The 110,582-nt window shown below is 66.5% G+C and carries 111 protein-coding genes and 1 riboswitch (2 of these 112 running past the window's edge); of the genes, 46 read left to right on the forward strand and 65 right to left on the reverse strand.

The genetic code is table 11. The features are described from left to right. On the forward strand, window positions 1-211 hold the final stretch of the coding sequence (locus N0B28_RS11745) for a metalloregulator ArsR/SmtB family transcription factor (protein ID WP_043860058.1). 443 nt of this gene lie to the left of the window's left edge; the window shows 211 of its 654 coding nt (coding positions 444-654); its start codon lies off the left edge, out of view; the stop codon is at window positions 209-211. A 91-nt stretch (window positions 212-302) separates the two neighbouring features. Beyond that, window positions 303-800, forward strand: coding sequence for a PaaI family thioesterase (locus N0B28_RS11750; RefSeq protein ID WP_058540264.1), 498 nt, complete (start codon window positions 303-305; stop codon window positions 798-800). Window positions 801-850: 50 nt separating this feature from the next. Here N0B28_RS11750 and N0B28_RS11755 read toward each other — a convergent pair whose 3' ends face one another. Further along, window positions 851-2,164, reverse strand: a complete 1,314-nt coding sequence (locus N0B28_RS11755; RefSeq protein ID WP_275731890.1) for a hypothetical protein — start codon at window positions 2,162-2,164, stop codon at window positions 851-853. A gap of 1,013 nt (window positions 2,165-3,177) precedes the next feature. Between N0B28_RS11755 and N0B28_RS11760 the strand changes: the two genes are divergently transcribed. The 5 genes from N0B28_RS11760 (at window position 3,178) to N0B28_RS11780 (ending at window position 8,235) form a co-directional block, all read left to right on the forward strand. Then, entirely contained in the window at window positions 3,178-4,680 is a 1,503-nt protein-coding gene (locus N0B28_RS11760; protein WP_043860061.1) for an APC family permease, read from the forward strand. Beyond that, window positions 4,640-5,230: a DUF3156 family protein gene (locus N0B28_RS11765; RefSeq protein WP_275731891.1), complete on the forward strand. Its 591-nt coding sequence runs from the start codon at window positions 4,640-4,642 to the stop codon at window positions 5,228-5,230. The genes N0B28_RS11760 and N0B28_RS11765 overlap by 41 nt, the downstream gene beginning before the upstream one ends. Window positions 5,231-5,347: 117 nt before the next feature. Beyond that, window positions 5,348-6,301: a transcriptional regulator FeaR gene (feaR, locus tag N0B28_RS11770; protein ID WP_275731892.1), complete on the forward strand. Its 954-nt coding sequence runs from the start codon at window positions 5,348-5,350 to the stop codon at window positions 6,299-6,301. A gap of 118 nt (window positions 6,302-6,419) precedes the next feature. After that, on the forward strand, window positions 6,420-7,634 hold the full coding sequence (locus N0B28_RS11775; protein WP_088515092.1) for a multidrug effflux MFS transporter: 1,215 nt from the start codon (window positions 6,420-6,422) through the stop codon (window positions 7,632-7,634). Between the two features lie 16 nt (window positions 7,635-7,650). Continuing rightward, a complete protein-coding gene (locus N0B28_RS11780; RefSeq protein ID WP_078481241.1) occupies window positions 7,651-8,235 on the forward strand; it encodes a TetR/AcrR family transcriptional regulator in 585 nt (194 codons plus the stop codon). Between the two features lie 77 nt (window positions 8,236-8,312). Here the strand turns inward: N0B28_RS11780 and N0B28_RS11785 are convergent, their stop codons facing one another. Then, window positions 8,313-8,678, reverse strand: coding sequence for a cupin domain-containing protein (locus N0B28_RS11785; protein WP_054914427.1), 366 nt, complete (start codon window positions 8,676-8,678; stop codon window positions 8,313-8,315). A 34-nt stretch (window positions 8,679-8,712) separates the two neighbouring features. Beyond that, a complete protein-coding gene (locus N0B28_RS11790) occupies window positions 8,713-10,011 on the reverse strand; it encodes an FAD-binding oxidoreductase (protein WP_043860067.1) in 1,299 nt (432 codons plus the stop codon). A gap of 179 nt (window positions 10,012-10,190) precedes the next feature. Between N0B28_RS11790 and hpaR the strand changes: the two genes are divergently transcribed. Further along, window positions 10,191-10,613 (forward strand): homoprotocatechuate degradation operon regulator HpaR, encoded by a 423-nt coding sequence (gene hpaR, locus N0B28_RS11795; protein ID WP_043860068.1) that lies wholly within the window; start codon window positions 10,191-10,193, stop codon window positions 10,611-10,613. 81 nt (window positions 10,614-10,694) lie between these two features. Here the strand turns inward: hpaR and hpaI are convergent, their stop codons facing one another. From hpaI to N0B28_RS11835, 8 genes are all read right to left on the reverse strand, one after another. Beyond that, a complete protein-coding gene (hpaI, locus tag N0B28_RS11800; protein ID WP_058540257.1) occupies window positions 10,695-11,498 on the reverse strand; it encodes a 4-hydroxy-2-oxoheptanedioate aldolase in 804 nt (267 codons plus the stop codon). Window positions 11,499-11,513: 15 nt separating this feature from the next. Continuing rightward, window positions 11,514-12,317, reverse strand: coding sequence for a 2-oxo-hept-4-ene-1,7-dioate hydratase (hpaH, locus tag N0B28_RS11805; RefSeq protein WP_104572504.1), 804 nt, complete (start codon window positions 12,315-12,317; stop codon window positions 11,514-11,516). A 12-nt stretch (window positions 12,318-12,329) separates the two neighbouring features. After that, window positions 12,330-13,634, reverse strand: coding sequence for an MFS transporter (locus tag N0B28_RS11810; protein ID WP_043860071.1), 1,305 nt, complete (start codon window positions 13,632-13,634; stop codon window positions 12,330-12,332). A 50-nt stretch (window positions 13,635-13,684) separates the two neighbouring features. Beyond that, entirely contained in the window at window positions 13,685-14,080 is a 396-nt protein-coding gene (locus tag N0B28_RS11815) for a 5-carboxymethyl-2-hydroxymuconate Delta-isomerase (RefSeq protein WP_043860072.1), read from the reverse strand. A 19-nt stretch (window positions 14,081-14,099) separates the two neighbouring features. Next, window positions 14,100-14,957 (reverse strand): 3,4-dihydroxyphenylacetate 2,3-dioxygenase, encoded by an 858-nt coding sequence (hpaD, locus tag N0B28_RS11820; RefSeq protein ID WP_043860073.1) that lies wholly within the window; start codon window positions 14,955-14,957, stop codon window positions 14,100-14,102. Between the two features lie 119 nt (window positions 14,958-15,076). Then, window positions 15,077-16,537, reverse strand: coding sequence for a 5-carboxymethyl-2-hydroxymuconate semialdehyde dehydrogenase (hpaE, locus tag N0B28_RS11825; protein ID WP_213607521.1), 1,461 nt, complete (start codon window positions 16,535-16,537; stop codon window positions 15,077-15,079). Between the two features lie 5 nt (window positions 16,538-16,542). Further along, window positions 16,543-17,316 carry a fumarylacetoacetate hydrolase family protein gene (locus N0B28_RS11830; protein WP_054914429.1) on the reverse strand — a complete coding sequence of 258 codons (774 nt, stop codon included), beginning with the start codon at window positions 17,314-17,316 and terminating at the stop codon, window positions 16,543-16,545. After that, window positions 17,316-17,987, reverse strand: a complete 672-nt coding sequence (locus N0B28_RS11835) for a fumarylacetoacetate hydrolase family protein (RefSeq protein WP_043860075.1) — start codon at window positions 17,985-17,987, stop codon at window positions 17,316-17,318. Before N0B28_RS11835 ends, N0B28_RS11830 begins: the two co-directional genes overlap by 1 nt. Window positions 17,988-18,139: 152 nt before the next feature. Here N0B28_RS11835 and hpaA point away from each other — a divergent pair, with 152 nt between their 5' ends. Next, window positions 18,140-19,042, forward strand: coding sequence for a 4-hydroxyphenylacetate catabolism regulatory protein HpaA (hpaA, locus tag N0B28_RS11840; protein ID WP_043860076.1), 903 nt, complete (start codon window positions 18,140-18,142; stop codon window positions 19,040-19,042). Between the two features lie 118 nt (window positions 19,043-19,160). Here the strand turns inward: hpaA and N0B28_RS11845 are convergent, their stop codons facing one another. Genes N0B28_RS11845 through N0B28_RS11855 form a run of 3 tightly spaced genes read right to left on the reverse strand, consistent with a single transcriptional unit; the run spans window position 19,161 to window position 23,174 of the window. After that, window positions 19,161-20,735, reverse strand: coding sequence for an ABC transporter substrate-binding protein (locus N0B28_RS11845; protein ID WP_275731893.1), 1,575 nt, complete (start codon window positions 20,733-20,735; stop codon window positions 19,161-19,163). A gap of 3 nt (window positions 20,736-20,738) precedes the next feature. Then, window positions 20,739-21,935, reverse strand: coding sequence for an LLM class flavin-dependent oxidoreductase (locus tag N0B28_RS11850; RefSeq protein ID WP_054914431.1), 1,197 nt, complete (start codon window positions 21,933-21,935; stop codon window positions 20,739-20,741). Window positions 21,936-21,950: 15 nt separating this feature from the next. Beyond that, window positions 21,951-23,174: a lipase family protein gene (locus tag N0B28_RS11855; RefSeq protein ID WP_236176215.1), complete on the reverse strand. Its 1,224-nt coding sequence runs from the start codon at window positions 23,172-23,174 to the stop codon at window positions 21,951-21,953. Between the two features lie 300 nt (window positions 23,175-23,474). Here N0B28_RS11855 and N0B28_RS11860 point away from each other — a divergent pair, with 300 nt between their 5' ends. From N0B28_RS11860 to N0B28_RS11880, 5 genes are all read left to right on the forward strand, one after another. Then, window positions 23,475-24,551, forward strand: a complete 1,077-nt coding sequence (locus tag N0B28_RS11860; RefSeq protein ID WP_043860049.1) for a sigma-54 dependent transcriptional regulator — start codon at window positions 23,475-23,477, stop codon at window positions 24,549-24,551. A 195-nt stretch (window positions 24,552-24,746) separates the two neighbouring features. Further along, window positions 24,747-26,429, forward strand: coding sequence for a nitrite/sulfite reductase (locus N0B28_RS11865; protein WP_100632707.1), 1,683 nt, complete (start codon window positions 24,747-24,749; stop codon window positions 26,427-26,429). After that, window positions 26,417-26,899 carry a DUF934 domain-containing protein gene (locus N0B28_RS11870; RefSeq protein ID WP_275731894.1) on the forward strand — a complete coding sequence of 161 codons (483 nt, stop codon included), beginning with the start codon at window positions 26,417-26,419 and terminating at the stop codon, window positions 26,897-26,899. The genes N0B28_RS11865 and N0B28_RS11870 overlap by 13 nt, the downstream gene beginning before the upstream one ends. 75 nt (window positions 26,900-26,974) lie before the next feature. Beyond that, window positions 26,975-27,511, forward strand: a complete 537-nt coding sequence (locus N0B28_RS11875; RefSeq protein ID WP_043860046.1) for an N-acetyltransferase — start codon at window positions 26,975-26,977, stop codon at window positions 27,509-27,511. Further along, window positions 27,504-28,199 carry a glutathione S-transferase N-terminal domain-containing protein gene (locus N0B28_RS11880; protein ID WP_275731895.1) on the forward strand — a complete coding sequence of 232 codons (696 nt, stop codon included), beginning with the start codon at window positions 27,504-27,506 and terminating at the stop codon, window positions 28,197-28,199. The genes N0B28_RS11875 and N0B28_RS11880 overlap by 8 nt, the downstream gene beginning before the upstream one ends. A 54-nt stretch (window positions 28,200-28,253) precedes the next feature. Here N0B28_RS11880 and N0B28_RS11885 read toward each other — a convergent pair whose 3' ends face one another. The 3 genes from N0B28_RS11885 to N0B28_RS11895 all read right to left on the reverse strand — a co-directional run bounded on the left by N0B28_RS11885 (window position 28,254) and on the right by N0B28_RS11895 (window position 29,366). Then, on the reverse strand, window positions 28,254-28,481 hold the full coding sequence (locus N0B28_RS11885; protein ID WP_043860044.1) for a DUF6555 family protein: 228 nt from the start codon (window positions 28,479-28,481) through the stop codon (window positions 28,254-28,256). A gap of 104 nt (window positions 28,482-28,585) precedes the next feature. Next, the gene (locus N0B28_RS11890) at window positions 28,586-29,146 is read right to left on the reverse strand and encodes an ATP-dependent Clp protease proteolytic subunit (protein WP_043860043.1); all 561 of its coding nucleotides are present in this window, start codon (window positions 29,144-29,146) and stop codon (window positions 28,586-28,588) included. Between the two features lie 49 nt (window positions 29,147-29,195). Next, a complete protein-coding gene (locus tag N0B28_RS11895) occupies window positions 29,196-29,366 on the reverse strand; it encodes a KGG domain-containing protein (protein ID WP_078481227.1) in 171 nt (56 codons plus the stop codon). 217 nt (window positions 29,367-29,583) lie between these two features. On the opposite strand from N0B28_RS11895, the gene N0B28_RS11900 reads away from it, so the two are divergent. The 3 genes from N0B28_RS11900 (at window position 29,584) to N0B28_RS11910 (ending at window position 32,280) form a co-directional block, all read left to right on the forward strand. Continuing rightward, window positions 29,584-30,924 carry an iron-containing redox enzyme family protein gene (locus N0B28_RS11900; RefSeq protein WP_100632708.1) on the forward strand — a complete coding sequence of 447 codons (1,341 nt, stop codon included), beginning with the start codon at window positions 29,584-29,586 and terminating at the stop codon, window positions 30,922-30,924. Between the two features lie 11 nt (window positions 30,925-30,935). Next, complete coding sequence (locus tag N0B28_RS11905; RefSeq protein WP_043860041.1) at window positions 30,936-31,889, forward strand: class I SAM-dependent methyltransferase; 954 nt, start codon at window positions 30,936-30,938, stop codon at window positions 31,887-31,889. A gap of 127 nt (window positions 31,890-32,016) precedes the next feature. Beyond that, on the forward strand, window positions 32,017-32,280 hold the full coding sequence (locus tag N0B28_RS11910) for a DUF1652 domain-containing protein (protein ID WP_043860040.1): 264 nt from the start codon (window positions 32,017-32,019) through the stop codon (window positions 32,278-32,280). 15 nt (window positions 32,281-32,295) lie between these two features. On the opposite strand, the gene N0B28_RS11915 is transcribed toward N0B28_RS11910, so the two are convergent. Beyond that, window positions 32,296-32,910, reverse strand: a complete 615-nt coding sequence (locus N0B28_RS11915) for a Yip1 family protein (RefSeq protein WP_043860039.1) — start codon at window positions 32,908-32,910, stop codon at window positions 32,296-32,298. A gap of 189 nt (window positions 32,911-33,099) precedes the next feature. Here N0B28_RS11915 and N0B28_RS11920 point away from each other — a divergent pair, with 189 nt between their 5' ends. Genes N0B28_RS11920 through N0B28_RS11930 form a run of 3 tightly spaced genes read left to right on the forward strand, consistent with a single transcriptional unit; the run spans window position 33,100 to window position 35,066 of the window. After that, window positions 33,100-33,270, forward strand: a complete 171-nt coding sequence (locus N0B28_RS11920) for a metallothionein (RefSeq protein WP_043860038.1) — start codon at window positions 33,100-33,102, stop codon at window positions 33,268-33,270. Between the two features lie 27 nt (window positions 33,271-33,297). Further along, the gene (locus tag N0B28_RS11925) at window positions 33,298-34,206 is read left to right on the forward strand and encodes an SDR family oxidoreductase (protein WP_043860037.1); all 909 of its coding nucleotides are present in this window, start codon (window positions 33,298-33,300) and stop codon (window positions 34,204-34,206) included. A 14-nt stretch (window positions 34,207-34,220) separates the two neighbouring features. Further along, window positions 34,221-35,066 (forward strand): Ku protein, encoded by an 846-nt coding sequence (locus N0B28_RS11930; RefSeq protein WP_275731897.1) that lies wholly within the window; start codon window positions 34,221-34,223, stop codon window positions 35,064-35,066. A 78-nt stretch (window positions 35,067-35,144) separates the two neighbouring features. Here N0B28_RS11930 and N0B28_RS11935 read toward each other — a convergent pair whose 3' ends face one another. Genes N0B28_RS11935 through N0B28_RS26280 form a run of 3 tightly spaced genes read right to left on the reverse strand, consistent with a single transcriptional unit; the run spans window position 35,145 to window position 36,750 of the window. Further along, on the reverse strand, window positions 35,145-35,516 hold the full coding sequence (locus tag N0B28_RS11935; protein ID WP_123753074.1) for a DUF4440 domain-containing protein: 372 nt from the start codon (window positions 35,514-35,516) through the stop codon (window positions 35,145-35,147). Window positions 35,517-35,521: 5 nt separating this feature from the next. Further along, window positions 35,522-36,259, reverse strand: a complete 738-nt coding sequence (locus N0B28_RS26275; RefSeq protein WP_345799355.1) for an MFS transporter — start codon at window positions 36,257-36,259, stop codon at window positions 35,522-35,524. Then, entirely contained in the window at window positions 36,259-36,750 is a 492-nt protein-coding gene (locus N0B28_RS26280; protein ID WP_345799356.1) for an MFS transporter, read from the reverse strand. The genes N0B28_RS26275 and N0B28_RS26280 overlap by 1 nt, the downstream gene beginning before the upstream one ends. Before the next feature lie 114 nt (window positions 36,751-36,864). Between N0B28_RS26280 and N0B28_RS11945 the strand changes: the two genes are divergently transcribed. Beyond that, the gene (locus N0B28_RS11945) at window positions 36,865-37,752 is read left to right on the forward strand and encodes a LysR family transcriptional regulator (protein ID WP_088515079.1); all 888 of its coding nucleotides are present in this window, start codon (window positions 36,865-36,867) and stop codon (window positions 37,750-37,752) included. Window positions 37,753-37,829: 77 nt separating this feature from the next. On the opposite strand, the gene N0B28_RS11950 is transcribed toward N0B28_RS11945, so the two are convergent. From N0B28_RS11950 to alkB, 8 genes are all read right to left on the reverse strand, one after another. Further along, window positions 37,830-38,750 (reverse strand): DUF72 domain-containing protein, encoded by a 921-nt coding sequence (locus N0B28_RS11950; protein ID WP_275731898.1) that lies wholly within the window; start codon window positions 38,748-38,750, stop codon window positions 37,830-37,832. Next, window positions 38,747-39,406, reverse strand: coding sequence for a glycosyltransferase (locus tag N0B28_RS11955; protein ID WP_043860031.1), 660 nt, complete (start codon window positions 39,404-39,406; stop codon window positions 38,747-38,749). Before N0B28_RS11955 ends, N0B28_RS11950 begins: the two co-directional genes overlap by 4 nt. Next, a complete protein-coding gene (locus N0B28_RS11960; protein WP_054914437.1) occupies window positions 39,403-40,002 on the reverse strand; it encodes a class I SAM-dependent methyltransferase in 600 nt (199 codons plus the stop codon). Before N0B28_RS11960 ends, N0B28_RS11955 begins: the two co-directional genes overlap by 4 nt. An 11-nt stretch (window positions 40,003-40,013) precedes the next feature. Then, window positions 40,014-40,775, reverse strand: coding sequence for a PIG-L family deacetylase (locus tag N0B28_RS11965; RefSeq protein WP_275731900.1), 762 nt, complete (start codon window positions 40,773-40,775; stop codon window positions 40,014-40,016). Then, entirely contained in the window at window positions 40,772-41,815 is a 1,044-nt protein-coding gene (locus N0B28_RS11970) for an acyl-CoA dehydrogenase (RefSeq protein ID WP_275731901.1), read from the reverse strand. The genes N0B28_RS11965 and N0B28_RS11970 overlap by 4 nt, the downstream gene beginning before the upstream one ends. Further along, window positions 41,812-42,084, reverse strand: a complete 273-nt coding sequence (locus N0B28_RS11975) for a hypothetical protein (protein WP_043860027.1) — start codon at window positions 42,082-42,084, stop codon at window positions 41,812-41,814. Before N0B28_RS11975 ends, N0B28_RS11970 begins: the two co-directional genes overlap by 4 nt. Further along, a complete protein-coding gene (ligD, locus tag N0B28_RS11980; protein ID WP_275731902.1) occupies window positions 42,081-44,582 on the reverse strand; it encodes a DNA ligase D in 2,502 nt (833 codons plus the stop codon). The genes N0B28_RS11975 and ligD overlap by 4 nt, the downstream gene beginning before the upstream one ends. 61 nt (window positions 44,583-44,643) lie before the next feature. After that, a complete protein-coding gene (gene alkB, locus N0B28_RS11985; protein WP_054914441.1) occupies window positions 44,644-45,309 on the reverse strand; it encodes a DNA oxidative demethylase AlkB in 666 nt (221 codons plus the stop codon). 111 nt (window positions 45,310-45,420) lie between these two features. On the opposite strand from alkB, the gene N0B28_RS11990 reads away from it, so the two are divergent. The 12 genes from N0B28_RS11990 to N0B28_RS12045 all read left to right on the forward strand — a co-directional run bounded on the left by N0B28_RS11990 (window position 45,421) and on the right by N0B28_RS12045 (window position 55,146). After that, window positions 45,421-45,822, forward strand: a complete 402-nt coding sequence (locus N0B28_RS11990; protein WP_054914649.1) for a hypothetical protein — start codon at window positions 45,421-45,423, stop codon at window positions 45,820-45,822. Between the two features lie 145 nt (window positions 45,823-45,967). Beyond that, window positions 45,968-46,804 carry an urease accessory protein UreD gene (locus tag N0B28_RS11995; protein ID WP_275731903.1) on the forward strand — a complete coding sequence of 279 codons (837 nt, stop codon included), beginning with the start codon at window positions 45,968-45,970 and terminating at the stop codon, window positions 46,802-46,804. 11 nt (window positions 46,805-46,815) lie between these two features. Next, window positions 46,816-47,118: an urease subunit gamma gene (locus tag N0B28_RS12000; RefSeq protein WP_043859641.1), complete on the forward strand. Its 303-nt coding sequence runs from the start codon at window positions 46,816-46,818 to the stop codon at window positions 47,116-47,118. 18 nt (window positions 47,119-47,136) lie between these two features. Beyond that, entirely contained in the window at window positions 47,137-47,454 is a 318-nt protein-coding gene (locus tag N0B28_RS12005) for an urease subunit beta (RefSeq protein ID WP_043859640.1), read from the forward strand. Next, window positions 47,451-49,154, forward strand: a complete 1,704-nt coding sequence (gene ureC / locus N0B28_RS12010; protein WP_043859639.1) for an urease subunit alpha — start codon at window positions 47,451-47,453, stop codon at window positions 49,152-49,154. Before N0B28_RS12005 ends, ureC begins: the two co-directional genes overlap by 4 nt. A gap of 9 nt (window positions 49,155-49,163) precedes the next feature. After that, on the forward strand, window positions 49,164-49,649 hold the full coding sequence (gene ureE / locus N0B28_RS12015) for an urease accessory protein UreE (protein ID WP_123753068.1): 486 nt from the start codon (window positions 49,164-49,166) through the stop codon (window positions 49,647-49,649). A 20-nt stretch (window positions 49,650-49,669) separates the two neighbouring features. Beyond that, a complete protein-coding gene (locus N0B28_RS12020) occupies window positions 49,670-50,215 on the forward strand; it encodes a HupE/UreJ family protein (RefSeq protein ID WP_275731906.1) in 546 nt (181 codons plus the stop codon). Continuing rightward, window positions 50,215-50,889, forward strand: a complete 675-nt coding sequence (locus N0B28_RS12025) for an urease accessory protein UreF (protein WP_054914445.1) — start codon at window positions 50,215-50,217, stop codon at window positions 50,887-50,889. The genes N0B28_RS12020 and N0B28_RS12025 overlap by 1 nt, the downstream gene beginning before the upstream one ends. Window positions 50,890-50,899: 10 nt before the next feature. Further along, window positions 50,900-51,526, forward strand: coding sequence for an urease accessory protein UreG (gene ureG / locus N0B28_RS12030; RefSeq protein ID WP_043860582.1), 627 nt, complete (start codon window positions 50,900-50,902; stop codon window positions 51,524-51,526). A gap of 126 nt (window positions 51,527-51,652) precedes the next feature. Then, a riboswitch (TPP riboswitch) is annotated at window positions 51,653-51,768 on the forward strand. Between the two features lie 32 nt (window positions 51,769-51,800). Next, on the forward strand, window positions 51,801-52,451 hold the full coding sequence (locus N0B28_RS12035; protein ID WP_058540235.1) for a TenA family protein: 651 nt from the start codon (window positions 51,801-51,803) through the stop codon (window positions 52,449-52,451). 3 nt (window positions 52,452-52,454) lie between these two features. Then, window positions 52,455-53,114: a TenA family protein gene (locus N0B28_RS12040; RefSeq protein WP_043860584.1), complete on the forward strand. Its 660-nt coding sequence runs from the start codon at window positions 52,455-52,457 to the stop codon at window positions 53,112-53,114. Between the two features lie 127 nt (window positions 53,115-53,241). After that, window positions 53,242-55,146, forward strand: a complete 1,905-nt coding sequence (locus N0B28_RS12045; RefSeq protein ID WP_275731907.1) for a M14 family metallopeptidase — start codon at window positions 53,242-53,244, stop codon at window positions 55,144-55,146. 96 nt (window positions 55,147-55,242) lie between these two features. Here N0B28_RS12045 and N0B28_RS12050 read toward each other — a convergent pair whose 3' ends face one another. Together N0B28_RS12050 and N0B28_RS12055 are read right to left on the reverse strand one after the other, a co-directional pair. Beyond that, window positions 55,243-55,671, reverse strand: coding sequence for a RidA family protein (locus N0B28_RS12050; RefSeq protein WP_100632723.1), 429 nt, complete (start codon window positions 55,669-55,671; stop codon window positions 55,243-55,245). An 88-nt stretch (window positions 55,672-55,759) separates the two neighbouring features. Then, window positions 55,760-56,305, reverse strand: a complete 546-nt coding sequence (locus N0B28_RS12055) for a hypothetical protein (protein WP_275731908.1) — start codon at window positions 56,303-56,305, stop codon at window positions 55,760-55,762. Between the two features lie 154 nt (window positions 56,306-56,459). On the opposite strand from N0B28_RS12055, the gene N0B28_RS12060 reads away from it, so the two are divergent. After that, window positions 56,460-57,266 (forward strand): hypothetical protein, encoded by an 807-nt coding sequence (locus N0B28_RS12060; protein ID WP_275731909.1) that lies wholly within the window; start codon window positions 56,460-56,462, stop codon window positions 57,264-57,266. Between the two features lie 133 nt (window positions 57,267-57,399). Beyond that, a complete protein-coding gene (locus tag N0B28_RS12065) occupies window positions 57,400-58,245 on the forward strand; it encodes a tyrosine-type recombinase/integrase (RefSeq protein ID WP_229590266.1) in 846 nt (281 codons plus the stop codon). Here N0B28_RS12065 and N0B28_RS12070 read toward each other — a convergent pair. The 22 genes from N0B28_RS12070 to N0B28_RS12175 all read right to left on the reverse strand — a co-directional run bounded on the left by N0B28_RS12070 (window position 58,242) and on the right by N0B28_RS12175 (window position 85,386). Continuing rightward, complete coding sequence (locus N0B28_RS12070; protein ID WP_275731910.1) at window positions 58,242-58,754, reverse strand: FecR domain-containing protein; 513 nt, start codon at window positions 58,752-58,754, stop codon at window positions 58,242-58,244. The two genes, N0B28_RS12065 and N0B28_RS12070, sit on opposite strands and share 4 nt — an antisense overlap. 144 nt (window positions 58,755-58,898) lie before the next feature. Continuing rightward, entirely contained in the window at window positions 58,899-59,246 is a 348-nt protein-coding gene (locus tag N0B28_RS12075) for a hypothetical protein (protein ID WP_043860591.1), read from the reverse strand. Window positions 59,247-59,325: 79 nt separating this feature from the next. Further along, window positions 59,326-60,519, reverse strand: a complete 1,194-nt coding sequence (locus N0B28_RS12080; RefSeq protein ID WP_100632725.1) for a hypothetical protein — start codon at window positions 60,517-60,519, stop codon at window positions 59,326-59,328. 81 nt (window positions 60,520-60,600) lie between these two features. Next, window positions 60,601-61,068, reverse strand: coding sequence for a VOC family protein (locus N0B28_RS12085; RefSeq protein WP_058540228.1), 468 nt, complete (start codon window positions 61,066-61,068; stop codon window positions 60,601-60,603). Window positions 61,069-61,232: 164 nt separating this feature from the next. After that, window positions 61,233-62,849 carry an NADP-dependent glyceraldehyde-3-phosphate dehydrogenase gene (locus tag N0B28_RS12090; protein WP_058540227.1) on the reverse strand — a complete coding sequence of 539 codons (1,617 nt, stop codon included), beginning with the start codon at window positions 62,847-62,849 and terminating at the stop codon, window positions 61,233-61,235. Window positions 62,850-62,959: 110 nt separating this feature from the next. Continuing rightward, window positions 62,960-67,360, reverse strand: coding sequence for a leucine-rich repeat domain-containing protein (locus tag N0B28_RS12095; RefSeq protein ID WP_275731914.1), 4,401 nt, complete (start codon window positions 67,358-67,360; stop codon window positions 62,960-62,962). Window positions 67,361-67,420: 60 nt separating this feature from the next. Continuing rightward, window positions 67,421-68,221 carry a ChbG/HpnK family deacetylase gene (locus N0B28_RS12100; RefSeq protein ID WP_043860596.1) on the reverse strand — a complete coding sequence of 267 codons (801 nt, stop codon included), beginning with the start codon at window positions 68,219-68,221 and terminating at the stop codon, window positions 67,421-67,423. Further along, entirely contained in the window at window positions 68,193-69,368 is a 1,176-nt protein-coding gene (locus tag N0B28_RS12105; protein WP_275731917.1) for a GNAT family N-acetyltransferase, read from the reverse strand. Before N0B28_RS12105 ends, N0B28_RS12100 begins: the two co-directional genes overlap by 29 nt. Window positions 69,369-69,372: 4 nt before the next feature. Further along, a complete protein-coding gene (locus tag N0B28_RS12110; RefSeq protein ID WP_043860598.1) occupies window positions 69,373-70,062 on the reverse strand; it encodes a GNAT family protein in 690 nt (229 codons plus the stop codon). Window positions 70,063-70,107: 45 nt separating this feature from the next. Then, window positions 70,108-72,036, reverse strand: a complete 1,929-nt coding sequence (locus N0B28_RS12115) for a hypothetical protein (protein ID WP_104572485.1) — start codon at window positions 72,034-72,036, stop codon at window positions 70,108-70,110. Beyond that, the gene (locus N0B28_RS12120; RefSeq protein WP_054914457.1) at window positions 72,033-73,337 is read right to left on the reverse strand and encodes an oligosaccharide flippase family protein; all 1,305 of its coding nucleotides are present in this window, start codon (window positions 73,335-73,337) and stop codon (window positions 72,033-72,035) included. Before N0B28_RS12120 ends, N0B28_RS12115 begins: the two co-directional genes overlap by 4 nt. Then, window positions 73,334-74,344: a polysaccharide deacetylase family protein gene (locus N0B28_RS12125; RefSeq protein ID WP_100632867.1), complete on the reverse strand. Its 1,011-nt coding sequence runs from the start codon at window positions 74,342-74,344 to the stop codon at window positions 73,334-73,336. Before N0B28_RS12125 ends, N0B28_RS12120 begins: the two co-directional genes overlap by 4 nt. Window positions 74,345-74,352: 8 nt before the next feature. Continuing rightward, window positions 74,353-75,489 carry a glycosyltransferase gene (locus N0B28_RS12130; protein ID WP_275731920.1) on the reverse strand — a complete coding sequence of 379 codons (1,137 nt, stop codon included), beginning with the start codon at window positions 75,487-75,489 and terminating at the stop codon, window positions 74,353-74,355. Further along, a complete protein-coding gene (locus tag N0B28_RS12135) occupies window positions 75,482-76,447 on the reverse strand; it encodes a glycosyltransferase (protein ID WP_078481199.1) in 966 nt (321 codons plus the stop codon). Before N0B28_RS12135 ends, N0B28_RS12130 begins: the two co-directional genes overlap by 8 nt. Further along, window positions 76,444-77,814, reverse strand: coding sequence for an O-antigen ligase family protein (locus tag N0B28_RS12140; protein WP_054914458.1), 1,371 nt, complete (start codon window positions 77,812-77,814; stop codon window positions 76,444-76,446). Before N0B28_RS12140 ends, N0B28_RS12135 begins: the two co-directional genes overlap by 4 nt. After that, a complete protein-coding gene (locus tag N0B28_RS12145; protein WP_078481197.1) occupies window positions 77,811-78,896 on the reverse strand; it encodes a glycosyltransferase family 4 protein in 1,086 nt (361 codons plus the stop codon). Before N0B28_RS12145 ends, N0B28_RS12140 begins: the two co-directional genes overlap by 4 nt. A gap of 8 nt (window positions 78,897-78,904) precedes the next feature. Continuing rightward, a complete protein-coding gene (locus tag N0B28_RS12150) occupies window positions 78,905-80,497 on the reverse strand; it encodes a GNVR domain-containing protein (protein ID WP_043860605.1) in 1,593 nt (530 codons plus the stop codon). A 20-nt stretch (window positions 80,498-80,517) separates the two neighbouring features. After that, the gene (locus N0B28_RS12155) at window positions 80,518-81,540 is read right to left on the reverse strand and encodes a polysaccharide biosynthesis/export family protein (RefSeq protein WP_043860606.1); all 1,023 of its coding nucleotides are present in this window, start codon (window positions 81,538-81,540) and stop codon (window positions 80,518-80,520) included. Window positions 81,541-81,563: 23 nt separating this feature from the next. Then, entirely contained in the window at window positions 81,564-82,211 is a 648-nt protein-coding gene (locus tag N0B28_RS12160; RefSeq protein WP_043860607.1) for a CpsD/CapB family tyrosine-protein kinase, read from the reverse strand. After that, complete coding sequence (locus tag N0B28_RS12165; protein WP_043860608.1) at window positions 82,212-82,958, reverse strand: sugar transferase; 747 nt, start codon at window positions 82,956-82,958, stop codon at window positions 82,212-82,214. Then, complete coding sequence (locus N0B28_RS12170) at window positions 82,955-84,037, reverse strand: NAD-dependent epimerase (protein ID WP_043860609.1); 1,083 nt, start codon at window positions 84,035-84,037, stop codon at window positions 82,955-82,957. The genes N0B28_RS12165 and N0B28_RS12170 overlap by 4 nt, the downstream gene beginning before the upstream one ends. Continuing rightward, window positions 84,034-85,386: a UDP-glucose/GDP-mannose dehydrogenase family protein gene (locus N0B28_RS12175; RefSeq protein ID WP_078481194.1), complete on the reverse strand. Its 1,353-nt coding sequence runs from the start codon at window positions 85,384-85,386 to the stop codon at window positions 84,034-84,036. Before N0B28_RS12175 ends, N0B28_RS12170 begins: the two co-directional genes overlap by 4 nt. Window positions 85,387-85,794: 408 nt before the next feature. Here N0B28_RS12175 and N0B28_RS12180 point away from each other — a divergent pair, with 408 nt between their 5' ends. Further along, window positions 85,795-87,492 (forward strand): sulfatase-like hydrolase/transferase, encoded by a 1,698-nt coding sequence (locus N0B28_RS12180; protein ID WP_058540222.1) that lies wholly within the window; start codon window positions 85,795-85,797, stop codon window positions 87,490-87,492. Between the two features lie 18 nt (window positions 87,493-87,510). Here the strand turns inward: N0B28_RS12180 and N0B28_RS12185 are convergent, their stop codons facing one another. From N0B28_RS12185 to N0B28_RS12200, 4 genes are read right to left on the reverse strand one after another with little or no spacing between them, the layout of a single operon-like run. Then, window positions 87,511-88,071 carry a PqiC family protein gene (locus N0B28_RS12185; protein ID WP_043860612.1) on the reverse strand — a complete coding sequence of 187 codons (561 nt, stop codon included), beginning with the start codon at window positions 88,069-88,071 and terminating at the stop codon, window positions 87,511-87,513. 17 nt (window positions 88,072-88,088) lie between these two features. After that, on the reverse strand, window positions 88,089-89,744 hold the full coding sequence (locus N0B28_RS12190) for an MlaD family protein (protein ID WP_078481192.1): 1,656 nt from the start codon (window positions 89,742-89,744) through the stop codon (window positions 88,089-88,091). Continuing rightward, complete coding sequence (locus N0B28_RS12195) at window positions 89,737-90,369, reverse strand: paraquat-inducible protein A (RefSeq protein ID WP_043860614.1); 633 nt, start codon at window positions 90,367-90,369, stop codon at window positions 89,737-89,739. Before N0B28_RS12195 ends, N0B28_RS12190 begins: the two co-directional genes overlap by 8 nt. Continuing rightward, on the reverse strand, window positions 90,366-90,965 hold the full coding sequence (locus N0B28_RS12200; protein WP_043860615.1) for a paraquat-inducible protein A: 600 nt from the start codon (window positions 90,963-90,965) through the stop codon (window positions 90,366-90,368). The genes N0B28_RS12195 and N0B28_RS12200 overlap by 4 nt, the downstream gene beginning before the upstream one ends. A 130-nt stretch (window positions 90,966-91,095) precedes the next feature. Between N0B28_RS12200 and N0B28_RS12205 the strand changes: the two genes are divergently transcribed. Both N0B28_RS12205 and N0B28_RS12210 read left to right on the forward strand, forming a co-directional pair. Beyond that, entirely contained in the window at window positions 91,096-92,016 is a 921-nt protein-coding gene (locus N0B28_RS12205) for an aldo/keto reductase (RefSeq protein WP_043860616.1), read from the forward strand. Beyond that, entirely contained in the window at window positions 92,016-93,281 is a 1,266-nt protein-coding gene (locus N0B28_RS12210) for an MFS transporter (protein WP_054914466.1), read from the forward strand. Before N0B28_RS12205 ends, N0B28_RS12210 begins: the two co-directional genes overlap by 1 nt. 90 nt (window positions 93,282-93,371) lie before the next feature. Here the strand turns inward: N0B28_RS12210 and N0B28_RS12215 are convergent, their stop codons facing one another. Beyond that, window positions 93,372-94,253: a bile acid:sodium symporter family protein gene (locus tag N0B28_RS12215; protein WP_054914467.1), complete on the reverse strand. Its 882-nt coding sequence runs from the start codon at window positions 94,251-94,253 to the stop codon at window positions 93,372-93,374. Window positions 94,254-94,555: 302 nt separating this feature from the next. On the opposite strand from N0B28_RS12215, the gene N0B28_RS12220 reads away from it, so the two are divergent. The 3 genes from N0B28_RS12220 to N0B28_RS12230 are packed head-to-tail and all read left to right on the forward strand — an operon-like array spanning window position 94,556 to window position 97,707. Further along, window positions 94,556-95,965, forward strand: a complete 1,410-nt coding sequence (locus N0B28_RS12220; RefSeq protein ID WP_275731928.1) for a circularly permuted type 2 ATP-grasp protein — start codon at window positions 94,556-94,558, stop codon at window positions 95,963-95,965. Between the two features lie 3 nt (window positions 95,966-95,968). Then, a complete protein-coding gene (locus tag N0B28_RS12225; RefSeq protein ID WP_043861214.1) occupies window positions 95,969-96,919 on the forward strand; it encodes an alpha-E domain-containing protein in 951 nt (316 codons plus the stop codon). Further along, on the forward strand, window positions 96,916-97,707 hold the full coding sequence (locus N0B28_RS12230) for a transglutaminase family protein (protein ID WP_078480915.1): 792 nt from the start codon (window positions 96,916-96,918) through the stop codon (window positions 97,705-97,707). The genes N0B28_RS12225 and N0B28_RS12230 overlap by 4 nt, the downstream gene beginning before the upstream one ends. A 111-nt stretch (window positions 97,708-97,818) precedes the next feature. Here the strand turns inward: N0B28_RS12230 and N0B28_RS12235 are convergent, their stop codons facing one another. Beyond that, a complete protein-coding gene (locus N0B28_RS12235) occupies window positions 97,819-99,000 on the reverse strand; it encodes an acetyl-CoA C-acetyltransferase (protein WP_043861216.1) in 1,182 nt (393 codons plus the stop codon). 125 nt (window positions 99,001-99,125) lie between these two features. Between N0B28_RS12235 and N0B28_RS12240 the strand changes: the two genes are divergently transcribed. Further along, a complete protein-coding gene (locus N0B28_RS12240; RefSeq protein WP_043861217.1) occupies window positions 99,126-100,016 on the forward strand; it encodes a LysR family transcriptional regulator in 891 nt (296 codons plus the stop codon). Here N0B28_RS12240 and N0B28_RS12245 read toward each other — a convergent pair. The 6 genes from N0B28_RS12245 to N0B28_RS12270 all read right to left on the reverse strand — a co-directional run bounded on the left by N0B28_RS12245 (window position 100,013) and on the right by N0B28_RS12270 (window position 108,012). Further along, a complete protein-coding gene (locus N0B28_RS12245) occupies window positions 100,013-100,504 on the reverse strand; it encodes a winged helix-turn-helix transcriptional regulator (RefSeq protein WP_043861218.1) in 492 nt (163 codons plus the stop codon). The genes N0B28_RS12240 and N0B28_RS12245 overlap by 4 nt on opposite strands. 123 nt (window positions 100,505-100,627) lie before the next feature. Beyond that, window positions 100,628-101,920, reverse strand: coding sequence for a 4-aminobutyrate--2-oxoglutarate transaminase (gene gabT / locus N0B28_RS12250; protein ID WP_043861219.1), 1,293 nt, complete (start codon window positions 101,918-101,920; stop codon window positions 100,628-100,630). A 52-nt stretch (window positions 101,921-101,972) separates the two neighbouring features. Continuing rightward, complete coding sequence (locus tag N0B28_RS12255) at window positions 101,973-103,433, reverse strand: NAD-dependent succinate-semialdehyde dehydrogenase (protein WP_054914469.1); 1,461 nt, start codon at window positions 103,431-103,433, stop codon at window positions 101,973-101,975. Window positions 103,434-103,678: 245 nt separating this feature from the next. Then, on the reverse strand, window positions 103,679-105,232 hold the full coding sequence (locus N0B28_RS12260) for a PucR family transcriptional regulator (RefSeq protein ID WP_058540217.1): 1,554 nt from the start codon (window positions 105,230-105,232) through the stop codon (window positions 103,679-103,681). Between the two features lie 129 nt (window positions 105,233-105,361). Then, entirely contained in the window at window positions 105,362-106,363 is a 1,002-nt protein-coding gene (locus N0B28_RS12265; protein WP_229590265.1) for a polyamine ABC transporter substrate-binding protein, read from the reverse strand. Window positions 106,364-106,620: 257 nt separating this feature from the next. Beyond that, a complete protein-coding gene (locus tag N0B28_RS12270; protein WP_054914471.1) occupies window positions 106,621-108,012 on the reverse strand; it encodes an aldehyde dehydrogenase family protein in 1,392 nt (463 codons plus the stop codon). A 106-nt stretch (window positions 108,013-108,118) separates the two neighbouring features. Between N0B28_RS12270 and N0B28_RS12275 the strand changes: the two genes are divergently transcribed. The 4 genes from N0B28_RS12275 to N0B28_RS12290 form a co-directional block, all read left to right on the forward strand. After that, window positions 108,119-108,991, forward strand: a complete 873-nt coding sequence (locus tag N0B28_RS12275; protein WP_088515131.1) for a LysR family transcriptional regulator — start codon at window positions 108,119-108,121, stop codon at window positions 108,989-108,991. Window positions 108,992-109,109: 118 nt separating this feature from the next. After that, window positions 109,110-109,856, forward strand: coding sequence for a hypothetical protein (locus N0B28_RS12280; RefSeq protein WP_275731931.1), 747 nt, complete (start codon window positions 109,110-109,112; stop codon window positions 109,854-109,856). A gap of 87 nt (window positions 109,857-109,943) precedes the next feature. Next, window positions 109,944-110,159: a PLD nuclease N-terminal domain-containing protein gene (locus tag N0B28_RS12285; protein ID WP_043861225.1), complete on the forward strand. Its 216-nt coding sequence runs from the start codon at window positions 109,944-109,946 to the stop codon at window positions 110,157-110,159. 130 nt (window positions 110,160-110,289) lie between these two features. Continuing rightward, window positions 110,290-110,582, forward strand: the start of a protein-coding gene (locus N0B28_RS12290; protein ID WP_275731933.1) for a LodA/GoxA family CTQ-dependent oxidase. Its footprint extends 1,651 nt past the window's final position; 293 of the gene's 1,944 nt are visible here — the first part of the coding sequence; the start codon lies at window positions 110,290-110,292; its stop codon lies off the right edge, out of view.

Genomic DNA, 110,582 nt, shown 5'->3' on the forward strand with positions numbered 1-110,582 from the left:
GCCGGGGGCGATCAGCATGCCACTGGACGAGCTGCAGCAGCGCCTGGCCGAACTGCCGCAGGACCAGGAGATCGTTGCCTACTGCCGTGGCCCCTGGTGCGTGCTGTCGAGTACCGCCACCGCGGCCTTGCGCGAGCACGGCTTCAAGGTGCGCCGGCTCGACAGCGGCCTGCCGGACTGGCAGGCGGCAGGGCTGCCGGTGGAGGCCTGAGCCTCTGCGGCGGCCCCTGGCGCTTTCGCGCGCGGGCCTGGCAGCGTTACCATCGACGGTCTGACTTTCCATAAAAACAATCAGGAAGCCTATGAACGCCCAAGCCTTACCCCTGCAAGACCTCGCCGCGCCAGAGGGCGTGTGCTACGGCTGCGGTACCTCGCACCCCAGCGGCCTGCACCTGAAAAGCCACTGGGCCGAGGACGGCAGCCACGTGCTGTGCCGGCACGAACCCGATGCCACCTTCACCGGCTGGCCGGGGCTGGTGTACGGCGGGTTGCTGGCGATGCTGGTGGACTGCCATTCGAACTGGACCGCCATGGCCTGGCACTACCGCGCCGAAGACCGCGAGCCGGGCAGCCTGCCGCGCATCGACTGCGTCACCGGCAAGCTTTCGCTGACCTACCTCAAGCCCACCCCGATGGGCGTGGAGCTGGTGCTCAAGGCGTGGGTCGAGGGTGAGGTGGGGCGCAAGAGCCGGGTCATCTGCGAAGTCTGGGCCGGCGACGTGCTCACCGTGACGGCCGACTCGGTGTTCGTGCGCGTCGACACCGAACGCCTCAAGCAACAGGCCCACGCGACCGTGTAACCCCGGGGGCGATGGCCTTGGACATGTCCCTGGCCGTCGCCCCAGCCAACTCAGAACGGCATCGCCAGCGTCACCTGGCTGTACAGGTTGGTGCCATTGCCGCCCACCTGATTGCCCCCCGTGTTCTCGTCCTTTTTCGGCTGGTACAGCCCCACCAGCGGGCTGACGATCAGGTGCGGGCTGACTGCCCATTCCACGTACAGGTCCAGCTCGCGGGCACCGAGGTTCAGCGCGTTGCGTGTGTGCAGGGTATCGAAGTCGAAATACAGCGCGCCCAGGGTCAGGTTCTCCAGTGGCTTGGCCACCAGGCCCAGGTGATGCACCCCGGTATTGCTGTTGAACGGCCCCGCGTAGTTGGCCGCCACCTCTCCCTGGAACCAGGTGCCGTAGCCGGTGCTCAGCCCGGTGAACAAGGCATCCCAGCCTTCGGAATAGCGGGTGTAGCGGTAGGTCAGGCTGGGTGCCCAGGGCAGCTCGGCGAAGGTGTAGCCGGCCTCGGCGTACCAGGCCTTTTCCGGGCCGGCCTGCTTGTCCTGCCAGGCGTATTCGAAGGCGAAGCTGGCGTTGTCGATACCGGCGTTGCCTTCGCCGCGCAGGCTGTAGGTGTCCATGCCGTCGCGTTGGCGCTGGAATTCGCTGGCCCATTGCTCGGTGACGCCCAGGCCGTGAATCCAGGTCAGCCCCAGGGTGCCGGCCGCGGTGGTGTAGTCCAGGGAGCCGGCGGCCAGTTCGGTCTCGGCCTGGGCGCGGTTGTCGGACTTGAGCCACAGCACGCTGGCGTGCACGCCACGCTCGCCGCCCAGGCGCAGCACGGCGGTGCGGTCGAAGGCGTGGCGCGCCGCCAGGTAATAGGCGCCGCCACGGTTCAGCGCGCCGTCGGCGGGGCCCTTGCCGAGGTTGGGGCCGTCGTCGTTGATCAGAAAGCCGCGGCCCAGCTTGACCACCTGACGGCCGAACGAGGCATCCACGCCATCCTTGCCCAGCAACGGGAACAGTTCGCCGGAGCGCCAGCCGAGGTAGGCGTCCTCCAGCTTGGTGGTGCGCTCGGTGCCGTCGGTGTTGCCGGCTGCGTCGCCATCGCCCCAGGTGGCGGAACTGACCCAGCTGAGTGCGCCGTAGGCACTGCCGTTGCCGGCCAGGCGCTGGTCGCCGCTGATTCCATACTTGATGAAGCCCTCGCGCCAGGTCGAGCCGCCGGGCGTGGCGTCGTAGTTCTTGCGGCTGTTGAACAGGCCGTACACCGCCAGGATGTCGGCATTCAGGTGGGACTCGTCATCGGCGTGGAGCTCGATGGCCTGGGCTGATGGCTGGGCCAGCAGCGCAGCCAGGCTGAGGGCGGCAAGCAGGTGAGGGTGCAGGTTCATGGTGGTGGGGTCCCCGGGTTGGCGTGAGTGGTGGCCATTTAGGGCGGGGACGGTGGGGGCTGTCTTTGATCTGGCTGCCACATGGATTGATTGTGTGCGCCAGGCGGGTAGGTGCCGGGGTGCTTGCCAGAAGCAGGTTGCTTGGGGCTGTGAGGTCGGCTTCTGCCCGCAGGGTGTGTCAGGCAAACCGGGTGCGCAGGTTTTGCTGCCGCTACGCGCCAGATCGCGGGGCAAGCCCGCTCCCACGGCCTTGCGGCCAGAAGCAGGTTGTTTGGGGCTGTGAGGTCGGCTTCTGCCCGCAGGGCGTGGGAGTTGGCTTGGCCGACGATCGAGCGCGAAGCGGTCGTAAAACCTGAGTGCAGGGTGTGTCAGGCAAACCGGGTGCGCTGGTTTTGCTGCCGCTATGCGCCAGATCGCGGGGCAAGCCCGCTCCCACGGCCTTGCGGCCAGAAGCAGATTGTTTGGGGCTGTGAGGTCGGCTTCTGCCCGCAGGGTGTGTCAGGCAAACCGTGCGCGCTGGTTTTGCTGCCGCTTTGCGCCAGATCGCGGGGCAAGCCCGCTCCCACGGCCTTGCGGCCAGAAGCAGGTTGTTAGGGGCTGTGAGGTCGGCTTCTGCCCGCAGGGCATGGGAGTTGGCTTGGCCGACGATCGAGCGCGAAGCGGTCGTAAAACCTGAGTGCAGGGTGTGTCAGGCAAATCGGGTGCGCTGGTTTTGCTGCCGCTTTGCGCCAGATCGCGGGGCAAGCCCGCTCCCACGGCCTTGCGGCCAGAAGCAGGTTGTTTGGGGCTGTGAGGTTGGCTTCTGCCCGCAGGGCGTGGGAGTTGGCTTGGCCGACGATCGAGCGCGAAGCGGTCGTAAAACCTGAGTGCAGGGTGTGTCAGGCAAACCGGCTACGGCCAGAAGTGCGCTGGCAGCCTGCAACAAAACCCCAGGCAGCCACGGGCAAGACGCCAGTCAACCGCCAGCGCACAGTGGCGCATAACCACAACAACGGCATTCGAGGTCGCTCATCATGTCGCTCAACCACACCCTCAGCGTGCACCTGAACCGTGGCACGGTCGGGTTCCCCACCGCGCTGGCCAGCACCATCGGCCTGATCATGGCCAGCCCGGTGATCCTCACCGCCACCACCGGTTTCGGCATCGGCGGCGGTGCGTTCGCCGTGGCCATGCTGATCGCCATGCTGATGATGCTCGCCCAGTCGACCACCTTCGCCGAAGCCGCCGCCATCCTGCCCACCACCGGCTCGGTGTACGACTACATCAACTGCGGCATGGGGCGCTTCTTCGCCATCACCGGCACGCTGTCGGCCTACCTGATCGTGCACGTGTTCGCCGGCACCGCCGAAACCATCCTGGCCGGGGTGATGGCGCTGGTGAACTTCGAACACCTCAACACCCTGGCCGAATCCGCCGGTGGCTCGTGGCTGCTGGGGGTGGGCTTCGTGGTGGTGTTCGGCATCCTCAATGCGTTCGGCATCAGTGTGTTCAGCAAGGCCGAGATCATCCTCACCTTCGGCATGTGGACCACGCTGATGGTGTTCGGCGTGCTCGGCCTGATCGCCGCCCCGGCGGTGCAACTGGACGGCTGGTTCGGCGCGTCGCTGGTAGGCACCGACCTGATCACCGTGCTGTCGCTGGTGGGCATGGCGATGTTCATGTTCGTCGGCTGCGAGTTCGTCACCCCGCTGGCACCCGACCTGCGCCAGTCGGCGCGCACCCTGCCCAGGGCCATGGCGCTGGGGCTGTTCGGCGTGGCCTCGTGCATGTTCATCTATGGCGCGGCGATGAAGCGCCAGGTCGACAACGTGCTGCTCGACGCCGCCAGCGGCACGCACCTGCTGGACACGCCCATGGCCATTCCGCATTTTGCCCAACAGGTGATGGGCGATATCGGCCCGTTGTGGCTGGGCATCGGCTTTCTGTTCGCCGGCGCCGCCACCATCAACACCCTGATGGCCGGGGTGCCGCGCATCCTCTATGGCATGGCGGTGGATGGCGCATTGCCCCGGGTGTTCACCTACCTGCACCCACGCTTCAAGACCCCCATCGTGTGCATTCTGGTGGCGATGCTGATCCCGTGCCTGCACGCCTGGTGGCTGGGCGGCAACACCGACACCATCCTGCACCTGGTACTGGCGGCGGTGTGTGCCTGGAGCACCGCCTACCTGCTGGTGACGCTGTCGGTGGTGATCCTGCGCATTCGCCGGCCCGACCTGCCACGGGCCTACCGCTCGCCGCTGTTCCCGCTGCCGCAATTGCTGTCGAGCGTCGGCATCGGCCTGGGCATGTGGTTCATCACCCCGCCGGGCATGAACCCGGCCCAGGTGTACGTGCCATTCGCCTGGATGCTCGGCGCCACGGCGGTGTACGCGCTGTTCTGGACCCTGGTGGTGCAGAAGGTCAACCCGTTCAAGCCGGCCTCGGTCGAAGAGGTGCTGGCGCGCGAATTTGCCCACCAACCGGGAGTCGAGCATGGCGCATACCCTGCCCACACTGTGGCAAAGGCTGTTTGACCGCGCGCCCTCTGGCTACCGCCCCGGGGTGACGCTGGCGCACCTGCAGCGCAACCTCGGCCTGGCCGGTTGCGAGGTGCTGGGGCCGGGCAGTGCACGCTACGCCCTGGCCGATGGCAGCCTGGCGTTCGAGGTGCGCGAGCGCACCGAGTCGCAGTTGCTGATGCACCTGGTGCTGTGCGAGTTCCGCCTGCAGGTGCCCGGCCCGCAACAGGGCACGGCGCGGCTGGCGTTGCAGCATACCGGTGCACTGCGGCGCAGCGGCCTGCGCTGGCGCCGGCTGCGTGGCGAGCGGTCCTGGCAGGCGCGGCTGGAGCAGGCCCTGGCCCACGAGCCGGCCCTGCAACAGGCGCTGATGCCGCTGGATTTCAAGCGCCTGCACCTGGACCTGGCAGGCGGCTGCTGGACCCTGACCCTGGAGCACATGGGCGGCAGCGAGGTGGTCAACCGCATGCCGGCGTTTCGTCGCTACATCAGCCTGAACCCCGCACAGCGTGACCTGCTGCTGGCCGCATTGAAAGGTCTGGCGCGGCTTGTCGAAGGCCTCTGAACCCGCAGACTGGCACCAAAACTGCTTCCACCCTGGCGACGACGAACGTGTTGCGTGCATATAGCTAACATGTTAACTATTGCCCAACAAAAACAAGATGCCATCGTGGAGGTACCCATGAGTACTCATCAGCTCGCCGGCACTGCGCTGGACCGCTGGAATGCCGACATGCAGCACATTTGCGGGCACTTCGAGACCGAACTTGCGTTCAATCGCTCGCTGTTCATCGGCGAGATTTCCACCTGGTCACGCGGCGGCCTGGCCCTGGCCAACCTGCGCACCAACGCCGGGCTGATCCGCCGCGACGGCATCAAGCCCGACCGCGACAACGACCAGCACTGCTTTCTGGTCAGCCAGCGCACCGGTTTCTCCCAGGTCACCCAGAACGGCGTCAGCGTGCAGCTGGCACCGGGCGAGATGCTGCTGATGGACGCGGTCGGGGCCTGTGAAATCATGCCGTTCGGCCTGATCGAACACGCCTCGCTGTCGCTCTCGCGCGAGGCGGTGTGCCGGCAGCTGGGGGGCGATGCGCGTACCTTCGGCAAGATCTCCCAGACCAAGGCCTGCGGGCGCATGCTGCATGTGCTGATGGATCAGCTGTGCAAGGAAAGCGCTCCGGGGGAGGGCGAGCTGGCCGAGGGCCAGGCCCTGCACAGTGCATTTCTGTCGCTGCTGGGGTCGGCCCTGGAGGGCGGCGATGACCAGGTGCAGCCGGGCGCGGCGCTGCACGGCGCCAACCTGCGCAGCTATGTGCAGAAGGTGATCGACGAGTCCCTGGGCCAGCCTGGCCTGTCGCCGGTGAACCTGGCCAACCGCCTGAACATTTCGGTGCGCCACCTCTACCGCCTGTTCGAAGAGCAGGGCGACAGCGTGTGTCGCTACATCCAGCGCACGCGCCTGCAACGCAGCGCCGACGACCTGGCCAACCCGATCCTCAAGACCGAGTCGATCACCACCATCGCCTACAAATGGGGCTTCACCGATTCGGCGCACTTCAGCCGCTCGTTCAAGAAACAGTTCGAACGCTCGCCCAAGGACTACCGCTCCCATAGCCTGGCCGGCCCGGTCTGATAAACCACTGGCTTGACCCTGCGGGGCACAGTGTATAGGCTCGCACGCTCTGGCTACCTACCGGTCGGTAGGTTAACATTCGGCAGCCAGACCTGTGACCTTTTTGTGGATTCGAGCTATGCACACCCCGCAGTCCCCCCATGTGAAATTTGCCGTGTCCCTGGCGCTGATCGGCGCCCTGGGGCCGTCGGCCATCGACATGTACCTGGCCAGCATGCCGAGCATCGCCGCCGAGTACGGCGCGACCTATGCCGGGGTGCAACTGACGCTGACGGTGTTTCTACTGGCCATGGGCGCCGGTCAATTGCTGTTCGGCCCGCTGGTCGACACCCTGGGCCGGCGCCGGCCGCTGCTGGCCGGGCTGCTGGTGTTCGTGCTCAGTTCGCTGGCCGCGGCCCAGGCGCCCAGCCTCGAAACCCTGCTGGCGGCGCGCTTTGTCCAGGGCCTGGGCAGTGCGCTGACCCTGGTGGTGATCATGAGCATGGTCCGCGATGTGGCCGAAGGGGCGCGCGCCGCGCAGATCTTCGCCCTGCTGATGACCGTCGAGGGCCTGGCGCCGGTGCTCGCACCGGCGGTGGGCGGTTTTGTGGGGGCGCACCTTGGCTGGCGCGCGATCATGCTCACCCTGGCCGGGCTCGGCGTGCTGGTGCTGTTGAACTCGGCCTGGGTGCTCAAGGAAACCCTGGCCGCCGACAAGCGCCAGCCCTGGCAGCCGCGGGACATCCTGCGCACCTACCTGCGCATCGGAAGCGATGGCCAGTTCCTGCGCCCGGCGCTGGCGCTGGCGGCGGTGTTCTTCTTTCTGTTTGCCTACATCGGCGGTGCGGCGTTCGTCTACCAGACCCACTTCGGCCTGTCGGTGCAAGCCTTCGGCACGCTGTTCGGCGCCACCGGGGTGGCAATTCTGCTCGGCGCCATCGCTGCGGGTCGGCTGGTGGCGCGCAAGGGCCTGCTGCGCCTGGCCAAGGCCGGTGCGGGGTGCCTGCTGATCGGTTCCCTGGTGGTACTGGCAGGGGCCCTGAGCGCGGCGGGGCTGGCCGGCATCGTTGCCGGCATGGCGCTGGCGATGTTCGGCCTGGGCATTCTCGAGGCCACGCTGATGTCGCTGGTGATGTCTTCGCAAAGCCGCGCGCTGGGCTCCACGGCGGCGTTGCTGGGCGCCTTCCAGTTGATCATTTCGTCGTTCGCCACGCCGTTGTCGGGCATCATGGCGCCTTTGGGCGCGGCGCACTGGGCGTCGCTGCTGGTGATTTCGGGTGTTGTCGTGGCGCTGCTGGTGCGCGCCTGCACCCGGCACGCGCCGGTCGAGGCGAGCAGCCTGGCCGGGCATTGATACGGGAGAACCCTGCATGAGAACCCTCACGCCTTCGGCGCAGAAGGTCTGCGCGATCGCGGTCGAGCAGTTTGCCGAGCATGGCTACGATGCCGCCTCGCTCAACGATATCGCGGCGGCGGCCGGCATGCGCAAGCCGTCGCTGTATGCGCACTTCAGCAGCAAGGACGACCTGTTCGAGGCGGTGTTCGAGCGTGCGGTGGAGGCCGAGCGGCTGTATGTGGAGCAGTGCTTTGCGCAGTGCGATGACGCGTTGCCGGGGGCCGGCTATGCCCACTGCCTGGGTGAGCGCTATCAGCAGTCGGCGCACCTGCGGTTTCTGCTGCGTACCGCGTTCTTTCCGCCGGCGGCGCTGCGGCCGATCATCTCGGCAGGCTTCGAGGGGTACCTGGCGCGGCTGGGCGAGGTGTTCGAGCAGGCGCTGGGCACGTGCCTGCCGCAGGTGCCGGTGGCGCGGCGGGGGGTGTATGTGGACGCGTACCTGGGGGTGGTGGACAGCCTGAATGTAGAGCTGATCTATGCCGGGCCGCAGGCGTACGCGCGGCGGTTGCGGGCGATGTGGGTGGTGTTCGGGGATGCGCTGGGCGCGGCACCGAGGTGATGCCTTCGCCGGCAAGGCCGGCTCCTACAGGCACCGCGTCATCCCGTAGGAGCCGGCCTTGCCGGCGAAGAGGCCCGTCAGGCCACCGCCAGGTAATGCTTCACGAAGCTCTCGCTCAGCACCTCCCACAGCACCGGCGTGCCCTTGGTCACGAACCAGCTGTCGCCCACCTTGTACAGCGTGCTCTGCCCGGTGCTTTCATCGGTCAGGCGCACTTGGCCGGTCATCACCGTGGCCTGCTCGTTGAACGGGTAGACCATGCGGAACCTGCCCCGGGTGGTACCGAAGTAGGCGCTGCTGAGCGCGTCGGTCGGCGCGCCGAAGGTCATCTTGCCGAAGGCACGCACCTCGCCTTCGAGAATCTCCGAGCCCAGGTCGGCAACGGTGCCCCAGGCGTCGAGTTCGCCGAGCTGGATGTTGTGCTTGAGTGCAGTCAGGGTCATGGCAGTGTTCCTTGAACAGTGGAAAAAAAGGGGGTCAGCGCCGGCCATTCCAGTACCCCGACAGCTGGTGCCAGGATTTGCCGGCCGTGAGCAGCAGCGGGCGGATATGGTCCTTGCCGACAATCGTCGGGCGCGGGATCGAACTGACCAGGTCATAGCGGGCCGAGCCTTCGCTCATGCCTTCGGCCAGCACCTTGCAGATGATGTGGCTGGGCGTCACGCCGAACCCGGAGTAGCCCTGCACGTAGAACGCATTGCTGCGCCCGGGCAGGGTGCCGACCTGCGGGAACAGGTTGGGGCTGCAGGCCATCGGGCCACCCCAGGCCAGGTCGATCTTCACGTCCTTCAGGTACGGGAAGATCTTCAGCATCAAAGCCCGGTTCCAGGCCTTGAGGTCGCGGGGGATATGCTCCACCAGCGGCGTCGCGGCGCCGAACAGCAGACGGTTCTCGTTGGTCACGCGGTAGTAGTCGATCACCGGGCGAATGTCGCTGTAGGCGCCGCGAATCGGGCTGATGCGCCGGATCAGCTCCTCTGGCAGCGGCTCGGTCATCATCTGGAAGGCGTAGGTGTTGATGGTGGAGCGGTGCAGTTCGGGTTCAAGCCTGTTCAGAAAGCTGTCGCAGGCCCACAGCAGCTTGCTGGCGCGTACCGAGCCGCGGCCGGTGCGCACGGTGATGCGCTCGCCGTACTGCACCTGCAGCGCCGGGCTGTTCTCGAAGATGCGCACACCATGCCCGGCCACGGCCTTGGCCTCGCCCAGCAGCAGGTTGAGCGAGTGCACATGCCCGCCGCCCATGTGCAGCAGGGCGCTGCCGTAGGCGTTGGAGCCTATGATCTGGCTGACCTCGCTGCCGCCCAGAAAGCGGATCTCGTGCTGGGAATTCACCGACTTGAAGTCTTTCTCCCAGGCGCGCAGGGTTTTCTCCTGGCGGGCATTGAAGCCCATGTAGCCATAGCCGTGGCAGAAGTCGGCATCGATGGCGTACCGGGCGATGCGCTGCTTGATGATGTCGGCGCCCAGGTCGCTGATCTCGAAGATCTGGCGCAGGCCATCTTCGCCCACGGCTGATTTGATCTTTTCAAGGTCGTGGCCGATGCCGGCCATGATCTGCCCGCCGTTGCGCCCGGTGCCGCCAAAGCCCAGGTAGCGGGCCTCGAGCACGACGATGTTGGTGATGCCCTTTTCGGCCAGCTCCAGCGCCGTGTTGATGCCGGAAAACCCGCCGCCGATGATGACCACGTCCGCGTCTTCATCGTGTTCCAGGGTCGGGAAGCTCAGGTTGTATTTCTTGGTTGCCGTGTAGTAGGTCGGCGTTTCGATCGTGATCATGGCGCAGCCTGAAAAGTGGAGGAGCTTTCGAGGCCTATTAGGGGGCTTGGCGGGGTGGCGTGTCTTGATCCTGCGTGCCGCGTGCCTTGACCGCGGGTGCCAGCGCTGCGCAGGCGGGTAGGTGGCCGCCGGCTTCTTTGTTAAAGTGTTAACAAATAACCTGATGACCGTAGCCTTCCATGTCCAAACCTCGTGTTTCGCTGACTCTTACCTTGTTGCAAGCCCGCGAGGCGGCAATGAGCTTCTTCCGCCCCTCGCTCAACCAGCATGGCCTGACCGAGCAGCAGTGGCGGGTCATTCGTATTCTCAGCCAGCAGGGCGAGCTGGAGATCTACCGGCTGGCCGAACAGGCGTGCATCCTCAAGCCGAGCATGACCGGCGTGCTGGTGCGCATGGAGGCGGCGGGGCTGGTGTGCCGGCGCAAGGCCGAGCAGGACCAGCGGCGGGTGCTGGTCAAGCTGGCGGACAAGGGCGTGGCGTGTTTCGACTCCATGAGCCAGAGCATGGAGGCCAACTACCAGCAGCTGCAGGACCAGTTCGGTGAACAGAAGCTGCAGCAGTTGCTGGGGTTGCTGGAAGAACTGAAGCAAGTACGGCGCTAACTCATTCGCCGGCAAGGCCGGCTCCTGCAGACACCGCAGCCTGTGTAGGAGCCGGCCTTGCAGGCGAAGCGGCCCGTCAGATCAATACACCCCGCCAGCCTTGTCGACAGGTGCCGCCTCACCCTTGAACTTGCCCACCAACCCCTGCAACCCGCGCATCAGCACCGTGGTATCCACCCCCACCGCCACGAACGCCGCGCCCAGTTCGATGTAGCGGCGCGCCAGCGCTTCATCGGCGCTGAGAATCCCGGCCGCCTTGCCCGCACGCTGAATCCGCACGATCGCGTCTTCGATTGCCGCCTGCACGTCAGGGTGCCCCGGATTGCCCCGGTGCCCCATCGACGCACTCAGGTCGGCCGGGCCGATGAACACCCCGTCCACCCCCTCCACGGCCGCAATCCGGTCCAGCTGCGCCAGCCCCTCGGCGCTCTCGATCTGCACCAGCAGGCACATCTGCGCATCGGCCTGGTCCAGGTAGCCGGGGATGCTGTTCCAGCGCGACGCCCGCGCCAGTGCACTGCCCACCCCGCGCACGCCCAGGGGCGGGTAGCGCATGGCGCGCACCAGCTCGCCGGCCTGGGCCGCGCTTTCCACCATCGGCACCAGCAGCGTCTGCACACCGATGTCCAGCACCTGCTTGATCAGCGCGGTGTCGCCGATCACCGGGCGGATGATCGCCTCGCCAGGGTAGGGCGCCACCGCCTGCAGCTGCGCGAGCATGCCGCGCAGGTCGTTGGGCGCATGCTCGCCATCGATCAGCAGCCAGTCGAAGCCGGCATTGGCCGCCAGCTCCGCGCAATATGCGCTGGCCAGCCCCAGCCACAGGCCGATCTGCGGCTCGCCACTGGCCAGGCGTTGTTTGAAACGGTTCACAGGCAGGTGCATGGCAGTCTCCGAAGGTCAGACAAAACGGCAGGCGATGGAACCGAGCATGTCGTAGTCGACATGGAAGGTGTCGCCGGGGTTGGCGGCCACCGGCCGGGTGAACGAACCGCCCAGGATCACCTGGCCGGCCTCCAGCGCCACGTCATACGGCGCCAGCTTGTTGGCCAGCCACGCCACGCCCTTGGCCGGGTGGTTGAGCACCGCCGCCGACACCCCGGATTCCTCGATCACGCCGTTGCGGTACAGCACCGCCGGCACCTTGCGCAGGTCGATGTCGCCCGGGCGCACCGCGCGCCCACCCATCACCACCCCGGCATTGGCGGCGTTGTCGGAGATGGTGTCGAACACCTTGCGCGTGGCGCCACTGTGCGGGTCCACCTGCTGGATGCGCGCATCGATGATCTCCAGCGCCGGGATCACCCATTCGGTGGCATCCAGTACATCGAACAGGGTCACATTGGGCCCCTTGAGGGGTTTGCCGAGGATGAACGCCAGCTCCACCTCCACCCGCGGCACGATGAAGCGTTCGAAGGGGATGTCGCTGCCTTCGTCGAAAAACATGTCGTCGAGCAGCGCGCCGAAGTCCGGCTCGGTGATGTTGGACGACACCTGCATGGCGCGCGAGGTCAGGCCGATCTTGTGCCCGACCAGCTTGCGCCCGTCCTTGATCTTCTGCGCCACCCAGGCGCGCTGGATGGCGTAGGCGTCCTCGATGCCGATGGCCGGGTGGTCGAGGGAAAACTGGCGCACCTGCTCGCGGTTGCGCTCGGCGCGGTCGAGCTGGGCGGCGGCTTGAAGGATCTGGCTAGGGTCGAGCATGTTCGGCATCTCTTACTGGGGGTTGACGATGGCAGCCCGGGTGCGCAGCACCAGCAGGCCACCCAGGGCGATGAACAGGGCCAGCACGTACAGCGCAAGGCTGGCGCTGTGGGTGGTGTCGCGCATCCAGCCGATCAGGTAGGGCGCAAGGAACGAGGCGATGCTGCCGAACGAGCTGATCAGCGCGATACCGGCCGCCTGCGTGGTGTTGGACAGAAACGCCGGCGGCAGCTGCCAGAACATCGGCAGGGCGGCGCTGGCGCCCATGCCGGCGACGATCAGGCCGCCCAGCACCATCAGCGGGTTGCCCGGGGCCAGCCCGGCCACGGCGATGCCGAGTGCCGACATCAGCAGCGGCACGCACAGGTGCCAGCGCCGCTCGCGCTGGCGGTCGGACGAGCGCCCGCAGGCGATCATGAACAGGCAGCCGGCCAGGTAGGGGATGGCGCTGAGCAGGCCCACGCGGCCGTCGCTGCCGATACCGGCGCCGTGGATCAGGGTCGGCATCCAGAAGGCCAGGGTGTTGACCGCCAGCATCACCGCGAAGTACACCGCCACCAGCAGCCATACCTGACGGTTGCGCAGGATGCCGCCGAACGAGGTGATCGACTTGCGTTGCTCTTCGCTGGCCAACTGCTCGCGCAGGTGCTGCTTCTGGCCGGCATCCAGCCAGCTGACGTGCTCGAAGCTGTCGGGCAGGCGCTTGAGCACCACCAGGCCCAGCAGCATCACCGGGGCCCCTTCGATCAGGAACATCCACTGCCAGCCGCGCAGGCCGGCGGCGTCGTGAAACAGTTCCAGGATGCCGCCCGACAGCGGCCCGCCGATCACCCCGGCCATCGGCACGGCAATCGCGAACAGCGCGGTGATCTGGCCACGGCGCCGGGCCGGGTACCAGCGGTTGAGGTACACCAGGATGCCGGGGAAGAACCCGGCCTCGGCCACGCCCAGCAGAAAGCGCAGCACGTAGAAGCCCGAGGCCGACTCGACCCACAGCATGCCGGTGGACAGCGCGCCCCACACGATCATCAGGGTGGCGATCCAGCGCCGCGGGCCGACCCGGTCCAGGGCCATGTTGCTGGGTACGCCGAACAGCGCGTAGGCGATGAAGAACAGGCCGGCACCGAAGCCGTACACCGTGTCGCTGAAGTGCAGGTCGCTGCTCATCTGCATCTTGGCGAAGCCGATGTTGATGCGGTCCAGGTGGGCAAACAGGTAGCAGACCAGCAGCAGCGGCATCAGCCGCCAGGTGACGGTGCCGTGGGTGGAGTCGTGCTGGGCAAGGCTGGCCGATGCGGCGGTATTGGCTGTGCTCATGATCTTGTTCTTTTTGGTCAGAGAGCCGATGGGGGAGCGCAGGGCCGGGTTCAGCCCGGCTGCTGCTGGTTCAGAAACGCGTGCACGTTGTTCTGCTTGAAGTTCAGTTGCGGGTGCAGCTCGATCATTTCGAACGACAGGGCCAGCAGGCGCTGGCTCTGCAGGTCGGCAAAGTGCTCGGTGATCACCGCGAACAGGGCCTTGGCCACCTGTTCGCGGGTGGCCAGGTCGCGCCCGTGGCCGACCTTGAGGGTCATGTGCACGAAGGCGTAGTCGTGCTGCCCGTCGGCCATGCGCCAGGTGTCCAGGCGCACCGCACGGCTGCGGATGCCGCCCAGCGGGAACACGCCCGTGGCGCCCAGGCAGTGGTGGACCTTTTCGAACAGGCCGGGCAGGTCGGCCTGGGCTTGGAGGTTGTCGGTGTACTCGGCGATGAAGTGGGGCATCCTGGGCTCCTTGGCGGGGTCAGACGGGGAAGATGGCGTTGATCTGGCCGGTGCCGGAGCTGCCGAACGGCTCGGTCAGCACCTCCACCGGCCTGTCGTAGTCGGCGCCGCCAAGCAGGCCCAGCAGCATCGCGGTGTCGTGCATGCCACCTTCGCCGTAGCAGTGGCTGGCGTAGTCGGGCAGCATCGCGCAGAACTCCCTGAAGCGGCCCTGCTTCCACAGTTCCACCACACGCAGGTCCATCTGCTTGTCGAATTCGCGGGTCCAGTTGTGGATGTTGGCCTCGGCGTTGCGGTCGTCCGAGAAGCGGTGCGAGAGCGAGCCGGAGGCCAGCACCAGCACCTTGCGGTCGCTCTTCTCGATGGCCCGGCGCACGGCGGCGCCGAACGTGAAGCTGTCTTCCAGGCGGTGCCAGGCGCACCAGGCGGCGATGGACACCACCTTGAGTCTGTCGGCGGCGGGCACGTCCATGTGCATGTAGCGCATCGGTACCAGGGTGCCGTATTCCAGCTCCAGGCTCGGGATGTTGTGGGCCAGGGTGCGCACGTCGGCGGCATTGGCCTCCTGTGCGATCAACTCGCCCAGTGCCGGCAGGCCGGGGTACTCGAAGTCCATGTTCTTGATGAAGTGCGGCAGTTCGTTGCTGGTGTAGGTGCCCTTGAAGTGCTCGCCGCAGTTGATGTGGTAGCCGCTGTTGACCAGCCAGTGCACATCGAACACCACGGCGGTATCGGCGCCCAGTTCGCGGGCGCGGCGGCCGATCTCCTTGTGGCCGGCGATGGCGGCCTCGCGGCAACCGTGGTGCTTGCCGGGCAGTTCGGACAGGTACATCGAGGGGACGTGGCAGACTTTGGCTGCGAGGACGACTTCGCCCATGGTGGGGTACTCCTGGATCTGTTGTTCTTGTGGTGGGTCAGGGCGGGTGCTTTCGCCGGCAAGGCCGGCTCCTACAGGGGTTGTGCCGTCTGTAGGAGCCGGCCTTGCCGGCGAAGCCCTCAGAGGCCCCAGCGCGGAATGGCGTGGCTGCCCATCGACACGCACACGTTCTTGATCTCGGCAAACACCTCGAAGCTGTACTGGCCACCTTCGCGGCCGGTACCGGAACCCTTCACCCCGCCGAACGGCTGGCGCAGGTCACGCACGTTCTGGCTGTTGATGAACACCATGCCGGCCTCGATGCCATGGGCCAGGCGATGCGCCTTGCCGATGTCCTGGGTCCAGATGTACGAGGCCAGCCCGTACTCGGTGTCGTTGGCCAGCTTCAGTGCCTCGGCCTCGTCCTTGAACGGGATCAGGCACACCACCGGGCCGAAGATCTCCTCCTGGGCGATGCGCATGCTGTTGCTCACGTCGGCAAACACCGTGGGCTGGATGAACTGCCCGCGCGCCAGGTGCGCCGGCAGGTTGGCCGGGCGCTCCAGGCCACCGGCCAGCAGGGTGGCGCCTTCCTCGATGCCGATGCGGATGTAGCCGGTCACCTTGTCGTAGTGGGCCTGGGTGATCATCGAGCCGACCTGGGTCTTGGGGTCTTGCGGGTCGCCCACGATCAGGCGCCTGGCCCGCGCCGCGAACTCGGCCACGAACTGCGGGTACACGCTCTCTTGAATGAAGATGCGGCTGCCGGCGGTGCAGCGCTCGCCGTTGAGGGAGAAGATGGTGAACAGCGCCGCGTCCAGCGCGCGCTCGAGGTCGGCGTCCTCGAAGATCAGCACCGGCGACTTGCCGCCCAGCTCCATCGAGTACTTCTTCAGGCCCGCGGTCTGCATGATCTTCTTGCCGGTGGCGGTGCCGCCGGTGAACGAGATGGCGCGTACGTCCGGGTGACGCACCAGGGCATCGCCTGCGGTGGCGCCGTAGCCCTGGATCACGTTGAGCACGCCGTTGGGGATGCCGGCCTCGACCGCCAGGCGGCCCAGTTCGTTGGCGGTCAGCGGCGACAGTTCGCTCATCTTCAGCACCGCCGTGTTGCCCAGGGCCAGGCAGGGCGCGGTCTTCCAGGTGGCGGTCATGAACGGCACGTTCCACGGCGACACCAGCGCACACACGCCGACCGGCTGGTACAGGGTGTAGTTGAGCATCTGGTCGTCGACCGGGTAGGTGTGGCCGTCCATGCGCGTGCACACTTCGGCGAAGAAGTCGAAGTTGTGCGAGGCCCGCGGGATCAGCACGTTCTTGGTCTGGTGAATCGGCAGGCCGGTATCCAGGGTTTCCAGCTCGGCCAGCCGGGGCACGTTCTGCTCGATCAGCTCGCCCAGCCTGCGCATCAGCCGCGCACGCTCCCTGGCCGGGGTGCCGGCCCATTTGGGGAACGCCTCCCGGGCCGCTGCAACTGCCTGGGCGACTTCTTCGGCGCCGCCGCTGGCGACTTCGCCGATGGCCTCGCCGGTGGCCGGGTTGTAGTTGACGAAGACGTCCTTGCTTTCGACCTCACGGCCATTGATCCAGTGCTTGATCATCGGGTTCATGCCTCTTGCGGGTTCAGCGCGAAGAACTCGGCTTCGCTGACAATGCGGTTGACCAGGCGGCCGACACCTTCCACTTCCACCACCACTTCATCACCCGGCACCACGTCGGCCAGGCCTTCGGGGGTGCCGGTGGCGATCATGTCGCCCGGTTGCAGGGTCATGAAGCTGGACAGGTATTCGATCAGGTAGGGGATGTCGAAGATCATGTCGCGGGTGCTGCCCTGCTGCTTGAGCTCACCGTTGATCCAGGTGCGCAGGGTGAGGTTGGACGCATCCGGCACATCGGCCACATCGACCATCCACGGGCCCACCGGGGTGGTGGCGTCGCGGTTCTTCACCCGCAGGTTGGGGCGGTAGTAGTTCTCCAGGTAGTCGCGGATCGCGTAGTCGTTGCACACCGTGTAGCCGGCCAGGTACTGCAGCGCGTCCTCGCGCCTGACGTTGCGCGCCGGCTTGCCGATCACCGCCACCAGCTCGCACTCGTAGTGCATGTACTTGACGTTGTCCGGGCGCCAGGTGACCTGGTTGTGGCCGGTGTAGGTACCGGGCGACTTGACGAAGGCCAGCGGCTCGGTGGGTGCGGCAAAGGCCAGTTCGGCGGCGTGGTCGGCGTAGTTCAGGCCCAGCGCGAACATGCTGCCGGTGGCCGGCGGCAACCACTGCACCTCGTGCTCGGCGAGCAGGCGGCCATCGGCCAGGCGCACGTTGTTGCCATCTTCCACGGTCACGGCGTGGTCCTGGCCCTGGTAACGGATACGGGCGTGTTTCATCAGCGTTGCTCCTGTTCGGCCACGATCGGGTTGGCCAGGCGGCCCAGGCCGCTGATCCGGACCTCGACCTGATCGCCTGGCAGCACGTCCACGCGGCCTTCGGGGGTGCCGGTAATCAGCACGTCGCCTGCGTGCAGGGTCATGAACTCGCTGATCTCGGCGATCAGCTGCGGGATGTTGCGCACCAGGTTGGCGGTGCTGTTGTGCTGGCGCAGTTCGCCATTGACGAACAGCTCGATGGCCAGCTGATGCGGGTCGGCCACCTGCGCGGTCGGCACCAGCTCAGGGCCGAGTACGCAGAAACCATCGCGGCACTTGGCCTTGACCGCCGGGCGGTAGTAGCTGTCTTCGGGCAGGCTGAACTCGTTGACGATGGTGTAGCCGGCCACGTGCTCCAGGGCCTGTTCGACGCTCACGCGGCTGGCGCGCTTGCCGATCACCACGCCCAGCGCCGGGCCCGGCTGCAGGCGTTCGACACCTTGCGGGTACACCACTGGGGCGCCATGGCGGTTGCGCGTGTTGGGGGTCTTGATGAACAGCACCGGCTTGACCGGGGGCTTCTGGTACGGCGCCTGTTCGAATTCGGCGAGACGCTGGTTCAGCAACCCCTGGTAGTTCAGCGCAACGCCGAACAGGGTGCCGGTGGCAACGTCGTGCAGGGCACGGCTCATGCTCTTCTCCTGGCAAGGGCAGGGCGGCAAGCACCCTGCGGGACAAATCGTTAATGTGTTAACGTTATAATTAAGATGTTAACGAAAGGCAAGCGGCGCGTGTCAGGCGTTAAGCTGCCGGCAGAACAGGAACACAGCAGGAAACCCCCGTCATGAACGAACGCACGCCGATTCCCAACATCAACATCGGGCAGGTCTACGACCAGCGGTACAGCGATGCCGAGGTGCATTACGACAAGCTCGGCAACCTGGCCGGTTTTTTCGGCCGCAACATGCCGGTGCACCGCCACGACCGCTACTTTCAGGTGCATTACGTCAAGAGCGGCACGGTGCGGGTGTACCTGGACGACCAGCAGTACGTGGAGTCGGGGCCGATGTTCTTCCTTACCCCGCCGACCATCCCGCACTCGTTCGTCACTGAGCCCGATGCCGATGGCCACGTGCTGACCGTGCGCCAGCAACTGGTATGGCAACTGCTCGAAGCCGACCCTGCGCTGGCGCCTGGGCCGCAGGTGGCGCCGGCGTGCGTGGCGCTGAGCGGGCTGGAGGGAAGGTTTGCCGACGAGGCGCGACGCCTGGTGCTGCTGTTCGACGAGCTGCACCGCGAGATCAATGCCGCGCAGGTGGGCCGTGGCCCGGCGCTGGACAGCCTGACCCGGCTGATCATGCTCAGCCTGCTGCGCCTGTGCGCGCGCTCGCTGCCGGCGCGCCAGACCCGGCATGAGGACCTGCAGGTGTTCCACCGCTTCAACGAGCTGATCGAGGCGCATTACCTGGAGCACTGGCCGCTGTCGCGCTATGCGCTGGGGGTGGGGGTGACCGAGGCGCGGCTCAATGACGTGTGCCGGCGTATCGCCGACCTGCCGTCCAAGCGCCTGATCCTGGAGCGCCTGATGCAGGAAGCCAAGCGCCTGCTGCTGTTCACCGGCAGTTCGGCCAACGAGATCTGTTACAGCCTGGGCTTCAAGGACCCGGCGTACTTCAGCCGGTTTTTCCTGCGCTATGCGCAGGTGACGCCGGGCGAGTACCGCCAACGGCAGGCGGGCGTGCGCTGACATGGCATTTTTCCGTTTTTGTTGTTAGGCGCGGCAAGCGCCGCTGCCGCCATGATGGCGGTAGCGGTGTAACGGAAAAATGCCTTTTACAGGGGTGCGCTTGTACTTTTCAGAGCGCTCAGGCGGCGTTGTTCAACCACAGGTTTTCAAAACGCCAGGTGCTGAACAACGTCTGCTCCGGCGCCGCGCCGCCGACCTTGCGTGAAAACGCATCGAGCAGGTTGGCATAGCCCCAGATCAGCAGGCCGCCCTTGTCGTACTGGATCTGCTGCGCCTGGTGGACCAGTTCGGTGCGCCTGGCCAGGTCCGGTTGGGCCATGGCCTGCAGAAACAGTTGGGTGAACTGCGGGTCGTCGAAGTGGGTCTTGTTGGCCACCGCGAACGGCGCGTCGGTGTGCATGGCGCTGGCCAGGAACGGCGCGCCGATGGTGCCGCCGGTGCTCAGCAGCCACTGGTCCTGCTGCGGGCCGTTGAAGGTGGCGCTGTCGACCTGGCGCACATCGAGGGTCACGCCGATGCGCCTGGCCTGCTCGGCCAGCACCAGCGCCGAGGCCAGCGCCGGCCCGGCGGTGGTCACCAGTTCCACCCGCAGGTGTTCCTGGCCAGCCTCGCGCAGCAGTTGCGCGGCGCGCTGCGGGTCATGGGCACGCGGGGGCAGGGCGTGGTTGAAGGTGGGGTCGAACGGGGCGTACAGGTCGTTGGCCACGCGGCCCTGGCCGTTGAGGGCGCGGCGCACCAGCTCGTCGCGGTCGGCCAGCAGGCGCAGTGCCTCGCGCACCCGCGGGTCGTTGAATGGCGGCTTGCTGGTGTTCATTTCGAACGACAGCCAGTTGCCGCTGATCGACGTCACCAGGTTCAGCCGCGGGTCGCGCTCGAGCACCTGCAACTGCTCGCTGGGCATGCCGTTGGCCATGTCGATCTGCCCGGCACGCAGCGCGGCCAGGCGCGAGACCTGGTCCTTGAAGTCGATGATCTCCAGTTCATCGGCATACGGCCTGCCGGCCTTGTAGTAGTTCTCGAAGCGGCTGAACACCGAGCGCTGGCCGGGGGTGAAACTCTTGAACCGGTAGGGCCCTGCGCCGACCGGGTTGGTGACCGGGTGATAGTCCACCGGCACGATGCCACCGAAATTCACCCAGGTTTCCGGCAGTGGCAGGAAGCTGCGGCCGTCCTTGAAACTCAGGCGCACCGTGCGGTTGTCGAGCTTGACCAGGTTGTCGCGGTCCACCCAGTGCAGCAAGGCGGCGTAGGGCGAAGCCAGCTGCGGGTCGGTGAGGCGGCGGATCGAGAAGATCAGGTCGTCGGCATCGATGGTCTTGGCGTTGTGGAATTCCAGGCCCTGGCGCAGGCGCAGGGTCCAGCTGCGCGCGTCGCTGCTGGCCTCGGCGAACTCGGCCAGGGCCAGGCGCGGCTGCATCTGCTCGTCCCATTCCCACATTTTGCTGTACAGCGCAAAGCCGCGCACGATGCCGCTGCCGATGGGCTTGTGGGCGTCGAGGTTGCCGGTCTGGCCGCCGTCCAGGATACCCAGGCGCAGGCGCCCGCCGTGCCGCGGCTGGGCAACCCCGGCGGCGGGGGCGGGGGCCTCATCCGGGCCGCAGCCGCTGAGCAGGCTGGTGCCCAGCAGCAGGCCGCCGCCCATGGCCAGGCCCTGGCCGATGAACTGGCGCCGGCTGTAGTGGTTGGGGTTCATGGCTCAGGCTCCTGCCGCGCGCAACTGCGCGGTGGCCTGCACGGGCCGGCTCAGCGCCTGCCGTTCACCGCGAAAGTGCGGCAGGACGTGCTCGCCCAGGCGGTAGGCTTCTTCCAGGTGCGGGTAGCCGGCCAGGAAGAACAGGTCGATGCCCAGCGCGTTGTACTCGCGAATGCGCGCCACCACGTTGGCGTAGCTGCCCACCAGCGCCAGGCCCGGCGGGATGCCGATGTGGCTGAAGCCCGACCACACGTTGGGGTAGATGAAGAAATCGTCGAAGCCACGCTCGTCGTGCTCGGGCCGGTAGTCCTCCTCGTAGCTGAGCTTGCGCGCGGTACGCAGCCCTTCGTGGGCCGCCTTGGCCTTGGCGGCCCCCCTGGCCACGCCCTCGTCGAAAAAGCGCTTGGCTTCGGCCAGCGCCAGTGCCTCGGTCTCGCGGGCGATCACGTCGATCGACAGGCCGAAGCGGATGTCGCTGCGGCCGAACGTGAGCGCACGCTGGCGGATGTCGGCGATCAGCGCGGCGATCTCGTCGGGGTGCTCGGCGCGCATCAGGTAGAAGTCGGCATGCTTTGCAGCGAACTCGCGGGCGGCAATCGACGAGCCGGCCGTGCAGATCAGCGGCAGCTCGGCCTTTTTCTGCGGCCCGCGCAGGCCGCCGCCTTCGGCCTTGTAGAAGCGCCCGTCGTAGTGGAAGTGCTCCGAGTGCCAGTAGCCCTTGACCACATCCATGAACTCGGTGGCGCGGGCGTAGCGCTCGTCGTGCTCGGCCAGGTCGCCGACCTGGCGCTGGAGGGCGTCCGAGCCGCCGTTGATGATGTTCCACACCAGCCGGTTGCCGCTGGCGCGCTGGTAGGTGGCGGCCTGCTGCACCGCCACCCACGGGGTGTAATGGTAGGGCTGGAACGCGGTGACGAACTTCAGCGTGCGGGTTTCGCGGGCCAGCAGCGAGCACACCGTCCAGGGCTCTTCGCCGGACGGCGCATTGACCATCAGCGCACCGCCGAAGCCGTTGATTTCGGCGGCCCGGGCAATCTGCCCCAGGTAGTCGATGTAGGTGAAGTGGTCACCGACCGCAAACCCCGACACCGCGCCGGTGCTGGCGCCGTCGGCATGCCAGTCGCCGCGGTTGCGCGGGTCGCCGGGCAGGAACTGGGTTTCACCGTGCAGCGGCAGGCGGGTAAAGAATTCGATGCTCATGGGCAGGCTCCTGGCTTATTGCACGCTGGGGTTGCAGATAGGGGTGACGGGCTGATCGCTGAACACCTTGCGCGCGAAGGGCAGCGAGTCCTTGAGCGAGGCATTGACCGTCTCGCTGTGGCCCAGGCCCTTGTACAGGTGGCCCTCGACCACCGAGCCGGCAGCGCACGCGTCCTTCATCAGGCTGACCTGGGTGACGGCAGCGGGGGTCTTGTCCTCGGCGCCGGTGCCGATGAAGATCGGCTGCGCAAGCTTGAGCGTCGGGTAGGAGACCTGCGCCAGCCACGGCTTGAGTTGTGCGCCGTCGTTGGCCTTGCGCGTGTTGGCCGGGGTCAGCCCGGTGCCGATCACATCGGCGGTGAGCGACGCCAGGCAGGTGGTGCGAGCCTGTTCGAACAGTGGCAGGGCCTTGTCGGTGTAGAAGTCGCGCGGGTCGATGCTCGGGTCGTATTGCTGCGCGGCCAGCAGGGTGTAGAAACCGTAGGCCAGTGACGCGTCGACCTTGTTCGGGTCCTGCTCACCCACGTTGCTGGCGCCCACGGTGTAGATCACCCCGGTGCCGACGCTGCCCTTCAGGCCCAGGTCCGGGGCGTAGGTGGGGGCATAGGCGGCAGAGGCGAAGGCCCCGGCGCCGCCCTGGGACTGGCCGACCACCAGCACCTTGTTGGCCAGGCCCGGCACCCCGCTGACCACGGCGCGGGCCGCATCGAGGATGCCGTAGGCGGCCATGCGGTTGTTCAGCAGCGGGTGGCCGCCGGGCACGCCCAGGCCCTGGTAGTCGGTGGCGACGATGGCATAGCCCTCGTTCAGCCAGCGCGCCAGGTACTGCACGTCGCGGTACGAGCGGCCCGACCAGGACGGCGCGCAGATGTCGGCCACGCCGACGGTGCCATGCCCCCAGGTGACCACCGGCCAGCCGCCGGCCGGGGCCTTGCCCTGGGGAATGAACAGCGCGCCGGAGACCGCGATCGGGGTCTTGCCGTCGATGCCGTCGGTGGAGCTGTAGAGAATGCGCAACTGGCTGGCCGCGCCGGGCAGGCTGAGGGTCTGCTCCAGCGGCTCGCTGCGCAGCAACGTGCCGGGGGTGGCCGGGATCGCCTGTTCCCAGTGGTAGAACGCCGAAACGCGCCCGTCGCCCTGCAGCGGGTCGGGCGTGGGGGCGTAGGTGTCGGCGGCCATGGCGGCGCAGGAGAGGGCGAGCAGGCTCAGGCCGAAGGCAACGGAGTGCGGGAATTTCATCAGGGGCTTCCTTGGGCAAAACAACGATGCCGGGTGCAGAGCGAAAGCCGTGCCAGATGCTGAAATGTTCACACAACTTGCTGAATAAAAAGGGTTTTCCTGGTTTTATCCAGTCGCTGCACAGCACCGCGCTGCTGATTCGCAAGCAACCGCCGGGGCCGGATTGCTGCTGTGGCAGCAGTGCCTCAGCAGGTGGTTTCTGATAGGTGAAATTGGAATATACAAAGATGAATTAATAATTATTTGTTCTAATTTGTTTCGTGCACTATGGGCCGGCGCTATCAATGCCAGGAATGCACCATGTCGCTGATTACCCATCCCCATGCCCGGGAACTGACCAAATCCGTTCGTGCCACCGTGCTGGTGTTCAAGGACCCTCGCTCCCAGGAACTGCTGGCCCGTATCGAGCGCCTGGCGCCGAGCGAGGCCAACACCCTGATCATCGGCGAGACCGGCACCGGCAAGGAACTGGTGGCGCGGCATATCCACCAGTTGAGCCGGCGCGGTCGCGAACCGTTCGTGGCGGTCAACTGCGGCGCCTTTGCCGAAACCCTGGTGGAGAGCGAGTTGTTCGGCCATGAAAAGGGCGCATTCACCGGGGCCACCAACAGCAAGGCGGGCTGGTTCGAGGCGGCCAATGGCGGCACGCTGTTTCTCGACGAGATCGGCGACCTGCCGTTGAACATGCAGGTCAAGCTGCTGCGCGTGCTGCAGGAGCGCGAAGTGGTGCGGCTGGGGTCGCGCACGCCGATCCCGATCAACGTGCGCCTGGTGGCGGCCACCAACGTCAACCTGGCCGATGCGGTGGTGGCGGGGCACTTTCGCGAAGACCTGTTCTACCGCCTGCACGTGGCGACCATCCGCCTGCCGCCGCTGCGCGAGCGCCCCGGCGACATCCTGCCGCTGGCCGAGTTCTTTCTCGAGGAGCATTGCCAGCGCCTGGGCTACAGCCGCGCCAGCCTGAGCCTGGAGAGCGAGCGCAAGCTGCTGGGGCACAGCTGGCCAGGCAACATCCGCGAGCTGGAGAATGCCATTCACCATGCCTTGCTGGTGTGCCGCCAGCAGGTGGTGCAGCCGGCCGACCTGCACCTGGTGGACATGCGTTCGGTGGGTATCCGCCAGGAGGAGAGCGCCCAGCCGCTGCGCCTGCAGACGCCCGAGGCGCCGAGCCTGGAGGCGGCGCTGACGGCGCTGTTCGAGCAGAACGTCGAGGATTTGTACGAGCATATCGAAGAGACGGTGTTTCGCACCGCGTACCGCTATTGCCACGGCAACCAGCTGCAGACCGGGCGCCTGCTCAACATCAGCCGCAACATCGTGCGGGCGCGGCTGGAGAAGATCGGCGAGCTCAAGCGTAGCGATACTGTCGGCCTGTAAGGGCCCTTCGCGGGTCAAGCCCGCTCCCACAGGTTGTGCACCGACTTGAGGGGCTGTGAACGTTCTGTGGGAGCGGGCTTGACCCGCGATACAGGCGCCACCGGGTCAACTGATCCGCATTAATCCCCCCAACCTGAATCTGTAACCCAGTACACCTCGAAGCCATAGTAGCGGCCTCCCTGATGAGGTCCGACCATGTATCACTACGACGAATACGATCGTGCACTGGTGTTCGAGCGCGTAGCCCAGTTCCGCGACCAGGTGCAGCGCTTCACTGCCGGTGAACTGAGCGAAGAAGAATTCCTGCCACTGCGCCTGCAAAATGGCCTGTACCTGCAAAAGCATGCCTACATGCTGCGCGTGGCCATCCCCTACGGCACCCTCGGCGCCCGCCAGATGCGCACCCTGGCCAGCATCGCGCGCGACTACGACCGCGGCTACGGCCACTTCACCACGCGCCAGAACATCCAGTTCAACTGGGTCGAACTGGCCCAGGTGCCGGATATCCTGCAGCGCCTGGCCGAGGTCGACATGCATGCGATCCAGACCTCCGGCAACTGCGTGCGCAACATCACCACCGAGGCCTTCGCCGGCGTCGCCGCCGACGAGATCATCGACCCGCGCCCGCTGGCCGAGATCCTGCGCCAGTGGTCGACCATCAACCCCGAGTTCCTGTTCCTGCCGCGCAAGTTCAAGATCGCCATCTGCTCGGCCCGCCAGGACCGCGCAGCGATCATGATGCACGACATCGGCCTGTACCTTTACCGCGACGGGCGCCAGCAGATGCGCCTGCGGGTGATGGTCGGCGGCGGCCTGGGGCGCACGCCGATCCTGGGCCTGCAGATCCGCGAGGGCCTGCCGTGGGAGCACCTGCTGTCGTACGTCGAGGCCATCCTGCGGGTGTACAACCGCCATGGCCGGCGCGACAACAAGTACAAGGCGCGCATCAAGATCCTGGTCAAGGCACTGGGCATCGAGGCCTTTGCCCGTGAAGTCGAACAGGAATGGCAACACATCAAGGACGGCCCGGCGCAGCTTACCGAAGCCGAGTTCCAGCGGGTGGCCGAAGGCTTCGCGCCGCCACGCTACGCCGCGCAGCCCGACGGCGACCTGGACTACGGCACCCACCTGGCCATGGACCGCTCCTTCGCCCGCTGGGTCTCGCGCAACGTGCAGCCGCACAAGGTGGCCGGCTATGCCAGCGTGGTGCTGTCGACCAAGCCCGGCCCGGCGGCGCCCCCCGGCGACCTCACCGCCGAGCAGATGGACAACGTGGCCGACTGGTCGGAGCACTTCGGTTTCGGTGAAATCCGCATCGCCCACGAGCAGAACCTGATCCTGCCCGATGTCCGCAAGGCCGACCTGTACCCGCTGTGGCGTCTGGCCTGCGAGCAGGGCCTGGGCACCGCCAACATCGGCCTGCTGACCGATATCATCGCCTGCCCGGGCGGCGACTTCTGCGCGCTGGCCAACGCCAAGTCGATCCCCATCGCCCAGGCCATCCAGAGCCGCTTCGACGACCTCGACTACCTGCACGACCTGGGCGAGCTGAGCCTGAACATCTCGGGCTGCATCAACGCCTGTGGCCACCACCACATCGGCAACATCGGCATCCTGGGCGTGGACAAGAACGGCAGCGAGTGGTACCAGGTGACCCTGGGCGGGGCGCAGGGCAAGGCCAGCGCACTGGGCAAGGTGATCGGCCCGTCGTTCAGCGCCGCCGAGATCCCCCGCGTGATCGAGCAGATCGTGGCCACCTACTGCGCCTACCGCGAACTCGACGAGCCCTTCGTCGACACCGTGGCGCGGGTGGGGCTGGAGCCGTTCAAGGAGCGCGTCTATGCCAGGCAGCCGGAGGTGTCCACATGCGCAATGTGATCGCGATACGCCAAGGGCAGGCGCAGCTTGTGGAGGGCGACAGCTGGCAGTTGCTGCGCGAGCAGGAGGCGCCGCTGCCGACGGGCGCGCTGATTTTGCCGCTGCACCGCTGGCTGGCGCAGCCCAGTGGTTATCACGGGCTGTGGCTGGGGCCGGATGACGATGTCGAGTCGCTGCAGCTGTGGCTGGGCGTGCTGCCGCTGATCGCCATCGACTTCCCCTCGTTTCGCGATGGCCGTGGCTACAGCCAGGCCTACCTGCTGCGCACGCGGCTGGGCTGGCAGGGCGAATTGCGTGCCGTCGGCGATGTGCTGCGCGACCAGCTGAGCCACATGCGCCAGTGCGGTTTCGACAGTTTTGCCGTGCGCGAGAACAAGTCGGCAGCCGACGCGCTCAAGGGCCTGCAGGGCATGAGCGTGCTCTACGGGCGTTCGGTGATCGAGCCCAGGCCGCTGTTTCGGCGACGTTGAGTGCGTAGGGTGCTGTCGCGTCGGTGATGGAACGGGCTACCATGCAGGTTCGCCCGTTGGACAGGATGTTGCAGCATGCTTTTCAGTACCCGTACTGCCCGGCCGGCCGATGCTGAAGCCCTCAGCGACATCGCCAGCCAGACCTTCGCCCTGGCAAGCCCCGCCGATTCGTCGGCCAAGGCGCTTGCCGCCTATATCCGAGGCCATCTTCAGCCCGAACACTTCTGCCTGCACCTGATCAGCCGCGCCAAGCAATTGCGCGTGCTGGAGCATGACGGCGTGGTGGTGGGCTACACCCTGATCGACAAGGCGGCGCAGGCGCTGGGTATCGAGGCGGCAGACGGCCTGCCGGAACTGAGCCGCTGCTACGTGCTGCCCGAGCACCATGGCCAGGGCGCGGCCCAGCGCCTGCTCGAGGACACCCTGGCCCAGGTGGGCGGGGCGATCCGCCTGACGGTAAACGAACACAACAGCCGGGCGATCCGCTTTTACCAACGCAATGGCTTCCGCCAGGTGGGCGAGGCCATTTTTGTCTGCGGGCCGGAACGTCACCGTGACTGGGTGATGGTGCGCGCCTGCGCCACTGCCGAACCAGAGGCTGCCGATGACTGATCTTTGTGCCTACCCCATCACCCGCAAATGGCCTGCCCGCCACCCCGAGCGCCTGCAACTGTATTCGCTGCCCACGCCTAACGGGGTGAAGGTGTCGATCATGCTCGAAGAGACGGGCCTGGCCTACGAGGCGCACAAGGTGGACTTTGCCACCGAGGATCAACTGAGCGCCGAGTTCATCTCGCTCAGTGCCAACAACAAGATCCCCGCGATCCTCGACCCGCACGGGCCGGGGGGCAAGCCGCTGGGGCTGTTCGAGTCGGGGGCGATCCTGCTGTACCTGGCCGAGAAGACCGGCCAGCTGCTGCCTGAAGACCCGGCTGCGCGCTACGAGACGATCCAGTGGCTGATGTTCCAGATGGGCGGCATCGGCCCGATGTTCGGCCAGGTGGGCTTCTTCAACAAGTTCGCCGGCAAGGCCTATGAAGACAAGCGCCCGCTGCAGCGCTACGTGGACGAGGCGCGGCGCCTGCTGGGCGTGCTGGACCGGCGCCTGCACGGGCGCGACTGGATCATGGGCGAGTACGGCATCGCGGACATCGCCACGCTGCCGTGGGTGCGCAACCTGATCGGTTTCTACGAAGCGGGGGATCTGGTGCGGATCGAAGAGTTCGTCGAGGTTCGACGCGTGCTGGAGGCGTTTCTGGCGCGGCCGGCGGTGCAGCGCGGCTTGCTGATTCCGGGTTGACCGGGTTGTGCTGCGGTCAGCGCGGGCCTGGCCCGCGCTGACCGCAGCGCCGTCTCAGTGGCTCTGGCGCCACGTCACCTCGGTGATTCCGTACCGCTCGGCCAGTGGCTTGCTGACCTTCTTTACCTTCTCGCGCCCATAGCGCGGAATATGCCCCACCCCGGCGTCACAGCTGGCCCAGTGCCAGGCTTCGGCGTTGTCCATCGCCTCGGCACGAATCACGAAGGACTTCTGTTTGCCGTGCAATTGATAGTCGATGACGAAGAGTTTTGCGTTGTTCATGGTTCCCTGAAAATCCTTTCAACGTGGTGACCGATGCGTGTTCACTCATACCGCCTAACTAAGTACCTTCCAGCCACCAAATAATTCAGTCTGATTGTTCGACATCAGTGTTCGGCGCTGACGGTGAGGTGGCGGGCATCGGTGTCGAACACTACCTGTTCCAGCCGGTGGGCCATGCCGCAGGCCAGCGAATCGTAGGCAGGGATCACCCGTTCCTCGGCCGACAGGCAGTGGATGATGTCCAGTTTGCGCTCGGCATGGGCGGTCTCCAGTTCGAAGATCCGCGCATAGCGCTCCAGGTCGTTGTTCAGGCTCGACAGGTATTCACGCAGACGCGAGTGGTCCACCGCGCTCTGGCTGAAGTGCCAGGTCATGGGGTGGATCAGAAACCGCGAGTGGGGCACGGCCAGGCGTTCGCTGGCGGCCAGGTACATCACGATGCCCATGGATTCGATGTTGCCCGCATTCACCGCGCTGACCGGCACCGGCAGCGACTTGAGAAAGCTGTAGATCGAGAACCCCAGGTGGGTGCTGCCGCCGATGGTCGACAGGTTGAGCAGCAGGGCGCTGGCCCCCTCGTCGATCGCCTGCAGGCAACGGTCGCGAAAGCGCTCGGTGGTGCCCTGATCGATCGGGCAATGAAAGTGGATGACGTACTGCTTCATCAAGAGTCCTCAAGACCGACGCACCCTCGGTGCGCCGGTCGCTCGAGCGTCAGCTACGACCACCACCACTTGGTTTGCGGGTGTCAGACTTGGTGGCGTCAGGCTTCTTGTTGCCCTGGCTGCCAGCGCCGCCTCCGGAGGCCTGCCCACCTTTTTTGCCGGCTTCCGACGCCTTGTTCTTGTCGTTGGCAAAGTTTCCCGAGTTTTCTTTCTTGTCCATGATGCTGATCCTCATGTCATTGGGATGCGAAGCCTTGTGGACCTCACATAGGTGTGGAGATAGGCCACGGGGCAAAGTTTTAAAATCTTTGCGTGCATGAGACGAACGGTAAGCCCGCACGACTTTTTCATCCGCTTGGCGGGGCTGTGGAACTTTGCAGCGCAGCGCCCATTCCCTTGCATATCGACTGCAAGGGGCAGCCAAGAGGACAACGGCCATGACCGTGATGAACGCAACCCGCCCGACTGCCGACCTGGCGCAGGTTCAGGCCGGCGACCTGCTCAACCGCTACCAGGCGCTGCTGCGCGGTGACCTGGTGGGCAGTGCCGCCTGGCTGGCCGAGCAACTGCTGCGCACCCAGGGTCTGCAGGACGACCTGCCGGCAACCCCGGGCGAACTGGACGCGTGGACCGACCGGCGCACCGCCGCAGTTGCCGGCGAGTACGCCGAATACCTGGCCGGGCGCAAGGCCGGCGCGCCCCGGCGCTATTTCAGCACTCGCGCCCACGCGCTGTACTTTCTGCACCATGTGGCCCCCACCAAGGCGGTGGACGGCGCCTGGCTGCACGGTCTGCTGCGACACTGGGCCGACCCGCGCTATCACGGGCTGATCCGTATCTACCTCGAAGAGCTGGGCGATGGCGACCCGGCCTGCAACCATGTACTGATCTATCGCCGCCTGCTGGCCGAGGCCGGTTGCCACGAGCCGGTGCCGCTGCCCGACGAGCGTTACCTGCAAGGCTGCCTGCAGCTGGCGCTGGGGGCCAACAGCGACATGTTCCTGCCCGAGGTGATCGGCTACAACCTGGGCTATGAGCAGCTGCCGTTGCACCTGCTGATCAGCGCCTACGAGCTCGACGAACTGGGCCTGGATGCCCAGTACTTTCGCCTGCACGTCACCATCGACAACGCCAGCAGCGGCCATGCACGCAAGGCCGTGCAGGCCCTGCAGCAGTTGCGCCCGGAGCAGGACGACGGGCGTTTCTACCAGCGCGTGGCCGCCGGCTACCGGCTCAACGATCTGGGCCAGGGCTCGGCGGCGATCATCGCAGGCTTTGACCTGGAGGCCGAGGTGGTGGCGCTGCTCGAACGCAAGCGCGCCTTCGGCCAGCACATGCATTCAGACTACTGCCGCTTCCAGGGGCGCACCGTCAATCAATGGCTGGCCGAGCCGGGCAGCATGCCGGGCTTTCTTGGCGTGCTGGAACAGAAGGGCTGGATCAAGCGCGGGCAGGACCCACAGCTCAGCCGCTTCTGGCAGGTGATCGAGGGGCCGGGCGCGGCGATGTTCGGGGTGTTCAGCGTGTATGAAAAGCAGCTGCTGCATGACTGGATTGCCGGCGACTGGCAGCCGGCCGGCAACCCCGAGCGTACCCAGGGCAGCGCCCTGCAACCCTCGATGCCTTCGGACGACACCGCGCTCGACATCGAGCTGCAGGCGCTGCCCGCACAGTGCCGTATCGAACGCCTGATCGACGCCATGGCCGGCAACCGCCATGCACTGCCGCGCGGCCTGCAGGCCACGCGGATGTACCGCCAGCTCACCGGCCTAAACTGAAGGAGTGCACCATGCTGCTGAACACCTGCCAGCCTGAAGCGGACAAGGCCCTGCTGCAACTGGGCCGGCGCCTGCAGGCCGACGGCTACCGCTTCACCTGCGTCACCCCGCTGACCCAGCAGCGCAACAACGAGCGCCAGAGCGCGGCGCGGGCGCGCACCCTGCGCGACATTTTCGGCTGGAACCGTCCGTTCACCGCTTCGCTGCTGTCGGCCGACGAACTGGCGCAGATGCGCGTGGCACAGATTCTCGACGAAGACGGCGACTGCTGGCGCAGCCGGGTGCGCTGGTCGAGCCTGGAGGACCTGCTGTTCGTGCATTCGGGCTTTCCCACCACGCAGGCCGATGCGGTGTTCTTCGGGCCCGACAGCTATCGCTTCGCACACTTCATCGCCAGCCACCTGCAGGGCCGCTTCAGCGAAATCAACCACGCGGTGGATATCGGCTGCGGGGCCGGGGTAGGGGCGATACTGATCGGCCGTGCACGCCGGCACGCCCAGGTCACCGCGCTGGACATCAACCCCGACGCCCTGCGCCTGAGCGCGATCAACGTGGCCCTGGCCGGGCTGGCCAATGTGTCGGTGGCGCACAGCGATGTACTGCAGGGCATTACCGGCAACTTCGACCTGATCGTCGCCAACCCGCCGTACATGCTCGATGCCGGCCGCCGCGCCTATCGGCACGGTGGCGGCAGCCTGGGCGCCGACCTGTCGCTGCGCATCGTCAACGAGGCAATCGGGCGCCTGAGCCAGGGCGGCACGCTGCTGCTGTACACCGGGGTGGCGATGGTCGACGGGCACGACCCGTTCCTTGCCGCCATCCGTGCCCAGCTCACCGCCCCGCAATGGTCGTGGCACTACCAGGAGCTGGACCCTGACGTGTTTGGCGAGCAACTGCTCGAACCTGGCTACGAGCAGGTCGAGCGCATTGCAGCGGTGGGGCTGACGGTGACGCGCAACGGCTGAACATGCCGGTGCGGTTTCATTGCCCCGGTCAATCAGATGCCGGGGGCTGTATTGGAGTTTTCGATTTGAATGTCGGGCCCGGGGGGCCCTTACTAGTGGTTACACCTGAGACATCGAGGGTTGCATCATGCCAATGAACGGAGTGTGTGATCTGGAACTGCGTCGCCTGATAGAAGGCGCCTTTCTGCCATGGCGCTGTGAAGTGGCGTGCAGCGACGGATTGGCGCTGACCATCCACCTGCCGGCCGATGCCGAGTATGCCGAGCTTACGGTCACGGGTATCCAGCTGAGCGCCTTGCCCGACGTGCGGGCCATCGCGGACCTGGTGGGTCAGATCCGCGAAGAGCGCCGCACCATGGGCCTGCAGCCGCGCAGGCTTTACCGCGCCTGACCCCCATGCGCCCGGCTAGCCCAGGCCGGCCGGGCGCAGGTATTCCGGTTGCAGGGTGTTGAACCAGAACAGGATCATCGACACCAGGATGGTCACCTGCACCAGCAACCCCACCCCCCACACGCTGGCCGAGTACAGCAGGCCGTCTTCCTTGCGGATGCGCATGAAGGTCGGCAGACCGGTGAACAGCAGAAAGGTCGCGTACACCGTGGCCGCGCCCAGTATCGTGACCGCCAGCCAACGGCTCGGGTACAGCCCGGCCAGCCCGGCTATGAAATACGGTGTGGCGGTGTAGGCAGCAAAGCCGATGCACTGGTTGAGGGTGGGGCGTGCATCGAAGGTACGCGACATCCAGCGGATGAATGCCCCCATCAGCACCGTGCCCGCCATGATCGCCAGAAACAGCAGGATGCACAGCTGCAACGCGCTGCTGGCACTCAGGCGCACGTTCTCGTTTTCGGCCAGGCTCCAGCCCACCGAGGTGATCCCGATGAACAGGCATACGGTGGGGATTAGTGCCAGCAACAGCAGGTGTGACAGGTAGTGACGCGGGTGGGCTTCCTCGTCGTGGCGAATATCGGCCCACGCCGAGTTGGGTTGGGTGAACAGCTTGACCAGGTGGCTTGTCATGGCGGTCTCCGGTACCGGGGCGAAAGGGCCCCTCGTGTTCTGTGGAGGTCACAAAGCGGCCAGGGTTTCATCGGCTTTGCCGCAAGCGGACCAACTGCCTTGAACCATTGCGCGCGCGGGCCGGTCACTTCTTGCAGGGGCGCCAAACGGCGCCACCGATGACGACCATCACCTTCAGGAGTCAAGACCATGGACCAACAGACCTGTGCCTGCCCGGACTGCAACTGCAAGGTCGGCGACAACCCCGTGCAACGCGAAGGCAAGTCTTATTGCTGTCAGGCCTGCGCCGATCATCACCCGGCCGGCAAACCCTGTTCTGCCAGTGGCTGCGGCTGCGCCAGGCAGGCCCCCACGCACTGAGGCACTGAACCGTACCGGAGGATCCCGATGTCGACGCCAAAACCCAGCAACCAGTACAGCATGCGCAACCCGCTGACCCAGTACCCGCAACCGCCGTTTCCGGCCCAGGGCCAATCGGCGCCTGGGCTGGACAGCGGCATGCAACCCAAGCCGGACCACGGTGAGCACAGCTACCAGGGCTTTGGCCGGCTCCAGGGGCGCAAGGCGCTGATCACGGGCGCCGACTCCGGGATCGGCCGTGCGGTGGCCATCGCCTTTGCCCGCGAGGGTGCGGACATCGTGCTCAACTACCTGCCCATCGAGCACAGCGATGCCAAGGAAGTCATCCAGTTGATCGAGGCCGAGGGCCGGCGTGCCATCGCCTTGCCGGGCGACCTCAAGGACGAGGCCTTTTGCCGCGAACTGGTCAGCCAGGCCCACGACCAGTTGGGCGGGCTGGACATCCTGGTCAACGTGGCAGGCAAGCAGGTGGCGCGCAAGCAGGTGGGCCAGGTCAGCAGCGAACAGTTCGACGCCACCATGAAGACCAACGTGTATGCGCTGTTCTGGCTGTGCCAGGCGGCCGTGCCGCTGATGCCGGCCGGGGCCACCATCATCAACACCGCATCGATCCAGTCGTACCAGCCGTCGGCGACCCTGCTCGACTACGCCACCACCAAGGCGGCGATCGTGGCCTTTACCAAGGCCCTGGCCAAGCAGGTGATCGAGCGCGGCATCCGTGTCAACGCGGTGGCACCGGGGCCGATCTGGACGGTGCTGCAGCCCAGCGGCGGGCAGCCGCCGGAGAAGATCCCCGACTTCGGCGGGCACACGCCGATGAAGCGCCCCGGCCAGCCGGCCGAGTGTGCGCCGTTGTACGTGCTGCTGGCGTCGCAGGAATCCAGTTACATCACCGGTGAAGTGTTTGGCGTGACCGGTGGCAACCCATTGCCTTAGGCGAGGAGACGAGCATGGCCAGCAGGGCGATCTGGAAGGGCGCGATCAGTTTCGGGCTGGTGCATATCCCGGTGTCGCTGACCACGGCGGTCAGCAGCGACCGGGTCGATTTCGACTGGCTCGACAAGCGCAGCATGGACCCGGTGGGCTACAAGCGGGTGAACAAGGTCACCGGCAAGGAGATCGACAAGGAGCATATCGTCAAGGGCGTGGCGTTCGAGAAGGGCCGCTATGTGGTGATCAGCGAGGACGAGATCCGCAAGGCGCGGCCCGAGGCCACCCAGACCATCGATATCTTCTCGTTCGTGGGCAGTGACGAGATCCCGCTGCAGCACTTCGACACGCCGTACTACCTGGCGCCGGACAAGCGCGGTGGCAAGGTCTATGCGCTGCTGCGCCAGACCCTGGAGAGCACCGGCAAGGTGGCGCTGGCCAAGGTGGTGCTGCATACCCAGCAGCACCTGGCGCTGCTGCGCCCGCTGGAGGACGCCCTGGTGATGATCACCCTGCGCTGGCCCGATGAGGTCCGCGGGCTCGAAGGGCTGGAGCTGGACAAGAGCGTGAGCGCGGCCACGGTGGACAAGAAGGAGCTGCAGATGGCCAAGCGTCTGGTGGAGGACATGGCCGGGCACTGGACGCCGCAGGAGTACCACAACGACTTCAAGGACACCATCATGGCGCTGGTGGAAGAGAAGGCCAGCCAGGGCAAGATCGCCACCGTGGAGGCACCCGAAGACCAGGCAGCGGGCAAGGGTGCGGACATCATCGACCTCACCGAGCTGCTCAAGCGCAGCCTGGGTGGGGGCAAGAAGGCGCCGGCCAGGAAGGCACCGGCCAAGAAGGCCGCACCTTCGCGGTAGGAGCCGGCGTTGCCGGCGAAGGTCACACTGCGGGCTGTCGGGCTTTTGCGGTGTTGGCTTCGCCAGCAAGGCTGGCTCCTACACAGGCTGCGGCGTTACCGCGGTCTCCTGCAAATGCAGCCACTTGCCCTGCCCATCGAACACCACCGTCGACCAGCGCAGCGTGGTCTGGCCGCTGTCATCCTGCTGATGCTCGCGATAGGTCACCACCCCCGGCGCCACGTCGTGCATCTCATCGATCTCGATGCGCAGGCCAGGCCGCGAGCCATAGGCCTGGGCAAAAAAAACCTCCAGCTGCGCCTTGTCGAGCACCGTGCCCTTGAGCGTGAACATCGAGAACCCCTCGGCAAAGCGCTCCAGCAACGGCGGCCGTGCCTCGCCGGCCAGCCACTGGCGGATCTGCACATGCGCCTCCAGCACCTCTTCAAACCCCGCATTACGCTCTGGCATTGCACTCACTCCACAGGTTGAACAAACAGGGCCCGGGCGCCCGGCAGGCGCAGCACCCAGGGCAAGGGCAGCAAGGTCAGCGCGGCGCCCAGCGCCAGCGCTTGCGCGTAGGCTGTAGGCTCCGGCAATCGCCAGTCGAGCACTGCGCCGAGCAACGCCACCCCGAAAAAGAAACTCAACTGCCGGTTCAGGCTCCACAGCGCACTGGCCGCGCCCATGGCCGCCTCGGGGATCGCCACGAACGCCGCCGTCTGCGCGGTGCTGCTGCACAGGCTGCTGCCCAGGCCCAGCAGCGCATACAGCAGCACCAGCCAACCGGGGTGGGCGACCAGCCAGGGGCTGGCCAACGCCAGCACCGCCAGGCTTTGAATGCCCATGCCGGCCAGCAGCAGCGGGCGTGGGCCCAGTGCGTTGAAGCGCCACCGGCTCAGGGCGATCGCCGCCAGCGCACCGGCGGCCCACGGCAGCATCAGCCCGCCGGTGGCAGTGGCGCTCAGGCCCAGCGTGCCTTGCAGGTACAGCGCCGCCACCAGGTTGATCCCCATGAACACGCCCGGTACGCACAGGTAGATGAGCATGGCGGTGTGCAGCAGTGGCTGGCGCAACAGGCGCAGGTCCAGGGCCGGCCGTGCGCTGGGCTGGGGCCGACCGCCGGGCAGCCAGGCCAGCACCAGCGCGGCGCACGCCAGGGTGGGCGCAAGCAGGGCGAAGAACACCCAGCGCCAGTCGCCCTGGTCGGCCATCAGCCCGCCCAGCGCCAGTCGCCCTGGTCGGCCATCAGCCCGCCCAGTGCCGGCGACAGCGCCGGCACCAGCAGGGCCACCATCATCACCCGCGAGGTGAGGCCGGCGCGCTCGCTGGCGGGGCAGGCGCGGTAGGCCAGCGCCTGGCCCACCGGGATCAGCAGGCCGCCACCCAGGCCCTGCAGCAGGCGCCAGCCGATCAGTGCCTCGATGCTCCGGGCCGAGCCTGCCAGGGCGCAGCCCAGGCCGAACAGGGCCAGCGACAGCAGCAGGGTGGCGCGCTCGCCGATGCGCTGCGCCAGCCCGTTACCCAGCGGGATGATCAGGGTCAGGCCGAGCATGTAGGCGTTGCCGACCCAGCCCAGCTGCGTGACCGAGGCGCCGAGCTGGCGCTGCAGGGCGGGGTAGGCGCTGTTGAGCACGAACAGGTTGAGCAGGTCGAGGGCAAAACCCATCAGGAAGATCAGGCTGACTTTGCTGCGAAAAGGCATGACGGGGCGCCGCTGGAGAACGATGGGCGCAGTGTAGGGCGGTGCTTATGATTGAATAAGCCCCGCAATACTGCCAGATTGGTCGAATTATTTTGACAATAAAGGGGCCTTTGCATGGTCAGCCTGGACCGTTTCGAGCTGTTTTGCGCCGTGGTGGAGGCGGGGTCGTTCACGGCGGCGGCCACACGCCTGTGCCAGACCCGCGCCGCGGTCAGCTTCGGTATCAAGCAGCTGGAGGCGCAGCTGGGCGTGACCCTGCTGATCCGCACCACGCGCCGGGTGGCGTTGACCGATGCCGGCGAGGGCTTCTACCGTCAGTGCCTGCTGGTGCTGGAGCAGGCGCGGTTGGCCATCGAGCAGGCGCGTGCCGAGCATGGCGGGTTGCAGGGCAGCCTGCGGGTCACCTCCACGGTGGAGTACGGTTTGCGCGTGGTGGCGCCGGCCTTGCAGCTGTTCATGCGCGAGCACCCGTTGCTCAACGTGCGGCTGGAAACCCACACCAGCCATGCGGACCTGGTTCAGGAGCGCTTCGACGTGGCCATCCGGTTGGGTCAGGCGCAGGATTCAGGCTACCGCGGGGTGTGCCTGGAGACCTATGCAGTGCACCTGGTGATGGCGCCGGGCGTGGGCGTGCCAGGGGCGACGCTTGCCCAGGTGAACGCCTTGCCCAGGCTGGTGCATGGGCGTTTCGAGCGCCAGGCCGGTTGGGCGTTGCTCGATCAGAGGGGGGAGGCGGCGGTGTACGAGCCATCGGGCCGGGCGGTGATGGTGGCGGACAATGCCTCGATCCTGCGTTCGTTCGCCTTGCAGGGGCTGGGCGTGGCGCTGCTGCCGGCCTGGTTGATCGAGGACGACCTGCGTACCGGGCGTCTGCTGGATGCATTGCCGGGGTATCGCTTTGCCGAGCAGAGCGTGTACGCGCTGTACCCGGCCAGCAACCACGTGCCGCGCAAGGTGCGGGCCTGGATCGACTTTCTCAAGGGGTATGTGAACGGCATGTAGGCGCCGGCGTTGCCGGCGAAGGGCGCGCTGCGTTGGCCGGTGTTTCGCGGTGTCCGGTTCGCCAGCCTGGCTGGCTCCTACAGCGCAGCACCCGGTGTCGCTTCCAGGCCCTTGTCCAGCTTCAGCAGCTCCAGCAACCGTCTGGCGTCATAGGGCGCGCGCACCTTGATGTCGTTGTCGAAGTAGCAGTACACATCGCGATGCGCCGCCTTCGGCGCCGCACTCGCCGCATCGATCAACCGCGCATCCCCAGGCTGCGCCCCGCGTTTCCACGCCTGGATACGCTTTTGCCAGCCGCGCAAGGCCGCCTCTGAATAACCGCTGCTGTACAGCGCCACATCCCCATGCAGGCGCATGTACACGAAGTCGCTGGTCAAGTCCTCCACATGCGGCCACTTCTTCGCCGTGTCGGCCACCACCAGCGCTACCCGGTACGTGCGCAGCAACGCCACGAACGCCGGGTCCAGAAAGCTCTCGTGACGCACCTCCACTGCATGGCGCACCACCTGCCGGTCGGCGCCCTCCAGGTAACCCGCACGCTGCATCCGCTCGGCACACTGCGCGGCCAGGGCCTTGGCCTGCTTGCCGGTGTGCGGCAGGCGCGCCAGAAACGCATCGAACAACCCCTCGTCAAAACGCATGTTCGGCGGGAACTGCCACAAGGTCGGCCCCAGCTTGCTGCCCAGCGACAGGGGGCCGGAAGCATAGAAGTTGGCCAGCGGTTCGTCGATCTCGCGCAGGCGCTTCACGTGGGTGATGAAGCGCGGCGCCTTGACGCTGAACACGAAGCCTGGCGGCGTTTCGGCCGCCCAGCCGGCGAAACGCTCGGGACGTTGCAGCGCATAGAAGGTGCCGTTGATCTCGATGCTGTTGACCGCCCGCGAGGCGAAGTGCAGCTCGTCCTTCTGGCGCAGGCCCTCGGGGTAGAAGTCGCCCCGCCACGGCACATAGCGCCAGCCCGAGATGCCGATATGCACCTGCGCCGCGCCACGGCTCACGGGGTAGCCGCCAGGGTGGTGAGGAAGTCGCCGAAGCCGCCCCGCGCCCGGCAGTCGCCACGGCTGCTGGTGGACACGCTGTTGCGTGCCGTCCACACGATGCGCGCGCCGCTCAGCTCAAGGTCGCTGATCAGTTGCACGTCTTCGTCCAGCGGCACGGGCCGGAACCCGCCGACCCGCTGGTAGGCCCTGGCGCAGATGCCCAGGTTGGCGCCATGGATGTGCCGGTGGTCCTCGCGGGCCTGGTAGTGGGCCAGGTAACGCGCCTGCAACGCCGCATCCTGGTGCGCCTGCCATTGCTCCACGTGCACCGTGCCGCACACGGCGTCGGCGGCGCAGTCCAGCTGGCACACCAGCCAGTCGGCCGGCACGCAGCTGTCGGCGTCGGTGCAGGCCAGCCAGCGCGCGCCGCGCTCGAGCATCCAGCTGGCGCCGGCACGCCGGGCGTAGCCCACGTTGCGCGCAGTGACCTGCAGGGTGTGCACGCCGTGCGCCAGGGCAATGGCTTGGCTGGCATCGCTGCACTGGTCGAGCACCACCACGATCTCTACGCGCTCGCCAAGGGCCTCGGCCTGCGCCGCCGCCTGCCCGAGGGCGCGCAGGCAGGCCGGCAGGTACTGTTCTTCGTTATGCGCGGGGACGATCACGCCGATCATAGGCAAGGCTCCTGCAGGTCAATGGCACACGGCTGGCAACACCAGTATTCGAGCAGGAAGTCGGCTTCTTCGTGGCGCACGGCGCGGTACAGCGGCAGGCGCTGATCGAGCAGGGCGTGTACCTGGCGGCCATCCTGCGGGCAGCCGTCGATGGGGTGCAGCCAGTGGCAGGCCAGCAGCGCACCGCCAGGGCTCAGGCTGGCCACGGCCTGTTCGATCACCTGCAGCCACTGCGCGGGGTCGAGGTAGTAGCCGATCTCGCTGAGCACGATCAGGTCGAACTCGCCCCCCGGCCAGTCGCCGGGCAGGTGGCCCTGGCTCACACTGGCCTGGGGGCAGGCTGCCAGGCGCCGGCGCGCAAGCTCCACGGCAGTGGCATTGAGGTCCTGGCACAGCAGGGCCTCGGTGCGCTCGGCCAGCGCTGCACTGAGCTCGCCGTTGGCGCAGGCGGGCTCGAAGATGCGCGTGTAGTACTGGCGCGGCAGGCAGGCCAGGGTCAGGTCGCGCTTGCGCTTCTCGTACCAGCGGGTCCGAAAGGCCCAGGGGTCTTCATCGTGCTCGAACAGCTGTTCGAAATACTGCGGCGATACGCTCATGGAAACACCCGTCATAGAAACAGCAGTTCGAAAGGTTGCAGAAGGCGTTGCAGGGTGGTCTGGCTCAACACCGGTGGCTGCTCGCCATCGGCATGGAGCTGGCTGGCATGCGCGGCGATGGCGGCGCGCTTGCGCGCAAGTTGCTGCGGGCTGAGCGCCAGCTTGCGCGCACGGCGCCACGGCAGGCGCGGGTCGTCCGGCCGGGCCCAGTGCCAGGCCCAGACCGGCACCTCGATCAGTTGCGCGCCCACGGTCTGCGCCGCCTGTGCGCTGGCACGGCCCACGGCCTCGTGGTCGCAGTGGCCGTCCAGGCGCCAGGTGCTCAGCACCCGGTCGTCGGGGCGCAGGCAACGCACCAGCGCATGGGCCAGCTGCGCTTCGTGCGCGGCCACGCCACTGTCGGCCAGGTGCAGGCGCTGCCAGGCCACCCGGTCGACGTCCAGCCCCAGCGCGGCCAGGGCTGCGCGGCTTTCCAGGGGGCGCTGCACGCGCAGGCGCTCGCCTGGCCAGGCGAGCGAGCCGGGGTGGCTGCCTTCGCCATCGGTCACCGACACCAGCAGCAGCGCCTGCTCACGGCCGCAGAAGGTCGACAGCAGGCCACCGCAACCAAGCACCTCGTCATCCGGGTGGGGCGCCACCACCACCAGGCGCGCACCGGGGGGCAGCAGCTCATCGGCCTGCACCGTGGCGACCTGGGCCAGGGCGCTGGACGCCTGCCACAGCGACAATGGCGTGCCGCTGCCGGCTGCCTTGATCGGGTTGTCGACGCTCATAGCTGCCACCCGCCGGCTTCACGCCCGGCCAGTTGCCGGCCCAGTTCGGCCAGGTCGCGCTCGGCGTGGCTCTGGCGCAGGAACACCGGCAGGTCGGCGCTGAGCCGGGCGAAGTGGCTGTTGCGGCAGAACGGGGTGGCACCCAGGGCGCGGCCCACGTGCGTCAGCACCAGGGTGGCGGCGTATTCGACCTGGGCGCGCACACGGCGTACGGCGAACTGGGCATCGGCCTGGGGCTGTGCGTCGATCTGTGCGGCGCACTCGCGCAGGGCTGCAGCGGCGCCGCACAGGGCAGCGTCCACCGCGCCCAGGTGGGCGTCGGCGTGGGGGTCGGGGCGTGGCTGGCGACAGTGTTCGCGCAGGTAGTCGGCCAGGGCCTCGGCGGCGCCGTACCAGCAGGCGGCGATGCCGGCGCCGCCGTGCCAGAAGCCGGGGCGACTGAGGTACTGGCCAGGGCCACCCACCAGGTGCGCCGGGGTGTGTTCCAGTTCCAGCTCGACGCTGGCGGTAATGCCCATGCCCACCGCCTGCCAGCCGTCTGCCACCCGGTGCAGACCCGTCTCGGCAAGGTCCAGCGCCACCAGTTGCGGCTGTTCGTCTTCGTCCCAGGCGGTGAGCAGGCCGTGGTCGATCTGCAGCGCGCCGGAGCACCAGGCCTTGCGCCCCTGTAGGTACACCCGCTGGTTGTCGCGAGCCACGATGCGCACCCGTGCGCTGGGCGGCTCGGCCGCCCATACGCCCCAGATCCCGTTGCCGGCCAGGTGCGCCCCGGCGCATTCGGCGAGTATCGCCAGGGCATCGGTATGCCCTTCATACAGCTTGGCCAGGGCCAGGTCGGCGCCGGCCACCCGCGCCAGGGTCTGCCAGCGATGCAGCGTCTGGCCCTGGCCGGGCAACGGCAGGCGTTCCAGGCCGGCTGCCTGCAGGGCCTGCATCAGTTCGAGCAGCTGGCTGTCCAGGTTCAGCGGTTGCGGGCGCTCGGCGAACTGGCGCAGCAGGGTGTCCAGGCGGCCCAGGTCGAAGGTTTGAACAATGCTCATGAGGCGGACTCCTTGGGGCACGCAGCGTGGGTCGAGGTATTCTTTTTCAGGCCGCGCAGGTTCATGGCGCACAGGCAGAACTGCAGCACGATCAATGCCCAGGCCTCGGTATGCCAGCCCCACACCACCCACAGCAGGTTGCTGGCCATGAAGCAGCAGAAGCCGATGCGCCGCCGACGCGGCTGACGCGAGCCGATCCACCAGGCTGCCACCAGGGTGAGCAGCATGGCCGGCCACTGCAGCAGGTCGATCCAGTCCAGGCCCTTCATGCCACGCCCATGCGCTTGCGCAGCGCCACGGTGAGCGACTGGCGGGTCTTGTCGTAGTCGGCCCAGGGGTCGTCGCCATTGGCCAGGCGCTCGCCCAGGTTGTGCAGGTTCCACTGGTTGGCGCCCTTGAGTTCGGTGAGCTCTTCGCGGCGGATCGGTACCGACACCGGCAGCCCTTCGCGGGCGCGCAGCGAATAGGCGCACACGGTAGTGGCGCCACGGGCGTTGCGCAGGTAGTCGATGAAGATGCGCCCCACGCGGTTCTTAGGCCCCGAAACGGCGGACAGCCGGTCGGGGAACAACCCGGCCATGTGGGTGACGATGGCATGGCTGAACGCCTTGACTTCGTCCCAGCCGGCACGCCGGGTCAGCGGCACCACCACGTGCATGCCCTTGCCGCCACTGGTTTTCAGAAACGCCTGCAGGCCCAGTTCGTCGAGCAGTGCCAGGGTCAGCTGGGTCGCTTCGACCATGGCCTTCCAGGGCAATGCCGGGTCGGGGTCGAGGTCGAGCACGAAACGGTCGGGTTTGTCGAAGTCCCTGGCGGTGGCGTTCCAGGTGTGCAGTTCCAGGGTGTTCATCTGTACCGCGCCCAGCAGGGTGTCGGCGCGGTCGATGATCATCACTGCCTGGCCGGCCTCGGCCTTGTCGTGACTCTCCAGGCCCGGGATGTTCAGCTGGGCGGCGTTCTTCTGGAAGAACAGCTCGCCGCTCAGGCCCTCCGGTGCGCGCACCAGCGCCACGGGGCGACGCTTGAGGTGCGGCAGGATCCATTCGGCGACCTGGGCGTAGTACTCGGCCACCTGGCGTTTGTCGGTGCCGCTGCTGGCATCGATCACCCGGTCGGGGTGGGTGATGCGCAGGGTGTTGTCGGAGGCTTTGCGGGTAGGCGCTTTCACGGGTTTCTCCAGGCCGATGGCGCGGGCCGGCTTGTCTTCGCGCAGGCCATGGAACACCGAATGGCGTACCACCCCTTCGCGGGTCATCTGGGCGTAGGCCACCTCGGCCAGCAGCTGTGGCCTGAGCCAGTGCACGCCGCGGGCTTCGGCGCCGGTGGGTGGGTTGGCGACCGCGGGCTTTTTCACCTCGAGCGGGGTGAGGCGCTGGAGCAGGCTCTGCAGGGTGGCGGTATTGAAGCCGGTGCCGACCTTGCCGGCGTAGCGCAGCTGGCCGTTGTCGGCGTCGTGCACCCCCAGCAGCAGGGCGCCGAACGCGGCGCGGCTGCCCTTGGGTTCGGTGAAGCCGACGATCACGAATTCCTGGCGCTGCTTGCACTTGAGCTTGATCCAGTCGTGACTGCGCCGCGATACATAGAGGCTGTCGGCACGTTTGCCGATCAGGCCCTCCATCTGCATCTGGCAGGCGCTGGCCAGCAGGGACTCGGGGGCTTCGTCGAAATCGGCACTCAAACGCAGGCGTTGTTCGTCGGCCGGTTCAAGCACGGCCGCCAGGGCGGCGCGCCGCTCCTGCAACGGGCATTGGCGCAGGTCCATGCCATTGAGGTAGGGCAGGTCGAACAGGTAGTAGACGATGTTGGCATCGGTGTCGCTGTCGAAGGCGTTCTGCAGGGCCTGGAAGTCGGCGATACCCTCGGCGTTGGCCACCACCACTTCGCCATCCAGCCAGGCCGAGCTCAGCCCCAGGCTGGCCAGGGCCTTGGCCTGCAGCGGCATGCGCGCGGTCCAGTCGTGGCCGTTGCGGGTGAACAGGCGCACGTCGTCGCCGTCGATGCGCGCCAGGATGCGGTAGCCGTCGAACTTGACCTCGTAGCGCCAGTCGCCTTGTGGCGGGGTTTCCACCAGGGTGGCCAGTTGCGGCGTGAGGGCGGCGGGCAGGGTGGCCTTCCTGGCCGCACTCAGTGTGCCGGCCCTGGCTGGGCGGCGAGGCGGGGGTGCGGCCTTGGGCTTGTCCTTGTCTTTGCCCTTGCCCTTGGTGCGCGGGATCAGGCTGCGCTCGCTGAGCACGCTGTCGGGCTGGGCCTGCAGCACGTCGTAGTCGGCCTCGGCGCGGGCAGCCTCGTCGTCGGACTTGACCAGCATCCACTGTTCCTTCTTGCCGCCAAGGCGGGTGCGAAACAGATGCCAGGTGCCGTTCAGCTTTTCGCCCTGCAGGCGAAAGCGCAGCTTGCCGCTGGCATAGCCCTGGGCCGGGTCGCCCTCGGGCAGCCACACGCCGCGGTCCCACACGATCACTTCGCCCGCACCGTAATGGCCTGCGGGGATGCTGCCCTCGAAGCTGGCGTAGTCCAGCGGGTGGTCTTCGACGTGGACGGCCAGGCGCTTGACCTTCGGGTCCAGTGACGGGCCCTTGGGGATGGCCCAGCTCTTGAGGGTGCCGTTCAGCTCCAGGCGAAAGTCGTAATGCAGGTGGCTGGCGTCGTGCTTCTGGATGCAGAACTGCAATGCCTGCGCGCGCGCACCGCGGCGGGCCTTGCCGGCCGGCTCCGGGGTGGCGTCGAAGTTGCGCTTGCGCTGGTATTCCTGCAGTGGCTTGGCCATTGCCGTGCTCCATCGTTCATACAAACCCTATGAAGTGGGAGGGGCGCAGACCGGCGGGAGTTCAATCGGGTTGACCGGCCTTGCGCAGGGTCAGGTTGATGCGGCGGGCGCCCAGCAGGGGGTGCTCGCCGTCCTTGAGCGGGTTGACCCCGTGAAAGCGCAGGCGATCCTCGCCGCCCCAGACCATCACATCGCCGTGCTGCAGGCCGACCTTGCGGGTGGGCTCGCTGCGGGTGTGCCCGCCGAACAGGAACACCGCCGGCAGGCCCAGCGAGATCGACACGATGGGCTGGCTGAAGTCGCGTTCGTTGCGGTCCTGGTGCAGGGTCAGGCGGTTGCCGGGCTGGTAGTGGTTGATCAGGCAGGCGTCGGGCCTGAAATGGGCGAAGCCGGCGGCCTCTGCGGCGGCAGCGGCCAGCTCGGCGAGCAGCGTGGGCAGGGCAGGCCAGGGCTTGCCGGTGAGCGGGTCGAAGGGGCTGTAGCGGTAGCCCAGGCGGTCGCTGACCCAGCCCAGTGGCCCGCAATTGGTGACCGCCACCTCGATGGTGCGCCCGCCGGGGGTGAGCTGGTTGCGAAACGGTGCGGCGCGCAGCACCGTGCGCAGGGCCGGCAGCAGGGGCTCGACGAGGTCCAGGGCAAAGCCTGGCAGCAGCAGCGTCTGCTTGCCGATCCATTCGGGGGCGCCGAGGGCGGGTGGGCCGAACAGGTCGAGTTCGGGTTGTTTCATGCAAGGATCTCCAGTGACGCCTTCGCCGGCAACGCCGGCGCCTGCAGGCGACGCAAACCGGGCAGGAGCCGGCGTTGCCGGCGCAGGGGCCGGTGACTATGCTTGGGCCTCATGGAGCCCATCATACCGCTGCGCCAACCCTGCCCACCCGGTGCCTGCATCTGCGAGCGCGAACGCCTGCTCGAAACGCCGGGCGCCGACCTGCGCATTCTGCGCCTGACCCGCCAGGAAGAAAACCGCCTGCTCCAACGCCTGGAAAACCTGCAGAGCCTGCCCGACCTCGAACACCTGCAGCGCCGCCTGTTCGATCAGCTCGGCATCCAGGTGCACATCGCCCCCGGCCCCAATGAAGTGCGCACCATGCGCGGTATCCGTATCGAGGTCGAGGGCCCGCCAGGGTTGTGCCGCAAGACCCGCCAGAGCATACCGGCGGCCATCCGCCGCGCCCTCGAAAAACGTCCCGAGATCGCCTACCGGCTGCTCGACGCCCATGACCTGTTTGGCCAGCAGTAACCATCGCAGGGCGTTTCCTACGCCGTGACCACGCCAATGCACAACATTGGCTCGCAACCTGCATTGCCCCAGGCATCGATAGCTGATCGATTGGTCAGACACCGGCCTTGCCGTGTCGCCACTCCATTGCCCAGGGCCGCCGTGCATGACGCTAGCTCAACGATTTATCCCCGCGCCGGTTGATCCGGCCGGCTGGAACGCCGAACTGAACCTGCGCTTCGTCGCAGGTCAGGGGCGGACCCGAATTGGTGCACGCCAGCATTTCGGCCCACTTCTGGTGCAGCGCCCGTTCTACCCCGAAGGCGACCCCTGCCATGTGTATGTGCTGCACCCCCCGGGCGGGGTGGTGGGGGGTGATCGCCTGGCCCTGAACCTGCACCTGGAGCCGGGCAGCCATGCGCTGCTGACCATGCCCGGCGCCACCAAGTTCTACCGCAGCGCCGGGCCCACCTCGGTGCTGCGCCAGCGCTTTCACCTGGCCGAGGGCAGCGCCCTGGAGTGGCTGCCCCAGGACAGCATCTGCTTCCCCGGCGCGCGGGTATCGCTGCACAGCCATTTCAGCCTGGCCCCCGGCGCGCGCCTGCTGGCCTGGGAAACCCTGTGCCTGGGCCGCCCGGTAATGGGCGAGGCCTTCAGCCATGGCGCCGTGGACAGCCGGCTGCAGGTGGACATGCCCGACGACCCCGGCCTGCACGAGCGCCTGCGCCTGCAGGGTGGGCACCTGCACAAGCTGGGCGGCCACCCGCTGCTGGCCACCTTCTGCGCCGCCCCGGCCAACGAGCAACTGCTTGAACAGGTGCGCGAACTGATCCACCCGCTGCCGGTGCCCGCCGGCGCCACGCTGCTTGGCCAGCTGCTGGTGGTACGCCTGCTCGACCACGACAACCAACGCCTGCAATCCACCCTGCAGCGGCTGTGGCGCGCCCTGCGACCGACCGTCGTCGGCTTGCCGCCATGCCCGCCGCGCATCTGGGCCACTTGAGAGACCGCACCATGGAGCTGACCCCGAGAGAGAAAGACAAACTGCTGCTGTTCACCGCCGCGTTGCTCGCCGAGCGCCGCCTGGCCCGTGGGCTGAAGCTCAACTACCCCGAGGCGGTGGCGCTGATCAGTGCCAGCGTGATGGAAGGTGCCCGCGACGGGCGCACGGTGGCCGAGCTGATGAGCCTGGGCCGCGAAGTGCTCGGGCGTGACCAGGTGATGGAAGGCGTCAGCGAGATGATCCACGACGTGCAGGTGGAAGCGACCTTTCCCGACGGGACCAAGCTGGTCACCGTCCACGACCCTATCGTCTGACCTGCCCAGGAGCAGCCCATGATTCCCGGAGAAATCCAGGTCGCCGACGGCGACATCGAACTCAACGCCGGTCGCGCCACGATCAGCGTCAGCGTGGCCAACCATGGCGACCGGCCGATCCAGGTCGGCTCGCACTATCACTTCTACGAGGTCAACGCCTTTCTGGTGTTCGAGCGCGAGGCCACCCGCGGCTTTCGCCTGGACATCGCCGCCGGCACTGCCGTGCGCTTCGAACCGGGCCAGGCGCGCACCGTCAACCTGGTGGCCTATGCCGGCAAGCGCGAGGTGTATGGCTTCCAGGGCCGGGTGATGGGCAAGCTGGGGGCCGTGGCATGAGCCGTATTTCCCGGCGTGCCTATGCCGACATGTTCGGCCCCACCGTGGGCGACCGCGTGCGCCTGGCCGACACCGAGCTGTGGGTGGAGGTCGAGCAGGACTTCACGGTCTACGGTGAAGAGGTCAAGTTCGGCGGCGGCAAGGTGATCCGCGACGGCATGGGCCAGGGCCAGATGCTGGCCGCCGAGGCCATGGACCTGGTGCTGACCAACGCCCTGATCATCGACCACTGGGGCATCGTCAAGGCCGATATCGGCGTGAAGAACGGGCGCATCTTCGGCATCGGCAAGGCCGGCAACCCCGACGTGCAGCCCGGCGTGACCCTGGCGGTGGGGCCGGGCACCGAGGTGATCGCCGCCGAGGGCAAGATCGTCACCGCCGGCGGCATCGACTCGCACATTCATTTCATCTGCCCGCAGCAGGTCGACGAGGCGCTGGTGTCGGGCATCACCACCTTCATCGGCGGCGGCACCGGGCCGGCCACCGGCACCAACGCCACCACCTGTACTTCGGGCACCTGGTACCTGGCGCGCATGCTCCAGGCCGCCGACGAACTGCCGATCAACATCGGCCTGCTGGGCAAGGGCAATGCCTCGCAGCCCCAGGCCCTGCGCGAGCAGATCGAGGCCGGGGCGGTGGGGCTCAAGCTGCACGAAGACTGGGGCTCGACCCCGGCGGCCATCGACTGTTGCCTGGGCGTGGCCGAGGCGATGGACGTGCAGGTGGCGCTGCACAGCGACACCCTCAACGAGAGCGGCTGCATTGAAGACACCCTGGCCGCCATCGGCGACCGCACCATTCACACCTTCCATACCGAGGGCGCGGGCGGCGGGCATGCGCCGGACATCATCCGTGCGGCGGGCTACGCCAACGTGCTGCCGTCCTCCACCAACCCGACCCTGCCGTACACCGTCAACACCGTGGACGAGCACCTGGACATGCTGATGGTGTGCCACCACCTGGACACCAGCATCCCCGAGGACGTGGCCTTCGCCGAGTCGCGCATCCGCCGCGAGACGATTGCCGCCGAAGACATCCTGCACGACATCGGCGCGTTCTCGATGACCTCGTCAGACTCCCAGGCCATGGGCCGGGTGGGCGAGGTGGTGCTGCGCACCTGGCAGGTGGCGCACCAGATGAAACTGCGCCGCGGCCCGTTGGCGCCTGACACCGCGCGCAGCGACAACTTCCGGGTCAAGCGCTACATCGCCAAGTACACCATCAACCCGGCGCTGACCCATGGCATCGCCCATGAAGTCGGTTCGCTGGAGGCCGGCAAGCTGGCCGACCTGGTGCTGTGGTCGCCGGCGTTCTTCGGGGTCAAGCCCGCACTGGTGCTCAAGGGCGGGATGATCGTGATGGCGCCGATGGGCGACATCAACGGCTCGATCCCCACGCCGCAGCCGGTGCACTACCGGCCGATGTTCGGCGCCCTGGGCCAGGCGCGCAACGCCACGCGCATGACGTTCCTGTCCCAGGCCGCGGTGGAGCGTGGCGTTCACCATGAACTGCGCCTGCGCAGCCTGATCGGCGTGGCCCGGGGCTGTCGCACGGTGCGCAAGGCCGACATGCTGCACAACGGGCTGATGCCCACCATCGAAGTGGATTCACAAACCTATGAGGTACGCGCCGACGGCGAGCTGCTGGTGTGCGAGCCGGCCAGCGTGCTGCCGATGGCGCAGCGTTATTTTCTGTTTTGAGGAGCGAGCATGATCCTGTTGACGCAACGCCTGAACCAGGCCGCACACATCGGCGCCACTGCCACCCTGAGCCTGGATACGCGCATCAAGAGCCGCGTGCGCATCACCCTGGATGACGGGCGCGAGGCCGGGCTGATGCTCGAACGCGGCCAGCTGATTCGCGGCGGCGAGCTGCTGGCCGACGCCCAGGGGCGTGAGGTGATTCGCGTGCTGGCGGCGCCGGAGCAGGTCTCGACGGTGCGCTGCGCCGACCCGCTGGCGCTGGCCCGCGCCGCCTATCACCTGGGCAATCGGCATGTGCCGTTGCAGATCGAGCGCGATTTCGTGCGGTACCAGCACGACCATGTGCTGGACGACATGGTGCGTGGCTTCGGCCTTGAGGTGGCGGTGGAACAGGCGCCGTTCGAGCCCGAGGCCGGCGCCTACCAGAGCGCGCCGCACAGCCACAGCCACAACGATCACCCCTTTGTTCGCGTGCCTGGCCACGCCCACTGATTTCGACATGGAGTTGCACGATGAAAAAGACCCTCGCGTTTGCCTTGCTGCTGATCGCCGTCCCTGCGTTCGCCCACCCCGGCCACGACAGCAACCCCCTGCAGGACGGGGTGCTGCACCCGCTCACCGGGCTTGACCACCTGCTGATGCTGCTGGGCACCGGGGTGCTGGCCGCCCTGACCGGGCGCACCCTGGCGCTGCCGCTGGCCACGCTGGCGGCGATGTTCGGCGGCGCGCTGATGGGCCATCTGTTCGGGGGCGTGATCGGCATGGAGAGCATGATCATCGGCTCGCTGCTGGTGGCCGCCGCGGCGCTGCTGCTGCCCAGCCGCCAGGTGCTGCTGGCGCTGGTCATGCCGGTGTTCGCGCTGTTTCACGGCTGGGCCCACGGCGTCGAAGCCAGCCCGGGCGCGTTCTGGGTGTTCAGCGCAGGCTTTGTCGCGGTCAGCGGCCTGTTGCTGCTGGCAGGCTATGGCGCCGGGCGCCTGTTGCGCCGTCACCCCGGGCTGCAGAAGGCCTGTGGCGGCGGCCTGCTGGCCGGTGCCGCCCTGGTGCTGGCCGGCTGATGAGCGCCAACCTGCAGTTGCTGCGCCTGCTGCAACTGGTCAGCGCCAACCTGCCGGTGGGGGGCTTCACCTATTCCCAGGGGTTGGAGTGGGCGGTGGAGGCGGGCTGGGTGACGGGGGCCGACGGCTTTGGCGCCTGGCAGCGCGAGCAGTTGCACGACACCCTCGGCCACCTCGACTGGCCGCTGCTGCAACGGCTGTACAGCGCGTGCCGCGCGCAAGATGCCGATGCGTTCGCCCACTGGAGCAGCTTTTTGCTGGCCAACCGCGAAACCGCCGAGCTGCGCCTGGAGGAACGCCAGCGCGGCAAGGCCCTGGCGCGCCTGCTCGATGGCTGGCAGCTGTGTCAGGCGCCGGCCTGGCGCAGCAGCGTCGAGCTGAGCCAGCTGGGCGGCATGGCCTGGCTGGCCGTGCACTGGCAGATCCCGCTGCGTGAGCTGGCCCTGGGGCATGGCTTTGCCTGGCTGGAAGGGGCGGTGATGGCCGGGGTCAAGCTGGTGCCGTTCGGTCAGCAGGCGGCCCAGACCCTGCTGCGCGAGTTGTGCGAGGAGCTGCCTGCGGTACTGGAGTGGGCGCTGGACGTACCTGATGAACACCTGGGCGGCGGCCTGCCGTTGCTGGCGATTGCCTCTGCCCGCCATGAAACCCAATACACCCGATTGTTCCGATCCTGAGGAAACTGCCATGCAAAGCTACCAGCAACCCCTGCGCGTCGGTGTCGGCGGCCCGGTCGGCTCCGGCAAGACCGCGCTGCTCGAAGCGCTGTGCAAGGCCATGCGCGATGACTACCAGATCGCCGTGGTCACCAACGACATCTACACCAAGGAAGACCAGCGCATCCTTACCGAAGCCGGCGCGCTCGAACCCGAGCGCATCGTCGGCGTGGAGACCGGCGGCTGCCCGCATACCGCGATCCGTGAAGATGCCTCGATGAACCTGGCGGCGGTGGAGGATCTGGCGCGCAAGTTCGGCAACCTGGAAGTGATCTTCGTCGAGAGTGGCGGTGACAACCTGAGTGCCACCTTCAGCCCGGAGCTGGCCGACCTGACGATCTACGTGATCGACGTGGCCGAAGGCGAGAAGATCCCGCGCAAGGGCGGGCCGGGGATCACCAAGTCGGATTTTCTGGTGATCAACAAGATCGACCTGGCGCCCTATGTGGGTGCGTCGCTGGAGGTCATGGAAAAGGACACCCGGCGCATGCGGCCCGAGCGGCCGTGGACGTTCAGCAACCTGAAGACGGGGCAGGGTTTGCAGGCGGTGATCGGGTTCATTGTCGAGCGGGGGATGTTGAAACCGGTTTCGGTGTGAATGCCTATCGCGGGTCAAGCCCGCTCCCACAAGGACGGCGCCAGCTCCTGTGGGAGCGGGCTTGACCCGCGATGGCATCGATGCGGTGCCTGCGCATTGCACATTGCCCACATCGCTGTATACAGTGTGCGCACCAAGGGGAGCCCCGGCAACGGGCTGAGAAACCGCTGGCATCTGCAGCGCGGTGACCCTTCGAACCTGATCCGGATCATGCCGGCGAAGGGATGGGATCTAGCGCCTGCCTTCTTTGCCGGTCTCACTGCGAGGCCGCTCTATGACTGCCCCACGTTTCACCGAACACCTGCGCAAACAAAGCGAACCCACCTGGTCGGCCGCCGTCGGCCACCGTTTCGTCACCCAGCTGTGCGACGGCAGCCTGCCGGACCCGGTGATGGTGCGTTACCTGGTGCAAGACCATCGCTTCATCGACAGCTTCCTGACCCTGCTCGGCGCGGCCATTGCCACCGCCGACACCTTCGATGCGCGCCTGCGCCTGGCGCGTTTCGCCGGCATGATCGCCAGCGATGAAAACACCTATTTCCTGCGCGCCTTTGAGGCACTGGGCGTGAGCGAGGCGCAACGCACCGCGCCGGCCGACGCACAGCCCACGGCCGGCTTCAAGGCGATCATGCGCCAGGCGGCGGCCACCCGATCCTATGCGGCGGTGCTGGCGGTGCTCAACGTGGCCGAGGGCCTGTACCTGGACTGGGCGCTCAAGGCGCCCAGGCCGCTGCCGGACAACTTCGTGCACGCCGAGTGGATCACCTTGCACGACAACCCGGCCTTCGCCGACTTCGTCGCGTTCCTGGGCGCCGAACTCGACCGCGTGGGCCCGCAGGAAGAGGCGCTGAGCACCGATTTCTTCTTGCGTGCCGTGGCGCTGGAGCTTGAGTTTTTCGATGCCGTGTACCCACAGGGGGAGTGAACGATGGATATTTTCGACCGTTTGAAAGCTGCTGCACCGACCGAGTGGGCCAGTTACGTGGACCACAGCTTCGTGCGCCAGATGGGCCAGGGCAGCTTGCCCGAAACGGCGTTTCGTACCTACCTGGTGCAGGATTACCTGTTCCTGATCCAGTTCGCGCGGGCCTGGGCGCTGGCCGCGTACAAGAGCCGCCGGCCTTCGGACATCCGTGCCGCCCAGGCGGGGCTTGCGGCGATTCTGGACGAGACCGACCTGCATGTACGCCTGTGCGCGCGCTGGGGCTTGTCCAAGGCTGACATCGAGGCCGCGCCGGAGCACCAGGCCACCGTGGCCTATACGCGCTTCGTGCTCGATTGCGGCGCGGCGGGCGACTTGCTGGACCTGCATGTGGCGCTGTCGCCCTGTGTGATCGGCTATGCCGAGATCGGCCGGGCGCTGAGCCCCGACGGGGTGGCGGCGCTGGGTGATCATCCGTACCGCGAGTGGATTGGCGAGTATGCCGGGGAGGGGTATCAGGGCGTGGCTGCTGCAGCGCGCCTGCACCTGGACGAACTGGCGGCGCGCAGCATGACCGAGCAGCGCTTCACCGAGCTGGTGGCGATCTTTGCCCAGGCATCGCGGCTGGAGGCGGATTTCTGGCAGATGGGGTTGGCGGCGCGGTAGAACGGCGTGGCGCAACGGCGCTCCCGGCACCGAGCGCCGCTCGCGCGGCGCTTCGCCGGCATCCCATCGCGGTGACATTGCCCCTTATCAGCTAAGGTTGCCTGCTTACGCATGATAAGGACCCATCATGAACGACCTGCACCCGCAGCCCCTGCTGGCCACCTTGCTGCTGCTCGGCAGCCTGCCCGCCCTTGCGGCCTTGCCCGGCGCCCCGGCCTATATCGATGACAGCGGCTACCCCGAGGCCGCCAAGCAACGCATTCTGCCGGCAATGTTCGAGCAGACCCTCACCAGTACCCGCTATATCGCGCCCGCCGGCAATCCCCTGACCACCGTGGCCGAAGCCACCGGCTTTGCCGACACCAGCACCTACGCGCAAACCCGCGATTACCTTCAGCAACTGGCATCCGCCGCCAATGGCGCCATCGTGCTCAGCGAGCTGCCGGAGAAAAGCGCCGAGGGCCACCCGATGCTGCTGGTGGTGGCCTCGCTGGAGGCCGACAAGTCACCCGCCGCGCTCAAGCGTTCGGGCAAGCCGACGCTCTTTATCGAGGCCGGTATCCACCCCGGCGAGTCCAACGGCAAGGACGCGATGTTCATGCTGCTGCGCGATATGACCACCGGCAGCAAGCCGCTGGCCGGCCTGCTGCAGAAGGTCAACATCCTGTTCATCCCCAGTGTCAACGTGGACGGCGATATCCGCCGCAGCGCCTATGGCCGAATCAACCAGAACGGCCCCCGCCAGAGTGGCTGGCGCGTGAACGGGCGCAACCTCAACCTGAACCGCGATTTCACCAAGCTCGACAGCGCCGAGATCCGCAACGTGGCCTGGGTGTTCAACACCTACGAGCTGAGCTTCTTCGCCGACACCCACTCCACCGATGGCGCGATGTACCCCTACGACAGCTCGTATTGCCATAACGGCAATGGCTGGTCGCCGGCCAGCAGCGCGTGGATGGACACGGTGATGCGTGCGCCGGTGTACCAGGCGCTGGAGGGCGAGGGGCATGTGGTGCACGAGTGCATCAGCATGAACGACAACCAGGACCCGACCCAGGGCTACTACCCGTACCGCACCGACCTGGCGCGCTTCTCCAACCAGTACGGCGATATCCGCAACGTGCCGTCGATTCTGATCGAGCAGCATGCACTGCACCCGTACCAGACCCAGGTGCTGGGCAACTACGTGATGCTCAAGACGATGTTCCAGGTGATCGGCGAGCAGGCCGCTTCGCTGCAGCAGGCCATTGCCAGTGACCGTGCCCGGCTCGCGGCCCAGCGCGAGGTGGTGCTGACCTGGAAGCCGGGCAAGGAGGAGCAGGTGGATTTCAAGGTGGGCGACTACCGCTACGAACAGTCGCCGATCACCGGTGCCAGGACGATCGTGTGGGGCAACGTGCCCAAGCCGCTGACGGTGCCGGTCACTGGCAACACCGAGCCCGACCTGGTGGTCAAGCGCCCACGCCAGTACGTGGTGCCGGCGCAGTGGGCCGAGGTGATCGCGCGGCTCAAGGCGCATGGCATCCGCATGCGCACCCTCGAGCAGCCCACGGCGATGGCGGTGACGCTGTACCGCATGGATGAGGTGAAGGTGGCCGGTGGCTTCGAGCCGGACCGTGCGGCAGCCAACGAGATTCCGGGCTATGAAGGGCATCTGCTGGTCAGTGGCGTGGCCAACCCGCTGGAGCGTATGCAGACCTTTGCGGCGGGTTCGGTGCTGATCGACGTCGACCAGCCGCTGGGCGTGCTGGCGATCAACCTGTTGCACCCGCAAAGCCCCGACTCGTTCTGGGCCTGGGGTTTCTTCAACGCGACCCTGGTGGCGGCGGAGGAGCCAGAGGAATACGTGATGGAGCCGATGGCGCGCAAGATGCTGGCCGCGAGCCCGGCACTCAAGGCCGAGTTCGAGGCCCGCCTCAAGGACGACAAGGCGTTCGCCGACAGCCCGAGTGCGCGCCTGCACTGGTTTTACCAGCGCACGCCCTTCTATGACGTGAATGCATTCGTGTATCCGGTGGGGGCCGTGTACTGAGGCAAGCCGAAAAGGTCGATGACAACGCCACTGCTGCTGATCGCTGCCGTGCATAAGCCGACGGCGCAGACGCAGTGCACGCTGCGCTAGGGGCCATCAGCTCGTAGCGGGCAGGGCCGCCACGGCATCGACTTCGATCTGCATGCCGTCCAGTGCCAGGCGCGGCACGGGTATCAGGGTGCAGGTCGGTTTGCTGAGCTGGCCCCAGGCGGCGTTGGCAGCCGCCACCCACAGCGCCAGCCTGGCTTCGCTATGGTCCACGATCAGCAGGGTCAGCTTGAATACATCGGCCAGGCTCGCACCTCTTGATTCCAGCGCGGTGCGCAGGTTGAGCAGTGCCTGGCGCGCCTGTTCGGCAAAGTCGGGCGACAGCGTACCGGCAGGGTCTTCACCCCCCTGGCCGGCGATGTACAGCAGCTTGGCGGCGGTGCTGACCTCGGCCACGTGTGAATAGGCATTGGCGCTGGGGTCGTACAGGCCTTCGGGGTTGGACAACACAAATACGGCGGGTTGGCTGGTGCTCATGGGGCGACTCCACTCAAGGGAGGCGCAAGGGTAAAACCTCAAGTTAGGTTGAGGTCAAGCACCTGTTTTCAAGGGCGCCGCACGTTCTTCAGTAGTGTTTGAGAAATAGGCGCTGCGAAGGCACCGGCCCGTTGATCAGTCGGATCAGGTCGCTGGCCTGCAAGGTGAACGGCTTCGAATAGTAGTAGCCCACAAAGAAGCCGGACGCCTTCATGGTGCATGGCAGTACCGGCTTTCTTGCCAGCATGTCGAGGGCCGCTGCGTCGCTCAGGTCGCGGTACTGGTCTTTTTTCTGAAAGCTCAGTTTCGAGGTGAACAGGCCATCACGGGGCGGTCGGTCATCGCGTTCGATCTCACCGATCAGCGAATACGTCATGCGGTGGTCATAGGCGAGGTTCTCATCCTCGGTGATCGAGCATTCGATGCGCGTGCCCAACTGGCTGGTCTTGCCCCGGAAGGCGTCGAGCACATCCACATCTGCCGCGAAGGTCAGGGTGTACACACTGTGGTTGCTGTCGAGCTGCTTTTGCAGGGAAATCGGTTCGACCGTGGCCTTGGCGCGCGGGATGAACAGTGAACAGGCACTGAGCTGGGCAGCCAGCAGGCCAAGTACGATCAGTGGAAGCAGGCGCATGTGTCATCCATGGGGGCGGGAGGGCGCCTTGATACACCAGTTGGTCACGCTGCGCCAGCGGTTCACGAGGCATCGCACAAAGCGCCGTGACACTTGCCGCAGAGTGCCTGCTAGGGCATCCTGCGCGCCCGCCACACTCATGGAAGAAGGGCGCATGCCTGTGTTTCACCGCTTCGCCCTCGGCTTCACGCTGGCCGCCGGTGCACTGTTGAGCAGTGGTTGCGTCAAGGACCACGGCATCGACCCGTTGCCCCTGCGCTTTGTGTCGTTCAGCGACAACCCGTATCGCTACGACCTGCGTTTTCAGGCCGACGAAGACCTGCTCAGCCTGTTCGAACGCCACACCGGCAATGGCCAGATCAGCGAGCGGCTGGTGTGCGCGCTGGACGGCGACGAGAACTTCGACCTCGAGCACGTGATCACCTACAACCTGTCCGGCTCGCCCGAGTTCGAAAGCCGCGCGCCCGATGGCAGTTTCAACTACCTGGCGCAGATGAGCTTCGACAAGACCCTGCCGAGCCGCTCCAGCAGCACTGAACTGACCCGCGAAACCATCCAGCGCCTGCTCGAGAACAGAACCACAATCCCGTGCAAGCTGTACGTCACCGCGTTCCCGTATCACGCGTACTTTTCACTGGTGATGCGCATCCCGGTTTCGGTGCTGCTGGCCGAAGTGAACAAGCACGACTACAGCCCGTACATACCACCTTTTGTGTGGGCCGCGCCGACGCTGGACGACGCCACGCCGCTGGCACCCTTCGCCAGGCAGGTCGAGGCGCCGCTCTACAGTGCACGCCTGCCCATCACCGACAGCGAAACCGGCAGGCCACTGCCACGCGTGGCCTACGTGATCCAGCGCAAGGACGGGTATCTGGAATACGGCACCAGCGATGCCGAGGGCTACACCCACGAGGTGATCTCGCTGACCCGGGAAACCATCAAGCTTTACCTGGTGGACTAGGGGTATCATCCCCAGCTGAATTTGCCCTACTGCGCTAGAGGAACCCCACGGTTTGCCTGATTCACTGCATGCATCGCTCCACAACCCCCTGCTGCAATACCTCGCCCGACTGGCCCCGTCGAGCCAGTTGACCATGAAGTACATCCTGCAGGACGCCGCCGACCGTCTGGACTTCGAGGACATCGACATCAAGGAGGTGCCCTGGCACTTGCTCGAACCGGGGCATGTCACTGCGCTGGTGGCGGCGTTGCGCGCCGACGGCTATGCGCCCAACACCACGTCGCTGTACGTCAACGCGATTCGCGGGGTGATGAACGAAGCCTGGCGCCTGGGCCTGATCAGCCAGGACCAGCTGCTGCGCATGCGCACGGTCAAGGCCGCCCAGGGCACGCGCCTGCCGGTGGGGCGCAACCTCAAGCGCACGCTGATCCGCGAACTGATGGAGGCCTGCGCTGCCGACCCGCGCCCGCAGGGGCTGCGCGACGCGGCGGTGATCGCCTTGCTGTACGGCACCGGCATGCGCAAGAGCGAGTCGGTCAACCTCGACCTCAAGCAGATCGACTTTGCCGAGCGCAGCCTGCAGGTGCTGGGCAAGGGCAACAAGCAGCTGATCAAGTACGCACCGGTGTGGGCCTTCGACAAGCTCAATGCCTGGCTGGAGTTTCGCCGCTCGCAGCTGCCCGAGGGCCAGGCCGACGATACCTTCCTGTTCAACCGCATCCGCCGCGGCAGCCATATCACCCGCGAGCGCATCACCAAGCACGCGATCTACTACATCGCCCGCCAACGCGGTACCCAGGTGGGCGTAAAGATCATGCCCCACGATTTTCGCCGTTCGTTCATCACCCGGGTGATCGAGGAGCACGACCTGTCGATCGCGCAGAAGCTGGCGCATCACAGCAACATCCAGACCACGGCCAACTACGACATGCGCGACGACAACGAGCGGCGCCGCGCGGTGGACCGCTTCGACTGCTAGCTGCCGGCGGGCCAGGCCCGGGTGTTGATTCGGCTGGGCCGGGCTGGCCATTGCCAGCTGCTGCCGGCACGGCGCAACCATAGCCCGCTGCCGCTGGGCAGCAGGCTGGGGGTGCCCAGCCGTGGCAGGACCTGTACGTCAGCCGCGTAGGCGTTGACCTGGGAGCCCCTGTGCAGATGATCGACACTGAACGTCCCGGACTGTGCGCGGACTTCACCGCTCGGGGTTTCGACGATCAGCGGGCGCGGGTCGCTGCTGGCCTGCACCAGCACTTCGCCGTCGTGCAGCACCAGGCGTCGTTGCTGCGCGGTGAAGCGGATGTCCACATGGGTGGCGTGGTTGAGCGCAAGCTGGCTGCCATCGCTCAATTGCAGCAGGCGTGTCTGGGCCGGCCCGGTGCGTTCATCGGCCATCAATTGGCGCCACGGCACGATGTTCTGCGCCAGGTAGGCGCTGCCAAGGATTGCCAGCAGGCAAGCGCCAAGGCGTTTCAGGCGAGGGTGAGACACGGGGAGCCCCAGGTGGAAGAGGCTGGGGATGATAGGGGCAGCAGGGGCGGCACTCAAGCGGTTGCAGTGCTTGGGCCTTCGCCGGCAAGGCCGGCTCCTACAGGGTGTGTATTGCCGGTAGGAGCCAGCTTGCGGGCGCAGCGGTCAGCTGCCAGCCGGGCCGCTGACACCGCCGCTGTTGTTGCTTTCGGAGCCTTCGTGGCCATTTCTCTCGGAACCGGTGCCCTCGGGCATCTGCCCACGGGTGTCATCGGTGTTCATGCCGCCCTGGCGGCCGTCGTCGTTGCCCTGGGTACGTGGGTCGGTGCCGTTGGGCATGGACGGCTCGTTGGACGGGGCCGGTACATCCACCCCGGCCCCAGGAAGGGTGGAGTTGGGCACGCCGTTGCCGGGGGCAGGGTTGGTCGGGCCGGTACCTGCGGCCAGGGCCACGGTGGCCTGGGCGCCCAGCAGCGCGGCGAACAGCAGAGCGGTGATCGGGGTGCGGGTCATGGTCGAACTCCTTTCATGTGGGCTACCTGACATTGGTCCGTCGTCATGCGCCGAGGGTGCGGCGTGAGCGACGGACGGTCTAGTCGCGACCCCGCATGAAGAAGCCCGCCACGTACTTGCGGAAGGTGTCCAGGCCTTTGAAATCGGCAAAGCGCCTGAAGTTTTCCGTTTCGGGCTCCGGGCCCAGCGGCTGTTCGGTCAGCGACACGGACAGCACCCGGTCCTGGTCGGAGCTGAGCACCAGTTCGTCCATCACCCGACCGCCGATCACCGGCCGGCGCATCACCACCTTCACACCCTTGCCGGCCATCCAGTCGATCAGCGAGACGAGCATCTTCAGCGGTTCGCGCTCTTCGTCGCGGTACACCGGGAACAGGTGAGCGCGCGACAGCACCGGCACGCTGGCCACATGGATCAGTTCGTAGAAGTGGCTGCCGGCGGTGGCGGGGGAATAGATGGCCAGCGCCAGCAGCGGGCCGGGGGTGCGGCTACCGCCCCACAGCAGGTGGTGGCCCTGGAAGTCGAACCCGTCTTCGCTGCGTTCGGTGAGCACCTTGCGCGCCTTGATCTGGCTGACGCAGTCCAGCAGCAGGCCATGGCGCCGATGTGTGCCGAACACCGTGGCGTCGCGCAGACGTGCCTTGAGCATCATCATGTGCTTCATGTCCAGGCGGGTTTCCAGGTAGTTGCTGGCGGGCACGCGGTCGATCAGCGGGTAGCGGGTGGCGACGCTGCGCAGTTCGGCGAACTGGGCGGTCAGGTCCTTTTTGAGGTGGGTGGCATAGACGTTCAGGCCGCTGGCTTCGATCAGGGTCAGCAGCAGCGAGAGCAGGCGATGCTGTTCGCGCCTGTCGCCGCTGCCGTTGCCTTCGCCGCTGCCGGCAGCGGCACGCTGGAAATCGCCGATCAGGCGCAACGGCGCGTCCGGTGCCAGCCAGGCCGCCGGCGGGGTGTCGGCCTCGTTATGGCTGGCGTCGGTGTCGCGTTCGTCCTTGGTGAAGGCACAGCCCGGCGCATGTTCGGCGGTGCCGGGGTTGTTCTTGAGAAACAGCGTGCCGGTGCTGCCGTTGAGGTTGACGTTGAGTACCGGCATGCTTTTGGGCTGGCATTCGCAGGCCAGCCACTGCCCGGCGGCGCGTACCTTCATCAGCAACTGGTTGGCCTGCAGCAGCCGTGGGCCCTCCAGGGCGCCCAGCACGAACCCGCGCAGCAGTTCCTCTTCGGCGGGGGTAAGGGTGCGCACCAGCGCGGCGTTTTTCTCGATGATTCGCATGGACGATCCTGGCCAGCCTTCCTGTGCCTGCCACCTTAATTCAAAGCCCTGCACGCGACCATCGCCGCGTGCAGGTGGCGTTCATTGCGGGCTGAACATTTTTGCCGCGCGGGCGCGGATTTCCTCGACCGACACGTCTTCGACGTGGGTGGCGACGAACCAGAGGTTGCCGAAAGGGTCCTTGAGGGTGCCGCTGCGGTCGCCGTAGAACTGGTTCTGCACGGCGTTGACCTGGGTGGCGCCGGCCTTCAGCGCCTGGGCGAAGGTAGCGTCGACATCTTTGACGTACAGGTGCAGGCCGATGGCGCTGCCCTGCAGGGATTGGCTGCTGGTGAGCCCGCCGGCCTGGTCGCAGGGGTCGGCCAGCATCAGCGAGGAATCGCCGATTTTCAGCTCGGCATGGCCGATACGGCCATCGGGGGCGTCGAGGCGGAACATTTCGGTGGCGCCGAAGGCGGCCTTGTAGAAGTCGATGGCCCTGGCAGCGTCCTTGATGCCCAGGTAGGGGGTGATGCTGTGCTGACCGTCGGGGATGGGTTGGGTGGCCATTTTTTCCTCCATTGGTACGCAAAAAGTGTGTTGCCTACACGGGCCCTATCGCGGGTCAAGCCCGCTCCCACGTGTTCATCACTGCCTTTGTGGGAGCGGGCTTGACCCGCGATAGGTGCGCCGCGATCCAAGCCTATGCTTGTACCGTTTTGCCCACCACGCAATCAGAAGATGTAGTCAGTCGTCAGGAAACTCGACTCGCGGTTGCGGATGATCTGGCTGATCAGCTGTTTGTTGGCCTCCTGGAACTTGGTGGCCACCAGGGTGCGGATCGAGAACACGCGCAGTGCGTCATGCACCGACAGGGTGCCTTCGGCCGAGTTCTTGCGCCCGTTGAAGGGGTAGGTGTCCGGCCCGCGCTGGCACTGGGCGTTGAGGTTGATGCGCCCGACCTGGTTGGCGAAGGTGTCGACCAGCCGGCCCACGGTGGCCGAATCGGTGCCGAAAATGCTCAACTGCTGACCGAAATCCGAATCCAGCACGTAGTCGATCACTGTCTGCAGGTCGCGGTAGGGCACCACCGGGATCACCGGCCCGAACTGCTCTTCGTGGTACACGCGCATCTGTGGGTTCACCGGGTACAGCAGCGCCGGGTAGAAGAACGAACCGCGGCTCTGGCCGCCGCCCTGGTTGATCACCCTGGCACCGTGGGCTACTGCATCGGTTACCAGGCCGCCCAGGTAGTCGACCTTGCCTGCTTCGGGCAACGGGGTCAGGCTGACGCCCGGGTCCCATGGCATGCCGGGCTTGAGGTCGGCCAGCTTGCGCTGGAACTTGTCGAGAAAGGCGTCCACCACCTGCTCGTGCACGAACAGGATCTTCAGCGCCGTGCAGCGCTGGCCGTTGAACGAGAGGGCGCCGGTGACCGCCTCGTTGACCGCGTTGTCCAGGTCGACCTCGGGCAGCACGATGCCCGGGTTCTTGGCGTCCAGCCCCAGCGCGGCGCGCAGGCGGTGCGGGCGCGGGTGAAGCTTCTTCAGGTCGCTGGCGGCCTTGTTGGTGCCGATGAAGGCGAACACGTCGACCTTGCCGCTGGCCATCAGCGCGCTGACGGTCTCGCGGCCACGCCCGTAGATGACATTGATCACGCCGGCCGGGAAGCTGTCGCGAAACGCCTCCAGCAACGGGCGAATCAGCAGCACGCCGAACTTGGCCGGCTTGAACACCACGGTGTTGCCCATGATCAGCGCCGGGATCAAGGTGGTGAAGGTCTCGTTGAGCGGGTAGTTGTAGGGGCCCATGCACAGCGCCACGCCCAGGGGCGCGCGACGGATCTGGCCGAGGGTGTCCTGCTCCAGTTCGAAGCGACTGGAGCGCCGGTCGAGTTCCTTGAGGGCGCCGATGGTCTCGACAATGTAGTCGCAGGTGCGGTCGAACTCCTTCTCGGAGTCCTTGAGGTTCTTGCCGATTTCCCACATCAGCCACTTGACCACCACCGCGCGCTGCTCGCGCATGCGGGCCAGGAACGCCTCCACATGCTGGATGCGCTCGGCCACGCGCATGTTCGGCCACACGCCGCGGCCCTTGTCGTAGGCACGCACGGCGGCGTCCAGGGCGGTGAGGGCGGTATCGGCGTCCAGCAGCGGGGCGCTGCCGAGTATCACCTGCTGCTCACCGTCGTCGGTCTTGAGCCACACCGGGCTGCGCACCGTGGCCAGCGGGCCTTCCCAGCGGTGCAGCTGCCCATCCACCAGGTAGTCGCGCTGCTCGAGCGGGTCGCCCAGGCGATAGGCCTCGGGGATATCCGTGGCAGCGGGAAACAGCGAGTCCAGACGATCCATGACGCAATACCTCTTTTCCATGGTGAATGAAACGGTTCAGCCGAGCATAACGCCGGCCCCGGCACAAAAGCCAGCCTGGCCCGGGTGCGCTCCGGGCCGGCGCTCGCCTGTCAGTCGATGGTGCCTCGCGCCACTCCCTCGGTCAGGGTTCTGCGCAGGTCGACGAGGCGTTGTTCGTACACCTGCCGCAAGCGCTGCGCCTCCACCAGCAGTTCACCTTCGCTCAGCGTTTCGGCTGCCTGCTCCAGGCTGTCGTCCAGCGCTGCCCGCGAGGCGGCGAACTGTGCGGCGAAGCGTTCGCGCAAGTGGTGCTCCCATGCAGGGTAGACCGGTTCCTCTTCATGGTTCATGGCCAGTACTTCGTCCAGGCCGTGGGAGGTGGTCGGGTCAACCGCCAGCAGCAGGTTGCGCTGCTGTTCTATCCAGGCTTCGCCCGGCAGCGGCATCACATCGACCAGTGCGTCGATGATCACCGGCTCGTCGGCACGCGCCGCCTGGGCCAGGTCCAGGCCCGGCAGGCGGGTGATACGTTTGAGCGCCCACTGGTAGAGCGTCGCGTAGCTGTCTTCGGACATGTTGAACGAAAGGCTCAGCACGCCGAAGCCGAGCTTTCTGAGACGCACGTGGTTGACGATGGTCGCCAGCAAGGTGCGCGAGCGGGTTGCCAGGTGCGGGATGGCCAGGGCCTGTGACACCTCGCCCAACTGTTCGAGGTCGAGCAGGGTGCCGCCTGTGCGGGCGAGAATCTGCTCACGCAGGGGCGCATTGGCGTCCATCCAGGTCAGCAGGCGCCACAGGCGGCGCCGGTAGGTCAGTGGGGCGACGATGTAGGGCGGGCTGTCGAACATGGCACGCAGGTCCCGGAAGAACCCCGACGGCAGGCTCTGCTGCAGTCGTTGCCAGCTGGCCCGCTGTTGTGGCGTGGCGTCGTCGAGCAGTTCGTTGTAATCGATCTCGGCCACCAGCAGGTCGATACGGTGGGTGGTGTAGTAGGCATCGGCCGCCTGCAGGGCAGCATCGCTCAGCGGATTGTGTTCCAGGCGCAGCGCCCGGGCCAGCGGAGGTGAGAGGATGGCGGTCGGTGGCAGCTCCTGCAGCTGGTTGCCGGACAGGTCCACCAGGTTCGGCGCGTCCAGCTGATCAAGCCCTGCCGGATAGCTCGCCAGGCTGCAGTTGTACAGGTCCACGCCCTGCAGCCGGTTCAGGCGGGCGAAGTCGGGCGGGGTTGCCAGCGGGTTGTTCGCCAGGCTCAGGTCGCGCAACTGCGGGTAACCTTCGAGGGCGTGCTGCAGGTGCTCGTCCCAGACCAGGCGGTTGTTGGCCAGGTCCAGCACGCTGAGCCGATCACCCAGCCCGGTGGGCAGGCTGGTGAGTTCGCAGCCGTTCAGGCTGACGCGCTGCAGCTGGGTGAAGTGGCGCAGGAAGGCGTCAGGCACCCGGGTCAGGGAGTTCTGCTCCAGCGACAGCTCATTCAAGTGATCGAAGTTGGCCTCCAGCACAGGGAAGCTTTCCAGGTCACCGTCGGTCAGGTCTAGAAAGTCCAGGTTCAGTTGAATGATGGCTTCGCCGTCGGCGACCTCGCGCACCGACAGGCGCTGCCAGGCGGCGATGATTTCTTCCCGCGCCGATTGCCGGGCTGTACTGGGCAGGGCCCACAGGGTCAACGCGCTTTTCAGGCGTTGCAGGGTTTGTTCGAGCGTGCGCAAGCGCGCCTGTGCCGGAATCTCGCTGGCCTCCCAGGCCGCCAGTGTGGCACGCGCCTCTTCGCCGCTGGCATGCGGGTAGAGCGTGCGGTAGCGGGCCTCCTGTGAGGAGCTGGCAGGCGACACCGGCGGGTAGCCGGGGCGGTCACTGCCGCCCAGCAGGCGTGCTTCGCTGGCCCAGCCGCGGACCTCGCCGGACCACAGCCAGGTGGCAAGTTCGCCGCGGGGGCGTTCGAGCATCGACAGCACGCGTTGCTGCAGCGCCGCCCTGGTGTCCAGGCCCAGCACCTGGCGATAGCGGGGAGCGATGCTGTCATGCAGGGCCGCGAACAGGTCGTCGCCGGGCGCGTGCAGCGGGAGGTCGTCCTTGAAGGTCTGGTAGCCTTCTGCACCGTGCACCAGAACCCTGCGCTGCGCCTGGGTGGCACGACCCACGCGCTGCAGCAGAGGGCCGCGCGGGCCACCACTGCGTGCTTCCAGCACCACCGAGGCGTCCCAGCCAGGGGCGTGCTCCAGGCACAACAGCGCCAGGCGCGTGCTTTGCGGCGTCGCCAGGGCTGGCCAATACAGGCCTTCGGTCGCGCGTACCAGGGGAACACGGGCGGCCAGCGTGGCGGCCTCTTCCAGCAATTTGGTGGGGATGGCTGCCGGTGGCACCCAGCGTGCCAGCCGGGCCGGGCCGACAGTGTCCAGCAGGCTGCGGGCCAGCACCGGGCTCAACCCGGGCAAGCGTGCGCACAGGGCCGTGATGTGCGGCTGCGGGGGCACCAGGGCCAGGTAACGCTGCTCGAACAGGGCCTTGCCGACGTTGCCCGTGACGTTTTCGGCGCGCAGTTGCCGGGCGATCCTGAGCCGTTGCAGCGTATCGGCCAGCAAGGGTGGCACGCCCAGATTGGCGGCGTGCAACCGACGCAGCGCGTCTTCGCGGGTGCCGCTGACCTGGCAGGCCTGTTCGAGTTCTGCATCGCTCAGGCCTTGCGCAAGCGGGCCCAGACGGCGCAGCAGGGTGGCCCGCGACCAGCTCAGCGGCTGTTCATGCACGCTGCGCCAGGCACCCTGGCCGTTGTGCTCCAGCGCGGGGCGATAGGCGTCTTCACGCTCGGGGTGGCGCAGTTGCCATTGCTGCTGGTGCGCATCGAACTGCTGCTCGTACAGGTCGGCGCCGAGCCTGATGTAGTGCCGGTCCGCGTGCCGGTACTGGCCCTGGTCGTTGGCTGTCACCTCGGCGGGCAGCGACGTGTCCAGCCGGTAGGGTGCCAGGTCGGGCAGGTACAGGCGCGTACTGCCATCGGGCAGTGGCACTTCGATCAACGCATCGACCAGCGCTGGCGCTGCCTTGATCGCCAGCACCGAACCGGCCAGCATGCCGGCAGTGATCGCCACCGACTGCAGGTGCGCCATGGCGCCCTCGACGTCGCCGTCCTGCCAGTCCTCCACGCCTTCATACACCTCCTTGATCAGCTGTACCGCAGTGACCGCCAGCATGACCGGGCCCAACGCGGGAACGAACATCGCCGCGGCATTGAGCACGTTCAGCGCGCGTGTCTCCCATTGTTCCAGGCGGGCCTTGCGCGCTTTCTCGTCGGCTTCAGCGGTGGGCACCATGAGTACCCGTGCTTCATCCTTCAGGCGTTGCAGGTGGCGGTCCTGCAGCACGCCGAACAGCTCGCCGGCAACCGGGGCAAGGCTCAGGTACAGGCTGTCCTGCTCCTGCGAGTGCCACGGTCCGTCCTTGTCGACCACCTGCCGGGCCAGGTTGTGTCCGAGCACATCGAACAGGTGTTGCTGCTGTTGCAGCGGTACGTAGCGCTGAAACAGTCTGCGAAACCCGGGGTGGTTGAGGCGCCCTTTGAGGTAGCGCTCCAGCGCCGGCATCGACGCATGCTCGGTGAGGGCATCGTCCGGGTCGCCGGGCAGGTACAGCAGCAGGCTGTCTGCCTGCTGCTCAGATGCCAGGGCAAACAGCAGGATGTCGTGCAACGGTACGCCGCTCATGCTCAGCAGGCTGGCCTGCACTGGCGGGGCCTCGGCGCCTGCTGCGGCGGGCGCGTCCAGCAGCGCCAGCAACCGGCGGCAGGCGGTTGGCCCGATGCGCTGGCGCGCTTTCGCCACGGTGACCTCCAGGCGCAGCAACTGGCGATTGGCATCGATCGAGTCGCGACGCACCCTGTCTTGCGTGGCAGGTGTTTCGAACACTGCCTGCAGGTGCTGCTGGTAGCGGGCGCCCAGGTCCAGTTCGCGGCACAGGCGGGCGAACACGGCGGGTGACAGGCGATGGCGGGTATAGCGGTAGGCAAGCCCGGCGTCGGTCAGGTCGAGGTGGAAATGGCCTTGCAGGGTGATCGCACTCTTGCCGAGGAAAGTCACGTCGTCACCGAAGTTCTGCAGCGCTGCCTGCAGCAGGCTCTGCTTCTGGTAGGTGGTACGTGTGGCGAGCTGCCAGAGGTCGGCCTCTTCGTGAAACTGCACCAGGTCGGTAGTGTGCAGGTTCAGGGTTTCGCCAATTTCGGCGTCAAGGCGCGCCTGCAGCAGCGGCTCGGCAAATGCCAGCAACCCCTGGAAGGCCTTGAGGGTGCCTGCCAGTGTCTGGCTGGCCCGCCGATAGCGACGCCTGGCTGCGCGCACGGCGTCACGCTGATCGGGCAGGCCGTTGGCCAGCCAGTCCGGTTCGGCATCGGGGATGACATGGGTCAGGGCCAGATGGCGCCGAAGGTCTTCGGCGTCCTGGGCGCTGGTGTGTTTCAGCCAGGTGGGCAGGCGCTGGACGATGAACGGTGAGTGGGGAATACGTGAAGGGGTGGTAGGCATGGTCGTGCTCCGGTCCGTGGACCGACAGCACAACCGATCAGCCGGGCGAAGCGGTGGTAGTTATCTGTTGGAGGCAGTGTCCAGGGTGCTCTGGCGCGCCTCGCGCAGCGACGCGTAGCCGACCCTGGGCACGCCCGCCAGGCGCTGGTCGAGCAAGGCCTGCAAGGACTCGCCACTGCCCAGGTAGGCATCGCCGAAGTCGTGGCTGCCCAGGGCACTGGGGTGCGCCACCACTTCGAGCACGCCATGGCGTGGGGCCAGGCCGTCACGCAGGTCGACCGGGGTACACACATGGTCGGCGGTCAGCCTGGCCAGCTGGCGCAGGCGCTGGTTGAGCAACGTCTTGAACAGGCGTTTTGCCGGGCCGATGTTGTGCCCCACATTGCGGGCCAGGCGTATCGGCACCCCTTCGCGGGCGGCGAAGCGGGCGACGATTTCGCCGATGGGCCACAGGTTGTGCACGTGCTGGTGGGAGTCCAGGTGGCTGGGGGTCAGCCCATGGTCCAGGCAGCGCTGCCATTGCGCGGCCAGTTCCTCGTGCACCGCCTGGCGGGCCGCGCGCCCCAGCCACAGGCGCTTGCGCGACAGGCCCAGGTCGAACTCGCCCTCGGCATTGCAGAACTGCGCCAGCGCGCGGATCGGCTCGCTCAGCGGGCGCCCGTAGGTCAGGTTGAAATGCAGGCCCACGCGCCCGCGCAGGGCCGGTTGCTGGGCCAGCGCGCAGGCGGCCTTGAATGCCGGCATGCTGGCCATGGCGGTGGCCGAACTGATCAGGCCGCACTGGAACGCGCGCAGGATCACCGCGTTGGTGTGTTCGTTGAGGCCAAAATCGTCAGCGTTGACTATGACTTGGGACGGCATCCGGGCGCTCCTGTGCTGTGGGTGTGGCAGTGGGGGTAGTGGCAGGTGCCGGCACGGGCTGCTGTTGGCGGCGTTTGATCCAGGGCTTGATGCGTTGCCACAGGCGCAGCGCCATGCCCAGGCACAGGCCCGACGGGCGCCAGCTGTAGAAACTGTGGCGCAGGTGCTCGACCTGGCCGGTCATGCGCTCATGCAGCTGGTGGCTGGAGTTCTCCAGGCTCACCCTTGAAGCGTCGATCCACGTCCAGCCTTCGTCCAGCCCCCAGTCGATCCATTCCTGCAGCAGCACCCGGCCGCTGCCAAGGTCGGCATACTGCGGCACGAAGGCGAGGTTGTAGTCGTACAGGCGGCCCCGTTCGAGCAGGCCCAGGCGGTAGCTGATGCAGCGCCCGTCCAGTTCCAGCACCACCAGGCGCAGACGGCCATCGGCCGCCAGCGCGGTGAAGGCCTGGAACATCCATTGGCGCTGTGCGGGAACCGAGAAGATGCCGACCCCGTCGTCGCCTTTCCAGCTCACGGCCTCGACCGCGCTGACGGCTTCCAGCCAGGAAGCTGCGTTGGCGGTATCGGGGGTTACTCGGCGCACCTGTGCCCCGCAGGCGGCGATGCGCTTGCGCGCGCGGCGCAACTTGTAGCGCGGGTCGCCACTGACTTCCTGGCGGTCGGCCTCGCTTATCTGGTGCACCGGCGCACGGCAGGCGGTGCGCTGTTCGTGGGTGGAACTGCGGCGTGCCCACTGCTGCAGCCAGGGCGAATCGCCCGTTACCTCGTTGAGTTGCAGCAGGGCATGGGGCAGGCGCGTGCGAATGGCTGCCAGTACCTGGCCGGCGGCACTGGTCGGCAGGTCGATGAGCAGGCCGATGCGGTCGCTCATGGGGTAGCCCAGGTGGTGCACCACGGCAAAGTCCAGCGGCCCGTGGCGCTCAAGGGTGCGGACCAACGGCAGGCACAGCACCAGGCGTCCTTGTGCGTGCCCCAGCAGTACCTGCAGGTGCTGGCTGGCCGGCAAGGCAGCCTCGGCGGCGCGCAGCCAGGCCAGGCTGTTGAAGGGGGTGGCATCGGGCAGCCGCTCGCGCAACTGCTCGTAGGCGTCGGCGGGGAAGTCGTCGGCACGCAACGAGGCGTGCCAGGTAAAGGTCAGGGTCATCGGTTCAGGACACCGTGGCAGTAGTGCTGCGCGGCGCCGGTTTGCGCAAGGCATCCAGGCGCGAGCCGCTGTAGCGCGTTTCGCGGAAGAATTTCCAGCGACCGAACAGGCAGTACACGTGCATCACACGGCCCTGCTCGACGTAGCCCATGCGCAGGTGCAGCTTGAGCGCCGGAATGTTGTGGGTCTCGCACACGTCGACCACCTTGTCGCAGCCCTGTTCGGCCATGGCGCGCCACAGGGCCAGTTGCAGGTCGACCGACAGCGACGTACCCCAGTACTGGCGCGCCAGTTCACCGCCGAACTCGAAGAACTCGCCCGGCTCGACCGGGAACCAGCAGCCATAGTAATGACGGTCGTGGTAGTGACGCGGGCTGCCCCAGATGAACGCCACCACGTGGCTGTCTTCGTCCAGGAACATCAACCCGGTATGCCCTTCGGCGGCCAGTTCACGCATGGTTTCGACACGGTCGCCGAAGTGCTTGGCAAAGCCTTGCACGTTGTGCACCGTGATGCGCTCCACGCGTAGCGGCGCATAGGGCTTGAGGGTATGCGGCGGCACCGGGCTGACCAGGTCGCGCTCCATCCACAGCAGCTCCCAGTGAAAGAACACGTAGCGCTTGTACGCGCTGCGAAGGGTGGCGCGCAGGCCTTTCTGGTGTACGCGCTGGCTGAACTTGCTGACGATATTCATGGTGGCTCCCGTATCCGGCAGGGGAAGAGATCTTCGGCACTGTGTTCATGAGGCGCTCCATCGCAGGGCAAACAGGGTCTGCCCGGGCAGTTCGAAACGTACCTGGCCGTGCTGGCAATCCAGTGCCGCGGCGCGTGGCTGGTTGTCCGGCCCGAACAGGGTGAGCGTGGCAGCGGCCTGCGGGCATCGGCTGGCCGGGGTGGCGAAGCTGACGTGTTGCAGGCGTTCGCCCTTGTTGACGCCCAGCAGGCTGCGCTGTGCGCCGCGTGCCATGGCCAGTGCATCGACCTCGAAGGCGTCGTTGTCCAGGTGCAGCACCTGGTCGAGCCAGTGCTGGGCGATGAACTGCTGGGCCAGGCCCACCGGCTTGAGTTCGAAGCGGTTGTTGCCCAGCACCTTGACCATGCCTTTGGGCCACTCGGGCTCGTCGGCGATGTGGAACCAGTTGAGCATGTCCAGCAGGCCGTCCTGGGAGGCATTGATGACCACCGAGGCCCACCATACGCCGGCATAGTGGGTGTTCTGCTCGTACAGGCTCAGGGTCGAGCCACTGGACAGGTTGGTCTGGTCGAGCAGCAGCGCCTTGCGCGGGCGACCGTTGGCGTCCAGCCCCACCAGTTCGGCGGCGCGGCGTACCGAGTCGCGGTAGGTGCGGGTGGCGAGCAGGTCGCGGACCATCCACTCGTGCCAGGCCATGGCGTCGATCTGCGGTTCGAATTCCTTGAGCAGGCGCCGTGCCCAGTCCAGGCCGACGCGCTGCGCCGCATCGCCGCGCAACGGGCCGTTGACCAGCCGCGAGCTGGCCGGCATGGCGATGCGCACGCCGGCTTCATGGGCGCCGGGGTAGGCGCGCACACGCTGGGCCATGGCCGCGAAGAAGGTGCGGTAGGTGGCGTAGTCGGCGTAGTTGAGGTTGGGTTCGTCGGCAAAGGCGATGTAATGCAGGCCCTTGCCGCCCAGGGCGACGCTGGTGGCCAGCCAGTCGTCCAGCGCGCCATCGTTGGCGCGGCTGCGCATCAGGTCGGACTTGCGCCCGGTGGCGGCCATCAGGGTGATGTCGTGGTGAATGCCGAAGCGCTCCTGGTACAGCTGGCGAAACGGCAGTTCGTAGCGCGGCTTGCGTGCCAGCACGTCGGCAAAGGTGTAGTAGCCGGCGGCCTGCAGTTGCAGCGCATCGATCACCGCATGGCTGGACGGTGGCGGCATCACGTAGGGCAGGTTGTTGCCCAGCCTGGGCGTGGGGCCCAGTACCTTGGCACTGCTGCGCAGGCTTACCTGGCCGTCGCGGTGCACCAGTGGGGCGAGGTCCTGGGGGCGCAGGGCGAACAGGTTGGCGCTGCCGTCCAGCCAGAAGGCCACCTTGCCGGTGCCTTCGAAGTTCAGGCGCCATGTCTGGTCCTGGGCGCTTGCGGGCAGGTTCACCTGATCGAACTGCCAGTAGGCCCGGTGTTCGAGCAGCGCCAGCCTGAGGCGCTTGCCATCGTCCACACGCTCCAGGGTCAGGTTGCGCACGCCGTCGTGATACTTGCCGGCAAGCACTGCCGTTTCACCGGCTTTGACGCGAAAGTACAGGGTGGTGGCGCGGTCTAGTTCGAGGCTGAAGTGCACCTTGGCGGGGGCGAACTGGGCGCTGGTGGTGTCGTCGTATTCGAGGCGGTAGCGCCTGAAACTGTAGCCGGGGATGGCCACCTGGTAGGTGCCGGTGCCGGCGGTGAGTGGCCAGCTCAGCTGGCCGCGGCCTTCATGGGGGGCAATGATGCGTTGCGCATCGAGCTTGCCGGTGGCGTCGAGCAGGTACACCTGTTCCTGGTTGGCATCGGCCTGCCAGGCCGGCACCCAGCTCAGTTGCAGCGGGGCGCTGCGCTGCGGCGCCAGGTACAGGCTGCCGTCGCGAATGTCCGGCCAGCGCAGGGTGGCGGCGTGGGCAGTGGCGGCCAGCAGCAGGCCGGGTAACAACATCCATGTACGTTTCATACCGTTCTCCGTTGCAGCATCTGGCGCAAAGGCAACAGATCGCTAGGCAACACAAACAAGGTCCGCAGCAACGGTACGCCGCTCAGCCTGCAGTACAGCACGAGCATGGCCACCGTCACCCCAAGGTAGGCGATGGAGGAGGCCAGGGCCGCACCCGCGATGCCAAAACGGGGAATCAGGACCACGTTGAGAATCAGGTTTGCCGCCGCGCCCACCCCCATCATCAGCGAGACCGCGCCGGGGCGATTCTTGCCCAGCAGGTCCAGGCGCAGGATGCTTGCGTAGCACAGGCCGAACAAGCCGGGAAGCAGTGCCAGCAGGGCCGGGTAGGCCGGCTGGTAGGCCGCGCCGAACAGGGTGACGATCAGCCATTCGCCCACCAGGGCCATGCTCAGGCAGGCCCCCAGCATCACGGTGGCAGTCAGGCGCAGGGCCAGCGGGGTGAGCTTGTCCATGCCGGCATCCTGCTGCAGCAGGCGCTTCATCAGCGGGGTGGTGACGGCCTCGGGGATGATCAGCAGCAGTTCGGCGGCGGCGCTGGCCATGGCGTAGTGCCCCAGGGCGGCGCTGCCCAGGAAGGCACTGATGAACAGGTAGTCCGAGCGCAGGATGACCTGCTGGAACAGCACGTCCGGGTGGCTGCGCGCACTGTAGGCCAGCAGCTCGCGCTGCCCGCCGCGGTTCCAGCACAGCGTGATGTCGTGCTGGCGGCCCAGCCACACCAGGCCCAGCAGCGCGACCAGCCCCAGGCCCAGCAGCCAACTGATCAGCGCGGCCTCCAGCGCCGCGTGCTGCCACATCCAGAACATGCCCACGAACAGCAGCAGCGGCACCAGCGATTCGGTCAGGCGCAGTGCGTTGAATGCGCCCACCCCGCCGGTGGCGTTGTGCAGGGTGAGCAGGCCGCTCTTGAGCACCGTCAGCGGCACCGCCAGCAGCAACAGCCAGGCCAGCAGGCCCAGTTGCAGGGTCACTTCCAGTTCAGTGCCGAATTCGCGCATCAGCGCCACGCAGATCAGGGTCAGCACCCCGGCCAGCAGGCACCCGTAGATCAGCACCTGGCTCAGCAGCAGGCCCATCGAGCGTTGCTGCGCCGCCTGATAGCCCACCGCGGTGTTCAGCCCGCCGCTGGTGGCGGCACTGATCAGGTCGGGCAGGGTGCTGAGCAGGGCGAACAGGCCGCGCTCGCTGGGCCCCAGGATGCGCGCCAGCAGCACGTTGCGCGCCAGGCGCAGGGCGATCATCGCCAGGCGTGTGCCCATGCTCAGCAGCAGGTGGCGCAGGTAGTTGCCTCGACTCATGAGCGGCCTCCGCGGCTGATGCGCCAGGCCAGCAGCGAGGGGCGGCTGGCGTTGCGCTGGCTCACGCCGATGCGCGGCAACGCCAGTGGGTCGTCATGACCCTGGCAGATCCCGGCGCGGGTGCTCAGGGCGAAGGGGTAGCGATGGGCGGCCAGGCGCGCGCGTACCCGGGCGTCATGGTCGCCGTTGGGGTAGCAGTACACCGGCAGCGGCTGCTGGCAGCCTTGCTGCAAGGCGTGGTGGCTGCGGCTGAGTTCTTCATCCAGGCGCTGGTTGTCCAGCCCCGGCAGCAGCGCGTGACTGGCCCCGTGCGGGCCGAAGCTGATCAGCCCGGAGCCTTCCAGTTCGCGTACCTGCTGCCAGTCCAGGGCCTGGGGCAGGGATTCGGCCGGGCAGGCGTCTGTCAGTTGATGCAGGGCGGCCGGGCTCAGGGTCTTGAGGCTTTGCAGGTAGCCGGCCAGCGTCTGGCTGCGGGCGTTGGGCCGCTGGTTCATGAAGTAGGCAGCCGGCAGCGGCCGGCCGATCTTGCGCAACGCTTCGATCAGGGTGTGGCGCGGGCCTTCGCCATGGCTGCCCCACAGGGTTTCGCCCAGGCTCTCCCACCAGAAGCGCTGGCGGCTGCCGATGTAGTCGGTGGACAGGAAGATGCTGGCCGGTACCTGGTACTGCTGCAGCAACGGGAACGCATTGAGCGCGTTGTCGCGCCAGCCGTCGTCGAAGGTCAGGGCAACCTTGGGGCGGCTGTCGCCCCTGGGCTGCTGATGGTCCTTGAGCAGGTCCATCAGGTGCACGCAATCGAAGTGCTGGCGCAGCCAGCGCAGCAGGCGCTCGAAGGCCTGCGGGCCCACGCACAGTTCGTTGCGATGGGGCAGGGCCGCGCTGGCGTCGTCGGCCAGCACCCGGTGCAGCATCAGGATGACCCCGGCGCCGCGCAGCTGGCTGCGGCCCTTCGGGGAGTGCAGGTACAACCAACCGCTGGCGCGCTTGAGACTGGTCTTGATCGGCATGAAGGCACTCATCGGGTCTGGTCGGGGTTCCATTGGTTGTAGCTGTGCCCGCGCAGGAACTGCCACAGGCCCACGCTCATGCCGGCCAGGGTCACCAGCACGAAGGCGGCCAGGCGAAACGGCTTGGGCAGGCGGTGGCCCTTGTCCAGCAGGCCGACCACGGCGATGGCATAACCCAGCAGCTGGGCGGCCAGGGTCAGGCGATAGAAACCGTGGCCGTCGAGCAGCCACAGGTTGGCCAGCAGCAGGGGCACCAGCAGCACGGGGGCCAGGCGGCGTACCAGCTTGTGGCTGATCAGGGCGATGGCGTAGAGCCCGTGGCGCAGCGGGTTGAGCAGTTCGCGCCGGGCCGCCAGGCTGATCAGCCCGCCGACGGTGACGCGCTGGCGGCGACTGAACTGGCGCTCGGCCTCGTCCACGCCGTAGTCCAGCACCCTGGCCTGGTCGACGTAGACCACGCGCTTGTGTGCCACCGGGGCGCAGGTATTGATGAAGAAGTCGTCGTTGACCCGGTCCGGGATCGGCTGGTACAGCTCGCGGCGCAGGGCCTGCAACGCACCGTCGGCCGACACCGTGCAGCCGGTGCGGCTTTCGACCCGGCGCAGCCAGGCTTCGTAGTGGCGGTACAGGCTCTCGCCCAGGCTCAGGCCCTTGCCTGCCACCGGGATGGTCATGTTGCCCACGGTGCCGCCCACCTCGGGGTCGGCGAAGGGCGCGAGCAGTGCGGCGAAGGTGCCCTCCACCCAGTGCACGTCGGCATCGGTGAACACCAGAATGTCGCCGCTGCAGTGCTCGACGGCGGCATTGAGCACGCGGTTCTTGCCCATCCGTGGCAGGTCCAGCACCAGGATGCGCGGGTCGTCGAAGGTGCGCGCCAGCGTCACGGTCTGGTCACTGGAGCCGTCGCTGGCCACCACGATCTGCAGGCTGGCGAGCGGACAGTCCTGCTCCAGCAGGTTGCGCAGCTTGTTCTCGATGTTGCGCGCCTCGTTGTGCGCCGCAACCACCACGCTGACCCGTTGCGGCGGCAGCGGCGGCGGGGTGTGCCGCGGGAACAGCGGCCCCACCAGTGTGAGCAGCAGCGGGTAGCCCAGCCAGGCATAGAAAGGCAACAGCAGGCAAAGCCAGAAAATGAACTCAGCCACGTGCGGGCCTCCTTGCGTTCCAGTTGAACAGGCTGAGCACGAAGGCCGCTCCAGCCAGGTGCAGGCGAACCCAGTGCAGGCCCCACAGTTGCAGGGTGAACACCGGGTCGCGGTGTTTGAGACTCTGGCGCAGGCTCAGCGCCAGCGCCGGCAGGCTGGTGAAGAACAGCAGCAGCATTGCCAGATGCGGAAAGCCGTCGAGCAGCGCGGACAATGCCAGCGCATCGAGCACCCAGGCCCCGAGGGACAGCAACGGGAAGCGCAGCAGGCGCAGGCTCGCGCCATTGCTGCGCAGCAGTTGCAGGTTGCTGCCCTGGCGCCACAGCTCCTTGCCCAGCCATTCGCTCCAGCTGCCCTCGTAGCCCCAGTGCAGTACCACCGGTGCGCGCAGGGCCAGCAGGCGGGCACCGGCCTGGGCCAGGCGCCAGGTGAAGTCCTTGTCTTCGCCGGTGCGCAGGGTTTCGTTGAAACCGCCCACCCGGTCGAACCAGTCGCGGCGCATCAGCAGGTTGGGGGTGGGCAGCCATTGCATGCTGTGCAGCGCCGGCCGGCCGGCGCGCAGTGTGCGTCGCTGCCAGGCGCGGGCGAACCAGGGCGCCTGGCGCGGGGTGTCGCAGTCCAGCGCGAATACATCGCCACGGCCCTGGGCATGCAGGTCCAGCAGCAGGCTCAGCCACTGCTCCGGCACCTCGATGTCGGCATCCAGAAACGCCACCCATTCCCCGGAGCTGGCCTGCACGCCCCGGTTGCGCAAGGCGCCGATGGTCAGCCCCGGCAGGTCGAGCACCTTGGCGCTGAGGTTACGGGCAATCTGCGGGCCATCGTCGGAGGAGCCGTTGTCCACCACGATCAGCTCGCAGTCCAGGCCGGCAAGGTCGGCGGCCCGACGCGCCGAGTGAAGGGTGCGGGCAATATGGCGTGCCTCGTTGAACATCGGCATCACGATACTGATCTTCATCCGGCCACCTGCACGGGGCGCGCCTGTTCGGCCTTGAGGCGCAGCACGCTGGAAAGCGCCAGCAGAATCCACAGGTACTTGTGGTTCGGCGCACTGAGGAACATCAGGAACAGGCCGATGGCAAGCATGCTGGTGGACAGGTGCGTGAGCATGTCGGCCTGCCCCTGATCACCCTTTTGCAGCCACAGGCGCCGTGCATGCCAGAGGTTGTACAGGGCCAGCATGACCATGCCGACGAATGCCAGGCCCGCCGGTACGCCGACTTCGCTGAAGATTTCCAGGTAGGTGTTGTGGGCACGGCGGTACAGGTCGCCGACCTTGCGGTTGGCCGAGAACGCCTTGGCGTAGCCGGTGGTGGCGTATTCCAGCGGGAAGGTACCGGGGCCGGTGCCCAGCAGCGGATGTTCGCGGATCATCTTGCTGCCCACCACGATGTAGGACGAACGCCGGCCCAGGGAGTCGTCCTTGTAGGCATTGACCCCGGACTTGAGCAAGGCCAGCGACTGGATACGCTCGATGTAGCTGGCCGGCATCACCGCGACCGCCACAGGCAGCACGATGGCCAGGCCGAGCATGGCGAAGCCCAGGTGGCGCGGGCGCAGGTGCGTGAGTTTTTCGCGGTAGTGCACCAGGCCGATCACCAGGCTGATGGCCAGCACCACCAGCCCGGAACGTGAGTTGGTCTTGGTCATGCCGGCCAGCAACAGCACCACGCAGGCCAGCCAGAACAGCCGCTGCAGGCGGTTGGGGCTGCTGAACACCAGCCACAGGGCCATGGGCACCGCGATGGCGATGAGCATGGCGAACACGTTGGGGTCTTCGAGCAGGCCCGAGGCGCGGCCTTCGTCCTGGTACTTGGCCGAGAACATCGCCATGGCACAGGTGACGCCCACGCTCAGGGTCACCAGGCGGTACATCATCGGCAGGTTGAGTTCGCGCCCGATCAGCAGGGTGAGCACGAACAGCACCAGGCCCACCGCCAGTTCGCGAAAGTGCCCCATGGACATCTCGCTGCTTTCACTGGCCAGAAAGCTCAGCAGGTAAAGCGCCATAAAGGCCAGCAGCAGGCGCCACATGGAGCTGCGCAGGCGTTCGCCCGGCAGTTGCCCCACGGCCAGTTGCAGCAGCAGCACCATGGCCAGCGCGGCGCCGATGAATTTCGAGGCGGTCAGCTCGCTGTCCTTGAACAGGCCCTCCAGCGGCACCAGGGTGATGATGGCCAGCAGGCCCCACGCCGGGCGGCGGTACAGCACCAGCACGCCCGCCAGGCCGATCACCGCGCCGGGGGCCAGGAACGGGTAGGGGCTGGCCAGCAGTACCACGCTGACGATCGCCAGCAGGCCGATCAGGGACAGGGGAATGATCATGCGCAGGTCTCCTTGGCCGCACCTGCCGTGCCGCGATAGACCTGGGCCCAGCGTTGCGCCAGCGTCGGCAGGTGATAACGTTCACGTTGGGTGCGTCGTGCCTGGGCGATCAGCTCGCCGGCCTGGGCCGGGTCGAGCATCAGCGCTTCGAGCTGGGCGGCCAGTTCGTCCACCGCCAGGGGCGGTGCCAGCAGCCCGCTGCGCCCGTGCTCGATCACGTCGGGGATGCCGCCGACACCAAAGGCCACCACCGGCACGCCATCCTGCATGGCTTCGAGCAGGATCATCGGGGTGCCTTCGGTGCGCGAGCTGATCACCAGCGCATCCAGGCGCGCCATCCATTGGCGCATGTCTTCCTGAAAGCCTGGCAGGCGGATGCGCTCGTGCAGCCCGGCGGCATCGACGCGGGCCTGCAGGGCTTCGCGTTCCGGGCCGTCGCCGAGCATCACCGCGTCCAGATGCGGGTGGCGCTGGCACAGCGGGATCAGCGTATCGAGGAACAGGTCAGGGCCCTTTTCGCTGCTCAGGCGCCCCACGTAGCCGGCCAGCCAGCGTTCGTGGCCGTGGGCATGGGCGGGCAGGGCGCCAGCATCCGGCAGGCCGTTGGGGATGACATCGAGCTTGCGCTGCGCCACGCCGGCACGCAGGTGGATCCGGCGGATGCTCTCGGCCACGCACACCACCTTGCCGATGGTGGCGGTGCGGCACAGTTGCAGGCTCAGCCAGGTGTACAGCCGCTGCTTGCGGCTGCTGGGGGTGAAGCCGTGCTGGGTGGCGACCATCGGCAGGCGCCACAGGGTGGCGCCCACCCAGCCGAACAGCATGCCCTTGAAGTTGTGGCTGTTGATCAGCGGCTGCTGGCTGCGGTACTGGTCCAGCGCCCGCAACACCTCGCCCAGCCCGTTGCAGGTGCGACAGTCCACGCCGGCGGCGGCAAACCGCGCCACCAGCGTCTGCGGCGCGCCCAGAAACAGCACCACGTGCTGTCCCGGGGTGGCCTGGCAGTGGTCCAGCAACATCCGTTCGGCGCCATAGAAGCCGCCACTGCCCAGCAGGTGGATGATCGGCCGCTGCGGGCTCATGGCTGCGTTCAATTGCGCACCCAGTGCACAAGCCGTGGCAGCGACCAGCCCTTGTGCGGGTTGTGCGTTTCCGGGGTCTGGTCGTTGATCACCAGCAGTACCGGCAAGCCCAGCTGCTGGGTGATCTGCGCCGGGTGCTTGAAGCGATGGTCGAAGAACTCGCGCACGTACACCAGAGCGATGCCCAGCAGCAGGCCGGTGAGCATGCCGAACGGAATGATCAGCATCGGTTTGGGAAAGGCCGGCTCGGCGGGCTCATAGGGCGCACTGAGAATCCGTGCGTTGGACACGTCACCCGACAGCAGGCGCTCGCCACGGGCTTCCTCGTAGCGCTGGGTGTAGGTGAAGAACGCCTTGTGCAGGGCATCGATCTCGGTATCCAGCTGACGCGCCTTGCTCTGGGTTTCCTGCAACTGGTGCACGCGGCTCTTGTAGTCGGCGATGCGCTGGGTTTTCTGCGCGATCACGTTCTGCACCACGGCCAGGTCCTTCTCGCGCTCCTGGATACGGTTGGCGACGATCTTGAGAAACTGCTGGCGGGTCTTGGCGATCTGCTCGCGCTGCAACAGCATCTGCTCGCTGCCGGGCTGGAACACTGCCAGGTCGCTGACGTAGGTCAGTACCTGGGTGGTCAGCTGCTCGCCCAGTTGCTTGATCTCGCGGTCCTCGAAGGCCACGTTGTCGACGGTCTGGGTGAAGGTGAAGGGGAAGGCGAAGTCGCGCATGTTGGCGTTGCTGGCCGCAGCCAGGCTGGTCTTGAGGTATTCCAGCCACTGCTGGCTCTGCAGCAGGCGATCGCGGTACTGGTTGAGTGCCTGTTCCTCAGTGTTGATGGCATTGAGGCGGAAGGTGATCTCTTCCTTGGGGTCGGACGAGCCGATGCCTTCGAGCATGCCCAGGCGCTTGCTTTCCAGGTCATCCATGCGCACCTGGTACTGCATCTTCTTCTGCTCGTAGAACTCCTGCGGCAGTTCGTTGGACTGCAGGTTCTGGCGGTTGCGCAGGTAGTTGTCGAGCAGACGGCTGACAAACAGCGTACCGACCTTGGGGTCGGGGAAGCTGTAGGTGATCGATACCACGTTGGAGCCGGGCAGGGTCTCGATCTTCAGGTCCTTGATCGCGTCGTCGGTCAGGGTGTCGAGCTGGGTATCGCGTACCGGGTCGACCTCCAGCCCGAACAGGCTGCGCACCGGGTTGACCACATACTCGCGCAGCGGGTTGACGATCAGGCTGCGGATCGGCCCGAACACCAGGCGCTGCAGCAGGCCGGGGGGCACGTCATACAGGCCCTCGTCGCGCAGCTGGGTGATGGTCTGGCGGATCAGCGTGGGTGAACGCAGGATGTTGCTCTCGGTCTCCATGTCGGCCAGCGAAGGCGGAATGAACTTGTCGGTCTCCTGAGCCAGGGCGGTGTTGGTATCGCTCTGGGAGAGCTTTTTCGACTGCACGATCACTTCGGCCGTGATGTCGAAGCTCTGCTTGAGCACCAGCGGCAGCAACAGGGCAATCACTGCGAACACCAGGAATACCCGCTTCACCAACTGACGGTTGGCGAAGAGGATCCTGAAGAATTCATGCAGGTAGTTTTCTTTGGTAGTCATGCGCGTGCACCTGCCTGGGTTTAGTTATCGCTGTCTTTGTTGTCGACGCGGTAGGAGAAGCTGAAGCCCACCCCCTGGAACAGCACCACGTCGGCCAGTTGCCGGGCCAGTTCGCCGGCGCTGGCCAGCTTGGTCTTGGGCACGTAGAGCATGTCGTCGGGCTGCAGGTAGGCCACCTGCGCGGCGCTGGCGTCCAGGGCCTTGTCGACGTTGTAGGGCACGGCCTGCACCTGGTTGCCGTTGCGCCGCATGATCACCACCGAGTCGAGCCGGGCCTTGAGGCTGGGCCCGCGGGCCAGGGTCAGGGCTTCGAGCACCGATACCGGGCGCCGGATCGGATAGGCGCCGGGCTGGGCCACCTCACCGAGCACATAGATCTCGTTGACCGCAGTGGACTTGAGCATCACGTCCACCGTCATGCGCCCGGGCAGGTCGGCGTAGCGCTTGTTGAGGAAGGTCTGCAGCTGGGTGACGGTCATGCCCTGCAGCGGCACGGCGCCCACCTCCGGAAAGCTGGCCTGGCCGTCGGTGCCCACGGTGATCTCGCGGCTCATGCCGGTGGCGGGGTGGTTGAGTGCGCTCTTGAGGTTCTGTTCGTTGGTCAGCGGGCTGATCACCTGCACGGTCATCTGGTCGCGGTTGGGCTGGAACAGGCGCTTGTTGCGGTAGGCCTGCTGGATGGCCTGGCGCGCTTCGTCCGGGGTCATCCCGGCGACGTTCACCGAGGTGTTGGCCCGTGGCAGTTCGATGGTGCCATCGGGCAGCACCAGCTGGTTGCCGTTGAGCGAGCTGGCCGCAAGGAAGCCCAGGCCGACGGTGTCACCGGGCTGGATGCGATAGGCCTGCGAGCCGCTGGTGCTGATATGGAAGATCACATCGAGCACGTCCCCCGGGCGCAGCGCCTGCTCGCCGCGTGGCAGCTCGGTGTCCTGGGCGTTGGCCGCGTTGGCAGTCATGATCTGCACCGGCATCTGGCGTGGCTCCTGGCTGGTGCAGGCTGCCAGAGGCAGCAGCGCCAGCAGGGCGAACAGTTTCACATTCATAGCGTCATCCTTAGCCTGGCTGCTCAGAGATTGTTGTAAAGCCATTTGGGCATGTAGTAGCGGCGTCGGTTGAACACGCTGCCGATCAGCTTGGCGCCGGCCTGGGTCAGGCGCTGGGCGGCGGCCTGGGCGACCTCCCAGCGGGTGTCCTCGGCGGTGACCACCAGGATCACGCCATCGACCAGGGTGCCGATCACCAGGCTGTCGACGCTGGAGTACACCGCCTCGCCGTCGATGACCACGAAGCGGTAGTGCGCGCTGAGCTGGCTCAGCAGGGCACGCAGGCGGTCCGGGTTGAGGCGTTCGTTGCCACGCCGGTACTGGCCGCACGGCAACATGTCGAAAGGCTGGTCTGACACCCGCACCAGGCAGTCCTGCAGCACGGGCGGGGTGTCCTGCTCGAACAGCAGGTCGCGAAAGCCGGGCAGCTTCTGCAGGCCCATCTGCTGGGTCAGGCTGTTGCTGGTAGGGCTGCTGTCCACCAGCAGTACCGGTCCGCCGCTCATCAGCGTCAGCTGCTTGGCGAAGGCCAGCGCACTGGTGCTGGTACCGCTGCCGGTATTGGCCGCGGTCAGCAGCAGCACGCGCTGCTCCTGGTCCAGCACGGTGGACGTCAGGTTGGTTTCGCTGGGGGTGGCGATGGTCAGACTTCTCGAAGTAGAACCGTCCATTCAACTTGCTCCGTGGCCGCTGAAGACTTTGAAGGGGGTCTTGAGCAGGATCTTCAGGTCCAGGCTCAAGCTCTGTTCGGCGATGTAACTCAGGTCAAGCTCGACCCGCTGGTCGAAGTCGATGTTGCTGCGCCCCGAGATCTGCCACAGGCCGGTCATGCCGGGGTAGATGCTCAGGCGCGCCAGGTGGCTGTCCTTGTAGCGATAGGCGTTGAAGGAGGTCGGGCGAGGGCCCACCAGGCGCATTTCGCCGCGGATCACGTTGAACAGGTTGGGCAGCTCGTCCAGGCTGCTGCGCCGCAGGAAGCTGCCGATGCGGGTTACGCGCGGGTCCTTGTCGATCTTGAAGTCGATGGCGTCGGCGCCGTGCTTGTTCAGGTGGCGCACCGACTCCTTGAGGTCCTCGGCGTTGGCGACCATGGTGCGGAACTTGTACATGCCGAAGCTGCGCCCGCGGTAGCCGGTGCGCTGCTGCACGAAGAACACCGGGCCGGGGCTGCTCAGCTTGACCAGCACGGCCAGCACCAGCAGCAGCGGTGAAATCAACAGCACGATCATCAGCGCACCGATGAACGACAGTACGCGGTTGGTGCGCGACAGCGTCCACGGCCGCCCGCCGGCGCGCCCGGTCATCCAGCCACGGCCCTGCATGTGAATCGCCGCATCGATGCGCATGCGGTGATTGGGGTCCATGCGTTTGTCCTGGCGCAGGGCCTGGGTTTCAGCACTTTTCTGTTGGCCTGTCATACCACCCTCCGTTGATGCTCGGGCGCGGCAACCGGCGTTTGCCCGATGGACCGCACAGCGTCGTCGGGCGTGTGCGCGTAATAATCGACGAACCAGGCGACGAAGCGGCGCAGCCCTTCGTCCAGCGAGATGCACGGGGTGAAGCCGGTGGCCTGGGCCAGGGCACTGGCATCGGCGCAGGTGTCCAGCACGTCACCTGGCTGCAGGGGCAGCAACTCGACCTGGGCGGTGCGCTGCAGGTGTTTTTCCAGCAGCGCCACGTAGTCGGTCAGGGCCACCGGCCGTTGCCCGCCGATGTTGTAGATGCGCCAGGGCGCGTGGCTGCTGGCCGGGTCGCTGGCCAGGCGGTCCCAGGCCGGGTCGCTGACCGGGGCCAGCGGGATCAGGCGCACCAGGCTTTCGACGATGTCGTCGATGTAGGTGAAGTCGCGCTGGTGCTGGCCGTAGTTGAACAGCTTGAGCGGGTGGCCCTGGCTGATGGCCTGGGCGAACTGGATGGGCGACATGTCCGGGCGCCCCCAGGGGCCGTACACGGTGAAAAAGCGCAGCCCGGTGGTGGGGATGGCGAACAGGTGGCTGTAGCTGTGGGCCATCAGTTCGTTGGCCTTCTTGCTCGCGGCGTACAGCGACAGCGGATGGTCCACTGCGTCCTGCACGGCATAGGGTGTGCGCTGGTTGCTGCCGTACACCGAGCTTGAGGAGGCATACAGCAGGTGCTGCACCGGATGGCGGCGGCAGGCCTCGAGCATGTTGAGGAAACCCACCAGGTTGCTGTCCACGTAGGCGCGCGGGTTGTCCAGCGAATAGCGCACCCCGGCCTGGGCGGCCAGGTGGATCACCACCTCGGGGGCGAACTCGGCGAACAGCGCCTCGATGCCTGGGCCGTCGGCCAGGTCCAGGCGGCGCAGGTCGAAATCGCCGGCCTGGGCCTGGACCCAGCGCACGCGGTCTTGCTTGAGCGCGGGGTCGTAGTAGTCGTTGAAATTGTCCAGGCCCACGACCTGATGGCCGTCGCGCAACAGGCGCAGTGTGCAGTGTGCGCCGACGAAGCCGGCCGCACCGGTGACCAGTATTCTCATGGCGCCGATACCTGCGGTTGTACCTGGCGCAGGCCGATGCCGCTGTAGGTCAGGCCGAAGGTTGCCACCTGTTCGGGGCTGTAGAGGTTGCGTCCGTCGATGATCAGGCGTTGGCGCAGCTTTTGCGCCAGCAGGTTGAAATCCACCACGCGGAAGGTCTTCCACTCGGTGCAGATCACCAGCGCATCGGCATCTTCCAGGGTGTCGTCACGGGTGGCGCACAGTTGCAGGTCGTCGCGGTAGCCATACAGGCGCCGGCATTCGGCCATGGCTTCGGGGTCGAAGGCGCGCACCGTGGCGCCCTCGGCCCACAGCGCCTCCATCAGGTAGCGGCTGGGGGCTTCGCGCATGTCGTCGGTATTGGGTTTGAAGGCCAGACCCCACAGGGCGATGGATTTGCCCTTCAGGCTGCCGGGGAAGCTGCGCTTGAGCTTGCTGAACAGGATCTGGCGCTGGCTGTCGTTGATTTCGCTCACGCTCTGCAGCAGGCGCAGCGGCATGCCGCTGTGTTCGGCGGTATGCAGCAGCGCACGCAGGTCCTTGGGGAAGCACGACCCGCCAAAGCCACAGCCCGGGTAGATGAAGTGGTAGCCGATGCGTGGGTCCGAGCCGATGCCCTTGCGCACCGATTCGATGTCGGCGCCGAGGAACTCGCTGAGGTTGGCCAGTTCGTTCATGAAGCTGATGCGCGTGGCGAGCATGGCGTTGGCTGCGTACTTGGTCAGCTCGGCGCTGCGGTTGTCCATGAACATGAGCTTTTCATGATTGCGGCAGAACGGCGCGTACAGCTCGGACAACTGCTGCTGGGCCTGGTCATCGGCGGTACCGACGATGATCCGATCCGGGCGCATGCAGTCGGCCAGGGCGCTGCCTTCCTTGAGAAACTCGGGGTTGGAGACCACGCGCACCTGCAGTTGATGCTTGCCCAGCCGGTCGAGCTCCTCGCGGGCGAGCGCGGCCACCTTGTCGGCGGTGCCCACCGGCACGGTGGACTTGATGATCAGGGTGCGGTGCGCCCCCATCAGGCCGGCGATCTGCCGGGTGACGCCCAGCACGTGGGAAAGGTCGGCCGAGCCGTCTTCGTCCGGTGGGGTGCCGACTGCAATGAAGATCAGCTCGGCGTGGGCGACGGCATCGCTGGCCTGGGTACTGAACGACAGCCGACCTTCCTTGATGTTTTCCTCGAGCATGCCCGACAGGCCAGGCTCATGAATAGGTGGAACACCTTGTCGCAACTGACTGATTTTATGGGCGTCTACATCGACACAAAGTACCCGGTGACCTACGTCAGCCAAGGCGGCAGCTTGCACAAGTCCGACATAACCGGTGCCAAATACGCTCACATCCATGCTGGCGTGCCTCGTATGGAGTAATGAAAGTGAAACAGCGGGTGTGAATTCGGTATAGACCAGCTGAGCCGGTTTGTGTCAAACCTATGGCATGTATCTGTAGAGTTACAGGTGGTAGGAGTTCCACTGTTTTGCCATCAACCCTTTTCCAATCCGTACCTTAGCGTCGAAATGGGCTGGCACTTGGCCGGTTGTCAATGCGATGAACGGTCGTAGCCCGCGTAAAACGTGGCTCGTGGAATGTGGGTTGTTTCGCGAATGCATCAGATTCCCGCTTGAAAAACGTCATAATCGGCGCCCTGCATTTCGTCATTTTTTTGACAAACTGTGGTTTGCGCTTTGTCGGCATCCTGCTACCGTGTGGGAAACCTCAGTGGGCTGGGGGGAAACATTTCTGGCGGGGAAGTCATGCGCGTTTACATCAAGGGACTGTTGCTGCTGGTCTACCTTCTGAGTTTCCATGCGTACTACCTCGAGCGTCTCGAGGCGATCGGGCTGGGGGTGGCACTGGTGTTGTATGCCGGTGTGTTCGTGCTGCTGGTGGCTGCCCTGTGGCTGTGCGCGAACATACGCCAGGGCCTGGTGCGCTGGCTGTTTGCAGTGGGGTTCTGTGCCAGCGCGGTGTTTTTCGACGCCTATACGCGCATAACCGCCGAGTACCTCACCTACAGCGCCTTCGTTTCGATGGTGTATTCGGGTGGGTTCATCGGCGAGGCGCTTGAGCAGTACCACAGCGTGATCCTGGGGGTCGCGGCCAAGGGGCTGCTGTTGCTGCTGGGGCTGGGCCTGCGCCCGGACCCGGTGCAGCGGCTGCCCGGCACCCTGGCGTGGGCCGCACCGCTGCTGGGCCTGGCGCTGTTGACCGGCATCCTGTTCGTGCGTGCCGGCGAGGGCGCACGCGGCCTGCCGGTGATGTACACGCCGCTGGCCTACCTGAACCTGTTCCTCTACGAATCGCTGCACGACAGCGTGGGCCCGCGCCAGCCAGTGACACTGGCGCGCAGCGGCCCGCCATTGGCGCGCGATATCGTGCTGATCATCGACGAGAGCGTTTCGGGCAACTACCTGGACCTCAATACCCCCAACGGGGTCACCAGCAACCTCACCCACCCCCAGCCGGGGGCCAGCATCTTCAACTACGGCTATGCCGCCTCCATCGCCAATTGCAGCGCCGACACCAACGTCACGCTGCGCTACGGCGGCACCCGCAGCGATTACCTGCGCATCAACTCGACCCTGCCGTCGATCTGGCAGTACGCCAAACAGGCCGGGCTTGGCACCGTCTACATCGACAGCCAGCGCACCGGCGGCAACCTGCAGAACCTGATGGATGCCACCGAAAAGCGCGACATCGACCAGTTCATCCAGTTCGATACCACCCCGGTGCGCGACCGCGACATGGCCGCACTGCAAAAGCTCGTGGAGCTGCTGGGCGACGGCAAGCCGCAACTGATCGTGATCAACAAGGTGGGGGTGCATTTTCCGGTGCACGACAAGTACCCGGATGCGTTCATGACCTACACGCCGGCGTTGCCGCGGGGCCACTATGCCGACATCGCCGATACCGGTCAGCGCGACGGGTTCAGTGGTACCCCGCAGGACTGGGTGCTGTACCGCAACTCGTACAAGAACAGCGTGCTGTGGAGCGTGGGCGAATTCTTCAAGCGCCTGTTTGCCCAGGCCGACCTGAGCCAGGCGGTGATCATCTACACCTCCGACCATGGCCAGGACCTGCATGAACGCGGCAACCCGGGGCTCAACACCCACTGTGGCGAGAACCCGGTGGAGGAAGAGGGCCTGGTGCCGCTGGTGGTGATCCAGGGCCAGGGCCTGAAGACCCTGGACTGGCAGGCGCAACTGGCGACCAACAAGGACCGCTCCAGCCACTACAACATCTTTCCCACGCTGCTGCAGTTGCTGGGGTATGACGCCGCGGCGGTCGAGCCGATCTACGGACACGCGCTCAACGTGCCGACCAACGATCCGTTCAGTTTCAACTACCGCTTCAATGCACGCCTTGGTGCCAAGCCCGAGTTCAAGCATATCGACCTGGACGTGGTGGTCACACCGGGGCCGCAGGGCATGCCGGTGGGCACGGCCCAGTGAGCTGACCGGCCCGATGCCTCAGGAACCGGAGGCCGGGCACCCGGCCCGGGTGTCATCGGCCGCCTGGGCTATGAGCCCTGCAAGGCGCGCCACGTTGCGTTGCTGGGCTGCTACCAGCTCGGCAATCCCGGTGCCCGCCGCACTGCGTACCAGGCTGTGGCAGCGCAGGGCGGGGCGGTTGGCATCGCCGCCCAGCGTACGCAGGCGCCAGCGCGCCTCAAGCAGGGCGTATTGCCCGGGTACCGAGTCGAAGCGCTGCACCTCCAGGCGCAGGCCCAGGGTGCGCGGTGCATTGCTGTTGAGCTGGCCGCTCAAGGCGCTGCGCAGTTCATCCACCAGGCTGGCGCCCCACCATTCACTGTCGAGCACCGCCAGGCCGCTGTCGCCCTGACGCACGACAATCTGCTCGCGGTCGACCTGGGGCGGCACGCTGATGGACTCTATGCGTACGTCTACCGCACGGGTCGCCCCGGCCTGTAGCTGCGCAGGCACCAGGGTGTGGTAGTGCACCGGCTCGCTGCGACAGGCCGCCAGCAACAGCGCGATGCCAAGCAGCGAAGGTTTGAGCAGATAGGTCATGGGGCGGGCTCCAGTGCTCATTGGCGCGAGGAAGGTTGCAAGGCATCGGCAGGGGCATTGTCGGGCCGCCCGCGCAGCAGCGACTCGGGGTTGCGCTTGAGGTAGTCGGCCAGCTCGCGCATCGAGCGCGTCATGCGGCCCAGGTCGTCCAGGGTCTGCGACAGCTGCTCGCGCTGTGGCGAGTCGTCGGCCAGGGTCGCATTGGCACTCTTGAGCGTGGTGCTCATGTCCTGCAGGGTGCCCTCGATGCCGGGCAGGGTCTTGCCGTTGAACTGCTTGAGCGCCTTGCGCAGCTCCACCAGGTTGGCGTCCAGGTTGCCGGCGATGCGTTCGATGGGCAGCTTGTTGATCTTCTCGACCATGGCCTGGAACTGCTCCTGCAGTTGCTCCAGGCTGCTGGGGATGGTCGGGATGGTGATGGGGCGCGCGGTCGGGTCGAAGGTCACCTTGGGCGCCTTGGGGTAGAAATCCAGGGCGATGTACAACTGCCCGGTCAACAGGTTGCCGCTGCGGGCCTGGGCGCGCAGGCCGTTGTCGATGAAGGTGCCCATCAGGCGGACGCCGGCCTGTTCATCGTCAGGGTTGTGATTGAGCACCTTGAGCATCTTGGTATGCGCCTGGCCCAGGCGTTGCGGGTAGATCACGATGCCCACATTCACCGGAAAAGTGCGGGTCTTGGCGTCGAAGTCGAGGTTGATGGCGACTACCCGGCCGAATTCCATGCCCAGGAACTCCACCGGTGCGCCCACCTTGAGCCCGCGCAGCGACTGGTCGAAGCGCAGCGCCAGGTACTGCGCCTTGCCCGCCGGCGGGGCGAGGGCTGCGGGGCGGTCGTCGAACAGCTCGAAGGTCTTGTCCTCGGCTGCCGGCTGGTCGTCGGGGCTGTAGTCCGGGGCCCTGAAGGCCACGCCGCCGACCATCAGCGACGACAGCGACTCGGTGCGCAGGGCAAAGCCGTTGGCACCCACCTCGACATCCACGCCGCTGGCGTTCCAGAACCGCGTGTTGTCGGTGACGAAGGCATCGTTGGGGGCGTGCACGAACACTTCGACATTGACCCCTTTGCCGTTGGCGTCCAGCGCGTACGACACCACCTGGCCGACCTGGATCTTGCGGTAGTACACCGGCGAGCCGACGCCCAGCGAGCCGAGGTCGGAGGCATGCAGGTTGAAGCGCTTGCCGGGTTCGCCGTAGGTGATTGGCGGTGGTGTCTCCAGGCCGGTGAAGGTCTTGGCGCGGGTGTCCGACTGCCCGGCATCGGCGCCGATGAAGTCACCGGAGAACAGCGTGTCGATACCCGTTACGCCGCCCGCACCGATGCGCGGGCGCACCACCCAGAACAGCGAGTCCTGGCGGGTGAAGTTCTCGGCCTGCTTGACCAGCTTGATGGTGGCGGTGACGCTCTTCTGGTCCTGGCTGAGCTCCACTTCGCTGACCTGGCCGATCACCACGTTGCGGTACTTCACTGCTGTCTTGTTGGCCTCCAGCCCCTGGCCGGTCTTGAAGGTGACCTGGATACTGGGGCCTTCCTGCAGCCAGTTGTGCACCACCAGCGAGATGCCCACCAGCACTGCCACGATCGGCACGATCCACACCAGCGACACGCTGAAGCGCCGGGTCTGCACCGCCGGGCGAGCCGGTTGTGCCGCGCTGTGGTTGCTGTCTTCACTCATGCGCGGGTTCCTTGCCGTTGGGCGGTTGCCAGATCAGGCGGGGGTCGAAGCTCATGGCCGCGAGCATGGTGAACACCACCACCATGCCGAAAAACAGAATGCCCAGGCGCGGCTCGATGTCGCCCAGGGCCTGGAACTTGACCAGTGCGGCAACCAGCGCCACCACGATCACATCGAGCATCGACCAGTAGCCGATCAGCTCGACGAAGCGGAACAGCTTCGAACGCTGGCGCTGGGCCCAGGTACTGCCGCGCTGCACCGTCACCAGCAGCAGGCCCAGGGCCACGAACTTGGTGGCCGGCACCGCGATGCTGGCGATGAAGATGATCAGTGCGATGTCCCATGAGCCATGGGCCCAGAACTCGAGCACGCCGCTCATGATGGTGCTGTCGTCGCCGGCACCGAACAGCTTGGTGTTCATCACCGGCAGCAGGTTGGCCGGGATGTAGAACACCAGGGCGGCGATCAGGTACGCCCAGGTTCGGGTCAGCGACTCGGGCTTGCGCTCATGCAGCGGCGCTGCGCAGCGAGGGCACTGGGTGGGGTGGTCGCGGTTGTCGCAGGCCAGCCCGCAGGCATGGCACAGCACCAGGCCCAGCTCGCTGGCCAGCGGCGGCGCGTTCAAGACAGGTACACCCACAGGTCGCGGATATCGCGCCCGGCCAGGCGGATCATCAGCAGGCTCAGGGCGGCCAGGGCGATCAACCCCAGGCCTGGCAGCACATCGAGCAGCCCGGCCAGCTTGAACACCGCCACCATCGACCCCAGCAGGCACACCTCCAGCATGCTCCACGGGCGCAGGGTTTCCAGCCAGCGCATGCACAGGCTGAAGGCCGGCGAGCGGCGTCGGCCCAGGGCATGCACCAGCACCCACAGCAGCAGCAACAGCTGGAACATCGGCGCGATGATGATCGCGATGGCGGCCACCAGGGCGATGAAGGTGATCGGCCCGGTGGCCAGGGCGCGCACCGAGTCCCATAACGTGGCGCTGTTGTGCAGGCCTTGCAGGCTGATGCTCATCACCGGGTAGAAGTTGGCGAACATCCACAGGATCGCTGCAGTGAGGCTCAGCGCCAGGCGCTGCTGTACATCCAGGCCGTTATGGCGCTGCAGCACGGCGCCGCAACGCAGGCATAGCGCTTTCTGGTGTTTGGCGAGCTCGACCCGTTCATACACGCAGTCGCAGTGTTCGCAGATGATCAACCGATCGGTGCTGGCCACGCTTGGCACTCGCAACAGGGACTAGCTCAATATAGAAGCGCATGGCAATTGAGCAAATCGGCGCCGTTGAGCCATGGTCTATGCTTGACCCTTTGACCCCTTCCAACGCCGCTTTGCAGGAGGCCTGCGCATGCCTACGCGTCGCCGTTTTCTCGCCACCAGTGCTGCCCTGGCCGCTGGCCTGGGGCTGCTGCTGAGCCGCCCGCACGCCCTGGCGCAGCCCCACACGGCGCTGCTCGAGCGCAAGGTGCCGTCCACCGGCGAGGCCTTGCCGGTGATCGGCGCCGGCACCTCGGGCAGTTTCGAGGTGACGGCGGGTTCCCCCGAGTACCAGCAGCTCAAAGCGGTGCTGCAGGTGTTCTTCGACGGCGGCGGCCGGGTCATCGATACCTCGCCCAACTATGGCGGCGCCGACGCGATACTGGGCCAGTTGCTGGAGGAGGGCGGTTGGCGCGAGCGCACCTTCCTGGCCACCAAGATCGCCGCCGACAGCCAGGCTGCGGCGCAGGCGCAATGGGCTCAGACGCTGCGCAGCCTGCGCACCGACAAGGTCGATCTGCTGCAGGTGCACAACCTGCGCGACTGGCAGCGCCAGCTGCCCTACGCCCGTGAACTCAAGGCCCAGGGCAAGACCCGTTACGTGGGCGTTACCCATTACACCGATGGCGGGCTGGACGAACTGGAGCGCATCCTGCGCCGCGAGCCGCTGGACTTCATCCAGATCCACTATTCGGTGAATGCACCTGGCGCCGCGCGCACGGTGCTGCCGCTGGCACAGGACAAGGGCGTGGCGGTACTGATCAACCGCGCCTTCGACGACGGCAGGCTGTTTGCCAGGGTCAAGGGCCAGCCGTTGCCGGGCTGGGCCAGCGAAGCCGGCATCGGCAGTTGGGCGCAGCTGTTTCTCAAATTTGCCCTCAGTCACCCGGCAGTGACGACCGTGATCCCGGCCACCAGCCGCCCGGACCGTCAACGCGACCAGCTCAAGGCCGGCAGTGGCGCGTTGCTCGACACGGCCCGGCAGCAGGCGCTGATCAAGATGTTCGGCTGATGCGCCTGCTGGGCCGGCTGTTCACCTTTCACGACGACGAAACCCCGGCGGTGGTGGGCGGCCTTGCGCTGTTCTTCCTGCTGTTCGCCGGCTATTTCATGCTGCGCCCGGTACGCGAGACCATGGGGGTGGCCGGCGGCGTCGACAACCTTCAATGGCTGTTCACCGGCACCTTCATCGTCACCTTGCTGGCATTGCCGCTGTTCGGCTGGGTGGTGGCGCGGGCCCGGCGGCGCAGGATCCTGCCCTGGACCTACGGCTTTCTGGCAAGCAACCTGCTGGCCTTCGCCCTGGTGTTCGCGGTGCAGCCCGACAACCTGTGGGTGGCCCGGGCGTTCTACATCTGGCTGTCGGTGTTCAACCTGCTGAGCATCTCGCTGGCCTGGAGCGTACTGGCCGACCTGTTCAGCAACGAGCAGGCCAAGCGCCTGTTCGGGTTGCTGGCAGCCGGTGCGAGCCTGGGCGGGCTGGTGGGGCCGATACTGGGTACCCTGCTGGTGGGCGTGGTCGGGCATGCCGGGCTGGTGCTGCTGGCCACGCTGTTTCTGCTGGGCAGCATCGGCGCGGCAACCTACCTGCAGCGCTGGCGCGACCGTGCGCCCTTGCCGGCGGAGGCCGAACACCCGCGCTCCCGGCCGCTGGGCGGCAACCCGTTCGCCGGGGCCGGCGAGGTGCTTCGCTCGCCCTACCTGTTGATGCTGGCGCTGTTCGTGGTGCTGCTGGCCAGCATCAGTACCTTCCTGTACTTCGAGCAGGCGCGGCTGGTGGCACAGACCTTTACCGACCGCACCCGCCAGACCCAGGTGTTCGGCCTGATCGACACCGTGGTGCAGGCGCTGGCGATCCTCACCCAGTTGTTTTTCACAGGGCGGATCGCGCGGCGCATGGGGGTGGGCGTGTTGCTGGTGGCGGTGCCGCTGGTGATGGTGGCCGGCTTCCTGTGGCTGGCCCTGGCCCCGGTGTTTGCGGTGTTCGTGGTAGTGATGGTGGTGCGCCGTGCGGGGGAGTATGCGCTGGTACGGCCGGGGCGCGAGATGCTGTACACCGTGTTGCCGGCCGAGCAGAAGTACCGCGCCAAGAACTTCATCGACACGGTGGTCTATCGCGGTGGCGATGCGCTCAGTGGTTGGGTCAAGCGCGGGCTGGATGTGCTGGGTGAGCACCCGCAACTGGCGATGCTGATCGGGGCGGGGATTGCGCTGGGGTGGGCGGCTACCGGGGGCTGGCTGGGTAGACGGCAGCGGCGATTGGAGCAACGCAATTGAACGGTGTTGGCTTGCTTCGCCGGCAAGGCCGGCTCCTACAGGGGGTTGCGCCGTTCACAGAACCCCGTAGCAGCCGGCCTTGCCGTGCAGTCAGTCGAGCACTGCCACCGGTTCCGGGTTGCGGCTCACCCACCATCCAAACCCGGCGGCGGTAAAGAACATGATCAGGCTGTACAGCGCCGCCGGAATGGCCATGGTCGAGTTGTTGAGCAGGGTCGGGCTCAGCGCCAGTGCAATCGCCAGCGTACCGTTGTGGATGCCGATCTCCATGCCGATGGCGATGGCCTGGCGCTTCGGAATCTTCAGTATCCGCGGCACATAGTAGCCCAGCCCCAGACTCACCAGGTTGAACAACAGCGCGGCTGCGCCTACCAGGGGCGCGTACTCGACCACGGTGGCCCAGTCTTTCATCAGCGCCAGCATCACCGTGCCGGCCAGAAACAGCGCCGCCACCAGCTTCATCGGTTTCTCCATGCGCGCCGCGAAGGCCGGGGTCAGGCGCCGCACCAGCATGCCCAGCGCCACCGGCACCAGCACGATGGCAAACACCTGCAGCACCTTGGCGAACTGCAGCGGGATGGCCTGGTCGGCGCTCATGAAGTAGCTCAGCGACAGGTTGACCAGCAGCGGCATGGTCAGGATCGCGATCAGCGAGTTCACCGCCGTCAGCGTGATGTTGAGCGCCACGTCACCGTGCGCCAGGTGGCTGAACAGGTTGGCGGTGGTGCCACCGGGCGAGGCCGCCAGCAGCATCAGGCCGACCGCCAGGGCCGGTGCCAGGCCAAAACCGTTGGCAATCAGAAAGCAGATGAAGGGCAGCAGCAGGATCTGGCACACCAGGCCGATGACCACCGGCTTGGGGTATTTCACCACCCGGGCGAAGTCGGCCAGGGTCAGCGAAAGCCCCAGGCCGAACATGATGATGCCCAGCGCAACGGGCAGGAAGGCGGTCAGCAATGGCGAAGCGGTCATGGCAGCAACTCGCAGAAAAGAGGTGTCGGCATTCTAGGCCACCAGATCGCCATGTGCTGCTGGGGAGGCCTCGTAGATACAAGTCTTTACGAAAAGGTGCGCAGCGTGCACCGGGCAGGTTGCGCGCACCGTTATGGGGCAAATGCATGCACCGCTCGGGTCGCCCGCCGCGCTCAAGGGGCGTGGCAGAGCGATTCCCGGGCGTTGGGCACAGCCCTTGCTAAAGTCTGTTGAAAGGCCCGGGTACTGGAAGACAGCAGCCAATTAGAAGAAGCCGTTACGAACACGGCGAGGAGTGGGGTATGTCCGGAGCTTTTTTTGACGAAATGTATGCCGCAGGGGGCCAGTGTCGCCCGCATTACCGCGAGTTTGCCCGCTGGCTGGCGGACACGCCGCTGGAACTGCTGGCGCAGCGCCGCCGCGAAGCCGACCTGCTGTTCCACCGCGCAGGCATCACCTTCACGCTCTACGGTGACGAGCAGGGCACCGAACGCCTGATCCCGTTCGACATCATTCCGCGCAGCATCAAGGCCAGCGAATGGCAGGTCATCGAGCGTGGCTGCATCCAGCGGGTGCAGGCACTGAACATGTTCCTGGCCGATATCTACCATGAACAGCGCATCCTCAAGGCCGGCATCATCCCGGCCGAGCAGGTGCTGGCCAACGAGGGCTACCAGGTGGCCATGCGTGGCCTGGGGCTGCACAGGGGCCTCTATGCGCATATCGCGGGGGTGGACCTGGTGCGCGATGGCGACGGCAGCTACTACGTGCTCGAGGACAACCTGCGCACCCCCAGCGGCGTGAGCTACATGCTCGAAGACCGCAAAATGATGATGCGCCTGTTCCCCGAGCTGTTCGCCGCCCAGCGCATCGCGCCCATCGACCATTACCCCAACCTGCTGCTCGACACGCTCAGGAGCGCCAGCCCGCTGGACAACCCCACGGTGGTGGTGCTGACCCCGGGGCGCTTCAACAGTGCGTACTTCGAGCATGCGTTCCTGGCCCGCGAAATGGGGGTGGAACTGGTGGAAGGCGCCGACCTGTTCGTGCGTGACGACCGCGTGTTCATGCGCACCACCTGCGGCCCGCAGCCGGTGGACGTGATCTACCGCCGGCTGGATGACGCCTTCCTCGACCCGTTGACCTTCAACCCCGAGTCGATGCTCGGGGTGCCCGGCCTGATTGCCGCCTACCGCCTGGGCAACGTGGTGCTGGCCAATGCGGTCGGCACCGGGGTGGCGGACGACAAGTCGATCTACCCCTACGTGGGCGAGATGATCCGCTTCTACCTGGACGAAGCGCCGATCCTGAAGAACGTGCCCACCTGGCAGTGCCGCAAGCCGGCCGAGCTGTCCCATGTGCTGGCCAACCTGGAGCACCTGGTGGTCAAGGAAACCCAGGGTTCGGGCGGCTACGGCATGCTGGTGGGGCCGGCGTCGACGGCAGCGCAGATCGAAGCGTTCCGCCTGCGCCTCAAGGCTCGCCCGCAGGACTACATCGCCCAGCCCACCTTGTGCCTGTCCACCTGCCCGACCTTTGTCGAAAACGGCATTGCCCCGCGCCATATCGACCTGCGCCCGTTCGTGCTGTCGGGCAGCCAGACCCGCCTGGTGCCCGGCGGCCTCACGCGGGTGGCGCTGCGCGAAGGCTCGCTGGTGGTCAACTCGTCGCAGGGCGGCGGTACCAAGGACACCTGGGTGGTGGAGGACTGAACCATGCTTTCAAGAACCGCTGCAGACCTCTACTGGATGTCGCGTTACCTGGAGCGCGCGGAAAACCTCGCGCGCATGCTCGAAGTGAGCTATTCGCTGTCGCTGATGCCCCAGGCCGGACGCAGCGACGGCCACGCGGAGCTGGCCATGTCGCTGCTGGCGGCCGGCACGCTGGAAGACTACAAGGCCCGCCACGGCGCGCTCGACACCGAGCACATGCTGCACTTCTTTGCCCTGGACGAGGCCAACCCCGGCAGCATCTACTGCTGTTTGCGTGCGGCGCGCAGCAATGCCCACGCCGTGCGCGGGCGCATCACCGCCGACATGTGGGAGAACATCAATGCCACCTGGCTGGAGATGCGCGCCATTGCCGGCAACGGCCTGGGCCGCTACGGCATCAGCCAGTTCTGCGAATGGGTGCGGGAGCGTTCGCACCTGTTTCGCGGGGCCACCTCGGGCACCATCATGCGCAACGAGGCCTATGGCTTCATTCGCCTGGGCACCTTCATAGAGCGCGCCGACAACACCTTGCGTCTGCTGGATGCGCGCTACGAGATGTTTGGCGAGGAGTCGGAGGAGGTCAGCGACAAGTCGGCCCGTGGCTACTACCAGTGGAGCGCCTTGCTGCGCGCCCTGTCGTCGTTCGAGGCTTTCAACGAGATCTACCGCAACGCACCGAACGCCGAGCAGGTTTCGGAAATGCTGCTGTTGCGCGCCGAGGTGCCGCGCTCGCTGCATGCCTGCATCCAGGAGCTGGACCTTGAACTGTCCAACCTGCCCGGCATCAACGGCCGCCCGGCGCAGCGCCTGGCCGCCGGCCTCAACGCTCGCCTGCGCTACACCGGCATCGACGAGATCCTCGATGCAGGCCTGCACGCCTGGCTGATCGAGTTCATCGATCAGGTCCGCGACCTGGGCCAGGCCATTCACGACGCCTACCTGGAGGTGGTATGAAACTGTCCATTCGCCACGACACCACCTACAGCTATGCCAACGAGGTGTGCACCAGCATCCAGTTCCTGCGCCTCACGCCCCAGGACAGCGAGCGCCAGCGGGTCATCGACTGGCAGGTGGACATGCCGCGCAAGGTGCGCAGCCAGCTCGACCCCTATGGCAACGTGCTGCATGTACTGACCCTGGACGAGCCCCACGGCGAGATCGTGCTGTGCGCCCACGGCCAGGTGGAGATCGACCCCACCCGCGAGGTGGAGCCGGACCTGCAGTCGCCGCTGCCGTTTCTGCGCAGCAGCCCGCTGACCGCCGCCGACGAGGCGCTGCTGACGTTTGCCGCGCAGCATTGCGGCGAGCGGCGCGACAGGGCGGCGCTGATCGAGCTGATGAATGCGCTGGCCGAGCACATGCCCTACAGCCCCGGCGCGACCGAGGTGGGCACTACCGCGGCCGAGTCGTTCGCCAGGCAGGCGGGGGTTTGCCAGGACCATACCCATGCGTTTCTGGCCTGTGTGCGCAGCCTGGGTATCCCGGCGCGCTATGTGTCGGGCTACCTGTGCACCGAGGACGCCACGCACCTGGCCAGCCATGCCTGGGCCGAAGCCTGGCTGGGGGAGGGCTGGTACAGTTTCGATATCACCAATCGGCTGGCCAGGCCCGAGCGCCACCTGAAGCTGGCGGTGGGGCTGGATTACCTGGATGCGTGCCCGGTGCGCGGAATGCGCCGGGGCGGGGGGATGGAGCACATGCTGGCCAAGGTGCAGGTGGAACTGATGGTGCAGGTGCAGTAGCCAGGCGATGCAAGGTGTCGACGCCATCGCGGGTCAAGCCTGCTCCCACAGGGGCCACGGCAATCCTGTGGGAGCGGGCTTGACCTGCGACGAGGCGCTGCAGATCGAGGGTCAGGCGCGCTCGATGGCCAACGCCACACCCTGCCCACCACCGATGCACAGGGTTGCCAGGCCCTTCTTCGCATCACGCTTGATCATTTCGTGCAGCAACGACACCAGCACTCGGCAACCCGAGGCACCGATCGGGTGGCCCAGGGCAATCGCGCCGCCGTTGACGTTGACCTTGCTCGCGTCCCAGCCCAGCTCCTGGCCCACCGACAACGCCTGGGCCGCGAAGGCTTCGTTGGCTTCGATCAGGTCCAGCTGATCCAGCGACCAGTCGGCCTTCTGCAGGCAGCGACGGGTCGCGCTGACCGGGCCGATACCCATGATCGCCGGGTCCACGCCCGCATTGGCATAGGCCGCAATGCGCGCCAGTACCGGCAGGCCCAGGGCCTTGGCCTTGGCCGCGCTCATCAGCAGCACCGCCGCTGCGCCGTCGTTGAGGCTCGAGGCGTTGCCCGCCGTCACGCTGCCGTCCTTCTTGAACGCCGGCTTGAGCTTGGCCAGCGACTCGGCGGTGGTGCCGGCGCGGGGCTGTTCGTCGGTGGCGAACACCAGCGGCTCACCCTTGCGCTGCGGGATCTGGATCGGGGTGATCTCGTCGGCAAAGCGGCCGGCCTCGATGGCCGCGCAGGCCTTTTGCTGCGAGGCGGCGGCAAAGGCGTCCTGGGCCTCACGGGTGATGGCGTACTTGTCCACCAGGTTCTCGGCGGTGATGCCCATGTGGTAGTCGTTGAAGGCATCCCACAGGCCGTCGCTGATCATGCTGTCGATCATGCTGGCATGGCCCATGCGCAGGCCGGTGCGCGCGGCAGGCAGCACGTAGGGGGCCAGGCTCATGTTCTCCATGCCGCCGGCGATGATCACCTCGGCGTCGCCACAGCGGATCGCCTGGGCGCCCAGGTGCAGGGCCTTGAGGCCCGAGCCGCAGACCTTGTTCAGGGTCAGGGCCGGCACCGCATGGGGCAGGCCGGCCTTGATCGCGGCCTGGCGCGCCGGGTTCTGGCCGCTGCCGGCGGTGAGCACCTGGCCCAGAATCACCTCATCCACTTCGCTGCCGGCCAGCCCGGTCTGCTCCAGCAGGCGGCGGATCACCGCTGCGCCCAGCTCCGGGGCCGGGATGGCGGCCAGCGAACCCTGGAAACTGCCGATGGCGGTACGAGTGGCCGCGACAATGACGACGTCTTGCATGGAATGTTCTCCTTGTTAGTGGTCCAGTGGCGTGAGTGTTGCGCCATTACATATATTTGTTAAGTTGATTTTTGAGATGGATTGATCGATAAACCTCAACAATTCCCCGTTTTGCCGGAGTCAGCATGACCGTCAAGCAGCTGCGTGCCTTCTGGGCAGTGGCCCAGAGCCTGAGTTTTGCGGTGGCTTGCGAGCGTCTGCACCTGTCGCAGTCGGCACTGAGCCTGACCATCAAGTCGCTGGAGGAGGGCCTGGGCGGGCGGCTGTTCACGCGCACCACGCGCAACGTCACGCTGACCCCGGAAGGCGAATCGCTGCTGCCCCTGGCGCGCCGCCTGCTTGCCGACTGGGACAATGCCGAGGACGAGATCCGCCAGCGCTTCACCCTGCAGCGCGGGCGCGTGACCATTGCGGCGATGCCGTCGTTCGCCGGCAACCTGCTGCCGCCCATCCTGAAGAACTTTCGCACCCGCTACCCTAACATCGGGGTCACGGTGAACGACGTGATCAACGAACAGGTGCTGGAGATGGTGCGTGACCGCCAGGTGGAGCTGGGGGTGGCGTTCGAACCGTTCGAAGGCTCGTCGCTGGTGTTCTCGCCCCTGTACGTCGACCGGTTCACTGCCGTGGTGCCGCTGGATTCGCCCCTGGCCGCGCTGGATGAAATCGACTGGCAGACCTTGCTGCAGCAGCCGTTCATTACCTTGCAACGGCCCTCGAACGTGCGCGTGATGCTCGAAGAGCACCTCAAGGCGCGCGGCATGAAGCTGGCGGTGGAGTTCGAGAGCCATCAACTGGTGACAGTGGGTCGCATGGTGGCCAGCGGGCTTGGGGTCAGCGCGGTGCCGGCCCTGTGCGCCGGCCAGATGCACGAGCTGGGCGCGCGCTGCATCACCCTGCGCGACCCGGTGGAACGTGCCATCGGGGTGCTGAGCAAGCCGGGCCACGAACTGTCGGCTGCGGCCCAGGCGTTGTTCGACAGCCTGCATGAACAGCAGGCCGAGGCCAGGCGCTAGACGGCGGCGAGCAGGCTGCGCAGGGGCACCTTGTTCTTCATCACCGGCGACTTGATCACGATGTAGCTGAAGTACTTCTCGATGCCGATGTTCTGGTCGAGGATGGTTTCCATCAGCTCCTGGTAATGCTGGATGCTGCTGGTCAGAAAGCGCACCAGGTAGTCATAGCCACCGCTGATCAGGTGGCATTCGAGCACTTCGTCGATGTTGCGGATGCTCGATTCGAATTTCTGAAAGTCGGAGCGTTTGTGGTCGCTCAGTGTGACTTCGGTGAAGATGGTTACCGAGTTGGCGAATTTGGCCAGGTTCAGGTGGGCTTCGTAGCCGCTGATATAGCCTGCCGCCTCGAGTCGCTTGACCCGTTGCAGGCACGGGCTGGGCGACAGCCCCACGGCTTCGGCCAGGCTGACGTTGGTCATGCGGCCGTCTTTCTGCAACTGGACCAGGATGTTGATATCGATCCGATCGAGCTTGGTTGCCGCTTCCATTCCTGACTCCTGAAATGCGGGATGACAAAAAAACACACTTTCACCCACGGGGCCTTCGCTGGCAAGGCCGCTCCCGGCGGGAGCCGGCATTGCCAGCGAAGGTGGCGCCGCAGAGGGGGCGGATTACGCCGTAGCGCGGGTCAACGCCTGGTCGAGCATGCGCAGCGCTTCGGAGATCTGCGCCTCGGTGGTCACCAGCGGTGCCAGGAAGCGCACCACGTTGCGGTACACGCCGCACTTGATCACCAGCAGGCCGGCTTCACGGGCCTGGTCGATGATGGCCTGGGCCAGGTTCGCGTCCGGGGTCTGCGCGGCGTCGTCGGCCACGATCTCGATGGCCTGCATGAAGCCCAGGCCACGCACGTCGCCGATGCACGGGTAGCGGTTCTGCAGGGCCAGCAGGCCTTCACGCAGTTGCACCGCACGCTGCTCGCCCTGTGCCAGCAGGTCTTCTTCCTCGAACAGGTCCATCACCGCCAGTGCAGCCGCGCAGGCCACGGCGTTGCCGCCGTAGGTGCCGCCCAGGCCGCCCGGGGTCGGCGCGTCCATGATCTCGGCACGCCCCACCACACCCGACAGCGGCATGCCGCCGGCCAGGCTCTTGGCCACTGTCACCAGGTCAGGCTGGATGCCCGAATGCTGGAAGCCGAACGGCTTGCCGGTACGCCCGAAGCCTGCCTGGATCTCGTCCAGGATCAGCACGATGCCGTGGCGTGTGCAGCGTTCGCGCAGGGCACGCAGGAAGGCATCGGGGGCGCGCAGGAAGCCGCCATCGCCTTGCACCGGCTCGATCAGGATGGCCGCCACGCGGTCGGGGGCCACGTCGGTGGCGAACAGGTGGTCGAGTTCGGCCAGGGCGTCGTCACTGCTCACGCCGCGGTATTCGTTGGGGTAGGTGGCGTGGTAGATCTCGGCCGGGAACGGGCCGAAGTTCTGCTTGTACGGCTGGCTCATGCCGGTCAGGGTGACGCCCAGCAGGGTGCGCCCGTGGAAGCCGCCGCGGAACGAGATCACCGCCGGGCGGTTGGTGTAGCCACGGGCGATCTTGATGGCGTTCTCCACCGCTTCGGCGCCGGAGGTGAACAGCACGCTCTTGTAGGCTTCGCCGCCACCGACCATGGCGTTCAGGCGCGCTGCCACGTCGATGTACGACGCATAGGCCACCACCTGGAAGCTGGCATGGGAGATCTCGCCCACCTGGCGGCGCACGGCCTCGACCACACGCGGGTGGTTGTGGCCGACGTTGAGCACGCCGATGCCGCCGACGAAGTCCAGGTAGCGCTTGCCGTCCACGTCCCACAGCTCCGAACCCTGGGCGTGGCTGACCACGATCGGGTGGGCGGTGGCGATGCCGCGGGGTACGTGCTGCTCGCGCAGGGCCAGCAGGCGTTGATTTTCAGTCAGTGCAGAATTCATGGTGCAGCTCCATTAACTAACGATGGTGTCAGGGGTTCGGGAACGCAGGTATTCAGTCGAGGCCGCCCATGTGCCAGGCCTTGATTTCGAGGAACTCGTCCAGGCCGTACTTGGAGCCTTCACGGCCGGTACCGGACTGTTTCATGCCGCCGAACGGGGCCACTTCCATGGAGATGATCCCGGTGTTCAGGCCGACCATGCCGAACTCCAGGCGCTCGCCCACACGCCAGGCGCGGCGCATGTCCTGGGTGAAGTAGTAGGCGCCCAGGCCGAACGGGGTAGCGTTGGCGATGGCCAGGGCCTCGGCTTCGTCCTTGAAACGGAACAGCGGGGCAACCGGGCCGAAGGTCTCTTCGGTGGCCAGCAGCATGTCGGTGGTGGCGTCCAGCAGCACGGTCGGCTGCACGAACAGGCCGGTGTCGTCGGGCATGCCGCCAATCGAGATGCTGGCGCCTTTTTCCACCGCATCGCCGATGTGGCTGGCGACTTTTGCGACGGCGGCGGCGTTGATCAGCGGGCCGATGGTCACGTTCTCGCCCAGGCCATCACCCACCTTCAGCTCGGCCACCGCAGCCCGCAGGCGCTCGGCGAAGCGGTCGTAGATGCCGTCCTGCACCAGAATGCGGTTGGCGCACACGCAGGTCTGCCCGGCGTTGCGGAACTTGCTCAGCATCACCCCGGCAATCGCCAGGTCGAGGTCGGCGTCGTCGAACACGATGAACGGCGCGTTGCCACCCAGCTCCAGGCTCAGGCGCTTGAGGGTGTCGGCGCACTGGCTCATCAGCAGCTTGCCGATGCGCGTGGAGCCGGTGAACGACAACTTGCGCACGGCCTGGTTGGCGGTCACTTCGCTGCCGATGCCGGCAGGCAGGCCGGTGAGCACGTTGAACACCCCGGCCGGGATGCCGGCACGATCTGCCAGTACCGCCAGGGCCAGGGCCGACAGCGGGGTCATCTCGGACGGCTTGACCAGCACGGTGCAGCCGGCGGCCAGGGCCGGCGCGCATTTGCGCGTGATCATCGCGTTGGGGAAGTTCCACGGGGTGATGGCCGCCACCACGCCGATCGGCTGCTTGAGCACCAGGATGCGGCGGTCGTTGGTGGGCGCGGGGATGGTGTCGCCGTAGATGCGACGGGCCTCTTCGGCAAACCATTTGACGAAGCTGGCGCCGTAGCCGATTTCGCCGCGCGACTCGCTCAGGGGCTTGCCTTGTTCGGCGGTCATGATCAGCGCCAGGTCTTCCTGGTTTTCCAGGATCAGGCTGTACCAGGCTTCCAGGTGACGTGCGCGGGTGGCGGCGGGGACTTCGCGCCAGCTTTCGAAACGGGCCTGGGCGGCCTCGATGGCGCGTCGCGTCTCGGCGGCGCCGAGGGCCGGGACCCGGGCGATTTCGCTGCCGTCGGCGGGGTTGATCACGGCAATCGTTTCGCCGTTGTCGGCATCGATCCAGCTGCCATTGACGTAAGCGCGTTCGACAAGCAGCGAGGGGTCACGCAGTGTGCTTTTCAACATGGAGAGGGTGCCTTCTACGGGTCCGGTGAATGGCACGATTGTAAGAACAGGCACGCAGTGACCGATGCCGAGATGACCGCTTGGGCCAGGCATAAATGCCGTATTGAGGGGGTTGGCAGCACACTATGCTGCGGGGGTGGTCGAGGTGTCTCCAGCGCCGGTCAAGCCCGCTCCCGCAAGGCCTCTGACGGCCTGCTGGAGCGGGCCTGGCCCGCCACCTGGCGGTACAGGCAGCAGATTGTTTGTCAGGCGTCGTTCTGCAGGCGGTACATCTCGGTTGCCACCTGCAGCTGAAAGCGCGCCTGCGGGTTCTCCATCGACAGCTGCAGCAGCTCTTCGATGCGCTCCACGCGGTAGCGTAATGTGCTGATGTGGATGTCCAGGCAGCGGGCGCTGCTGGCCAGCTGAAAGCCTTCGCTGGCCAGGGTGCACAGGGTTTCCATGAGCATGGCACCGTTCTTGTGCCGGGTCAGCGGGGTCACCAGGCGCTCCAGCAGCATGCGCCGTGCATCGTCGTCGCCCATCAGCGCCCGCGGAAACAGCACTTCGTCAAACCCATGCAGCTTGCCCGGGCGCAGCAGCGGCAGCAGGGTGGCCACATCCCCGGCGCCCTGGGCCATGCCTGCCACGCCCCGGTGCACGCGGCTGGCGGCCATGGCGCCGCCGTCCAGTCGAATATGCTTCCAGATCGACTCGGGCATCACATCGGCCGGCACGATCAGGCTGATCTGGTTCAACGACACCGACAGCAGGGGCGCGATTCCCAACCCCTGCATGATCTCGGTGATGCGCTCGGCCTGCTCCTTGCGCCGCTGGAAGCCCTCGCGGCTGAGGGGAATCGGCTCGTCCAGCAACACCAGGCACACGCGGTAGTCGCGGGTATGACACCAGCCGGACACCAGCGCACGTTCGATGGCGCGCGGCGTTTCGGGGAACTTGCCTTCCAGCAGACCTGCCACCAGCGCATGGCCCAGGCGGTTTTCCTGGTCCAGCAATTCGCGTTGATGGGACAGCTGCAGGGCGGCGATCAGCGCAGCATGTTCCACTGCGCGGCAGTGCAGCTCCTCGAAGCTGTCCCGCTGGCCCTTGAGCCACACCACCCCGACCCGCTCGCCCTGCAGGCGGATGGGGCAGCCCAGGCGAAACGCGCCGGCATCGGCGTCCAGCTCCAGCACCTGCGGCTCGACCCCCTGCAGCAGGTTGGCCTGCTCGTTCAGGTGGCGCATCACGGCAAGCTCCACGGCGTCATTGGCCGGCTCGCTGGCCCCCAGCACACTGCCGGAGCTGGCCACGATCAGCGCCGGCAGTTCCAGGGCGCTGGTGAGTGCGCTGGCCAGGCTCTGCAGGTTGTCGGCCTCGATGGCAGCGCGGGTGAGCATGCGGTGGATAAGGTCGGAGCGACGGATGATGCGGGTCTGGAAGTTGATGATCTGTTCGAGAACCTGCTGGGTGATGTCGCTGAAGGCGACTTCCCAGGGCAGTTCCAGCAAAGGGAAACAGCAGCGGTCGGCTTCTTCGATGGCCGCCTGGGGGAAGTGTTCGTGAAAGTGCGGGACTGCCATCACGACCCCGGCCAGGCCCAGCTCGGCCAGCCGGCGAACCATGTCGCGGCATTTTTGCGGGTCTTGCGGCCAGTTGTAGCCGGTGGTCAGCAGCAGGTCGCCCTTTTTCAGCCAGTTGAAGATGTCGGGGTGATCGACGATATGCACCCACGCCAGGTCGCGGTCCAGGCATTGCCTGCCCGCGACCACTGTGGCCTGGCTGAGGGAGGTCTGTTCCAGGGCGGTGGCGAGTTTCATGTGCAATCCACGATCCAGACACGATAGAGGATCGCAGTCTAGCGGACTGGACATGGCTGCGGGGAGGGCCCTGGACAGGAGAATAGAACCTGTGCGCTGATCATCCATGAGGCGCACAGGGAGGGGAAATCAGGACTTGCTAGCCCAGGCGTTGAACTTCTGTTCAAGCGTTTCTGCGTTCTCGAGCCAGAACTCGACGTTTACCCGCAGTGCATTCTTCTGGTTCTCTGCCGCGGTGGGCAGGTCGTCAGCCAGCGACTTGTCGAGCATTTCGGCGGCCTTGGTGTTGGACGGGCCGTAGGCCATCTGCTCGGTGTAGAGCTTCTGCTGCTCAGGCTGCATGGCGAACTTGATGAAGTCGTAGGCCTTGTCCAGGTTCTTGGTGCCGCGCGGGATGGCCCACTCGTCGAACTGGTACAGGTTCTGGTTCCAGACGATCTTCAGGTTGCTGCCGCTCTGCTGTGCAGCGTGGATGCGGCCGTTGTACGAGGACGCCATCACCACATCGCCAGCCACCAGGTACTGCGGCGGCTGTGCACCGGCTTCCCACCACTGAATGTACGGCTTGATCTCGTCCAGTTTCTTGAAGGCGCGGTCCACACCTTCTTTGGTGCTGAGCAGCTTGTAGACTTCGGCAGGCGGCACGCCGTCGGCCATCAGGGCGAATTCCAGCGAGCCACGGGCAGACTTGCGCAGGCTGCGCTTGCCCGGGAATTTCTTCACGTCCCAGAAGTCGGCCCAGCCGGTAGGGGCGACCTTCAGTTTGTCGGCGTTGTAGGCCAGCACGTTGGACCACACGAAGATACCGACGCCACAGCCGTCGTCACTCTTGGTGCCTTCGATCCAGTCGCCCGGCGTGCCGAGGCGTTCGTAGTCGAGTTTTTCGAACAGACCTTCTTCACAGCCACGGGCACGGTCGGTGTCTTCGGTATCGAGCACGTCCCAGGTCACGGTCTTGGTGTCGTTCATGGCGATGAGCTTGGAGATTTCACCGTTCCACTCGCCAGCGATCACCTGGGTCTTGGTCTTTTCTTCGTAGGGCTTGTAGAACGCGGTGACCTGCGCGGCCTTGCTCGCGCCACCATAGGAGATCACCGTGAGCTTGTCGGCAAAGGCACTGTTGGCCAGCATCAGGCCACCGAGCACGGTGAGGGTGAAGAGTTTTTTCGACATTCGAACGCTCCAATCAAGACTGTTATTTCGAGTTATGTTTGGCAGTTGCAAGCGGGCGCAAAATAGATGAAAGGTGCTGATTTTTATAGTGGCAAGGTGCCTGCTGTGTTTGAGAGTGAGTTGAGGCTAATGGATAAGCGCTGCCATGGGTATCTATTAAACGCAGGATAAGCCTATTTTTTTATCCTGCGCTTTATAGGAAGGTGCTTCGTACTTTAGTGGCGATCGAACCATACGGTCTGCGCGTTGCAGAACTCGCGAACGCCGAAGTGCGAGAGTTCGCGGCCAAAGCCGCTCTTCTTCACCCCACCGAAGGTCACGCGAGGATCACTGGCGCTGTAGCCGTTGATGAACACGCCGCCGCACTCCAGTTCGTCGGCCAGTTGTCGGGCCAGTGCCGCATCCCGGGTGTACACGGTCGAGGTCAGGCCGAATTCGCTGTCGTTGGCCAGCTGCAGGGCGTGGCGCGCATCCCGGGCAGTGATGATCGAGGCCACCGGGCCGAACAGCTCCTGGCGGAACGAGGTCATCTGGTCGGTGACGTCGGCCAGTACCGTGGGCGCGTAGTAGTTGCCCGGGCCTTCGACCTTGTGCCCGCCCAGCAGCAGCGTGGCGCCTTCGGCCAGGGTGGCCTGGACCTGCTGGTCGAGCTCGTCGCGCAGGTCATGACGCGCCATCGGCCCCAGGTAGGTGTCGGCCAGCAACGGGTCGCCCATCACCAGCGCGCGGGTTTTCTCGACGAACTTGCGGGTGAATGCCTCGACCACGCCGGCTTCGACGATCAGCCGCTTGGCTGCCGCGCACACCTGGCCGGTGTTCTGGTAGCGGCCGATCACGGCAGCCTGTACGGCGGCATCCAGGTCGGCATCGTTCAACACGATGAACGGGTCGGAGCCGCCCAGTTCCAGTACGCATTTTTTCAGCGCGGCACCGGCCTGGGCACCGATGGCGGCACCGGCACGCACGCTGCCGGTAAGGGTCACGGCGACGATGCGCGGGTCGACGATGGCCCTGGATACGCCCTCAGGCGTCACGTTGAGCACCTCGAACACGCCTTCGGGGAATTCGGCCTGCTGGAACGCATCGCGCAGCAGGTAGGCCGAGCCCATCACATTGGGCGCGTGCTTGAGCACGTAGGTGTTGCCGGCGATCAGCGCGGGTACCGCACCGCGCAGCACTTGCCACAGCGGAAAGTTCCACGGCATCACCGCGAGGATCGGGCCCAGTGGGCGGTATTCGATGTGGGCCTTGGCGTCGGGTACCTGGGTCGGCTCGGGGGCCAGCATGGCCGGCCCGTTCTCGGCGTACCACTCGCACAGCTGGGCGCACTTTTCCACTTCGCCGCGGGCCTGGGCCGCAGGCTTGCCCATTTCCAGGGTAATCATCCGCGCCATGGCCTGGGCGTTGTCGCGCAGCACGCCGGCCAGTTTCACCAGCAGGGCCGAGCGGGTGGCCAGCGGGGTACGCCGCCAGCCGGCAAACCCGGCAGCGGCGCGGCCCAGGGCGGCGTCCATCAGTGCGTCGGTTTCATAGGCGTAGTGGCCGATGCGTTCACCGGTGGCCGGGTTGATCGAGAGGGCATGGGTGTGGCTGGTTATGTCGGTCATGGCGGGCGTTCCTGTCAGAAGGGAAACAGGGGCCCAGCGTAATGCCGTGCTAATCTTTCGAAAACTGAATAATAAAAACGGTTTCTTTCACGTTTGGAGAATGTTTTTGGACCTGGTACAGCTTGAGATCTTCACCGCCGTGGCCGAGCACGGCAGCATCAGCGCAGCCGCCCAGCACATCCACCGCGTGCCGTCGAACCTGACCACGCGGATCAAGCAGCTGGAGGCCGACCTGGGGGTGGAGCTGTTCATTCGTGAAAAGCTGCGCCTGCGCCTCTCGCCGGCCGGCTGGACCTTCCTGGAGTACGCCAAGCGCATCCTGGCCTTGGTGGAGGAGGCCCGCCTGACCGTGGCGGGGGAGGAACCCCAGGGGGCGTTCTCGCTGGGCTCGCTGGAAAGTACCGCAGCGGTGCGCATCCCCGCGTTGCTGGCGGCCTACAACCAGCAGTACGCCAAGGTCGAGCTGGACCTCTCCACCGGGCCGTCGGGCACCATGATCGAGGGCGTGCTGTCGGGACGCCTGGCGGCGGCCTTCGTCGACGGCCCGGTGCTGCACCCCTCGCTGGAGGGCGTGCCGGTGTTCGAGGAGGAGATGGTCATCATCGCGCCGCTCAACCATGCGCCGATCCACCGTGGCCAGGACGTCAACGGGCAGAGCATCTATGCGTTCCGGGCCAACTGTTCGTACCGCCATCATTTCGAGCGCTGGTTCACCCAGGATGCCGCCGTGCCGGGCAAGATCTTCGAACTGGAGAGCTACCACGGCATGCTCGCCTGCGTGAGCGCAGGGGCGGGGCTGGCGCTGATGCCACGCAGCATGCTCGAGAGCATGCCGGGGTGCGCCACGGTCAGCGTGTGGCCGATGTCGCAACGTTTTCGCTACCTGCGCACCTGGCTGGTATGGCGCAGCGGCACGGTATCGCGCAGCCTGGCGATGTTCGTGAAACTGCTGGAGGAGCGGGGCGCGGTGCTCCAATAGTGCGGCGTGGCGCCACTGCGGTCTGGCGGTTATCGCACTTTTTGCGTTTTTTCGGCTCTATTCATCGCCAGGCCGCGTCGATCCCCGACGCGGCCCGTGAACCCAGACCCCGGTGCCGATGGTTTATCCGCTTTGCGTTCCACCCCAGCGCGTGCTGCGCCGGCTGTTGCTGGCGGGTACGCTGATGGCCTGCGCCGCTGGCTGTACCCAGCAGCAGGGGCGCGATATCGCCACCCAGCTGGGCAACGGCCGGCCCCAGGAACTGTTCCAGACCAGCGTCGATCGCATGGCCACGCTGTCGATGCAGGACAACCTGCAGAGCCTGTACCTGTTGATGGGCAAGCTGTACCTGCGCAACCCCAACCAGTGGCGCGAATCGGGCTTTCTCGATGCTGCCAGTGCCGAGCGGCAGATCCGCCAGGCCATCGAGCAGCGCCAGGCCTTGCCGCAGCTGGGCGAGCGCCGCGACCTGGCGGCACTGAGCTATGCCCTGAGCCCGGAGTTCAGGGGCGACCGCGTTGGCGCGTTCATCTACGCCATCGGCAGCATGCTGGTGACCGCCCATGGCGGGCGTACCGAATTCTTCATCACCGACACCATCGACCCGCAGTTCGTCAGCAACGCAGCGCGCAACATCGAGAAGGCCACCTGGCTGCTGAGCCAGCGCCAGGATGCCAATGGCGTGCTGTTGCTGTTCTCCAACGAAATCTCCGAGGCGGGCAGCAACCTGAGCTTTGCCGTGGAGTTCGGCAAGATCGTCGCGCGCCTGGACCTGCTGACCCAGATGCTCGACGAGCGCTACCGGCGCATCGGCCTGAACTATGCGCAGAGCCTGTTGCTGATGAACTTTCTGCCGGTGCAGTGAGGTGTCTGCCTGGCGCCTTTGGGCGCAGATTCACTGAACCATCGCGGCGTCGCCTGACCTAACGCAATACCATTCGGGAGATGACGCATGCAAAACAACGGTTATATCTGGATCACATTGGCGGTAATCCTGGCCCTGGTGGAACTGTGGGCCATCAAGAGCATCATCGGCAGCAAGAGCAAGGCCGACCGCAAGATGTTGTGGATCGTGCTGGTGGTGTTCGTGCCGCTGGTCGGCCTGATCGTGTGGGGCGTGGCGGGACCCAAGGCGATCAACAACAACGCGGCCTCTCGCAACGGCTGACTCAACGGCGCAAATTGAGCTTCGGATTGCTGGCTGACATGGCCATTTGACACCCCTCCATTCGCCATCTAGCGTTGAGCGCGAAATTGCGCATTCGCGCAGACCCCACTGGCAAGGAGGCTAGACGGCCATGATCAGCCCGGCATCGATCAAATCCATTCGTGTGCACCCAGGGCTCGGCGTTGCCCGTGTCGGCAACGCCGATGGCGATGAGGAGTACGTACTCGCCGCGCAGGTGCCAGGGGCACTGGCCAGCAGCGCCGACGGGCAATTTCGCGATGCCAGGGGCCAGGTGCGGCGCCAGGCCGTGCGCTTTCGCCTCTATGCCGAACTGCACGACGGCACCGTACAGGAGCTGAGCCTGGACGACGGCGTGCAGATCGAATGGACCGTGGAAGTCGCCAACCTCAAGGCCGGCTGGTA

Source organism: Pseudomonas sp. SD17-1 (genome assembly GCF_029201585.1).
In the GTDB taxonomy this organism is placed as follows: Bacteria; Pseudomonadota; Gammaproteobacteria; order Pseudomonadales; family Pseudomonadaceae; genus Aquipseudomonas; species Aquipseudomonas palmensis.

Bases quoted from the DNA above. Each gene is read 5' to 3' on its own strand.
- N0B28_RS11810 (WP_043860071.1), bottom strand. From the start codon at position 13,634: ATGAGCACAGCCAATACCGCCGCATCGGCCAGCCTTGCCCAGCACGAC.
- hpaR (WP_043860068.1), top strand. From the start codon at position 10,191: ATGTCCAAACCTCGTGTTTCGCTGACTCTTACCTTGTTGCAAGCCCGC.
- hpaI (WP_058540257.1), bottom strand. From the start codon at position 11,498: ATGCACCTGCCTGTGAACCGTTTCAAACAACGCCTGGCCAGTGGCGAG.
- N0B28_RS11790 (WP_043860067.1), bottom strand. From the start codon at position 10,011: ATGATCACGATCGAAACGCCGACCTACTACACGGCAACCAAGAAATAC.
- N0B28_RS11900 (WP_100632708.1), top strand. From the start codon at position 29,584: ATGACCGTGATGAACGCAACCCGCCCGACTGCCGACCTGGCGCAGGTT.
- N0B28_RS12190 (WP_078481192.1), bottom strand. From the start codon at position 89,744: ATGAGTGAAGACAGCAACCACAGCGCGGCACAACCGGCTCGCCCGGCG.
- N0B28_RS11990 (WP_054914649.1), top strand. From the start codon at position 45,421: ATGGAGCCCATCATACCGCTGCGCCAACCCTGCCCACCCGGTGCCTGC.
- gabT (WP_043861219.1), bottom strand. From the start codon at position 101,920: ATGAATTCTGCACTGACTGAAAATCAACGCCTGCTGGCCCTGCGCGAG.
- N0B28_RS12065 (WP_229590266.1), top strand. From the start codon at position 57,400: ATGAAGTACATCCTGCAGGACGCCGCCGACCGTCTGGACTTCGAGGAC.
- hpaH (WP_104572504.1), bottom strand. From the start codon at position 12,317: ATGCTCGACCCTAGCCAGATCCTTCAAGCCGCCGCCCAGCTCGACCGC.
- N0B28_RS12270 (WP_054914471.1), bottom strand. From the start codon at position 108,012: ATGACCGACATAACCAGCCACACCCATGCCCTCTCGATCAACCCGGCC.
- N0B28_RS12245 (WP_043861218.1), bottom strand. From the start codon at position 100,504: ATGGAAGCGGCAACCAAGCTCGATCGGATCGATATCAACATCCTGGTC.
- N0B28_RS11845 (WP_275731893.1), bottom strand. From the start codon at position 20,735: ATGAACCCCAACCACTACAGCCGGCGCCAGTTCATCGGCCAGGGCCTG.
- N0B28_RS11895 (WP_078481227.1), bottom strand. From the start codon at position 29,366: ATGGACAAGAAAGAAAACTCGGGAAACTTTGCCAACGACAAGAACAAG.
- N0B28_RS11890 (WP_043860043.1), bottom strand. From the start codon at position 29,146: ATGAAGCAGTACGTCATCCACTTTCATTGCCCGATCGATCAGGGCACC.
- N0B28_RS11945 (WP_088515079.1), top strand. From the start codon at position 36,865: ATGGTCAGCCTGGACCGTTTCGAGCTGTTTTGCGCCGTGGTGGAGGCG.
- N0B28_RS11915 (WP_043860039.1), bottom strand. From the start codon at position 32,910: ATGACAAGCCACCTGGTCAAGCTGTTCACCCAACCCAACTCGGCGTGG.
- N0B28_RS12180 (WP_058540222.1), top strand. From the start codon at position 85,795: ATGCGCGTTTACATCAAGGGACTGTTGCTGCTGGTCTACCTTCTGAGT.
- N0B28_RS11750 (WP_058540264.1), top strand. From the start codon at position 303: ATGAACGCCCAAGCCTTACCCCTGCAAGACCTCGCCGCGCCAGAGGGC.
- N0B28_RS12005 (WP_043859640.1), top strand. From the start codon at position 47,137: ATGATTCCCGGAGAAATCCAGGTCGCCGACGGCGACATCGAACTCAAC.
- N0B28_RS11905 (WP_043860041.1), top strand. From the start codon at position 30,936: ATGCTGCTGAACACCTGCCAGCCTGAAGCGGACAAGGCCCTGCTGCAA.
- N0B28_RS11830 (WP_054914429.1), bottom strand. From the start codon at position 17,316: ATGAAACACGCCCGTATCCGTTACCAGGGCCAGGACCACGCCGTGACC.
- N0B28_RS12240 (WP_043861217.1), top strand. From the start codon at position 99,126: ATGACCGTCAAGCAGCTGCGTGCCTTCTGGGCAGTGGCCCAGAGCCTG.
- N0B28_RS12075 (WP_043860591.1), bottom strand. From the start codon at position 59,246: ATGACCCGCACCCCGATCACCGCTCTGCTGTTCGCCGCGCTGCTGGGC.
- N0B28_RS11780 (WP_078481241.1), top strand. From the start codon at position 7,651: ATGAGAACCCTCACGCCTTCGGCGCAGAAGGTCTGCGCGATCGCGGTC.
- N0B28_RS12145 (WP_078481197.1), bottom strand. From the start codon at position 78,896: ATGAGCCCGCAGCGGCCGATCATCCACCTGCTGGGCAGTGGCGGCTTC.
- N0B28_RS12025 (WP_054914445.1), top strand. From the start codon at position 50,215: ATGAGCGCCAACCTGCAGTTGCTGCGCCTGCTGCAACTGGTCAGCGCC.
- N0B28_RS12000 (WP_043859641.1), top strand. From the start codon at position 46,816: ATGGAGCTGACCCCGAGAGAGAAAGACAAACTGCTGCTGTTCACCGCC.
- N0B28_RS11865 (WP_100632707.1), top strand. From the start codon at position 24,747: ATGTATCACTACGACGAATACGATCGTGCACTGGTGTTCGAGCGCGTA.
- N0B28_RS12060 (WP_275731909.1), top strand. From the start codon at position 56,460: ATGCCTGTGTTTCACCGCTTCGCCCTCGGCTTCACGCTGGCCGCCGGT.
- N0B28_RS12255 (WP_054914469.1), bottom strand. From the start codon at position 103,433: ATGTTGAAAAGCACACTGCGTGACCCCTCGCTGCTTGTCGAACGCGCT.
- ureC (WP_043859639.1), top strand. From the start codon at position 47,451: ATGAGCCGTATTTCCCGGCGTGCCTATGCCGACATGTTCGGCCCCACC.
- N0B28_RS11775 (WP_088515092.1), top strand. From the start codon at position 6,420: ATGCACACCCCGCAGTCCCCCCATGTGAAATTTGCCGTGTCCCTGGCG.
- N0B28_RS12260 (WP_058540217.1), bottom strand. From the start codon at position 105,232: ATGAAACTCGCCACCGCCCTGGAACAGACCTCCCTCAGCCAGGCCACA.
- N0B28_RS11765 (WP_275731891.1), top strand. From the start codon at position 4,640: ATGGCGCATACCCTGCCCACACTGTGGCAAAGGCTGTTTGACCGCGCG.
- N0B28_RS12115 (WP_104572485.1), bottom strand. From the start codon at position 72,036: ATGAAACGTACATGGATGTTGTTACCCGGCCTGCTGCTGGCCGCCACT.
- N0B28_RS26280 (WP_345799356.1), bottom strand. From the start codon at position 36,750: ATGCCTTTTCGCAGCAAAGTCAGCCTGATCTTCCTGATGGGTTTTGCC.
- N0B28_RS11870 (WP_275731894.1), top strand. From the start codon at position 26,417: ATGCGCAATGTGATCGCGATACGCCAAGGGCAGGCGCAGCTTGTGGAG.
- ligD (WP_275731902.1), bottom strand. From the start codon at position 44,582: ATGGCCAAGCCACTGCAGGAATACCAGCGCAAGCGCAACTTCGACGCC.
- ureE (WP_123753068.1), top strand. From the start codon at position 49,164: ATGATCCTGTTGACGCAACGCCTGAACCAGGCCGCACACATCGGCGCC.
- hpaE (WP_213607521.1), bottom strand. From the start codon at position 16,537: ATGATCAAGCACTGGATCAATGGCCGTGAGGTCGAAAGCAAGGACGTC.
- N0B28_RS11965 (WP_275731900.1), bottom strand. From the start codon at position 40,775: ATGAGCGTCGACAACCCGATCAAGGCAGCCGGCAGCGGCACGCCATTG.
- alkB (WP_054914441.1), bottom strand. From the start codon at position 45,309: ATGAAACAACCCGAACTCGACCTGTTCGGCCCACCCGCCCTCGGCGCC.
- N0B28_RS12045 (WP_275731907.1), top strand. From the start codon at position 53,242: ATGAACGACCTGCACCCGCAGCCCCTGCTGGCCACCTTGCTGCTGCTC.
- N0B28_RS12220 (WP_275731928.1), top strand. From the start codon at position 94,556: ATGTCCGGAGCTTTTTTTGACGAAATGTATGCCGCAGGGGGCCAGTGT.
- N0B28_RS11935 (WP_123753074.1), bottom strand. From the start codon at position 35,516: ATGCCAGAGCGTAATGCGGGGTTTGAAGAGGTGCTGGAGGCGCATGTG.
- N0B28_RS12230 (WP_078480915.1), top strand. From the start codon at position 96,916: ATGAAACTGTCCATTCGCCACGACACCACCTACAGCTATGCCAACGAG.
- N0B28_RS12225 (WP_043861214.1), top strand. From the start codon at position 95,969: ATGCTTTCAAGAACCGCTGCAGACCTCTACTGGATGTCGCGTTACCTG.
- N0B28_RS11850 (WP_054914431.1), bottom strand. From the start codon at position 21,935: ATGAGCATCGAATTCTTTACCCGCCTGCCGCTGCACGGTGAAACCCAG.
- N0B28_RS12210 (WP_054914466.1), top strand. From the start codon at position 92,016: ATGCGCCTGCTGGGCCGGCTGTTCACCTTTCACGACGACGAAACCCCG.
- N0B28_RS12280 (WP_275731931.1), top strand. From the start codon at position 109,110: ATGGTTTATCCGCTTTGCGTTCCACCCCAGCGCGTGCTGCGCCGGCTG.
- N0B28_RS12155 (WP_043860606.1), bottom strand. From the start codon at position 81,540: ATGAATGTGAAACTGTTCGCCCTGCTGGCGCTGCTGCCTCTGGCAGCC.
- N0B28_RS12050 (WP_100632723.1), bottom strand. From the start codon at position 55,671: ATGAGCACCAGCCAACCCGCCGTATTTGTGTTGTCCAACCCCGAAGGC.
- N0B28_RS11975 (WP_043860027.1), bottom strand. From the start codon at position 42,084: ATGAAGGGCCTGGACTGGATCGACCTGCTGCAGTGGCCGGCCATGCTG.
- N0B28_RS12085 (WP_058540228.1), bottom strand. From the start codon at position 61,068: ATGGCCACCCAACCCATCCCCGACGGTCAGCACAGCATCACCCCCTAC.
- N0B28_RS12165 (WP_043860608.1), bottom strand. From the start codon at position 82,958: ATGACAGGCCAACAGAAAAGTGCTGAAACCCAGGCCCTGCGCCAGGAC.
- ureG (WP_043860582.1), top strand. From the start codon at position 50,900: ATGCAAAGCTACCAGCAACCCCTGCGCGTCGGTGTCGGCGGCCCGGTC.
- N0B28_RS11785 (WP_054914427.1), bottom strand. From the start codon at position 8,678: ATGACCCTGACTGCACTCAAGCACAACATCCAGCTCGGCGAACTCGAC.
- N0B28_RS11855 (WP_236176215.1), bottom strand. From the start codon at position 23,174: ATGAAATTCCCGCACTCCGTTGCCTTCGGCCTGAGCCTGCTCGCCCTC.
- N0B28_RS12100 (WP_043860596.1), bottom strand. From the start codon at position 68,221: ATGCCGTCCCAAGTCATAGTCAACGCTGACGATTTTGGCCTCAACGAA.
- N0B28_RS11875 (WP_043860046.1), top strand. From the start codon at position 26,975: ATGCTTTTCAGTACCCGTACTGCCCGGCCGGCCGATGCTGAAGCCCTC.
- hpaD (WP_043860073.1), bottom strand. From the start codon at position 14,957: ATGGGCGAAGTCGTCCTCGCAGCCAAAGTCTGCCACGTCCCCTCGATG.
- hpaA (WP_043860076.1), top strand. From the start codon at position 18,140: ATGAACGAACGCACGCCGATTCCCAACATCAACATCGGGCAGGTCTAC.
- N0B28_RS12120 (WP_054914457.1), bottom strand. From the start codon at position 73,337: ATGAGTCGAGGCAACTACCTGCGCCACCTGCTGCTGAGCATGGGCACA.
- N0B28_RS12235 (WP_043861216.1), bottom strand. From the start codon at position 99,000: ATGCAAGACGTCGTCATTGTCGCGGCCACTCGTACCGCCATCGGCAGT.
- N0B28_RS11970 (WP_275731901.1), bottom strand. From the start codon at position 41,815: ATGAGCATTGTTCAAACCTTCGACCTGGGCCGCCTGGACACCCTGCTG.
- N0B28_RS12215 (WP_054914467.1), bottom strand. From the start codon at position 94,253: ATGACCGCTTCGCCATTGCTGACCGCCTTCCTGCCCGTTGCGCTGGGC.
- N0B28_RS12020 (WP_275731906.1), top strand. From the start codon at position 49,670: ATGAAAAAGACCCTCGCGTTTGCCTTGCTGCTGATCGCCGTCCCTGCG.
- N0B28_RS11880 (WP_275731895.1), top strand. From the start codon at position 27,504: ATGACTGATCTTTGTGCCTACCCCATCACCCGCAAATGGCCTGCCCGC.
- N0B28_RS11955 (WP_043860031.1), bottom strand. From the start codon at position 39,406: ATGATCGGCGTGATCGTCCCCGCGCATAACGAAGAACAGTACCTGCCG.
- N0B28_RS12135 (WP_078481199.1), bottom strand. From the start codon at position 76,447: ATGAAGATCAGTATCGTGATGCCGATGTTCAACGAGGCACGCCATATT.
- N0B28_RS11930 (WP_275731897.1), top strand. From the start codon at position 34,221: ATGGCCAGCAGGGCGATCTGGAAGGGCGCGATCAGTTTCGGGCTGGTG.
- N0B28_RS11920 (WP_043860038.1), top strand. From the start codon at position 33,100: ATGGACCAACAGACCTGTGCCTGCCCGGACTGCAACTGCAAGGTCGGC.
- N0B28_RS12090 (WP_058540227.1), bottom strand. From the start codon at position 62,849: ATGGATCGTCTGGACTCGCTGTTTCCCGCTGCCACGGATATCCCCGAG.
- N0B28_RS12185 (WP_043860612.1), bottom strand. From the start codon at position 88,071: ATGACCTATCTGCTCAAACCTTCGCTGCTTGGCATCGCGCTGTTGCTG.
- N0B28_RS12150 (WP_043860605.1), bottom strand. From the start codon at position 80,497: ATGACTACCAAAGAAAACTACCTGCATGAATTCTTCAGGATCCTCTTC.
- N0B28_RS12080 (WP_100632725.1), bottom strand. From the start codon at position 60,519: ATGCGAATCATCGAGAAAAACGCCGCGCTGGTGCGCACCCTTACCCCC.
- N0B28_RS11960 (WP_054914437.1), bottom strand. From the start codon at position 40,002: ATGAGCGTATCGCCGCAGTATTTCGAACAGCTGTTCGAGCACGATGAA.
- N0B28_RS11760 (WP_043860061.1), top strand. From the start codon at position 3,178: ATGTCGCTCAACCACACCCTCAGCGTGCACCTGAACCGTGGCACGGTC.
- N0B28_RS12095 (WP_275731914.1), bottom strand. From the start codon at position 67,360: ATGCCTACCACCCCTTCACGTATTCCCCACTCACCGTTCATCGTCCAG.
- N0B28_RS12125 (WP_100632867.1), bottom strand. From the start codon at position 74,344: ATGCCGATCAAGACCAGTCTCAAGCGCGCCAGCGGTTGGTTGTACCTG.
- N0B28_RS11910 (WP_043860040.1), top strand. From the start codon at position 32,017: ATGCCAATGAACGGAGTGTGTGATCTGGAACTGCGTCGCCTGATAGAA.
- N0B28_RS11755 (WP_275731890.1), bottom strand. From the start codon at position 2,164: ATGAACCTGCACCCTCACCTGCTTGCCGCCCTCAGCCTGGCTGCGCTG.
- N0B28_RS11835 (WP_043860075.1), bottom strand. From the start codon at position 17,987: ATGAGCCGTGCCCTGCACGACGTTGCCACCGGCACCCTGTTCGGCGTT.
- N0B28_RS12040 (WP_043860584.1), top strand. From the start codon at position 52,455: ATGGATATTTTCGACCGTTTGAAAGCTGCTGCACCGACCGAGTGGGCC.
- N0B28_RS11925 (WP_043860037.1), top strand. From the start codon at position 33,298: ATGTCGACGCCAAAACCCAGCAACCAGTACAGCATGCGCAACCCGCTG.
- N0B28_RS12265 (WP_229590265.1), bottom strand. From the start codon at position 106,363: ATGCTGGCCAACAGTGCCTTTGCCGACAAGCTCACGGTGATCTCCTAT.
- N0B28_RS11860 (WP_043860049.1), top strand. From the start codon at position 23,475: ATGTCGCTGATTACCCATCCCCATGCCCGGGAACTGACCAAATCCGTT.
- N0B28_RS12170 (WP_043860609.1), bottom strand. From the start codon at position 84,037: ATGAGAATACTGGTCACCGGTGCGGCCGGCTTCGTCGGCGCACACTGC.
- N0B28_RS12175 (WP_078481194.1), bottom strand. From the start codon at position 85,386: ATGGATGTGAGCGTATTTGGCACCGGTTATGTCGGACTTGTGCAAGCT.
- N0B28_RS12285 (WP_043861225.1), top strand. From the start codon at position 109,944: ATGCAAAACAACGGTTATATCTGGATCACATTGGCGGTAATCCTGGCC.
- N0B28_RS12105 (WP_275731917.1), bottom strand. From the start codon at position 69,368: ATGACCCTGACCTTTACCTGGCACGCCTCGTTGCGTGCCGACGACTTC.
- N0B28_RS12110 (WP_043860598.1), bottom strand. From the start codon at position 70,062: ATGAATATCGTCAGCAAGTTCAGCCAGCGCGTACACCAGAAAGGCCTG.
- feaR (WP_275731892.1), top strand. From the start codon at position 5,348: ATGAGTACTCATCAGCTCGCCGGCACTGCGCTGGACCGCTGGAATGCC.
- N0B28_RS11885 (WP_043860044.1), bottom strand. From the start codon at position 28,481: ATGAACAACGCAAAACTCTTCGTCATCGACTATCAATTGCACGGCAAA.
- N0B28_RS11815 (WP_043860072.1), bottom strand. From the start codon at position 14,080: ATGCCCCACTTCATCGCCGAGTACACCGACAACCTCCAAGCCCAGGCC.
- N0B28_RS12055 (WP_275731908.1), bottom strand. From the start codon at position 56,305: ATGCGCCTGCTTCCACTGATCGTACTTGGCCTGCTGGCTGCCCAGCTC.
- N0B28_RS12035 (WP_058540235.1), top strand. From the start codon at position 51,801: ATGACTGCCCCACGTTTCACCGAACACCTGCGCAAACAAAGCGAACCC.
- N0B28_RS12140 (WP_054914458.1), bottom strand. From the start codon at position 77,814: ATGATCATTCCCCTGTCCCTGATCGGCCTGCTGGCGATCGTCAGCGTG.
- N0B28_RS11995 (WP_275731903.1), top strand. From the start codon at position 45,968: ATGACGCTAGCTCAACGATTTATCCCCGCGCCGGTTGATCCGGCCGGC.
- N0B28_RS26275 (WP_345799355.1), bottom strand. From the start codon at position 36,259: ATGGCCGACCAGGGCGACTGGCGCTGGGTGTTCTTCGCCCTGCTTGCG.
- N0B28_RS12205 (WP_043860616.1), top strand. From the start codon at position 91,096: ATGCCTACGCGTCGCCGTTTTCTCGCCACCAGTGCTGCCCTGGCCGCT.
- N0B28_RS12160 (WP_043860607.1), bottom strand. From the start codon at position 82,211: ATGGACGGTTCTACTTCGAGAAGTCTGACCATCGCCACCCCCAGCGAA.